The sequence below is a fragment of the Saccharopolyspora antibiotica genome, assembly GCF_047200635.1.
In the GTDB taxonomy this organism is placed as follows: Bacteria; Actinomycetota; Actinomycetes; order Mycobacteriales; family Pseudonocardiaceae; genus Saccharopolyspora_C.
Genome location: NZ_JBJZOI010000007.1, coordinates 1 through 115,343, shown reverse-complemented (window position 1 = coordinate 115,343; position 115,343 = coordinate 1). Strand labels below are relative to the sequence as shown.

Annotated in this window: 96 protein-coding genes, 2 tRNA genes and 2 pseudogenes; 61 read left to right on the top strand and 39 right to left on the bottom strand. The window is 73.5% G+C overall.

Translation table 11 applies throughout. The features are described 5' to 3' along the window. Positions 1-81: 81 nt before the first annotated feature. The 8 genes from ACL03H_RS07290 (at position 82) to ACL03H_RS07255 (ending at position 7,797) form a co-directional block, all read left to right on the top strand. Positions 82-402, top strand: coding sequence for a YbaB/EbfC family nucleoid-associated protein (locus ACL03H_RS07290; protein WP_412810332.1), 321 nt, complete (start codon positions 82-84; stop codon positions 400-402). 13 nt (positions 403-415) lie between these two features. After that, complete coding sequence (gene recR, locus ACL03H_RS07285) at positions 416-1,012, top strand: recombination mediator RecR (RefSeq protein WP_412810331.1); 597 nt, start codon at positions 416-418, stop codon at positions 1,010-1,012. Beyond that, positions 1,009-1,587: a uridine kinase family protein gene (locus tag ACL03H_RS07280; protein WP_412810330.1), complete on the top strand. Its 579-nt coding sequence runs from the start codon at positions 1,009-1,011 to the stop codon at positions 1,585-1,587. Before recR ends, ACL03H_RS07280 begins: the two co-directional genes overlap by 4 nt. A gap of 306 nt (positions 1,588-1,893) precedes the next feature. Beyond that, positions 1,894-3,582: an ABC transporter substrate-binding protein gene (locus ACL03H_RS07275; RefSeq protein WP_412810329.1), complete on the top strand. Its 1,689-nt coding sequence runs from the start codon at positions 1,894-1,896 to the stop codon at positions 3,580-3,582. Positions 3,583-3,739: 157 nt separating this feature from the next. Beyond that, positions 3,740-4,750 carry an ABC transporter permease gene (locus ACL03H_RS07270; protein WP_412810328.1) on the top strand — a complete coding sequence of 337 codons (1,011 nt, stop codon included), beginning with the start codon at positions 3,740-3,742 and terminating at the stop codon, positions 4,748-4,750. 5 nt (positions 4,751-4,755) lie between these two features. Continuing rightward, the gene (locus tag ACL03H_RS07265) at positions 4,756-5,685 is read left to right on the top strand and encodes an ABC transporter permease (RefSeq protein WP_412810447.1); all 930 of its coding nucleotides are present in this window, start codon (positions 4,756-4,758) and stop codon (positions 5,683-5,685) included. Positions 5,686-5,725: 40 nt separating this feature from the next. After that, a complete protein-coding gene (locus ACL03H_RS07260) occupies positions 5,726-6,724 on the top strand; it encodes an ABC transporter ATP-binding protein (protein WP_412810327.1) in 999 nt (332 codons plus the stop codon). After that, positions 6,721-7,797, top strand: a complete 1,077-nt coding sequence (locus ACL03H_RS07255) for an ABC transporter ATP-binding protein (protein WP_412810326.1) — start codon at positions 6,721-6,723, stop codon at positions 7,795-7,797. Before ACL03H_RS07260 ends, ACL03H_RS07255 begins: the two co-directional genes overlap by 4 nt. Positions 7,798-8,053: 256 nt before the next feature. Here the strand turns inward: ACL03H_RS07255 and ACL03H_RS07250 are convergent, their stop codons facing one another. Beyond that, positions 8,054-8,974 (bottom strand): EamA family transporter, encoded by a 921-nt coding sequence (locus ACL03H_RS07250; protein WP_412810325.1) that lies wholly within the window; start codon positions 8,972-8,974, stop codon positions 8,054-8,056. A 73-nt stretch (positions 8,975-9,047) separates the two neighbouring features. Between ACL03H_RS07250 and ACL03H_RS07245 the strand changes: the two genes are divergently transcribed. Continuing rightward, entirely contained in the window at positions 9,048-9,944 is an 897-nt protein-coding gene (locus tag ACL03H_RS07245; protein ID WP_412810324.1) for a LysR family transcriptional regulator, read from the top strand. Positions 9,945-10,232: 288 nt separating this feature from the next. Here the strand turns inward: ACL03H_RS07245 and ACL03H_RS07240 are convergent, their stop codons facing one another. Continuing rightward, the gene (locus tag ACL03H_RS07240; protein WP_412810323.1) at positions 10,233-11,822 is read right to left on the bottom strand and encodes a hypothetical protein; all 1,590 of its coding nucleotides are present in this window, start codon (positions 11,820-11,822) and stop codon (positions 10,233-10,235) included. Between the two features lie 15 nt (positions 11,823-11,837). Continuing rightward, positions 11,838-11,975 carry a hypothetical protein gene (locus tag ACL03H_RS07235; protein ID WP_412810322.1) on the bottom strand — a complete coding sequence of 46 codons (138 nt, stop codon included), beginning with the start codon at positions 11,973-11,975 and terminating at the stop codon, positions 11,838-11,840. A gap of 567 nt (positions 11,976-12,542) precedes the next feature. Here ACL03H_RS07235 and ACL03H_RS07230 point away from each other — a divergent pair. Beyond that, positions 12,543-13,772, top strand: a complete 1,230-nt coding sequence (locus ACL03H_RS07230) for a VanZ family protein (protein WP_412810321.1) — start codon at positions 12,543-12,545, stop codon at positions 13,770-13,772. A 67-nt stretch (positions 13,773-13,839) separates the two neighbouring features. On the opposite strand, the gene leuA is transcribed toward ACL03H_RS07230, so the two are convergent. Then, positions 13,840-15,630: a 2-isopropylmalate synthase gene (gene leuA / locus ACL03H_RS07225; RefSeq protein WP_412810320.1), complete on the bottom strand. Its 1,791-nt coding sequence runs from the start codon at positions 15,628-15,630 to the stop codon at positions 13,840-13,842. Between the two features lie 238 nt (positions 15,631-15,868). Here leuA and ACL03H_RS07220 point away from each other — a divergent pair, with 238 nt between their 5' ends. From ACL03H_RS07220 to ACL03H_RS07210, 3 genes are all read left to right on the top strand, one after another. Next, positions 15,869-16,150 (top strand): hypothetical protein, encoded by a 282-nt coding sequence (locus ACL03H_RS07220; RefSeq protein ID WP_412810319.1) that lies wholly within the window; start codon positions 15,869-15,871, stop codon positions 16,148-16,150. A gap of 82 nt (positions 16,151-16,232) precedes the next feature. Then, positions 16,233-16,619, top strand: coding sequence for a hypothetical protein (locus ACL03H_RS07215; RefSeq protein ID WP_412810318.1), 387 nt, complete (start codon positions 16,233-16,235; stop codon positions 16,617-16,619). Positions 16,620-16,758: 139 nt separating this feature from the next. Further along, complete coding sequence (locus tag ACL03H_RS07210; protein ID WP_412810317.1) at positions 16,759-18,648, top strand: FUSC family protein; 1,890 nt, start codon at positions 16,759-16,761, stop codon at positions 18,646-18,648. A 158-nt stretch (positions 18,649-18,806) separates the two neighbouring features. On the opposite strand, the gene ACL03H_RS07205 is transcribed toward ACL03H_RS07210, so the two are convergent. The 3 genes from ACL03H_RS07205 to ACL03H_RS07195 form a co-directional block, all read right to left on the bottom strand. Beyond that, complete coding sequence (locus tag ACL03H_RS07205; protein WP_412810316.1) at positions 18,807-19,916, bottom strand: aminotransferase class V-fold PLP-dependent enzyme; 1,110 nt, start codon at positions 19,914-19,916, stop codon at positions 18,807-18,809. A gap of 110 nt (positions 19,917-20,026) precedes the next feature. Then, complete coding sequence (locus ACL03H_RS07200; RefSeq protein ID WP_412810446.1) at positions 20,027-20,638, bottom strand: nitroreductase family protein; 612 nt, start codon at positions 20,636-20,638, stop codon at positions 20,027-20,029. A gap of 58 nt (positions 20,639-20,696) precedes the next feature. Beyond that, positions 20,697-21,785 (bottom strand): hypothetical protein, encoded by a 1,089-nt coding sequence (locus ACL03H_RS07195; protein ID WP_412810315.1) that lies wholly within the window; start codon positions 21,783-21,785, stop codon positions 20,697-20,699. Positions 21,786-22,245: 460 nt separating this feature from the next. On the opposite strand from ACL03H_RS07195, the gene ACL03H_RS07190 reads away from it, so the two are divergent. From ACL03H_RS07190 to ACL03H_RS07165, 6 genes are all read left to right on the top strand, one after another. Then, positions 22,246-23,511, top strand: coding sequence for an aspartate kinase (locus tag ACL03H_RS07190; protein WP_412810314.1), 1,266 nt, complete (start codon positions 22,246-22,248; stop codon positions 23,509-23,511). Then, entirely contained in the window at positions 23,511-24,563 is a 1,053-nt protein-coding gene (locus ACL03H_RS07185; RefSeq protein ID WP_412810313.1) for an aspartate-semialdehyde dehydrogenase, read from the top strand. Before ACL03H_RS07190 ends, ACL03H_RS07185 begins: the two co-directional genes overlap by 1 nt. Before the next feature lie 146 nt (positions 24,564-24,709). Beyond that, positions 24,710-24,925 (top strand): hypothetical protein, encoded by a 216-nt coding sequence (locus ACL03H_RS07180; RefSeq protein WP_412810312.1) that lies wholly within the window; start codon positions 24,710-24,712, stop codon positions 24,923-24,925. A gap of 171 nt (positions 24,926-25,096) precedes the next feature. Beyond that, positions 25,097-25,282 (top strand): hypothetical protein, encoded by a 186-nt coding sequence (locus ACL03H_RS07175; RefSeq protein ID WP_412810311.1) that lies wholly within the window; start codon positions 25,097-25,099, stop codon positions 25,280-25,282. A gap of 3 nt (positions 25,283-25,285) precedes the next feature. Beyond that, positions 25,286-26,005, top strand: a complete 720-nt coding sequence (locus tag ACL03H_RS07170) for a hypothetical protein (RefSeq protein ID WP_412810310.1) — start codon at positions 25,286-25,288, stop codon at positions 26,003-26,005. Between the two features lie 94 nt (positions 26,006-26,099). Continuing rightward, positions 26,100-27,581, top strand: coding sequence for a gluconokinase (locus tag ACL03H_RS07165; protein ID WP_412810309.1), 1,482 nt, complete (start codon positions 26,100-26,102; stop codon positions 27,579-27,581). Between the two features lie 31 nt (positions 27,582-27,612). On the opposite strand, the gene ACL03H_RS07160 is transcribed toward ACL03H_RS07165, so the two are convergent. From ACL03H_RS07160 to ACL03H_RS07150, 3 genes are all read right to left on the bottom strand, one after another. Beyond that, positions 27,613-29,091, bottom strand: coding sequence for a dynamin family protein (locus ACL03H_RS07160; protein ID WP_412810308.1), 1,479 nt, complete (start codon positions 29,089-29,091; stop codon positions 27,613-27,615). After that, complete coding sequence (locus tag ACL03H_RS07155; protein WP_412810307.1) at positions 29,088-30,899, bottom strand: dynamin family protein; 1,812 nt, start codon at positions 30,897-30,899, stop codon at positions 29,088-29,090. The genes ACL03H_RS07160 and ACL03H_RS07155 overlap by 4 nt, the downstream gene beginning before the upstream one ends. Before the next feature lie 155 nt (positions 30,900-31,054). Next, on the bottom strand, positions 31,055-32,206 hold the full coding sequence (locus ACL03H_RS07150) for an IniB N-terminal domain-containing protein (protein ID WP_412810306.1): 1,152 nt from the start codon (positions 32,204-32,206) through the stop codon (positions 31,055-31,057). Positions 32,207-32,539: 333 nt separating this feature from the next. Here ACL03H_RS07150 and ACL03H_RS07145 point away from each other — a divergent pair, with 333 nt between their 5' ends. Next, positions 32,540-33,925: an Hsp70 family protein gene (locus tag ACL03H_RS07145; RefSeq protein WP_412810305.1), complete on the top strand. Its 1,386-nt coding sequence runs from the start codon at positions 32,540-32,542 to the stop codon at positions 33,923-33,925. An 88-nt stretch (positions 33,926-34,013) separates the two neighbouring features. Continuing rightward, a complete protein-coding gene (locus ACL03H_RS07140; protein ID WP_412810304.1) occupies positions 34,014-36,503 on the top strand; it encodes a LuxR C-terminal-related transcriptional regulator in 2,490 nt (829 codons plus the stop codon). Positions 36,504-36,603: 100 nt separating this feature from the next. Here ACL03H_RS07140 and ACL03H_RS07135 read toward each other — a convergent pair whose 3' ends face one another. Further along, positions 36,604-37,683 (bottom strand): alpha/beta hydrolase, encoded by a 1,080-nt coding sequence (locus ACL03H_RS07135; RefSeq protein WP_412810303.1) that lies wholly within the window; start codon positions 37,681-37,683, stop codon positions 36,604-36,606. A 167-nt stretch (positions 37,684-37,850) separates the two neighbouring features. Between ACL03H_RS07135 and ACL03H_RS07130 the strand changes: the two genes are divergently transcribed. Together ACL03H_RS07130 and ACL03H_RS07125 are read left to right on the top strand one after the other, a co-directional pair. Continuing rightward, a complete protein-coding gene (locus ACL03H_RS07130) occupies positions 37,851-38,405 on the top strand; it encodes an NADPH-dependent FMN reductase (RefSeq protein ID WP_412810302.1) in 555 nt (184 codons plus the stop codon). Positions 38,406-38,519: 114 nt separating this feature from the next. After that, positions 38,520-39,008, top strand: a complete 489-nt coding sequence (locus tag ACL03H_RS07125) for a Dps family protein (RefSeq protein WP_412810301.1) — start codon at positions 38,520-38,522, stop codon at positions 39,006-39,008. A gap of 120 nt (positions 39,009-39,128) precedes the next feature. Here the strand turns inward: ACL03H_RS07125 and ACL03H_RS07120 are convergent, their stop codons facing one another. Beyond that, positions 39,129-40,190, bottom strand: coding sequence for an NADH:flavin oxidoreductase/NADH oxidase (locus tag ACL03H_RS07120; RefSeq protein WP_412810300.1), 1,062 nt, complete (start codon positions 40,188-40,190; stop codon positions 39,129-39,131). Positions 40,191-40,454: 264 nt separating this feature from the next. Further along, entirely contained in the window at positions 40,455-42,299 is a 1,845-nt protein-coding gene (locus tag ACL03H_RS07115; RefSeq protein WP_412810299.1) for a S9 family peptidase, read from the bottom strand. Positions 42,300-42,548: 249 nt separating this feature from the next. Between ACL03H_RS07115 and ACL03H_RS07110 the strand changes: the two are divergent. Beyond that, a pseudogene (locus tag ACL03H_RS07110) lies at positions 42,549-42,674 on the top strand (type II toxin-antitoxin system RelE/ParE family toxin); the annotation flags it as partial. Here the strand turns inward: ACL03H_RS07110 and ACL03H_RS07105 are convergent. Further along, a complete protein-coding gene (locus ACL03H_RS07105; protein WP_412810455.1) occupies positions 42,660-42,824 on the bottom strand; it encodes a hypothetical protein in 165 nt (54 codons plus the stop codon). The pseudogene ACL03H_RS07110 and the gene ACL03H_RS07105 sit on opposite strands and share 15 nt — an antisense overlap. 49 nt (positions 42,825-42,873) lie before the next feature. Here ACL03H_RS07105 and ACL03H_RS07100 point away from each other — a divergent pair. Then, positions 42,874-43,110, top strand: a pseudogene (locus tag ACL03H_RS07100) (HigA family addiction module antitoxin); the annotation flags it as partial. A 165-nt stretch (positions 43,111-43,275) separates the two neighbouring features. Here ACL03H_RS07100 and ACL03H_RS07095 read toward each other — a convergent pair. From ACL03H_RS07095 to ACL03H_RS07080, 4 genes are all read right to left on the bottom strand, one after another. Continuing rightward, positions 43,276-43,349, bottom strand: a tRNA-Pro gene (locus ACL03H_RS07095). Positions 43,350-43,398: 49 nt separating this feature from the next. Then, complete coding sequence (locus tag ACL03H_RS07090) at positions 43,399-44,340, bottom strand: metallophosphoesterase (protein ID WP_412810445.1); 942 nt, start codon at positions 44,338-44,340, stop codon at positions 43,399-43,401. 95 nt (positions 44,341-44,435) lie between these two features. Beyond that, positions 44,436-45,209: a siderophore-interacting protein gene (locus tag ACL03H_RS07085; protein ID WP_412810298.1), complete on the bottom strand. Its 774-nt coding sequence runs from the start codon at positions 45,207-45,209 to the stop codon at positions 44,436-44,438. 22 nt (positions 45,210-45,231) lie between these two features. Continuing rightward, positions 45,232-47,586, bottom strand: coding sequence for a penicillin-binding protein (locus tag ACL03H_RS07080; RefSeq protein WP_412810297.1), 2,355 nt, complete (start codon positions 47,584-47,586; stop codon positions 45,232-45,234). A gap of 315 nt (positions 47,587-47,901) precedes the next feature. Here ACL03H_RS07080 and ACL03H_RS07075 point away from each other — a divergent pair, with 315 nt between their 5' ends. Then, entirely contained in the window at positions 47,902-48,201 is a 300-nt protein-coding gene (locus ACL03H_RS07075; protein ID WP_412810296.1) for a WhiB family transcriptional regulator, read from the top strand. A 137-nt stretch (positions 48,202-48,338) separates the two neighbouring features. On the opposite strand, the gene ACL03H_RS07070 is transcribed toward ACL03H_RS07075, so the two are convergent. Both ACL03H_RS07070 and ACL03H_RS07065 read right to left on the bottom strand, forming a co-directional pair. After that, complete coding sequence (locus ACL03H_RS07070) at positions 48,339-49,460, bottom strand: ArsA family ATPase (protein WP_412810295.1); 1,122 nt, start codon at positions 49,458-49,460, stop codon at positions 48,339-48,341. Further along, positions 49,457-50,458: an ArsA-related P-loop ATPase gene (locus ACL03H_RS07065; protein WP_412810294.1), complete on the bottom strand. Its 1,002-nt coding sequence runs from the start codon at positions 50,456-50,458 to the stop codon at positions 49,457-49,459. The genes ACL03H_RS07070 and ACL03H_RS07065 overlap by 4 nt, the downstream gene beginning before the upstream one ends. 303 nt (positions 50,459-50,761) lie before the next feature. Here ACL03H_RS07065 and ACL03H_RS07060 point away from each other — a divergent pair, with 303 nt between their 5' ends. The 4 genes from ACL03H_RS07060 (at position 50,762) to ACL03H_RS07045 (ending at position 53,589) form a co-directional block, all read left to right on the top strand. Beyond that, positions 50,762-50,926 (top strand): DUF4177 domain-containing protein, encoded by a 165-nt coding sequence (locus ACL03H_RS07060; RefSeq protein ID WP_358434781.1) that lies wholly within the window; start codon positions 50,762-50,764, stop codon positions 50,924-50,926. A 2-nt stretch (positions 50,927-50,928) separates the two neighbouring features. Beyond that, positions 50,929-51,387, top strand: coding sequence for a RidA family protein (locus ACL03H_RS07055; RefSeq protein WP_412810292.1), 459 nt, complete (start codon positions 50,929-50,931; stop codon positions 51,385-51,387). A 334-nt stretch (positions 51,388-51,721) separates the two neighbouring features. Next, positions 51,722-52,330 (top strand): hypothetical protein, encoded by a 609-nt coding sequence (locus tag ACL03H_RS07050; protein WP_412810291.1) that lies wholly within the window; start codon positions 51,722-51,724, stop codon positions 52,328-52,330. Positions 52,331-52,365: 35 nt separating this feature from the next. Further along, positions 52,366-53,589 carry a hypothetical protein gene (locus tag ACL03H_RS07045; RefSeq protein WP_412810290.1) on the top strand — a complete coding sequence of 408 codons (1,224 nt, stop codon included), beginning with the start codon at positions 52,366-52,368 and terminating at the stop codon, positions 53,587-53,589. Between the two features lie 73 nt (positions 53,590-53,662). Here the strand turns inward: ACL03H_RS07045 and ACL03H_RS07040 are convergent, their stop codons facing one another. Then, positions 53,663-54,553, bottom strand: coding sequence for a Gfo/Idh/MocA family protein (locus tag ACL03H_RS07040; RefSeq protein ID WP_412810289.1), 891 nt, complete (start codon positions 54,551-54,553; stop codon positions 53,663-53,665). Between the two features lie 145 nt (positions 54,554-54,698). On the opposite strand from ACL03H_RS07040, the gene ACL03H_RS07035 reads away from it, so the two are divergent. Next, entirely contained in the window at positions 54,699-55,532 is an 834-nt protein-coding gene (locus tag ACL03H_RS07035; RefSeq protein WP_412810288.1) for an NUDIX hydrolase, read from the top strand. Continuing rightward, positions 55,529-56,314 (top strand): MBL fold metallo-hydrolase, encoded by a 786-nt coding sequence (locus tag ACL03H_RS07030; RefSeq protein WP_412810287.1) that lies wholly within the window; start codon positions 55,529-55,531, stop codon positions 56,312-56,314. Before ACL03H_RS07035 ends, ACL03H_RS07030 begins: the two co-directional genes overlap by 4 nt. 2 nt (positions 56,315-56,316) lie before the next feature. Here ACL03H_RS07030 and ACL03H_RS07025 read toward each other — a convergent pair whose 3' ends face one another. The 3 genes from ACL03H_RS07025 to ACL03H_RS07015 all read right to left on the bottom strand — a co-directional run bounded on the left by ACL03H_RS07025 (position 56,317) and on the right by ACL03H_RS07015 (position 59,152). Continuing rightward, positions 56,317-57,537, bottom strand: coding sequence for an MFS transporter (locus ACL03H_RS07025; protein WP_412810286.1), 1,221 nt, complete (start codon positions 57,535-57,537; stop codon positions 56,317-56,319). Between the two features lie 592 nt (positions 57,538-58,129). Next, the gene (locus tag ACL03H_RS07020) at positions 58,130-58,804 is read right to left on the bottom strand and encodes a Crp/Fnr family transcriptional regulator (RefSeq protein ID WP_412810285.1); all 675 of its coding nucleotides are present in this window, start codon (positions 58,802-58,804) and stop codon (positions 58,130-58,132) included. A 93-nt stretch (positions 58,805-58,897) separates the two neighbouring features. After that, complete coding sequence (locus ACL03H_RS07015; protein WP_412810284.1) at positions 58,898-59,152, bottom strand: hypothetical protein; 255 nt, start codon at positions 59,150-59,152, stop codon at positions 58,898-58,900. A 319-nt stretch (positions 59,153-59,471) separates the two neighbouring features. Here ACL03H_RS07015 and nth point away from each other — a divergent pair, with 319 nt between their 5' ends. Genes nth through ACL03H_RS06995 form a run of 4 tightly spaced genes read left to right on the top strand, consistent with a single transcriptional unit; the run spans position 59,472 to position 62,757 of the window. Beyond that, positions 59,472-60,209 (top strand): endonuclease III, encoded by a 738-nt coding sequence (nth, locus tag ACL03H_RS07010; RefSeq protein ID WP_412810444.1) that lies wholly within the window; start codon positions 59,472-59,474, stop codon positions 60,207-60,209. After that, positions 60,206-60,841 carry a TlpA family protein disulfide reductase gene (locus tag ACL03H_RS07005; protein ID WP_412810283.1) on the top strand — a complete coding sequence of 212 codons (636 nt, stop codon included), beginning with the start codon at positions 60,206-60,208 and terminating at the stop codon, positions 60,839-60,841. Before nth ends, ACL03H_RS07005 begins: the two co-directional genes overlap by 4 nt. Continuing rightward, a complete protein-coding gene (locus ACL03H_RS07000) occupies positions 60,838-61,524 on the top strand; it encodes an NUDIX hydrolase (RefSeq protein WP_412810282.1) in 687 nt (228 codons plus the stop codon). Before ACL03H_RS07005 ends, ACL03H_RS07000 begins: the two co-directional genes overlap by 4 nt. Before the next feature lie 45 nt (positions 61,525-61,569). Continuing rightward, the gene (locus ACL03H_RS06995) at positions 61,570-62,757 is read left to right on the top strand and encodes a MarP family serine protease (RefSeq protein ID WP_412810281.1); all 1,188 of its coding nucleotides are present in this window, start codon (positions 61,570-61,572) and stop codon (positions 62,755-62,757) included. A gap of 138 nt (positions 62,758-62,895) precedes the next feature. Here ACL03H_RS06995 and ACL03H_RS06990 read toward each other — a convergent pair whose 3' ends face one another. The 3 genes from ACL03H_RS06990 to acs form a co-directional block, all read right to left on the bottom strand. Beyond that, positions 62,896-63,402 carry a phage holin family protein gene (locus tag ACL03H_RS06990; RefSeq protein WP_412810280.1) on the bottom strand — a complete coding sequence of 169 codons (507 nt, stop codon included), beginning with the start codon at positions 63,400-63,402 and terminating at the stop codon, positions 62,896-62,898. Positions 63,403-63,475: 73 nt separating this feature from the next. After that, positions 63,476-64,687, bottom strand: a complete 1,212-nt coding sequence (nhaA, locus tag ACL03H_RS06985) for a Na+/H+ antiporter NhaA (protein ID WP_412810279.1) — start codon at positions 64,685-64,687, stop codon at positions 63,476-63,478. Positions 64,688-64,860: 173 nt separating this feature from the next. After that, complete coding sequence (gene acs, locus ACL03H_RS06980; RefSeq protein ID WP_412810278.1) at positions 64,861-66,840, bottom strand: acetate--CoA ligase; 1,980 nt, start codon at positions 66,838-66,840, stop codon at positions 64,861-64,863. A 288-nt stretch (positions 66,841-67,128) separates the two neighbouring features. Between acs and ACL03H_RS06975 the strand changes: the two genes are divergently transcribed. Both ACL03H_RS06975 and ACL03H_RS06970 read left to right on the top strand, forming a co-directional pair. Then, entirely contained in the window at positions 67,129-67,884 is a 756-nt protein-coding gene (locus tag ACL03H_RS06975) for a Fic family protein (protein ID WP_412810277.1), read from the top strand. 37 nt (positions 67,885-67,921) lie between these two features. After that, positions 67,922-68,854: a nucleoside hydrolase gene (locus tag ACL03H_RS06970; RefSeq protein WP_412810276.1), complete on the top strand. Its 933-nt coding sequence runs from the start codon at positions 67,922-67,924 to the stop codon at positions 68,852-68,854. Positions 68,855-68,899: 45 nt separating this feature from the next. On the opposite strand, the gene ACL03H_RS06965 is transcribed toward ACL03H_RS06970, so the two are convergent. Then, positions 68,900-69,817, bottom strand: a complete 918-nt coding sequence (locus ACL03H_RS06965) for an N-acetylmuramic acid 6-phosphate etherase (RefSeq protein WP_412810275.1) — start codon at positions 69,815-69,817, stop codon at positions 68,900-68,902. Then, on the bottom strand, positions 69,814-70,740 hold the full coding sequence (locus ACL03H_RS06960) for a MurR/RpiR family transcriptional regulator (RefSeq protein WP_412810274.1): 927 nt from the start codon (positions 70,738-70,740) through the stop codon (positions 69,814-69,816). Before ACL03H_RS06960 ends, ACL03H_RS06965 begins: the two co-directional genes overlap by 4 nt. A gap of 181 nt (positions 70,741-70,921) precedes the next feature. On the opposite strand from ACL03H_RS06960, the gene ACL03H_RS06955 reads away from it, so the two are divergent. Both ACL03H_RS06955 and ACL03H_RS06950 read left to right on the top strand, forming a co-directional pair. Next, complete coding sequence (locus ACL03H_RS06955; protein WP_412810273.1) at positions 70,922-72,550, top strand: coiled-coil domain-containing protein; 1,629 nt, start codon at positions 70,922-70,924, stop codon at positions 72,548-72,550. Beyond that, positions 72,547-74,349 carry a hypothetical protein gene (locus ACL03H_RS06950; protein WP_412810272.1) on the top strand — a complete coding sequence of 601 codons (1,803 nt, stop codon included), beginning with the start codon at positions 72,547-72,549 and terminating at the stop codon, positions 74,347-74,349. The genes ACL03H_RS06955 and ACL03H_RS06950 overlap by 4 nt, the downstream gene beginning before the upstream one ends. Before the next feature lie 114 nt (positions 74,350-74,463). Here the strand turns inward: ACL03H_RS06950 and ACL03H_RS06945 are convergent, their stop codons facing one another. The 4 genes from ACL03H_RS06945 to ACL03H_RS06930 all read right to left on the bottom strand — a co-directional run bounded on the left by ACL03H_RS06945 (position 74,464) and on the right by ACL03H_RS06930 (position 80,630). Then, positions 74,464-76,212 (bottom strand): serine hydrolase domain-containing protein, encoded by a 1,749-nt coding sequence (locus tag ACL03H_RS06945; RefSeq protein ID WP_412810271.1) that lies wholly within the window; start codon positions 76,210-76,212, stop codon positions 74,464-74,466. A gap of 31 nt (positions 76,213-76,243) precedes the next feature. Further along, complete coding sequence (locus ACL03H_RS06940) at positions 76,244-77,491, bottom strand: exo-beta-N-acetylmuramidase NamZ family protein (RefSeq protein WP_412810270.1); 1,248 nt, start codon at positions 77,489-77,491, stop codon at positions 76,244-76,246. A 4-nt stretch (positions 77,492-77,495) separates the two neighbouring features. Beyond that, positions 77,496-79,298 (bottom strand): glycoside hydrolase family 3 protein, encoded by a 1,803-nt coding sequence (locus ACL03H_RS06935; protein WP_412810269.1) that lies wholly within the window; start codon positions 79,296-79,298, stop codon positions 77,496-77,498. A gap of 492 nt (positions 79,299-79,790) precedes the next feature. After that, the gene (locus tag ACL03H_RS06930) at positions 79,791-80,630 is read right to left on the bottom strand and encodes an HAD family hydrolase (RefSeq protein WP_412810268.1); all 840 of its coding nucleotides are present in this window, start codon (positions 80,628-80,630) and stop codon (positions 79,791-79,793) included. Positions 80,631-81,329: 699 nt separating this feature from the next. Between ACL03H_RS06930 and ssd the strand changes: the two genes are divergently transcribed. The 8 genes from ssd to ACL03H_RS06890 all read left to right on the top strand — a co-directional run bounded on the left by ssd (position 81,330) and on the right by ACL03H_RS06890 (position 87,456). After that, the gene (ssd, locus tag ACL03H_RS06925; RefSeq protein ID WP_412810267.1) at positions 81,330-82,451 is read left to right on the top strand and encodes a septum site-determining protein Ssd; all 1,122 of its coding nucleotides are present in this window, start codon (positions 81,330-81,332) and stop codon (positions 82,449-82,451) included. Beyond that, positions 82,436-83,605 carry a TadA family conjugal transfer-associated ATPase gene (locus ACL03H_RS06920; RefSeq protein WP_412810266.1) on the top strand — a complete coding sequence of 390 codons (1,170 nt, stop codon included), beginning with the start codon at positions 82,436-82,438 and terminating at the stop codon, positions 83,603-83,605. Before ssd ends, ACL03H_RS06920 begins: the two co-directional genes overlap by 16 nt. Beyond that, the gene (locus ACL03H_RS06915; protein WP_412810265.1) at positions 83,599-84,408 is read left to right on the top strand and encodes a type II secretion system F family protein; all 810 of its coding nucleotides are present in this window, start codon (positions 83,599-83,601) and stop codon (positions 84,406-84,408) included. The genes ACL03H_RS06920 and ACL03H_RS06915 overlap by 7 nt, the downstream gene beginning before the upstream one ends. After that, complete coding sequence (locus ACL03H_RS06910) at positions 84,405-85,106, top strand: type II secretion system F family protein (RefSeq protein WP_412810264.1); 702 nt, start codon at positions 84,405-84,407, stop codon at positions 85,104-85,106. The genes ACL03H_RS06915 and ACL03H_RS06910 overlap by 4 nt, the downstream gene beginning before the upstream one ends. Positions 85,107-85,232: 126 nt before the next feature. Beyond that, a complete protein-coding gene (locus ACL03H_RS06905; RefSeq protein WP_412810263.1) occupies positions 85,233-85,505 on the top strand; it encodes a DUF4244 domain-containing protein in 273 nt (90 codons plus the stop codon). Continuing rightward, positions 85,502-86,035 (top strand): TadE family type IV pilus minor pilin, encoded by a 534-nt coding sequence (locus ACL03H_RS06900; RefSeq protein ID WP_412810262.1) that lies wholly within the window; start codon positions 85,502-85,504, stop codon positions 86,033-86,035. Before ACL03H_RS06905 ends, ACL03H_RS06900 begins: the two co-directional genes overlap by 4 nt. Continuing rightward, positions 86,032-86,439, top strand: a complete 408-nt coding sequence (locus tag ACL03H_RS06895) for an Rv3654c family TadE-like protein (protein WP_412810261.1) — start codon at positions 86,032-86,034, stop codon at positions 86,437-86,439. The genes ACL03H_RS06900 and ACL03H_RS06895 overlap by 4 nt, the downstream gene beginning before the upstream one ends. Before the next feature lie 300 nt (positions 86,440-86,739). Then, positions 86,740-87,456, top strand: a complete 717-nt coding sequence (locus ACL03H_RS06890) for a bifunctional DNA primase/polymerase (protein WP_412810260.1) — start codon at positions 86,740-86,742, stop codon at positions 87,454-87,456. A gap of 133 nt (positions 87,457-87,589) precedes the next feature. Here ACL03H_RS06890 and ACL03H_RS06885 read toward each other — a convergent pair whose 3' ends face one another. Further along, positions 87,590-89,947, bottom strand: coding sequence for a DEAD/DEAH box helicase (locus ACL03H_RS06885; protein WP_412810259.1), 2,358 nt, complete (start codon positions 89,945-89,947; stop codon positions 87,590-87,592). Positions 89,948-90,492: 545 nt separating this feature from the next. Here ACL03H_RS06885 and ACL03H_RS06880 point away from each other — a divergent pair. From ACL03H_RS06880 to ACL03H_RS06860, 5 genes are all read left to right on the top strand, one after another. Further along, on the top strand, positions 90,493-92,805 hold the full coding sequence (locus ACL03H_RS06880) for a sodium-translocating pyrophosphatase (protein ID WP_412810443.1): 2,313 nt from the start codon (positions 90,493-90,495) through the stop codon (positions 92,803-92,805). 153 nt (positions 92,806-92,958) lie between these two features. Next, a complete protein-coding gene (locus tag ACL03H_RS06875; RefSeq protein WP_412810258.1) occupies positions 92,959-93,615 on the top strand; it encodes a hypothetical protein in 657 nt (218 codons plus the stop codon). 76 nt (positions 93,616-93,691) lie between these two features. Then, on the top strand, positions 93,692-94,276 hold the full coding sequence (locus ACL03H_RS06870) for a hypothetical protein (RefSeq protein ID WP_412810257.1): 585 nt from the start codon (positions 93,692-93,694) through the stop codon (positions 94,274-94,276). Between the two features lie 190 nt (positions 94,277-94,466). Then, positions 94,467-97,397, top strand: coding sequence for a type I DNA topoisomerase (gene topA, locus ACL03H_RS06865; protein WP_412810256.1), 2,931 nt, complete (start codon positions 94,467-94,469; stop codon positions 97,395-97,397). Positions 97,398-97,479: 82 nt separating this feature from the next. After that, positions 97,480-98,739, top strand: a complete 1,260-nt coding sequence (locus tag ACL03H_RS06860) for a DNA polymerase III subunit delta' (protein WP_412810255.1) — start codon at positions 97,480-97,482, stop codon at positions 98,737-98,739. Positions 98,740-98,806: 67 nt separating this feature from the next. Here ACL03H_RS06860 and ACL03H_RS06855 read toward each other — a convergent pair whose 3' ends face one another. The 3 genes from ACL03H_RS06855 to ACL03H_RS06845 all read right to left on the bottom strand — a co-directional run bounded on the left by ACL03H_RS06855 (position 98,807) and on the right by ACL03H_RS06845 (position 101,036). Continuing rightward, on the bottom strand, positions 98,807-99,535 hold the full coding sequence (locus tag ACL03H_RS06855; protein ID WP_412810254.1) for a hypothetical protein: 729 nt from the start codon (positions 99,533-99,535) through the stop codon (positions 98,807-98,809). 166 nt (positions 99,536-99,701) lie between these two features. Beyond that, positions 99,702-100,535 (bottom strand): DUF4231 domain-containing protein, encoded by an 834-nt coding sequence (locus ACL03H_RS06850; protein WP_412810253.1) that lies wholly within the window; start codon positions 100,533-100,535, stop codon positions 99,702-99,704. 427 nt (positions 100,536-100,962) lie between these two features. After that, positions 100,963-101,036: transfer RNA gene (locus tag ACL03H_RS06845), tRNA-Thr, on the bottom strand. Positions 101,037-101,185: 149 nt separating this feature from the next. Between ACL03H_RS06845 and ACL03H_RS06840 the strand changes: the two genes are divergently transcribed. Then, a complete protein-coding gene (locus tag ACL03H_RS06840) occupies positions 101,186-102,733 on the top strand; it encodes a hypothetical protein (protein ID WP_412810252.1) in 1,548 nt (515 codons plus the stop codon). Between the two features lie 123 nt (positions 102,734-102,856). Here the strand turns inward: ACL03H_RS06840 and ACL03H_RS06835 are convergent, their stop codons facing one another. Next, positions 102,857-104,545, bottom strand: a complete 1,689-nt coding sequence (locus ACL03H_RS06835; RefSeq protein ID WP_412810251.1) for an L-lactate permease — start codon at positions 104,543-104,545, stop codon at positions 102,857-102,859. A gap of 96 nt (positions 104,546-104,641) precedes the next feature. On the opposite strand from ACL03H_RS06835, the gene kduI reads away from it, so the two are divergent. Genes kduI through ACL03H_RS06820 form a run of 3 tightly spaced genes read left to right on the top strand, consistent with a single transcriptional unit; the run spans position 104,642 to position 106,999 of the window. Then, complete coding sequence (gene kduI, locus ACL03H_RS06830) at positions 104,642-105,463, top strand: 5-dehydro-4-deoxy-D-glucuronate isomerase (protein ID WP_412810250.1); 822 nt, start codon at positions 104,642-104,644, stop codon at positions 105,461-105,463. Positions 105,464-105,476: 13 nt separating this feature from the next. Next, complete coding sequence (gene kduD, locus ACL03H_RS06825; protein ID WP_412810249.1) at positions 105,477-106,235, top strand: 2-dehydro-3-deoxy-D-gluconate 5-dehydrogenase KduD; 759 nt, start codon at positions 105,477-105,479, stop codon at positions 106,233-106,235. Then, on the top strand, positions 106,232-106,999 hold the full coding sequence (locus ACL03H_RS06820) for an IclR family transcriptional regulator (RefSeq protein ID WP_412810248.1): 768 nt from the start codon (positions 106,232-106,234) through the stop codon (positions 106,997-106,999). Before kduD ends, ACL03H_RS06820 begins: the two co-directional genes overlap by 4 nt. Positions 107,000-107,270: 271 nt before the next feature. On the opposite strand, the gene ACL03H_RS06815 is transcribed toward ACL03H_RS06820, so the two are convergent. Further along, complete coding sequence (locus ACL03H_RS06815; RefSeq protein ID WP_412810247.1) at positions 107,271-107,762, bottom strand: inorganic diphosphatase; 492 nt, start codon at positions 107,760-107,762, stop codon at positions 107,271-107,273. Positions 107,763-108,060: 298 nt separating this feature from the next. On the opposite strand from ACL03H_RS06815, the gene dacB reads away from it, so the two are divergent. The 4 genes from dacB to hpt all read left to right on the top strand — a co-directional run bounded on the left by dacB (position 108,061) and on the right by hpt (position 115,261). After that, positions 108,061-112,437, top strand: a complete 4,377-nt coding sequence (gene dacB, locus ACL03H_RS06810; protein ID WP_412810246.1) for a D-alanyl-D-alanine carboxypeptidase/D-alanyl-D-alanine endopeptidase — start codon at positions 108,061-108,063, stop codon at positions 112,435-112,437. A 79-nt stretch (positions 112,438-112,516) separates the two neighbouring features. After that, positions 112,517-113,596, top strand: coding sequence for a zinc-dependent metalloprotease (locus tag ACL03H_RS06805; RefSeq protein ID WP_412810442.1), 1,080 nt, complete (start codon positions 112,517-112,519; stop codon positions 113,594-113,596). Positions 113,597-113,645: 49 nt separating this feature from the next. Next, positions 113,646-114,668: a tRNA lysidine(34) synthetase TilS gene (gene tilS / locus ACL03H_RS06800; protein WP_412810245.1), complete on the top strand. Its 1,023-nt coding sequence runs from the start codon at positions 113,646-113,648 to the stop codon at positions 114,666-114,668. A gap of 35 nt (positions 114,669-114,703) precedes the next feature. After that, entirely contained in the window at positions 114,704-115,261 is a 558-nt protein-coding gene (gene hpt, locus ACL03H_RS06795; protein ID WP_412810244.1) for a hypoxanthine phosphoribosyltransferase, read from the top strand. Positions 115,262-115,343: the final 82 nt, after the last annotated feature.

Below are 115,343 nucleotides of genomic sequence, written 5' to 3'. Positions count from 1 at the left end.
GCGATCACCAGGCGACGAGCTCCAGCGGAGACCCGAGAACAGCTCTGGAGGACCACGGTGCAACCGGGTGGCCAGCCGAACATGCAGCAAATCATGGAGCAGGCGCAGCAGATGCAGCAGCAGCTGATGAGCGCCCAGCAGCAACTCGCCGAAGCGGAGGTCAGCGGCTCCGCGGGCGGGGGTCTGGTGAGCGCGGTCGTCAGCGGTACCGGCGAGCTCAAGTCGGTCTCGATCGACCCGAAGGCCGCCGACCCCGAGGACACCGAGACCCTCTCGGACCTGGTGGTCGCGGCGGTGCGCGACGCCAACCGGGTGGCGCAGGAGCTGCAGGCGGAGAAGATGGGTCCGCTGGGCGGGGCGTTGGGCGGCCAGGGCTCGGGCCTCGGCATCCCGGGCATGTGACGGGGCGTCCACCGTGTACGAAGGTCCGGTCCAGGACTTGATCGACGAGCTGGGCAGGCTCCCGGGCATCGGCCCGAAGAGCGCCCAGCGGCTCGCGTTCCACTTGCTCGCGGCGGAGCCCGCGGACGTGACCCGGCTGCAGGAGGTGCTGCAGAAGGTCAAGGAAGGCGTCATGTTCTGCGAGATCTGCGGCAACGTCTCCGAGCGGGAGAAGTGCCGCATCTGCCAGGACGCGCGCCGCGACGCCGCGCTGGTGTGCGTGGTGGAGGAGCCCAAGGACGTGCTCGCGGTGGAGCGCACCCGCGAGTTCAAGGGCCGCTACCACGTGCTGGGCGGGGCGTTGGATCCGCTGTCGGGCATCGGGCCGGACCAGCTCCGGGTGCGGCAGCTGCTCACGCGCATCGGTGCCGACGAGATCACCGAGGTGATCATCGCGACGGATCCCAACACCGAGGGGGAGGCCACGGCGACGTACCTGGTGCGGATGCTGCGGGACTTCCCCGGCCTGAACGTGACGCGGCTGGCGTCGGGGCTTCCGATGGGCGGTGACCTGGAGTTCGCCGACGAGTTGACGCTGGGCCGCGCCTTGTCGGGCCGCCGCGCGATGTGAGCACCGCGCGCTCGTTCCGCTCGGTCGCCGAGGTGGCGGCCGAGCGGATCCGCGCGGCGCCGCCCCGGTTGGGCGCGGTGCGCTGGGCCGCCGTGGACGGGCCTTCCGGGGCGGGCAAGTCCACCTTCGCCGAGCTGCTGGTGGCCCGGCTCCCCGGTGCGGTGCGGTTGATCCGCACCGACGACTTCGCCACCTGGGACGAGCCCGTGGACTGGTGGCCCCGGTTCCGCGCGGGCGTCCTCGACCCGCTGCGGAATGGGCTCGCGGGCGGGTACCGGCGCACCGAGTGGCCGGGCGGGCGTCCCGTGCTCGGCGCGCACGTGGCGGTACCGGTGCCGGAGGTCCTGGTGCTGGAAGGGGTGTCGGCCGCGCGCGCGGCGGCGGCCCCGCTGCTGTCCTGCGCGATCTGGGTGGAGCCGGTGGGGCCGGAGCGACGCCTGGAACGGGCGGTGGCCCGCGACGGCGAGGCATCCCGGGCGGAGCTGCGCCGCTGGCAGCGCTTCGAGCGCGAGTGGTTCGCCGCCGACCGCACCCGGGAACGCGCCGATTTCCGGATCGATTCCGAGCGGAATTGACTCGCACCGCTCCTCGCGTGGTTCCGGCGAACGGATCAGATCTCGTTGATCTTCTCGGCCCAGGCGCGCGATCCCGATGGGCCTGCCCATTTCCCCGCCGGTCCGCGCAGGTCAGCGGCGGGATCGGATTCCGCTTCGGGTAATTCCCGTTTTTCCCGGAGTCGGGCGCAATCGGATTCGGTAAACGTCGTTCAGGTAGCGAGATCGTAACCTGAACTACTCCAATGGGGGAGCGAACCCGACTACTGTTCTCAGCACTGTGAGACCTGAGACACATCGAGGTGCTGGATGATCAGGGGTGCTGGGATGAGAGACCCGTCGAGGTCGCGCCGGTCGCGCGGAGCCGGGCGCCGGATCGCGATCGTCGGGATCACCTGCGCGCTCGCCGCCGCCGCGGCGGGGTGCGCCGAGTCGCAGCGCGGGGAGGGCGGCGGTGAGGGCGGCAGCTTCACCTTCGGCGCCGCGGGCGCGCCCGACCTGTTCGACCCCTTCTACGCCTCCGACGGCGAGACCTTCCGGGTCACCCGGCAGATCATGGAGGGCCTCGTCGGGTTCAAGGCGGGGACCGCCGAGGTGGAACCCGAGCTCGCCGAGAGCTGGGAGCACACCCCCGACGGGAAGTCGTGGACCTTCCACCTGCGCGAGGGCGTGAAGTTCCACGACGGCACCGACTTCAACGGCGAGGCCGTCTGCAAGAACTTCGAGCGCTGGTACAACCAGACCGGCGCCGGGCAGAACAACGCGCTGTCGTACTACTGGATCGAGAACTTCGGCGGCTTCGCCGACGGCGCCCAGCCCTCGCTGTACGCCTCCTGCGAGAACCCCGATCCCGCGACGGCCACGGTGCACCTGACCCGCGCCACCTCGAAGTTCCCCGACCTGCTCGGGTTGCCCGCGTTCAGCATGCAGTCGCCGACGGCGATGGACCGCTACCGCGCCAACGACGTGCGGGCGCAGGGCGACAGCTTCGTCTACCCCGAGTACGCGCAGTCGCACCCGACCGGGACCGGCCCGTTCACCTTCGTCTCCTACGACCAGGGCAACGCCGCGATCCGCTTGCAGCGCAACGAGGACTACTGGGGCGAGAAGGCGAAGCTGCACGACCTCACCTTCCGGATCATCCCGGACGAGACCACGCGCAAGCAGGAACTCGAATCCGGTGGCATCGACGGCTACGACCTGCCCAACGCCGCCGACCTCAAGTCGCTGCGCGACTCGGGCAACAAGGTCGAGATCCGCGATCCGTTCAACATCATGTACTTGGGCATCACGCAGAAGAACAACCCGAAGCTGCGGGACCTGCGGGTGCGCCAGGCGCTCGCGCACGCGGTGGACCGGGAGAACCTGGTCCAGGCGAACCTGCCCGAGGGGGCCGAGGTCGCGACCCAGTTCTACCCGGAGACCGTCGACGGCTACGCCCCGGACGTGCAGCGGTACGAGCACGATCCGGACCGCGCGCGGCAGCTGCTCGCCGAGGCGGGAGCCTCGGACCTCGCGGTCAACTTCTACTGGCCCGCCGAGGTCACCCGGCCCTACATGCCGGACCCGCAGGGCATCTTCAACGCGATCGCCGAGGACCTGCGCGAAGCGGGGATCACGGTGAACGCGGTGAGCAAGCCGTGGAACGGCGGCTACATCGACGACGTGGACAACGCCCGCGCCGACGTCTTCCTGCTGGGCTGGACCGGGGACTACAACACGCCGGACAACTTCATCGGCACCTTCTTCGGCACGCCGACGAACCGGTTCTACACGGAGCCCGCGCCCTGGGGCGAGCGGCTGGCCGAGGAGTTGCGGGCCGCGGACGGCGAACCCGACGAGGCGCGGCGCGGCGGGATGTACCAGGAGATCAACCGCAAGCTGCTCTCCGAGTACCTCCCCGCGATCCCGCTGTCGCACTCGCCGCCCGCGATCGTGGTCAGCGAGAACGTCGAGGGGCTGATCCCGTCCCCGCTGACCGCCGAGGAGTTCGCCGGGGTCACCGTCACCGGCTGACCTGAGGCCGCCGCGATTTCTCGAGAAATCGCGGCGGCCGGGCACGGACGGGCGCGATTTCTCGAGAAATCGCGCGGTCGTCCACCGGGGCCGGGCCCGGTGGTGGGCGACGAGGGCCCGAGCCGCTCCGACGATCACGACGCGCAACGGGGGACGCTTGCTCCGCTACACGATCCGGCGACTGGCCCAGCTGGTGCTGGTCGTCTTCGTCCTGTCCATGTTGTTGTTCGGCTGGCTGCGGCTGCTGCCCGGTGGGCCGGTCTCCGCGCTGCTCGGAGACCGCGCCACCCCGGAGTCCCGCGCCGCCCTGGAGGCGCAGCTCGGCCTGGACCAGCCGATCTGGGCGCAGTACGGGAAGTTCGTGCTGCGCGCGCTGAGCGGTGACTTCGGCACCTCCACCGGAGTGGAACGGGGCACCCCGGCGGTGCAGGTGTTCCTCACCCGCTTCCCGGCGACGCTGGAGCTCTCGCTGCTGGCGCTGCTGCTAGCCGTGGCGATCGGTGTCCCGCTCGGCTACCTGGCGGCGCGCCGCCGCGGCGGCTGGTGGGACAACCTGAGCATCACCTGGTCGCTGGTGGGCGTGGCCGTGCCGGTGTTCTTCCTGGCGTTCCTGCTGAAGTTCGTCTTCGCCGTGGAGCTGGGCTGGCTCCCGGCCTCCGGCAGGCAGGACACCGGGATCGAGGCCACCCGGGTCACCGGCTTCTACGTCCTGGACGGACTGCTGACCCGCGAGTGGGACGCCTCGTGGAACGCGCTGGTGCACCTGCTGCTGCCCGCGGTCGCCCTGTCCACCATCCCGTTCGCGGTGATCTTCCGGATCACCCGGGCCGCGGTGCTCGACGTGCTCGACGAGGACTACGTGCGCACCGCCCGGGCGAAGGGCCTGGGCGCCGGGGTGATCCGCCGTCGGCACGTGCTGCACAACGCGATGCTTCCGGTGGTCACCACCATCGGTCTGCAGACCGGGGCGCTGCTGGCGGGTGCGGTGCTGACCGAGCGGGTGTTCAACATCGCCGGGATCGGCCAGGCGGTCGCGGTCGGCTTCGAACGCAAGGACTTCCCGGTGCTGCAAGTGGTGATCCTGGCATCGGCGATGGTGTACGTGCTGGTCAACCTGCTCGTCGACCTGTCGTACGCGTGGATCGACCCCAGACTCCGGGCGAGGTGACCGTGCTGAACCCCACCGCGCGACGGACGCGCGTCGACGAACTCGCCGGGTCCGCGTCGGACGTCGGCGTGAGCCTGGTGGGCTCCGCCTGGCGACGGCTGCGGCGCAGCCCCGTGTTCCTGGTCGGGGCCACCATCATCGGGCTGTTCGTGCTGCTGGCGCTCTCCGCGCCGCTGCTCGCACCGCACGATCCGGGGCTGCACCTGCTGGAGGACCAGGTGTCTCGCGCCGAGAACACCATCCCGCCCGCGCAGCCCGGCCATCCGCTCGGCGGCGACCAGTACGGCCGGGACCTGTTCTCCCGGTTGCTGCTCGGCTCGCAGCAGACGTTGCTGGTGGCGGTGTCCGCCACGGTGATCGGGCTCGGCGGTGGGCTGGTGCTGGGCGTGCTGGCCGGAGCGTTCGGCGGCTGGGTCGACGCGCTCGTGATGCGGTGCGTGGACGTCCTGCTGTCGGTGCCCTCGCTGCTGCTGGCGGTCTCGATCGGGGCGCTGTTCGTCCAGCAGAGCCGGTTCACGGTGATCCTCGCGGTGGCGATCGTGCAGGTCCCGATCTTCGGGCGGTTGCTGCGCGGCACCATGCTCGCGCAGCGGGCCAGCGATCACGTGCTCGCCGCGCGGGCGCTGGGCGTGCGGGAGAGCGCCATCGTGTTCCGGCACATGCTGCCGAACGCGCTGGGGCCGGTGATCGTGCAGGCCACGCTGGTGCTCGCCACCGCGATCATCGACGCGGCCGCGCTGTCCTTCCTCGGGTTGGGTGCGGCCGACGACTCGGTGCCGGAGTGGGGGCAGATGCTGGGCGGGGCGCAGGGCGTCATCGACTCGCACCCGCAGCTCGCGTTCTGGCCGGCCGGGTGCATCGTCCTCGTCGCCCTCGGCTTCACCCTGGTCGGCGAGTCGCTGCGGGACGCGCTGGACCCGAAGCGGCGCCGATGAGCGCGGTGTCCACGACCTTCCACGTGTGAGGACCTGGGATATGGCATTGCTGGAAGTCCGCGACCTGTCGGTCGTGTTCGGCCGCCGGGGCGAGCCGCCGACGACGGCCGTCGACGGCATCTCCTTCGACGTCGAGCCGGGGAGCACCGTCGGCCTGGTCGGGGAGTCCGGGTGCGGCAAGTCCGTCACCTCGCTGGCGATCATGGGGCTGCTGCCGCAGCGCGGTGCCGAGGTCAGCGGATCGGTGCGCTTCGACGGGACCGAGCTGCTGGGGCTCGGCCGCCGGGAGCTGGACCGGCGGCGCGGCCGGGATCTCGGCATGGTGTTCCAGGACCCGTTGACCTCGCTGAATCCGGTGGTGCCGATCGGCCTCCAGGTGTCCGAGGTCATCGAGCGCCACCGCGGCCGCAGCCGCAAGCAGGCCATGCCGGAGGCCGCCGAGCTGTTGCGCCGGGTCGGCATCCCGGACCCGACGCGACGGCTCAAGGAGTACCCGCACCAGCTCTCCGGCGGGATGCGGCAGCGGGCGCTGATCGCGATGGCGCTGGCCTGCCGGCCCCGGCTGCTCATCGCGGACGAGCCGACCACGGCGCTGGACGTGACCATCCAGGCGCAGATCCTGAACCTGCTGGCCGAGCTCGTCGCCGACACCGACACCGCGCTGATCATGATCACGCACGACCTGGGCGTCGTCGCCGGGCTCTGCGACGAGGTGAACGTGCTCTACGCGGGCCGCGTGGTGGAGCGAGCGACCCGGCACGACCTGTTCGCCCGGCCCCGCCACCCCTACACCTCCGGGCTGCTGGCCTCCGTCCCCCGGCTGGACTCCCCGCGCGGGCGGCGGCTCGCGCCGATCCGCGGCTCGGTGGGGGACAACATCCCGTGGGACACCGGCTGCGCCTTCTGCCCGCGCTGCCCGAACGCGCTGGAGGTCTGCGAGCAGGAACCGCCCGAGGAGAGCATCGACGTGGCCGCGCGCCTCCTGCGCTGCCACAACCCCGTCCGGGAGGACGCCGTGAGCACTGCGGAGCTGCCATGACGAACACGAACGCGGACGGCGCCCTCGGCACGCTCGGCGCCCCGGGGCAGGACACCGACGTGCTCGTCGAGGTCACCGATCTCGCCGTGCACTTCCCGATCAAGCGCGGCGTGCTGCTGGACCGCACCGTCGGCCACGTGCACGCCGTCGACGGGGTGTCGCTGCGCATCCGGCGCGGCGAGACCTACGGCCTCGTCGGCGAGTCCGGTTGCGGCAAGTCCACCCTCGGCCGGGCGCTGCTGCGGTTGGAGCGGCCCACCGGCGGCACCGTCGTCTTCGACGGCACCGACCTGTCCGGGATGAAGGGCGAACCGCTGCGCCGGATGCGCAGCCGGATGCAGATGGTCTTCCAGGACCCGTTGTCCTCGCTGGACCCGCGGCAGTCCGTGGAGGCGCTGCTGGTCGAGGGGATGCGCGCGCACGGCCTCGACCGGGACCGCGAGACCACCGCCGCCCGGCTGCGCGAGCTGCTCGCGGCCGTCGGGTTGCCGATCTCCGCACTGCGCAAGTACCCGCACGAGTTCTCCGGCGGCCAGCGCCAGCGCATCGGCATCGCTCGCGCGCTCACCGTCGGCCCGGAGCTGATCGTCGCCGACGAGCCGGTCTCCGCGCTCGACGTCTCCGTGCAGGCGCAGGTGGTGAACCTGCTCGAGGACCTGCAGGGGGAGTTCGGGCTCACCTACCTGGTCATCGCGCACGACCTCGCCGTGGTGCGGCACATCGCCGACCGGGTCGGGGTGATGTACCTGGGAGGGCTGGTGGAGGAGGCGTCCTCCGACGAGCTCTACGCCGAGCCCCGGCACCCCTACACCCGCGCGCTGCTGTCGGCGGTGCCCGTGCCCGACCCCGTGGTGGAGGACCAGCGGGAGCAGATCCTGCTCTCCGGTGACCTGCCGTCGCCCGCGTCCCCGCCGACGGGGTGCCGCTTCCACACCCGCTGCCCGTGGCGCCGACCCGAGCGCTGCGCCACCGAGCGCCCGGAGCTCCGCACGCTCACCCCCGGCCACCGGGTCGCCTGCCACTACGCCGAGGACATTCCCGCCGGAGCGCTTCCGCCCCAGGACCCGGCGTGAGCCGGCCGGGTCCGGCGGCTCCCGCGAACCGTCGTGGCGGCGCGCGATCGACCCGCGTCGGCCGGGGGTCCCGGCCGGCCCCGCACCGGTCCCGCCCCGCCTGACCGGCACCCGAGCCGGGAGCGCGATTTCTCGCGAAATCTCCCCGCACCCATCGCGATTTCTCGAGAAATCGTGGTCGGCACCAGGTCCGGGCGGGGAGGACACCTCGCGCGAGTACTCCGTGGTGCGATCTGGTGATAATGGTGAGCCAGGTTCAGTCGCGCGATGCGGCAGCGGCCGGGTGCGGCGGGCCGGTCGGGAGCGGCGCGCGCGCCGGACGGCTGCCGAGGAGCACGCCGGTGACGACCACGGCCCCGGCGGCGAGTTCCAGCGGGTGCGGCCGCTCACCGAGCACGAGCCACGCCGAGCTCACCCCGACCACCGGCACCAGCAGCGAGAACGGCGCCACCGTGCTCGCCGGGTACCGCGCCATCAACGTCGTCCACAGCCCGGAGCCGAGCACCGTCGCCAGCAGCGCCGTGAACGCCAGCGCGCCCAGCGCGGCCCAGCCGGTCGCGTGGTTGACCGAGTCCGCGACCGCGCGCCAGCCGGTCCCGGGTCCCTCCACCAGCGCCGAGAGGGCGAACATCGGCAGCGGCGGCACGATCGACATCCACAGCGTCAGCCGCAGCGGGTTCGAGGCCTGCGCCCTGCGGTTGCACAGGTTCCCGACCGCCCAGCCGAGCGCTCCGCACAGCGTGAGCAGCACCGGCAGCAGCGCAGCCGCCTGCGCCCGATGCCAGCCGATCGCGGCCATGCCGAGCACCGCGATCGCGATGCCGAGCGCTTGCACGGGGCGGATCCGCTCCCGCAGCAGGACTCCGCCGAGAAGCACGGTGAACGGCGCCGAGGCCTGCAGCACCAGCGAGGCCAGCCCGGTCGGCATCCCCGCCTGCAACGCCAGGAACAGGAAGGCGAACTGCACGGTCCCGAAGCCCAGGCCGTAGCCGAGCAGCCATCGCCACCGCACGTCGGGCGGTGGGACCAGCAGCACCGTCGGCACCGCGATCACCGCGAACCGCAGCCCGACGAAGAACAGCGGCGGGAACTGGGCCAACGAGAAGTCCAGCGCGATGAAGTTGACGCCCCAAAGCACGGTCACGAAGCCGGCGAGGAGACGATCTCGAACGGTCACGTGACAGAGCCTGCCCCGGGACGACCGTGAAGGACAATCAACAGTGTCCGCAACATCGTTGTAGCGTAGCTTCATGGAACTGCGGAGACTGCGGCTGCTGCGGGAGCTCGCCGACCGCGGGACCGTCACGGCGGTCGCGAAGGCGCTGGACTACACGCCCTCGGCGGTGTCCCAGCAGCTCCGGGCGCTGCGGGTGGAAGCGGGCGTGCCGCTCATCGAGCCCGCTGGGCGCGGGGTGCGGCTCACCGACGCGGGTCGGGCGCTGGTGGCGCGCGCGGACGAGGTGCTCGCCGCCGTGGACCGGATGGAGGCGGAGCTCGACGGCTTCCGCTCCGCCCCGCTCGGCGCGGTGCGGCTGGCGATGTTCCCGTCCGGCGCGCAGCTGGTGTTGCCGGGCCTGCTGCGCAGGCTGGCCGCCCAACCGCGGCTTCGGATCGAGTTCCGGGACGTCGACATGAGCCCGGCCGGGGTGCCGGCGCTGCTCGCGGACTTCGACGTGGTGGTGGCCCACCGGGACGACCACGCGCCGCCGCTCGACGCCGAGCGCGCGGAGATCGTCGGGCTGTACCGGGAACCGCTCGACGTGGCGCTGCCGCCGGGGCACCGGCTCGCCGCGGCTGAACGGGTGGAGCTGTCCGAGCTCGCCGGGGAGCCGTGGATCGGCGTCGACGTGGGACTGCCGGTGGACGACGTGCTGCGCTCGCTGGCGATCCGCACCGGGACGCGGCCGGAGGTGGTGCAGCGGGTCAACGACTTCCGGATCACCGAGGCGCTGGTGGCGGCCGGGCACGGGGTCGCGCTGCTGCCGCGCTTCGCGGCGGCGAACCCGAACCTGGTGCTGCGTCCGCTCGCCGGGGTGCGGGCGGGGCGCAACGTGGAGGCGGTGGTCCGCCGGGGCAGCGCCGGCCGTCCCGCGATCGGCGCCGTCCTCGACGCCCTCCGAGCCGAGACCGCCGACCTCGCGACCTGACCGGGCGATGCCGGGAGGGCTCACCCCGCCCCGACGTCGACGCGATTTCTCACGAAATCGCGGTGCCGGGCACGAGGGTGGGGCGCGATTTCTCGCGAAATCGCGGTGCCGGGCATGAGGGTGGGGCGCGATTTCTCGCGAAATCGCGGTGCCGGGGAGGCGGTGGGGCGGGGGATTTCTCGCGAAATTGCTCGGGCGGGGGGAGCGTCGCAGGTCAGGCCTTGCGGGGACGGTGCGGGGCCGTGCGAGTGGTGCGGGTGGCGGGACGAGTCCCGCGAGATGTCGCGTTCAGCGGGGCGGGGCGTGCTCCTGGGCCCAGCGCGCGATGTCGGCCACCTCCGCGGAGTGCTGGGCGAGGGTGTCGCCCACGATGCCCACCACCGGCACGTGCCCGGGGCGGACCACGTCGGGCGGGCGCGGGACGAACCCCTTCTCGTGCACCCCGGTGCTCCCGGCCCCCGGCGTCCCCTCCGCCAGGTGCCCGGTGGTGCGGGCGTAGCGCGTCAGCACCTGCGGCAGCCGCAGGTCGCGGTCCACGCCGAACCACTGCTGGCTCAGGGGGAAGATCGCCGTCAGCGCGTCCCACCAGCCTTCCGCGGCCAGCAGCAGGTCGGGATGCCGCAGCCGCAGCTCCGCGGCGAGCAGCCGCAGCCCGTCCAGCACCTCGTACCGCGGATCGTCGAACCAGTACCCGGCGGTGTCGAAGAACGCGGCGTCCACGCCGAACTCCCGCACGATCGCGGACACCGACTCGACCAGGTGCGCCCGGAACCGCGGCTCCCCGGGGTTGAGGAAGACCTGATCGCCCTCCCCGGTGCGGTCGGAGTCCCAGTCCGGCCGGTTCAGCAGCTCCGCGTAGCGCCCGGTGTCGTTGAGCAGCACCGAGCTCCGCCAGTCCGGGTAGCGGGTGACGTTCGCGCCGTGGCCGCCGAACATCGGCATCAGCCGCACCCCCAGCGAGCGGGCGCTCGCGGCGAGCTCCCCGAACCCGCGCTCCCCGCCGAGGTCCGCGCCGGGCCGGTAGCGCGGGTAGTCGTGGTAGTAGCGGCCCTCCCACCCCGGCAGGTAGGCCAGCACGCGGTGCGGCTCGACGTGCCGGGTGACGAACCGAAGCGCTTCGGCCATCGCGTCGAAGGTGTTGAACACGTGCCCGGTCCAGTGCTGCCCGTGCAGGGTGACCACGAGCGCGACGTCGCGCAGCCAGCCGGGCACGTCGGAGCGCCGCTCCCAGGGTTCGAGCCGGTGCGTGCGCTCCACGGCGGCCAGGTGCTCGTCGAGGTCGGCGGCGTGGTCGGTGACGCCGCGGTGCAGCAGGACCGGGGGAACCCGGTGCTCACCGCGCCGGGCGGAGGCGGCGGCCACGTGCACCAGCTCGACGACGCGGCCGGAGGCGTAGCGGGGCCGGTGGACGTGCAGGATCTGCCGCCGCACCAGGGGATCCCGCACGCTGAGGGTGCTCTCCCCGCTCGCGGCCCAGGGCGTCGCCCACTCCGGCCCGGGGTAGTCGAGCTGGAAGCGATCGCCGAGCTGGCGGCCGCGCCCGGTGTTCGCGGCCCACCACGGCTCCTCCGGGAGTCCGGTGAGCAGCAGCTTCACGGCCTTCACCGGTTCCGGGTGCCGTGCGGTGATGGACCACGCGGTGCGGTCGCCGCGCTGGTGCACCTCGACCTCGGCGCTGCCCTCGGCGGTGCGCTGCTGCCCCAGCAGCGCCAGCCGGTCGCAGCGCAGCAGTCCGTTCTCGTACCGGGTGCTCGCGGGGTCGAGCCCGTAGGCGTTGTCCGCGGTGAAGATCTGCAGCGCCCAGCGCACCGGGCCTTCGGGCAGGGGGAAGTGGGGATCGCGGGGGTCGAAGCTCAGGTCCGCGTCGATCAGTCCCACGAGCCCTCCCGGGTCTCAGGCGGACGGTTCGGCGTAGGTCGACACCTGGTCCAGCAGCGTCGCCAGCTCGTCCGCCTCGTCCGCTTCGAAGATCAACGTGTCGCCGGGAGGGAGCACCACGGCCACCCGGTCGCCCATGACCAGGACCGACACCGTGCGATTCTCGCCGCCGGAGTCGTGGCAGGGAATCCGCCATCGGAGGTCATCGGTCTCGTCGTCGGTCGGGGGCATGTCGTCCAGTCCGCTCCGGGGCTCGTGGGGTATCCAGACCCAACCGCGCGGCGGCGGAAGCGACAAGTGGGCTCGACCGATCGGGTGGCAATTGTGATCGACTTCGCGGCCGGAGCGGTCGCGCCGCCGGGGAGTCGGGGAGGGCGGCCGGCCCCGACGACCGGCCGGGCACCGGCCGCTCTCCCGCATTTCCCCAGGGGTGAGTCTGCGCACAGCGACCTTCCGCCGTCCCTGAATTCTGCTGGCCCGTGATCCACCGCGAATACCTCCTTTAGTCGAGTCGATGCACCGTTCGTGAACATTTTCGGCGCCAACGCACACGCACCGTGTGCAGTGCGTTCGCGGTCCCCGGAGCCCTCGAACGGCGTTCACCAGCGGAGCGGCGAATGTCGGGGTGGCGAGCGGGGAAGGCCGGCCCGGCCCCGAACGGTGGCCCCCGGCCGAGCGGGCACACTCCGCCGTGGCAGCGGTGAGCGACGAGGAGTGGTGTTGGTCGACCGGGTGACTCCGGCGGTGACGGCGATCGCGTGCGGCGCCGTGCTGTCGGTGCTGCTGTTCGTGCCGTTCGTGGCTCGCGAGCACCGCTGGCGAGGTGAGGTCGGCGCGGGCCGGATGCTGGTCGTGCTCGGCTTCGTCGTGCACTGCTGGGCGCTGATGACCTTCACGCTGCTGCCGCTGCCGCGGGTCTCGCCCGGCTTCTGCGCGGATCCCGGTGAGCACGCCCCGCAGCTGGTGCCGCTGCACTTCCTCGCATCGTTCCGCGCGCCGGCCGGGATCGGGGCGCTGCTGCGCGACCCGGTCCTGGGACAGGTGCTGCTCAACGTGGCGTTCTTCGTGCCGCTGGGCATGTTCGCGCGCCACCTGTTCCGGCTCCGCCGGAGCAGCGCGGTCGCCGCGGGCTTCGCGGCCTCGCTGCTGATCGAGTGCACGCAGCTCACGGGGGTGTGGTTCCTCTACCCGTGCGCCTACCGGTTGTTCGACGTGGACGACCTGCTGGCGAACTCGGTGGGCACCGCGTTCGGCGTGCTGCTGGCGCCGGTGCTCGACCTGCTCGGCGGCAGGCCGGCCTCGCGGCCGCGCACGCCGCGCCCGGTCACCCCGGGGCGCCGGCTGCTGGGGATGGCCTGCGACGTGGCGGCGGTGGTGCTCACCGGAGCCGCGCTGCACAGCGCGGTGGTGGGAGCGCTGGTCCTCGCCGGGCAGCGCTCGGTGGTGCTGCCGGATCCGGTGCAGGCGCTGCTGAACGCCTGGCTGCCCGGGGTGCTGGTCCTGCTGGTGCCGACGTTGGTGGGCAGCGGAGGCACGCTGGGGCAGCGCGCGGTGCTGCTGCGGCCCGCGCTGCCGGACGGCGCGCTGCCCGGCAGGGTCCGGCTGTCGTTCCGGTTGTTCTTCGGCAGCGGCCAGTACGTGCTGCTGATCGGCTTCGCCGACGTCGGTCCGAGCGAGGTGAACCGGCTGGCCGCCGGATTCGCCCTGGCGACCGCGCTCGCGGTCTGGTGGACCGAGGGCGGTCGCGGCGCCTCCGCCTGGCTGACCGGGCTGTCCATCATGGACACCCGAGTGCCGCGCTCGAAGCTCCGCGGGGGAGCGGGAGATCCGTTCACCCCTGGCGAGACGGTCCTGGTCGGCAGCCTCCCGACCTTCGATCCCGGCGGCCGGGACCTCCGCGGCCTGGTCGACCCGAGAGGAGTCGGAGCTCACCGCCGCTCCTCCCGCTAGGGGAGGCCGGTCGGAGCCGCGCCGGGGCACCGGGGTTCCGTGCGCCGGCGCGGCTCCTCCGCCCGGGTCAGCGGTGGGTGCGGTTCACCGCGGAGACCACCGCGCGCAGCGAGGCGGTGACGGTGGAGGTGTCGATCCCGGCGCCCCACAGGATCTCGCCGCCGACGGCGCACTCCAGGTAGGAGGCGGCACGGGCGTCGTCCCCCGCGGTGAGGGCGTGCTCGTGGTAGTCCATCACCCGCACGTCGTGGCCGATGGTGCTCAGCGCGTCGACGAACGCGGCGATCGGGCCGTTGCCGCTGCCGCTGATCTCCTGCTCGGTGCCGTCCGCGACGACCTTCGCGGTGATGGTCTCGTTGCCCGCCTCACCGCTGAGGGTGCGGCTGACCAGCTCCAGCGGGGTGCGGGGCTCCAGGTACTCCGCGGAGAAGACCTCCCACATCGCGTCCGGCGAGACCTCGCCCCCGTCCGAGTCGGTGCGCGCCTGCACCAGCTTGGAGAACTCGATCTGGAGCTTTCGGGGCAGGTCCAGCTGGTGCTCGCTCTTCATCACGTACGCCACGCCGCCCTTGCCGGACTGCGAGTTCACCCGGATCACGGCCTCGTAGCTGCGGCCCACGTCCTTCGGGTCGATCGGCAGGTACGGGACCTCCCACGGGTGGTCGGCCACGTCGGTGCCCGCGCGCTCGGCCTCGGCGCGGACCGCGTCCAGGCCCTTGTTGATCGCGTCCTGGTGGCTGCCGGAGAACGCCGTGTAGACCAGCTCGCCGCCCCACGGGTGGCGCTCGGCGACCGGCAGCTGGTTGCAGTGCTCCACGGTGCGCTTGATGTGGTCGATGTCCGAGAAGTCGATCTGCGGGTCGATGCCCTGGCTGAACAGGTTCATCCCCAGCGACACCAGATCCACGTTGCCGGTGCGCTCGCCGTTGCCGAACAGGCAGCCCTCGATCCGGTCCGCGCCGGCCTGGTAGCCCAGTTCGGCGGCGGCGATGCCGGTGCCGCGGTCGTTGTGCGGGTGCAGCGAGAGGATCACCGAGTCGCGGCGCGCCAGGTTCCGGTGCATCCACTCGATCGAGTCCGCGTAGACGTTCGGCGTGGCCATCTCGACCGTCGCGGGGAGGTTCAGGATGACCGGGTTCTCCGGCGTGGCCTGCCAGATCTCGGTGACCGCGTCGCACACCTCGGCCGCGTAGGACAGCTCGGTGCCGGTGTAGGACTCGGGGGAGTACTGGAAGCGGAAGTCGGTGTCGGAGTACTTGCCCGCGTACTCCAGGGCCAGCTCGGCGCCGATCTTCGCGATCTTCTTGATGCCCTCGCGCTCCTCGCGGAACACCACGCGGCGCTGCAGGATCGACGTGGAGTTGTAGACGTGCACGATGGCGCGCGGCGCGCCCTCCAGGGAGGCGAAGGTGCGCTCGATCAGCTCCGGGCGGCACTGCGTCAGCACCTGGATCCGCACGTCCTCGGGGATCGCGCCGTCCTCGATGATCTCCCGGACGAAGTCGAAGTCCGTCTGGCTCGCCGCCGGGAAACCGACCTCGATCTCCTTGTAGCCCATCTTGACCAGCAGGTCGAACATGCGGCGCTTGCGGGCGGGCGACATCGGGTCGATCAGCGCCTGGTTGCCGTCGCGCAGGTCCACCGCGCACCACAGCGGGGCGCGGGTGATCCGCTGATCCGGCCAGGTGCGGTCCGGCAGCGACACGTCCTCCACCAGCTCGTGGAACGGGCGGTAGCGGTGGAAGGGCATCGCGGAGCCGCGCTGCGGGTTCCACGGCCGCTGGTCGGCCGGGGCCTGGCGGGAGGGCGTGCGTACCCGGCCGGAGAAGGGGGCCTGGGGTTCCTGCGGCGAAGTCATGAAGTGGTCGTCTCCTGCTGGTCGGATGTGCGAACCGCAGACCGGCAGGTTGCTACCCCGCGACGAGGGGCCGGCCTAACTGACCCCGTCGCGGCGGCGAAGCAGGAGAACGCGTGCCACGTCCGCCAGGTTAACCGCACCGGGTGCCCGAGATGCAACCCGCGTTCCCACATGCTGGTCGGCGACGGCCGCCGGGCGGCGGAACGCGGGGGCGGCCGGGCGGGGCAGACTGGGGATCATGGCTTCGAAGAAGGGGCGATCCGGCATCGCCACCCTGATCAACGGCGCGGGCTTCGTGCTCGCCGTCATCCTGGTGCTGCACATCGTCTTCGAGCTCTTCGAGTTCCCCGACGAGAACGGGCTCGCGGACTCGGTGCGGGGCGCGGCCGAACCGCTCGCGCTGTTCTTCCCCGGCCTGATCCAGACCACCAACGCCCAGCTCCAGCTGCTGCTCGACTACGGTCTCGCCGCCGCCTTCTGGGTCCTCGTCGCCAGCCTCCTCGCCCGCATCTTCGGCTGAGCCGCGCGGGCGGGTCACGAGCGGGGCACGGGAGCTACTGGGTGGTAGTTCTGCGGGGTGGCCCCGTGTCACACTTCCGGGCATGTCGGAGAACGTCGGCGGGACGACCACCGGTGAGCAGGACGGCGAACTGTCCCGAGGCGGGCGGCGGCGGCTGCGGGCCACCCACGACTGGGCGAAGGCGCGCGGGCAGGTCGTCGGAGTGGTGGCCGCGGTGGCCCGCTGGGCGGGGACGCTCGCGGCGCTGCTGCTCGCGGCGCACGTGGTGCTCACGGTCGGCGGGGCCAACCCGGACAACGCCATCACCCGGTTCGTCGCGGACTGGTCGCAGCCGCTCGCGCTCGACTTCGAGGACCTGTTCACCCCGGAGGACCCGCAGCTGGCGGTGCTGGTGAACTTCGGCCTCGCGGCGATCTTCTGGTTGATCCTGACGTCCATCGCGGTCCGGATCATCAAGGCCTTCGGCTGACCTCGACCCGGTGATGTGATGCACCGCAACGTGTGATGCACGCACCGAGCCGCACAACGGGCGGCCGGTCGGCGTGACAATGCACGCACTCGACCGCTCGGCGTGGAGCGCAAATTCCCCACCAGCGAGAGGGATGTGCGTGACACGGACCGAAGCGCTCGCCCCACCCACCAGGTACTCCCGCGCGCCGCTGCCCGCGTGGCTGCTGCGCATGTTGCGGCCCGCTCCGCTGCCGCTGGACTGGACGCGCATCGTCGCCGCCGCGCTCGGCATCGGCGGGCCCACGCTCGCGGGCATCTCCCTCGACCGGCTCGACGAGGCGGTGCTCGTCTCGGTCGGCGCGCTGTGCGCCAGCTTCTCCGACCTCACCGGCTCCTACCGGTACCGGATCCGCCGCGTCGGGCTCACCGTCCTCAGCGGTGGTTTCGGGTTCGCGGCGGGCGCGCTGGCTCCGGGTCCGCTGTGGTCGGCGCTGGTGGTGGTCGCGGTGGCGATCCCCTCGGTGCTGGCCAGCCGCGTCAACGACCTGTGCGCGGCGGCCGGGGCGCAGATGCTGACCTTCTGCGTCGTCGCCACCGGGCACGTCGCGGCCGGGATCGCCGTCGGGGAGCAGATCGCGTGGTTCGTGGGCGGCGAGGTGCTGCTGCTGGCGCTGGTCGGCGCGACCTGGCCGTTCCGCCGGGCCGCCCCGGCGCGGGGTGCCGTGGCGCGGGTCTTCGAGGCGCTGCTGGAGCTGTTCGACGCGGCCGGGACCGACGCGGCGATCGGCGCGCGCCAGGAGCTCACCCGGGCGCTGAACACCGCGCACGACATCCTCGTCGGCGGCGCGTCCATCGCGCGCAGCCGGGTGCACGACCGGCTCTACCTGGTGCTCACCCGAGCCACCCCGGTGGTGGAGGCCTCGGTCGCGCTGGCGCACGCGGGATCCCGGCCGAGCGACCGCACCCTGGACGCGATGCGCACCGTCGCCCGCTGCCTGCGGGACGGCAGCGCGGTGCCCGCGTACCGGCCGGACGCCTCCGGTTCGATCATGGTGCACGCCCTGGACCAGGGGCTCGCCGACCTGATCGATTCCTGGCGGCGGGTGCGGCGCGCGGACGTGCCGGACTTCCAGGAGCGGCTCGGTCGGCGGGAGCGGATCCGGTTGTGGCGCAGGGGGATCAGCATCGGGCGCACCGGCTGGCTGCTGACGCTGCGGATGGTGCTGTGCCTGGCCGTCGCCGAGGGCGTGGGGATCGCGCTGGACTTCCAGAACTCCTACTGGATCGCGATGACCGTGGCCCTGGTGCTCAAGCCGAACTCGGGCTCGGTGTTCGCGCGGACCGTGCTGCGCGGCATCGGTTCGCTGCTCGGGGTGCTCATCGCGGGCGGCCTGCTGCTGGCGGTGCCGCCCGGCTGGGGGCTGGCGCTCGCGACCGTGCTGATCGCGGCCTTCGTGCCCGAGGCGTTGAGCAGGCACTACGGGCTGTTCACCATGGTCGTGACGATGATCGTGCTGTTGCAGATGCACCAGAGCGACCTGTTCGTCGAGCAGCTGCCCCGGGTGCGGCTGGTGGACTCGCTGCTGGGCTGCGGGCTGGTGCTCGTCATCGGCTACCTGATGTGGCCGCCGGGACGCAGCCCCGCGCTGGCGGGGCGCCTCGCCGACGCGGTGGACACCGTCGCCGAGTACGTCTCCGCGGCGCTGGCCGGGCGCGCTCAGGGGCGTTCCGCGTTGCGGCGGCGCACCTACCGGGAGCTGTCCGACCTGCGCACCGCCTTGCAGCAGCAGCTGATGGAACCGGCCTCGGCGGGCCGCGAGGCCGAGGTGTGGTGGCCGTCGATCATCGTGCTGGAGCGGCTCGTGGACGCCGCCACCGCCCGCGCCCTGCTCATCGAGCGGGGCGGGGACGACCTGCGCCTGGAGCACACCCAGCGGATCGTCTCGACGTTGCGCACCGCTGCACGGCAGCTGCGCATCCAGCCCGACGCGCCCGCGCACGCGCTGCGCAACCGGCTCACCGACGTCTACGGCGAAGTCGTCTCCTGACCAGCCGCCGGGCGGGGACCGGAGCGCACGAGGAGCCGGGTTCGCGCGGGTGCTCGGCGGACCACCCGGCGTTGATCAGCTCCAGCACCCGCGCCGTCCGGAGCGGTGCCCCGCCGATCCGGCGCCACCTGACCCTGATGCGGAAGCCGTCCACGCGATCACACGCGGGAGTCCGCGAGATCGCTGAGCACGGCCCGGAGCCGGTCCGCCGCCTCCCACACGTCGACGTAGCGCAACCAGCTCGGCGCGAACCCGAACCGCAGCGTCGTGGGATCGGCCAGGTCCACGATCACGCCCCGGGACAGCAGCTCCTGCGCCACGTAGTGCGCGTGCCGGTGCGTCACGCACACGTGCGCGCCCCGGGCGCCCTCCGGCACCGGGACCGGGGCGATCGCCATCGGCAGCTCCCGCAGGCAGCGCAGGAAGAACTCGACGAGGTCCGCCGATTTCCCCGCCAGGGCAGCGGGTTCCGAACCGTGCAACGCCGCCAGCCCGGCCCGCAGCTCCGAGATCGCGTACGTCGGCGGTACCGGGGTGCGCTGCGCGGTGGCCGGTTCCTCCCGCCACCGCCGCGCGGTGAAGGAGTAGCCCGGGGACCCGGAACCGCCGCCCAGGTACCGGTAGCCGCAGCCGATCGCGAAGTCCGCCTCCCAGCCCCGCAGGTCCACCAGCACCGCCCCGGCCGAGTGGCTCAGGTCCCACAGCGACAGCGCTCCCGCTTCGTGCGCGAGCGCGGTGATCCCGGCGGCGTCGCGCAGCCCGCCGGTCAGCGGGTCCACGTGGGACAGCGCGAGGACCGCCACCTCCTCGTCGAGCTGCTCGGGCAGCTGCCGCACGTCGTCGACCAGCCGCAGCGAGCAGCCCGCGAAGTCCGCGGCCGAGCGGGCCAGGTAGTGATCGGCGGCGAAGCAGTCGCGCCCCACCGCGAGCACCGTCCGCCCGGGCCGCAGCGCGGCCGCCGCGCGCAGGGCGTTGAACAGGTTCATCGAGCTCGAATCGGCGACCTCGACCTCCGCGGCCCGGGCCCCGATCAGCGGCGCCACCGCCGCGGCCGCCAGCCGGGACTGCCTGCGCAGGCCGTCGTCCACCTGCGGCCACGGGGTGCGGCTGTCCCAGCGGTGCCCGACGAACTCCCGCAGCCGGGCCGGGGTGGACCTGGGGCGCAGCCCGCCACTGGTGCCGTCGAGCCGGATCATCCCGGCGGGCAGCGCGTAGCGGGCGCGCGCGGCGGCGAGCTCGTCGGCGCGGTCCAGCTCCTCCGCCGCCACCCTCGTGCTCGTCCACACGAGTGAGATTCATACCGCATCGGTCGACTCCCCGTCATGCCCCTTCCACCGGCCGGGGCGATGTCCGGGTGGCCGCGTCGACCCGGGGCCCATCAGTACCGGGAGGAACCCCACCGCTCCCGGAAGACCAGCTCGGACAGGGGCTTCCTGGTGCGCGGCGCCTGCTCCTTGTCCCGCAACCGGTCGGGCAGCCCGTCCAGCGAGCCGAGCCTGCCGATCGCGATCGCCACCACCGGCTCCCACCCGGCGGGCACGCCGAACTCCGCGCGCACCGCGTCCCGGTCGAAGCCGGCCATCTGGTGCCCGGTGAAGCCCTCGGCCACCGCCTGCAGCACCAGGTTCTGCGCCGCCAGCGCCACGCCGTACTCGCCGTAGGGCAGCGGTTCGCCCTCGTCGTCCACCACCTGAGCCACCCCGATCGCCAGGGCCGAGGCAGCTTCGGTCCAGCCCCGGTTGCCCCGGGAGAGGGTGCCGCGGATCCGCTCGAACTCCGGTTCGCCGCGGCGGCCCGCCAGGAAGCGCGCGGGCTGCGTGTTGCCCCAGGACGGCGCCCAGCGGGCGGCCTCGAACAGGGCGCGGAACCGCACCTCGTCCAGCTCCGCACCGGGGTCCAGCGCGCGCGGGCTCCAGCGGGCGGCCAGCAGCGGGTGCAGCGGCACCGACGACTGCGCCGACTTGCCCTCGGGGACCTCGAAGTCGTCGATCACGAACCGCCTCCAGCTCTCGTCTCCGGTGCGCCCGGAACCCGGCCGCAAGACTTCCTCAGATGGCGTAGGGCCACGCGGTGAGCGAGTAGGCGCCGAACCAGGCGCCGAAGCACACGATCAGCACCGTCGAGCACACCGCCGTCGTCGTGCGCCGGTGCGCCAGCCCGATCGCCACCGGGATCAGCAGCGGGAAGGCGGGCAGCATCAGCCGCACCTTCGAGTACATCAGCCCGTCCGAGCCGAGATCCACCGCCAGCACCGCGAACGCGAACAGCACCAGCGGCCACGGCATCCGCGAGCGCACGCACAGCACCAGCAGCACCAGGGCAGCCAGCACGATCCACACCGTGAAGGTCTCCAGCACGGACTTGTCCTGAGTCAGCGTTTCGAGTGCGAACCTGCCGGTGGACCAGCCGCCGTCGAAGGCGGAGGACCAGCCGCGCTGCTGCAGCGCGAAGTAGCCGCCGAGCGACCCGGTCTGCACCGACACCCAGCCCACGTACAGCACCATCCCGAGCGGGGCCAGCAGCGCGCCCAGCAGCGGCCGCCAGCCGTCCCGGCGCTGCACCAGCGCCACCAGCGCCGCGATCCCCACCACGCCGATCAGCGCCGCCGCGGTCGGCCGCACCAGCCCGGACCCGGCGCAGCACAACCCGGCGAGCAGCCAGTTCCGCTCCAGCACCCCGACCAGCGCCCACACCGCCAGCGCGCAGAACAGCGCCTCCGAGTACGCCATCGACAGCGTCACCGCCATCGGCGAGGCGGCGAACAGCGCCACCAGCAGCAGCCCCACCCCGGTGCTGCCGCCGACCGAACGCCCGATCCGGGCCAGCCCGTGAGCGGCGGCGATCCCGGCGGCCAGGCTCACGACCACCGCGGCCGCGTCCACGCCCATGCCGGTCACCGCGTCGAGCACCTGCACCAGCACCGGGTAGCCCGGGAAGAACGCCAGCGGCGTCTCCGGCGACCGGTTGCCGTAGCCGTCGACCAGGCTGTCGGCGACGCCGCCGTAGCCGTGCGAGGCGATCTCCAGGTACCACTCGCCGTCCCAGGCGCTGAGGTTGTCCGCGAGCGACTCGTCGTTGGCCGCGGAGAGCCAGGCCAGCACGAGCAGGCCGAACAGCCGGATTGCGAGGTAAACCACACCGGGGGCCAGGAAGCCCCACCGGGCACCCAGTTCGGCGGCCCGTTCGCGGACCTGCCGCCACCGCCGCGGGGCCGGGCGTTTCCGCTGGTCGCGGGCCCTGTGCTGGGTCCCCGGGCACTGCGGCCCGACAGCTCCGGGAGTGGTGGACAACCCGCTCCTCCGCCCTTGTCGACAAACCGGCCTGACACGTTAGTCCTCAGTCACGGCTCTGGGTCTGGGCGGTGACGGTTCGGTAGGCTGGCGCAGCAGCGGAGCGACCAGTCGAAGGCCGCTCGACCTCCTAGGTCGAGGCTGCTTCTCGCTGGTCGCGGGGCTCCCCGGCTCGTCGGTCAACCCGGCGTGACCGCGCTGGCGCTCTTCGTCCACCGGCGTCAGTGCGGGACCACCCCCGCACCCGGGACGACTGCTTCCTCCGGGCACCCACACCCGAGGAACGGCGCGAGGAGGTTAGTTTCACGTGGCGCTCGTCGTCCAGAAGTACGGCGGTTCCTCGCTCGAAAGTGCCGACCGGATCAAGAAGGTCGCCGAACGCATCGTGGAGACCCGCAAAGCGGGCAATGACGTGGTCGTCGTCTGCTCGGCCATGGGTGACACCACCGACGAGATGCTCGACCTGGCTCAGCGGGTCAACCCCGCCCCGCCGGAGCGCGAGCTCGACATGCTGCTGACCGCGGGGGAGCGGATCTCGAACGCTCTCGTGGCGATGGCGGTGGAGGCGCTCGGCGAGCAGGCCCGCTCGTTCTCCGGTTCGCAGGCCGGGGTGATCACCACGTCGGCGCACCAGAACGCGCGCATCATCGACGTCACCCCCGGCCGCGTGCAGGAGGCGCTCGCCGAGGGCCAGGTGGTGCTGGTCGCCGGGTTCCAGGGCGTCTCGCAGGACACCAGGGACATCACGACCCTCGGCCGCGGCGGTTCGGACACCACGGCGGTCGCGGTCGCCGCGGCGATGAACGCCGACGTGTGCGAGATCTACACCGACGTGGACGGCGTCTACACCGCCGACCCGCGGATCGTGCCCGACGCGAAGCACCTGGAGCACGTGACCTACGAGGAGATGCTGGAGCTGGCCGCGACCGGCGCGAAGGTGCTGCACCTGCGCGCGGTCGAGTACGCCCGCCGCTACGGCGTCCCCCTGCACGTCCGCTCGTCGTACTCGCCCAAGCCCGGAACGATCGTGTCCGGCTCAGTGGAGGACCTCACCGTGGAACAAGCGATGATCACCGGCGTCGCGCACGACCGGTCGGAGGCGAAGGTCACCGTGCGCGGTGTGCCGGACAACCGAGGCGTCGCGGGGAAGATCTTCCGCGTGGTCGCCGACGCCGAGGTCGACATCGACATGGTGCTGCAGAACGTCTCGGGCAGCAGCTCCGGGCGCACCGACATCACCTTCACCGTGGCGCGGGACAACGGTCCCGAGGCCGTCGCCGAGCTGGAGAAGATCCGGGCCGAGGTCGGCTTCGAGGAGGTCGTCTACGACGACCACGTCGGCAAGGTCTCGCTGGTCGGCGCGGGGATGCGCTCGCACCCCGGGGTGACCGCCACGTTCTGCGAGGCGCTGTCCAACGCGGGCGTGAACATCGAGATCATCAACACCTCCGAGATCCGGATCTCGGTGCTGATCAGGGACACCCAGCTGGAGGACGCGGTGCGCGCGCTGCACGCGGCCTTCGAGCTCGGTGGCGAGGAGGAGGCAGTCGTGTACGCGGGGAGTGGTCGCTGATGGCACCGACCGTTGCGATCGTCGGCGCCACCGGCGCCGTCGGCACCGTCATGATCGACATCATCAACGCGCGGGACTCCGTGCCGTGGGGTGAGATCCGGCTGATCGCCTCCGCCCGCTCGGCGGGCAAGAAGATCACCGTGCGCGGCGAGCAGCTCACCGTCGTCGAGCTGGCCCCGGAGGCCTTCGACGGCGTGGACATCGCGCTGTTCGACGTGCCGGACGAGATCTCGGCGAAGTGGGCGCCGATCGCGGCCGAGCGCGGCGCCGTCGCGGTGGACAACTCCGGCGCGTTCCGGATGGATCCCGAGGTCCCGCTGGTGGTGCCGGAGGTCAACCCGGAGCAGGTGCACGAGCGCCCGCGCGGGATCATCGCCAACCCGAACTGCACGACGCTGTCGATGATGGCGGCGCTGGGCGCGCTGCACCGCGAGTTCGGGCTCAAGGAGCTCGTGGTGTCCTCGTACCAGGCCGCGTCCGGTGCGGGCCAGGAGGGCATCGACCGGTTGCACGCCGAGATCGCGGCCCTGGCCGGCAAGCAGGTCGGCGAGCGGGCGGGCGACGTGGCCGAGGCGCTGGCCGCCGCCGGCCTCCCCGAGGAGACCCCGTTCCAGGCGCCGCTGGCGCTGAACGTGGTGCCGTGGGCGGGGTCCCGCAAGGACGACGGCTGGACCTCCGAGGAGCTCAAGGTCCGCAACGAGTCCCGCAAGATCCTGGGCATCCCGGGCCTGAAGGTCTCCGCGACCTGCGTCCGGGTGCCGGTCGTGACCACGCACTCGCTGGCCGTGCACGCGGTCTTCGAGCGCGAGGTCACCGTCGCCGAGGCGCACCGGGTCTTCGAGGCGCAGCCGACGATCGTGCTGCAGGACGACCCGGACAAGCTGGACTTCCCGACCCCGGCCGCCGTCGTGGGCGCCGACCCGACCTACGTCGGGCGGGTGCGGCAGGCGCTGGACTTCACGAACACGCTGGACTTCTTCGTGTGCGGGGACAACCTGCGCAAGGGCGCGGCCCTGAACACCTACGAGATCGCCGAGACCCTCGTGCGGTGACCGCGCGCCACCGCCGAAGGGCGCCTCCCCCCTGGCCGGGGGAGGCGCCCTTCGGCTTTCCCGGGCAGGTGGCCCGCATCGCCCGTCCCGGGGGGAGTCAGCGTGGATCCATCGAGCTGTTGTTCCAACGTGTCGATGCTGGCGGTATGTCCGTCATGAGCTGGCCCCACGGCTTGTCGAGCCACGAAGGGTCCGACGAGCTGCCCGAGCACAACTCACGACGCCACGAGTTTGCCAGCGGCGGGAACGGGTTCGTTTTCGAGGGCGGCATGGCTCAAGACCGCGGTTCTGTTCGATACGGGGTGGAACTCGCCTCGCCGGGGGTGTGGGCCAAGAAGGTGATCGGCCGCGATCACCCGTGAGGAGGAAGGTGCAGCGCGCTGCTCGGGCCAGCGAACCGGCTGGACATCGCGCTGCTCGACGCAGAAGTTCGACGCTAGCCCGATCAGGGCATCTAATCGCCCAGCGTCGTCTGACCTCTCCCGGTTGTCGGTGGCGAGTAATACAGTGAGCGATGTGCAGAAGGAGGGGTCATGACAGTCACGATGGTCGAGGTCACCGCCGAACAGCTGCGTGCCCGCCGCAGCGTGTTGACTGGTCAACTTCCGTTCGATGAGGCTGAGCTGCACAAGCGAGCTGTCGACGAGCACACCGCATCGCCCGACGAGCGGGAGATCTACAACGAGCTCGTCGAGATCGACTTTTTGCTCGGGGAGTAGCCGGTGGCGGTTGACACCCATGCCAGGGCGCAGGAGTTCGCGCAGGAAGTCCAAGACTTACTCGACAACGTTCTTCCTGCTCCGGAGGGTGGTCACGAAAGTCGGCAGGTCAACTGCTTGTATACCCCGAAAGGGCTTTACGCGGTTCATCCCGGCGATCTGACTAAAATGGCTCCCATACCGTTGCTGAGTGGCGGTATGGAGGTGGCATATCTCAGATTTCGATATCACTGCACCAGCGACACTCAACGTACCTATCTCGCGGTCGAGAAGTCTGCTTTTGAGCTGATTGGGCCGAGTGGTACTGACAATAATGCCCCGATCGTGCGTCTCGATTACGGGCGTGGTGCCAACAAGGTTCCGTCGGCCCACTGGAACGTGCATGCCGAGCGGGGTGCCGTGAGTCATATCCTCGCCAGGACGAACCCCAAGCATTCTGGGATGTTGTCCAAGGTGCATCTCTCGGTCGGTGGGGCGCGAGCCCGGCCGTGCCTTGAGGATTTTTTGCAGATGTTGCTAGATGAGTTCAAGTTCGACCGCTGCCCAGGTGCTCAGCAGGAAATCGAGCGGGGAAGGGTGAAGTGGCGCCGCACGCAGATCGCGACGCTAGTTAGAGATGCCCCTGATGTGGCGGTAGAAACTTTGGAATCGCTTGGTTATGGCGTCACCGTGCCATCGGCGGGAGTCCGAAGCGCGAACTTTGAAGCGTTACGCCGCTGCTGATACCGGGGTCGTTCGGGATCGGGCCGGTGCGACCGGGCGTCGGGGCCGAGCCCGGCAGTGCGGCGCGGGGTGCCGGCCCGGTTAGGTTGGGGGCATGAGCTCCGCACCGGTCGTCCTCGGCATCGATCTCGGCACCACGGCGACGAAGGTCGTGGCCGCCACCGTCGAGGCAGAGGTGCTGCACCAGACCGAGCGCGGCTACCCGCTGCGAACCGAGGAGCCGGGCGAGGCCACCCAGGACCCGGTGACCGTGCGGGACGCGGCGGTCGAGGCGCTCGCCGAGTGCGCGGCCTGGGCCCGCGAGCGGGGTCACGAGGTGCGAGCGCTGTCGTTCAGCACCGCGATGCACACCGTGCTCGGCCTGGACTCCGCCGGGAACCCGGTGACGCCCTCGTACAACTGGGCCGACACCCGGGCCGCGCCGGTGGCGGAGCGGCTGCGCGGGTCCGGCGGGCTCGACGAGCGCGCCGCCGCGCTGCACCGCGCGACCGGGACCCCGGTGCACACCCAGTCGGTGATGGTGAAGCTGGCCTGGCTGGGGGAGCAGGACGGCGCCGCGTCCGGGGTGCGGCGCTGGTGCGCGCTGAAGGACTTCGTGTTCGGCGCGTTCACCGGCGAGTTCGTCACCGACCACTCGCTCGCCTCCGGCAGCGGGCTGCAGGACATGCGCACCCTGGAGTGGTACTCGCCCGCGCTGGAGGTCGCGGGGGTGCGGGCCGAGCAGCTGCCCGCGCTGCTGGCGCCGACGGAGGTGCTGCCGCTGACCGCCGGGATGGCGGAGCGGACCGGCCTGCCCCGGGGGCTGCCGGTGGTGCTCGGCGGCGGAGACGGGCCGTTGGCGAACCTCGGCGTGGGAGCGGTCGTCCCGGGCGTGGCCGCGCTCTCGCTCGGCACCAGCGGGGCGTTGCGGGTGCTGCGGGAGGAACCGGGCGTGGACGAGCGCTGCCGCACCTTCAGCTACGCCCTAGCCGACGGGCTCTGGGTGATCGGCGGAGCGGTGAGCAACGGCGCGGTCGTCGGGCAGTGGGCGGCCGACGCCTTCGGCGTGGAGGTCGGGCCTCTGCTCGACGAGGCCCTGCGGGTGCCCGCTGGCGCGGACGGCCTGCTCGCCCTGCCGTACCTGCTGGGCGAGCGGGCACCGTGGTGGGAGGCGGGTCTCACCGGCGCGTTCGTCGGCCTGCGCAAGGCGCACGGCCGGGCCGAGATGACCCGCGCGGTCGTCGAGGGCGTGGCGCAGCAGCTGGCGCTGGTGAAGGACGCCGTGCACGACGCGGGCGCCGAGGTGCGCGCGGTGCGGGCCACCGGCGGCGGATTCCGCAGCGAGGTGTGGGCGGCCACGGTCTCCGCCGCGCTGGACATGCCGCTCGAACTGGCGGAGAGCAGCGGCGGTTCCGGGCTCGGCGCCGTGCTGCTCGGGTGGCGCGCGCTCGGCGAGTTCGACTCGCTGGAGGCCGCGGGCGACCTGGTGCGGCCCGACCGCACCGTCACCCCCGACCCGGACGCCGCCGCCCTGCTGGCCCGCCGCCGCCCCCTGGTCGACCGCCTGCACCAGTCGCTGCGAGACCTCGACCTCTGACGCCTCGACGGTGAACGGCCCGCCGGGGGCCTCAGCGGTGCAGCCGGGAGGCGATGAGCCGTTCGCAGCTGCGGAGGACGACGCGGACCGCCTCGCGGTGGGCCCGGTCGTGCAGCGGGTTCACCGCCTGGTCGCGCCAGCGCGCCAGCGCCGCCCCGGCCTCCTCGGCGAGGATCGACTCCAGCACGTCCGGCTCCTGCCCGAGCCGCGCCGCCGCGTCCTGGCCCTGCGCGCCCAGCAGGCGTCGCGCCTCGTTCTGCAGCGGCCGGGGGAAGCTCAGCTGCCCGGACCGCAGGGCGGACAGCAGCCGCATCTCCTCCCACTCCGGCGAGTTCGCCAGCAGCCGCTCGAAGTCGCCGCGCAGCTGCTGCACCCCGGGCCTCGGATTGGCCCGCAGCACCATGTCCACCGCCAGCAGCACCGACCGCGCGCGCAACGCGTCCTGGCGTTCCACGAACTGCTGGTGCACCGCCTCCTGCAGGTCGTTGAGCCTGCTGGCCTCCAGCAACGCCGCGCTGAGCCGCTTCAGGTCGGTGACGCCCTCGCCGAGCGCGGTCAGCGCCTGCGCCAGCCCGAACCGGCCCAGCCGGTTCATCAGGTCCTGCCGGGTGCTCGACGGCACCGATTCCGGCGTCGGGTTGTTCGAGAACCGGTCGGAGGACAGCAGCAGCGCCTCCAGCGACTTCTCCGGAAGCTGCCGCAGCCGCACCAGCGCGGCGAAGTCCTCCTCGGTGAGCGTCGCCGCCGCCTGCCCGAGCAGACCGATCACCGGGATCGAGTACTGGGTGAACGCGCGCACCGCCGGTTCGTCGCGGAACCGCAGCGCGATCCGCTCCGCCGCCGCGACCGCTCCGCCGCCGCCGTTGCCGGTCTCGTCGGCCCGGGAGAACGTGATGATCGTGTTGATCGGCGCCCGGCGGGCGAGCTGCAACTCGTGCACCGACTGGAGGAACTGGAGGTCGGTCTGCTGCGGGTAGCGGGTCAGGTAGAGCAGCGCGTCGGCCTCGGAGAGCACCTGCGCGAGCGCGGAGCGCCCGGTGTCCTGCACCGCCGAGGACGACACCCCGGGCGTCTCCAGCAGCGTGATCGCCTGCAAGCCGGGGGCGGGCGCTTCGATCACCAGCCGGGAGACCTCGTCCGGCCGCCAGCGCTGGAGGTCCCGGATGGTGGCCGTCTCCAACGTCGTCACCGGCACGTTCTGCACCGCGCCGTGCGGGGTGTGCACGGTGATCCGCGGCTCCGGCCCGTACTGGTAGAAGGTGTTGACCTGGGTGCTCTCCTCCGCGTCGGTGGGCGCGAGGTGCTGGCCCACGAGCGCGTTGATCAGCGTTGACCTGCCGGACTTGACCCGCCCGCTGACCGCGATGCGCAGCGGCTGGTCCAGCCGCTCCAGCCGGGCGCGCAGCCACGCGGAGGTGCGCGGGTCGTCCCGGTAGCAGGTCATGGTGCGGATCAGCAGCTCCCGGGAGCGCTCCAGCAGCCCGCCGAGAGGTTGCGCGGGCCGGCTCATGCCGCGGTGATCCGGTTCGCGATGAGCATCGCGGCCCGCCTGCGCAGCAGCGCCAGCTCCTCCAGCTTCCGCCGGATCTCGCGGGCCCGGTCCTCCCGGTCCACGGCGCTGCGCTCGGCGGTGCGCTTGATCTCCTGGATCGCTCGGCTGATCTCCAACTGGGCTTCCTCGGTGAGCTGGGTGAAGTGCTGGTGCAGCGCGCGGTGCGTGGCGCGGATGGTGTCCTTGGCCTCCTTGTTCACGTGGAACACGACGTGCTCCACGTAGCGCTGCGCCGCCGTCTTCGCCTCGGCCTGCCTGCGGCGCAGCCGGGCGTCCTTCTCCTCGTTGAGGCTGCGGCTGCCCAGCAGCAGACCCGCCGAGATGGACACGACGTTCATCAGCGGCAGCCCCGCCATGCTGGTGATGAGACCGAACATGAGCACGCCGCCGTAGGAGCCGCGCAGCCCGGTCAGCACCTGGTCGAACCGCTTGTAGCTGCCGTTGCTGGGCGGCTTCAGCGGGTTCACCTGGTCGAACGGGTCGGGCAGCAGGGCCTGCTCGACGTGCGGGCGGGCCGCGGGGTGCTCGCGCAGGAACTCGTCGGTCACCCGGTCCCGCAGTTGTTCGCGGCGGCGGTCCAGCCAGCTGAAGTTCTCCTCGATGGCCGTGGACAGCGCCTCGTCGAGCCAGTGGACGAAGTCGTCCCAGACGGCGGTCGGGTCGGCTTCCTCCAGGGTGTCGCCGATCTGGCCGGTGATGGCCCAGCTGCGCTCGCGGAAGTCGAACTCGATGTCGGCGAACAGCTCGCCCACGCCGTCGTTGAGGGTCTTCTGCCAGCGGCTGGTGGCGCGCCGCAGGTCTTCGGAGCGGCGCTGCGCGGTCTCCAGCTCGATCAAGGTCTGCGCCGCGGTACGCGGGCTCTGCGCGGCGAGCTCGGTCTTGAGGGCCTCGCTGAGCTCGTCGACCGCGTCCGCGACGTTCTGGGAGACGAGCCTGCGGGTGAGCTGGTCGTGCTTTCCGAGCGCCTCGCCGCGCAGGTATTCGACCAGCTGCGGAAATCCGGATTCGGTGTTGAGCGCGGCGTCCTTGGCGTGCATCGCCTGCATCCGGATCGTGGAGGAAACCGGAAAGATCTTGGCGTTGATCCCGGCGCCGGCCAGGTGTCGCTGGTTGAGCTCCACCACGCGGCGCCAGTTCGGCGTGATGTCCGTTTTCGGCTGCACGATCGCCACGTTCGGGCAGAGCTTGGTGACCTTCTTCAGGAAGGCGAGCTCGTTGTGCGTCAGCTCCTGGGTGGCGTCCGAAACGATGAGCAGCGCGTCGGCCTCGGCCACGACGCCGAGGGTGCGCGCGGTGAGCGTCGTCGAGGTGGCGCCGACCCCGGGCGTGTCCATCAGCACCAGGCCGTCCTTGAGCACGGCACGCGGGATGCCGACCTCGCCGCGGCTGACCGGCCTGCCGCTGGAGAGGGCCTGGTCGATGCGCTCCCGCACCTGCTCCACCGGAACCGGGTAGCGGTCCAGCGCGGCGGGGCCGCCGCCGGATTCCCGCTCGACGACCTGCGCGGTGGGGTGCTCGGAGTGGCGCACCAGGGTGGGCACGCGGGTGGTGGAGTCCTCGCCGGAATCGCACACGGCGGCGTTCACCAGCGCGTTGATCAATTCGCTCTTGCCCTGCTTGGGTTCCCCCACCACCAGCACGAGCTGGGCGGGGTCCAGAACGCGCGTGCGGATTTGCCGCAGCCGGTTGTGCAGGTCAGGGCGCTGCTGCTCGGCGCATTCGGCAGTCGCGCGATCGATCAGTTCCACCATCGCCGTCTCGATCACACTAGCGATTGTGAACTGCTCGGCGCTCGAAGAGAAACCCGAGCGGGTGACTTGTGTCAGGGCTGTGGTGTGGTAAAGCGAAAGCCGGGTTCGCACGAATCGTGCGAACCCGGCTTTCGGGTCACTCGGCTGCGATCAAGCCCGGGAGGGCTGGATCAGAGCAGGCCGTCCAGCGGCAGGGCCGAGGTGGCCGCACCGGTGACGTCCTCGACGGCCGGGCCGGCGATGTCGCCGACGACCGGCAGGTCGCTCGGGGCGGGCAGCGAGCCGGCCACGTCGTCGACCGGCAGGGTCTCGGCCACGTCACCGACGACCGGCAGGTCGGCCGGGGCGGGCAGCGAGCCGGCCACGTCCGCGACGGGGCCGCCCACGACGCCGCCGGCGACACCGTCGACGGTGCCCAGCGCGCCACCGGCGACGCCGCCGACCGAGTCGAGGGCCGGAGCCGCGACGTCACCGGCGACCGGCACGTCGGAGGCCACGTCGCCCACGGTGTCCAGCGCGCCACCGGCGACGCCGGACAGCGGGCCGACCGCGTCGACGGAGGCGGTGTCGCCGGCGGGCAGCGCACCGGTCAGGTCGTCCATCGGGAGGCCGGAGGTGGCGCCCTCGGCGACCCCGCCGACGGTGTTCACGGTGTTGTCGACCGTGTTGGTGACCTCGTTGACGGAGCCGAACACGACGTCGCCGACGGTGCCGACGATGCTGTCGCCGCCCTCGACCGTGGTCGTGGTGGTGTCACCGACGACGTTGCCGATGTTGGCCTGGTTGCCGTTGAGCACGTCGTTGCCGCTCAGCACGTCGTGCACGCTGATCAGGTTGTGCGAGTCGTTCTGCTCGATCTCGACGTTGGTCTCGTCGTGGATGTGCTGCTCGACGTCGTCGTGCGGGGCGGGGGCGGGGGTGTTGTTCGGAGGCAGCATGCTCAGTTCCGTAACTTCCTGCTCGTGTGGCTGTGCGGGATGCAGTTCGTTGATCGCGACGTGCTGGGTGCTCGCGGCGAACTTGTCGACGCTGCTCTGGAGCGAGCGGCCGTATTCGTCCGCGATCTCGACCGGCGCGTAGTCGAGCACCAGCGACGATGCGTGCTGCACGTCTGTCGCGGTCATGTCCCCGAGTCCGACGGCGTCCAGCGTGGCGCGCGGATCTGCGTCGAAGGCCGCCAGGGCGTCCGGGCTGGTCACGAGTCGGGTAAGGAACTCGTGCAGCGTCGGCTCGTCCGGCTGGCCGGGCGCGGCGTGCGCCCCGGGGGCGGAAGCGGGGGCCTCGGTACGGCCCGGGGCATCATCCGGCTGAGAGTGGATCACGAAGCTTCTCCCTCGACTCAGCGGAACTCGGTTACGTGTGACCGAGCGAAGGCCGTGTCCGGTCCCTCACTCCCAGCGAGCACGCTACTGCGGGGCGTGCCCGCAGCCATCGGGTACGACTCCTAGTGATTGCGATCTCTATTAGGGGATTGGTTCGTGGCACTGTTGGGGACCCAATGGGGGATCCATTAGCGCTGCGTGTCTGAGAGCGCGCTAAGTTGTCACCGCCCTGAGTGTCATCGAAGGTTGGTCAGGACCCGCGGCCCGGAGTGCTCCGGCCGCGCCCCGGGCCCGCTCGATGACCCCCGAGAGCGATCGCAGGAAAGGGGTTGCATGCCTTACGTCCTGGGGATCCACGTGGGGGCCACGGCCACCTCCGCCGCCATCGCGCGGCGCGACGGCGGCAGGTGGGGCGCGGCTTCCCCGGTGCCGCTGAGCTCCACCGGGCCCACCGTGCCCACCGTGCTGTGCCGAGTCCAGGACGGCTCCTTCGTCGCCGGCGAGCAGGCGAGCAGGCAGGAGCGGACCCACCACGAGTGGGTCGTCCGGGGCTTCACCCGCCACGTCGGGGACGACGCGCCGATGCTGGTCGGCAGCGAGTTCGTCCCCGCGCAGGCGCTGGTCGCCGCCGTGGTCGAGTGGGTCGCCGACACCGTCGCCCAGCAGCTCGGTCACCCCGCCGAGCACATCACGCTCGCGCACAGCGCCACCTGGGGCCCGTTCCGCGCGCACCTGGTGCGGCAGGCGCTGGCCGGGCTCGGGATCCGGGACGCGACCCTGGTTCCCGAACCCGTCGCCGTGGCGCTGGACCACGCGAGCAAGCGGCCGGTCGCCGAGCAGGACGCGGTCGCCGTCGCCAACATCGGCGGCACCGGTTTCGACGCGACCGTGCTGCGGCGCCGCGAACCCGGTTTCGAGATCGTCGGGTCCACCCTGGACTCCGGTCATCCGAGCGGGCAGGACCTCGACGACGAGGTCTTCGCGCACCTGCGCGCCGAGTTCGCCGAGGATCTCGGCCAGCTCGACCCCGCCGATCCCGCGCAGCGCGCCGCGCTGGCCGGGCTGCGCGCCGACTGCTCCCGGGCCAAGGAGTCGCTCTCGCACCACCCGGGCGCCACCGTGCGCGTCGACGTGCCGGGGCTGCGCACCGACTACGCGCTCTCCCGCTCCCGCTACGAGCAGCTCGTGAGCCCGCACCTGGAACGCGTGCCGGAGCTGCTGGTGCAGGCCGTGCAGTCCGCCGCGGTCGACCCGGAGGACCTCTCGGCGCTGGTGCTGGCCGGTGGGGCGGCGCGGACCCCGCTGGTCCGGCAGCTCGTCGCCGAGCGCTTCGAGCGGACCCCGCTGGTCGACCCGGCCCCGGAACTGGTCGCCGCGCGCGGCGCCGCCCTCTCGGCCGTCGGCGTGCTGTCCTCGGTGCACGACCAGGCCGCCTCGGCCGCCGAGACCAGCGTGCTGATGCGCATCGAGGGCCCGCCCTCCGGCGGGCTCGACGTGATCGACGGCGAACCCGAGCGCGCCGATCCGCCCCGGCCGCCGGTGGAGGTCGAGCCGATGTACCTGGAGCCACCCGACGAGGACCGGGAGCGGTGGTTCAAGATCCTCAAGCTGAGCGCCGCCGCGTTGTTGATCATCGGCGGCCTGGTGCTGACCGTCGTGCAGGGATTCGACGGCGGCGGCGGCCACCCGCTGAGCCCCGTCACCAGCCAGCAGCGGTGAACCCCCGCCCGCGCGCCGCCGCGCGCCCCCGCCGCCCCCCGAGCTAAGCGATCCGCGAGACCGAGGTCTCCGTGAACCGAGGACGCCTGTGAACCACCCGACAGCCACCGCCCCCGACCTGGTCCCCACGTCCCCCGCCACCCGGTTGCGGGAGTCGATCGCGACCGCCCCGAGCGCGCCGGTGCAGGTCGGCATCCAGGCGGCGGGCGGCTACGGCAAGACAGCGCTGATCGACCAGCTGGCCGACGCCTACCGCGGCGCCGGAGTGCCGGTGGCCGCCGGGGCGGAGGGCGTCGACCCCGCCGGGACGGCCGTGCTCGTCGACGACGCCCACCTGCTCGACCGCTCCGCGCTGAACGCCGTGCGCGAGCTGGCGCGGCATCCCGGGGCCCGGCTGGTCATCGCCTACCGGCCGTGGCCGCAGGGATCGGAGTTCGCCGAGCTGGTGCACGCCCTCGGCCGCACCGCTCCGCCCGTGGTGCTGCCCGGATACACCGCTGACGAGCTGGCCGAACGCGCCGTTCGCGTCCTCGGGGACCGCCCGCCCGCCGGATGGCTGGACTGGGTGCTGGCGCAGACCGGGGGAGTGCCGCGGCTGGTGGAGGGCGTGCTCGCCGACTCCGCCCCGCGGGAGCTGCCCCACCGCGGCGTGCCGGCCCGGATCGTTGAGCAGGTCCAGCGGGAGTTCGAGGGGTTCGACGCCGACGCCCGGGCCTGCGCGAGCGCCATCGCGGTCGGCACGGCAGCGCACCCCGACGTGCTGGCCTGGCTGCTCGGGCTCGACCCGGCCCGGGCGGTCTCCGCGCTCTCCGCGATCCGCGCGAGCGGCATGACCGGTGCCACCGACGAGCTGCTGCCCCTGGTCCGCGGGGCCGTGCAGCTGCTCACCCCGGCCGAGCAGCGGCTGCGGATCGCCCGCAAGCTGGTGCGGGTGCAGCTGGACCGGGGCCGCCCGGTGCTCGGGCTGCTGCGGCCGTTCCTGGACTCGCAGCTCGCCGGAGCCGAGGACCCGACCCTGGCCGAGGCGTTCGAGCAAGCGGGGGTGGAAGCGGCGGAGCAGGCGCCGGAGCTGGCCTCCCGTTTCTTCGACGCGGCGGTCTCCGCGGGCACCCCGCCCGTCCGGCTGGCCGCGCGCCGCGCCCGCGCCGCCGCGATCGCCGGGCAGTTCGACGAGGCCCTGCGGCTGGCCGACGAGGTCATCGTGGACGAGTCGGTGCCCGACCGGGCGCTGGGCGTGCAGGTCGCGGCGAGCGTGCTGGCCCACCGCGGTCTGCCCGCCCGTTCCGCGCAGCTGTGCCGCTGGTCCGCCGAGCACCTGCGCTGGCCCGGCGATCGGGCCTACGCCGCGGTGTCGCTGATCGGCACCGGGAACCTCGCCGACGCGCAGCGGCTGCTGGCGGACGTGACCGACCCGGGGCCGCCGACCTCGCTGTCCGGCTCCACCGATCAGCTGGTGGACGGGGTGCGCGAGTCGGTCACCGGCAGCTCGGCCACCGCGCTGTCGCTGCTCACCCGCTCCGCCTCGCTGGCCGAGCCGGTCGGTGCGGCGCTGGTGCCGGACAGCCCGGCGGCGATCGCCACCCTGGCCGCGCTGCACTGCGGCGAGCTCGACGTGGCCTCCTCGGTGATCGGCCGGGCGATCGAGGCGGGCAGCGGTGGGCCGATGCTCGCGATCCGGCACCGGTTGCTCGCGGCGTGGATCCCGCTGGCCAGGGGGGACACGGCAGCGGCCCGCTCGGCTCTGGAGCTCGCGGTGAGCTCGGCGGAGCCGCTGCAAGCGCGGGACCGGTTGCTGGCCACCGCGATCGAGGCGGGCATCGCCAGCCGGGACAACGACGCGGCCGCGCTCGGCGCGGTGCGCGGCCGGGCCCGGCAGGCCATCGCCGAGCACCCGGCCGACCTGTTCGGGTTGCTGCCGCTGGGCGAGCTGGCCGTGGCCTGCGCCCGATTGCACGACCAGGACTGGGTCGAGCCGCACCTGGACGCGGCCTTCGCGCTGCTGGCCGAGCTCGGTGATCCGCCGCTGTGGTCGGGCCTGCTGCGCTGGAAGTGCTTGCAGGCGGCGATCGTGAGCGAGGACGAGCGCTCCGCGCGCACCCACGCGGCGGCGCTGGAGGCGATGTCCGGGCACAACCCGATGTCGGCCGCGATGGCCGCGGCCGCGCGCACCTGGGTGCTGGTGCTCGTCGGCGAGGTGGACCGGGAGCAGGCCGAGCAGGCCGCGCGCGGGCTGCACGCGGCCGGGCTGACCTGGGACGGTGCCCGACTCGCCGGGCAGGCGGCGCTGCGGACCTCGGACCGCTCGACGATGCTCGCGCTGCTGGAGTGCGCCCGGTCGTTGCAGGGCAAGCCGCCGCGACCGCGCTCCGTCGGCGACGGCGGGGAGCAGGGCGTGCTCAGCGAGCGCGAGCGGGAGGTCGCCGAGCTGGTGCTCTCCGGACTCACCTACAAGCAGGTCGGCAAGCGGCTGTTCATCTCGGCGAAGACGGTGGAGCACCACATCGGCCGCATCAAGCAGCGGCTCGGCGCCACCTCCCGCGAGGACCTGCTGATCCGCCTGCGCTCGCTGCTCGAATGAGCGTCGAGGTCCCGGTGCCCGGGCGGCGCGGGGAAGGCACCGCGCCGCCCGGTCGCAGCGGTGCCGCCACCCGGGCGGCGCCGACCGGCACCGCCCGGGTTCAGCGGCGGTCGGCGTAGGCCAGGCCCGCGCGGAGGGTTCCGGCGATCTCGCTGACCGCCTCGGTGAACCGCGTTCCGGCCTGGCGGACGTTGGCGAAGCCGTGGATCAGGTCGTCGAAGCGCCGCGCCACCACCGGTACCCCGGACTCGGCCAGCCGTTGCGCGTAGGCCTCGCCCTCGTCCCGCAGCGGATCGAAGCCGCAGGTCACCACGTGCGCGGGTGGCAGGCCGGAGAGGTCGTCGGCCAGCAGCACCGACAGCCTCGGGTCGGGCCGCTGGTCGGCGGGTGCGTACTGGTCCATGAACCAGGTCATGTCCTCGTCGGTGAGCAGCAGGCCGTTGCCGAACAGCTCCCGGGAGCGGCGGAACCGCGTCGCGTCCACCGCCGGGTACAGCAGCATCTGGAACACCGGGGCCTGGCTGCCCTCCCGGGTGGTGGTGTGGGCGACGACGGCGGCCAGGTTGCCGCCCGCGCTGTCCCCGCCGACCGCGATCCGGTCCGGCGCCGTACCCAGCTCGGCCGCGCTGTCCACCGCCCACCGGAAGGCGGCGATCGCGTCGTTCACCCCGGCGGGGAACGGGTGCTCCGGTGCGAGCCGGTAGTCCACCGACAGCACCCGCACCCCGGCCGTCTTCGCCAGGAAGCGGCACAGGTCGTCGTGGCTGTCGAGATCGCCGAGCACGAAGCCGCCGCCGTGGAAGAACACCAGCAGCGGGCTCTGCCCGGTGAGGTCCTGCGGCCGGTACAGCCGGGCCGCCAGCTCGCCGTCCGGGGTGGGGATCCAGCGCTCACCGACGGCCACGCCGGGCAGCGGCGCCCGGGTGACGATCTCGGTGGACTGGCCCATCAGCGCGCGGGAGCTCACCGCGTCACCGGTGCTGAGCCGGACGTTCCCGCTGGTCCTCTGCATCGCCAGCAGCAGCTGCGCGTCGAGCGCGAGCTCCTGGCCGTCGAGCCGCAGCGGGGCCCCCGCGATCAGCCTGCGCAGGGGGCGCGGCAGGGCGAACACGGCGCGCAACCCGGCACCGAGCACGCGGCCGCGCAGCCGCGGCGGGATGAGTTCGACGGCTTTCGACATGCGGAGACCTCCCCGAGCACCGGACCGGTACCCGTGAGGTTACTAGCAGGTAGTTGTGGTCCGGGACACCGCGCCGCGGCTTTGACTTCGAGTCGGCTCGAAGTCGTAGCGTGATCACCGCACGCCGGTTCCAGGAATTCCCGGCAAGTCGATGGAAGGATTCGAGCATGACCGTGACCGTGGTGGGGATCGGTGGTTCGGTGCGCCCGGACTCGCAGTCCGAGCGCGCGATGCACGCGGTCCTCAGCGGCGCGCGCGAGGCCGGGGCCCAGGTGCGGGCCATCGGCGGGGACCGGCTGGTGCTGCCGTTCTACGACCCGCACGTCCCCGAGCGCACCGACGCGGCCCGGGAGCTGGTGACCGCGTTGCGGGGCGCGGACGCCGTCGTGCTCAGCTCGCCCGGGTACCACGGCACGATCTCGGGCCTGATGAAGAACGCCCTCGACTACGTCGAGGACCTGCGCGAGGACGAGCGGCCGTACCTGGACCGGCGGGCCGTCGGCTGCGTCGGCGCCGCCTACGGCTGGCAGGCGGCGGTGACGACGTTGCAGGCGCTGCGCTCGGTCGTGCACGCGCTCCGCGGCTGGCCCACGCCGTTGGGCGCGGCGGTGAACTCCTCCGAGGCGCGGTTCGGACCGGACGGGGAGTGCTCGGACCCGAAGATCGCGGACACCTTGCGCACCATCGGCGCTCAGCTCGTGGACTTCGCCGCCCGGAGCTGAGCCGGGCCGCCCCCGCGATCGGTGCGCCGCCGGAGGTGATGAACGCGCCGCGGCGGGGTACCCCTCCGGCGTCCCACCCGAACCGACCGCGCACCCCGTGCGAGGAGGTACGTGATGACCGCGACGAAAGCTCCGATCACCAGCCCGCTCGGCGACTCCGAGCAGGACATCACCGGCAAGGCCCTGCAGGGCACCCTCGTCGACCTGATCGACCTGCACCTCATGGCCAAGCAGGCGCACTGGAACGTCGTCGGCCGGTTCTTCCGCGACGTGCACCTCCAGCTCGACGAGCTCGTCACGGCCGCGCGGAACTTCGCCGACGACGTCGCGGAGCGGGCCGCCGCGCTGGGGATCTCCGCCGACGGCCGGGCCTCCGCGGTGGCCGAGACCTCGGGGCTGCCCCGGTTCGACCCGGGCTGGCACACCGACCGCGACGTGATCGTCGCGATGGTCGAGGCCCTCGCGACCCTCAGCCGCCGGCTGCGCGGGCGCATCGACGAGACCGACAAGACCGATCTCGTCAGCCAGGACCTCCTGATCAGCATCGCGCAGGAGATCGAGAAGTCGCACTGGATGTGGCAGGCGCAGCTCACGGAGTCCTGATCGCGCGCCGGGCTCCGGCCGCGAAGGGGGAGTGGTGGAACCTCAGCGGCCCTCTCGCCGCTCGGGGGCGGCTCACCGCCGCCATCGCCGTGCTCGCGAGAGGGCCGCTGGGGAACCGGCTCAGCGGCGGGCGCGCTCGTACTGGACGGGCCAGGGCGCGTCCGCGTGCAGGCGGTCCGCCGCGTGCAGCGGCCAGTGCGGGTCGCGCAGCAGCTCGCGACCGAGCAGCACCACGTCAGCCGATCCCGAGGAGATGACCTCCTCGGCCTGCTCCGGCGAGGTGATCAGCCCGACGGCCCCGGTGGGCACCTCCGCCTCCAGCTTGATCTGCCGCGCGAACCGGGTCTGGTAGCCGGAGCTCACCGGGATCCGGGCATCGGGCACCGCGCCGCCGGAGGAGACGTCGACCAGGTCCACCCCGCGCCGGGCCAGCAGCTCGCTGAGCCGCACCGAGTCGTCCCCGGTCCAGCCGCCCTCGACCCAGTCGGTCGCGGACAGCCGCGCCAGCAGCGGGCGACCCGCCGGCCATTCCTCGCGCACCGCGTCGACGATCTCCAGCAGCACGCGCACCCGGTTCTCGAAATCCCCGCCGTAGCGGTCGGTCCGGTCGTTGATCAGCGGCGAGTAGAACTGGTGCGCCAGGTAACCGTGCGCGAAGTGCAGCTCCACCACCTCGAAGCCCGCCTCGGCCGAGCGGCGCGCGGCCTCGGCGAAGCGCCGCGGCAGCTCCGCCACCTCCCGCTCCGTCAGCGCGCGCGGCGCGGCGAACTCGCCGAACGCCCGCGCGGTGGAACTCACGGTCTCCCACCCCCCGTCGGCCGCGGGCAGCGAGCCGCCGCCCTCCCAGGGCGCGGTGGTGGAAGCCTTGCGGCCCGCGTGCGCCAGCTGGACGGCGGGCGTCGCGCCCTGCGCGCGCAGGAAGTCCGTGATCCGGCGCCAGGCGGAGACCTGCTCGTCGTTCCACAGCCCGGTGTCCGCGGCGCTGATGCGGCCCTCCGGGACGACCGCGGTGGCCTCCGCCATGACCAGGCCCGCACCGCCGGTGGCGAACTGGCCCAGGTGCACCAGGTGCCAGTCGCCGGGCACGCCGTCCACGGCCGAGTACTGGCACATCGGGGAGACCCAGGCGCGGTTGCGGATCTCGGTGTCGCCGAGCTTGATCGGATCGAAGAGATGGCTCATGCCTTGAGCTACGCACTTGCACGCGCAGGTATTCCGCGCTGGGCGCCACTGCGCGCGCGACGAGAATCACGCCCGCGGGTCACCGAGCCCGCGGGCGCCCGGGCGGAGGCGTCGGCCGCGTCGTGCGCGTCCGGTCGGAACGCGCCCTGCCGGACGTGAGTACGCGCACCCCCGACGGCCGCGTGCCGGCTCGTCGGCCCCCTGCTCGTGCTGGGCGGACGCCGGGCTCCGGCCGGAACGACCGGAGCCCGGCGAGCCGGGGGATCAGACCAGCCCGACGGCCCGCCGCGCGAAGTGGATCTCCGCGGCGACCTGGCGCAGCGTCTCGGTCACCACCAGCGAGCCGTGCCCGGCGTCGTAGCGGTAGAACTCGAACGGCACCTCCCGCTGCCGCAACCGGTCCAGGTAGTTCAGGATCTGCTGGATCGGGCAGCGCGGATCGTTGTCCCCGGCCAGCACGAGCACCGGCGCCCGGACCTCGTCCACGTAGGTCAGCGGCGAGCACTCGGAGTACACCTCCGGGACCTCCTCCGGCGAACCGCCGAACAGCGCCCGGTCGTAGGCGCGCAGCGGCTCCATCTCGTCGGCGTACGCCGAGACGTAGTCCGCCACCGGCACCCCGGCGACGCCACCCGCCCACCGCTCCGGCTGGGTGCCCAGTGCCAGCAGCGTCAGGTAACCGCCCCAGGACGCACCCGCGACCACGCTCCGCGCGGGCGTGGTGAGCCCCTCGCGCAGCGCCCAGTCGTGCACGAGCGCCACGTCGGCCAGTTCGGTCAGCCCCGGCCGGCCCTCGATCGCGTCCCGCCACGCCGAGCCGTAGCCCGTCGAACCCCGGTAGTTGATCTCCACGACGGCGAAGCCCGCGTCCAGCCACGCCGCCCGGTACGCCGAGAACCGGTCCTCGTCGGCAGCGTGCGGCCCGCCGTGCAGGTTGAACACCGTTGGCAGCGGCCCGTCCCCGGCGTCCGCCGGGCGGGAGACCAGCGCGTGCACCGACTCGTTCGGACCGTGCGGCACCGCGACGAACACGTCGCTGACCGGCTGCGAGCCCGGCGGCCGGTCTCCGGGCGGGGTCAGCAGCACCTCGTCGGTGCCCTCCGCGCGCACCGTCCGCACCAGCGACGGGGTGGCCGCCGAGGACCAGGAGTACTCGACCGCGCCGTCCGGCCGCACCGAGGCGTTGCCGACCGTCCCGGCCGGGGTGGGCAGCTCGGTGAGCTTCCCGGAGCTCAGCTCGTAGCGGTGCATCGTGGTCCGCGCCCGGTGCGTGTGCGCGATCAGCAGCGCCGTGCCGTCCGGGTACCAGTCCGCGGAGACCTCGCCGGGAAGCCCGAGGTCGAGCTCCTGCTCGGTGTCGGCGAGCACGTCCCACACCAGCAGCTCCTCGCGGCCGTGCCGCTCGTGCAGCACCAGCAGCCGCGGATCGCCCGCCACCGGGGCGAAGTCCAGCGCGTCCAGGCCCTTGCCCGGTCCGTCCCACTTCTCCGCGACCACCGAGGCGTCGTCCACCCGCAGCACCCGCAGCGCCGGGTGCCTGCTGTCGCCGTGCTCGGAGTGGGAGAGCACCAGCAGGCCCTCGTCCCAGGACAGCGCGGAGAGGCCGCCGTCCTGCTCGTGCTCGTAGACGACCTCCGGCGCGTTCCCGCCCCGCGAGACCCACACGGTGACGCCGTCGTCGGTGGACATGCCCACCCCGGTCACGGTCGGGCCCAGCTCCAGTCCCGCCGGGTAACCCGCGTGCGTGCCCGGCAGCGCCGGGACGGCCCCGGACCCATCCGCGGCGAAGCCCTCGCGCACCCACGAGCCGAACTCGTCGCCGTCGGTGTCGTCGAACCACCACACCTGCTCGCCGTCCGCGGACAGCGTGCCGTGGAAGGTGCCGTTCGGGCGGTCGGTGACCCGCCGGTGCTCCCCGGTCTCCCGGTCCCACGCGTACAGCTCCCAGGTACCGCTGGCGTTGGAGACGTACAGGCTGCGCTGCGGGGCGTCCCGAGCCCAGTCGGGCAGCGACACCCGCGGTGCGCTGAACCGCGCCCGCCACCGAGCCTCCCGCTCGGAGTCGTCGAACAGCTCTTCCGGAATCTTCGCCTCTGGGTAGTCGCTCACCTCGCCGATCCTGCCCGATGCCCCCGTCACCGCGCCGCCCCCGGCCCTGCGCCGACGGCGAAACCCCCACCCGGCCCGAGGCCGGACGCGCCGTGGAGAGCACCGCGCGGCGAGACTCGAACCCGCCTTCCGCCGGACCAGCCCCAAGGTGCGCGGAGAACACCGGCGAGGACGACGGCTCGCGTTGTTGACGCGCCGCGCTGCTGCGGGACGATCCTCAGCTCGTGCGCGGACTCGGACACCGAAGCGGTGCGGCACCGCCGACACGCGCGCCAGCTCGACCCGAAGGTCGCCGAGATCGCCCCGCGCGAGCTCACCGTGGTGCACGCCGCTGAACGCATCAACGACCTCCGCGCCCCATCAGGCGACCGGCTCGAACAACTCAACGGCGACCGAGCCGGGCAGCACGGCATCCACATCAACCAGCAGTGGCGCACCTGCTCCACTGGCGCAACGGCGACGCCCCGCGACGTGGGGATCGTCGACTACCAACTGACAGGAGGACCAGGTGAACACCGAACTCATGGCCCCGGTCCACCCCGGCGAGATCCTCGACGAGTAGTTCCTCCAGCCCCTCGCCAGCACCCAGTACCGGCTCGCCAAGGACATCGGCCTCCCCGCCCGGCGCATCAACGAGATCGTGCACGGCAACCGCGGCATCACCGCCAACACCGCGCTGCGCCTGGCCCGGTGCTTCGGCACCAGCGAGCGGTTCTTCCGCAACCTCCAGGAGCACTACGACCTGGAGGTCGAGAAGGACCGCCTCGGGGAGGAGCTGGACCGGATCACGCCGCTCGCCAACGCCGGCTGACGGTCAGGCGGACCCGCCCCCTCCAGCTCGGAGCCGGGCGGTTCCGCGGGCGAGCTCCTGGAGGAGCGTGCGGGGAGAGCTGATTCCCCATCGCCCAAGGCCCCGGACACGAGAAAAGGGCCTGGTCGGAACTCCTTGCGGAGTCCTGACCAGGCCCTTTACCTGTCGGGGTGGCGGGATTTGAACCCACGACCTCTTCGACCCGAACGAAGCGCGCTCCCAAGCTGCGCCACACCCCGATCACTCAACGGCGAACATCTCGGGTGCTCGTCCGCCGCTGAGCAAAGTCTAGCGGATGTTCGCGCGGTCCCCGGAAGGGGGGTTGTCGACGGCGCCGGTCGTCTTCGGCGAGCCGGCCCGCGAGCGCGGGACCAGCGTCAACAGGGTCGCCTCCGGGGGGCAGGCGAACCGCACCGGGGCGTAGGGCGAGGTGCCCAGGCCGGCCGAGACGTGCAGGTGCGTCCGCTCGCCCCAGGTGGACGCACCGCGCGCCCGCGCCCGGTCCAGCTCGCAGTTCGTCACGATCGCCCCGTAACCCGGCACCCGCAGCTGGCCCCCGTGGGTGTGCCCGGCCAGCACCAGGTCGTAGCCGTCGTCGGCGAAGGCGTCGAGCACCCTCGGCTCCGGCGAGTGCGTCAGGCCCAGCCGGAGCTGCGCCTCCTGCGGCGGGGTGCCCGCGATCTTGGAGTACTTGTCCCGCTTCAGGTGCGGGTCGTCCAGCCCGGCCACGTGGATCCGGATGCCGGAGATCTCCACGTCGTGCCAGCGGTGCGTCACGTCCGTCCAGCCGCGCTCGGTCATCGCCGCCCGCAGGTCCCGCCACGGCAGCGGGTCGCCGTGGATCCGCTTCGTCTTCGCCGAGGGCAGCAGGTAGCGCGCCGGGTTCTTCGGCTTCGGGCCGTAGTAGTCGTTGCTGCCGAACACGAACACGCCCGGCCGGTCCAGCAGCGAGCCCATGGCGCGCAGCGCGGCGGGTACCGCCTGCGGGTGGGCCAGGTTGTCGCCGGTGTTGATCACGAGGTCCGGGGCGAGCTCGTCGAGCGCGGCGACCCAGCGCTGCTTGGACCGCTGGTTCGGCATCATGTGCAGGTCGGAGATGTGCAGGACGCGCAGCTCGGGGGCGCCCTCGGCGAGCACCGGGACCGTGGCGCGGCGGAGCGTCCAGCGCCTCCGCTCCACGCCCGCGGCGTAACCGAACGTCGCGGCGCCCAAGGCGCCGCCGGTGAGCATGATCCGACCCAGCTTGTTCACGCCGCCCAGCCTACGACCGGTGGCCGCCCCGCGGTGCCCGGGCGCCCCCGCCGATCACGCTGCCGGTGCGGCGGTCATGCCAGCCGCCAGTAGGCGAGGGCGTAGACGCGGCGGCGGTCGAGGCCGAGCTCGCGCTGGCAGTGCTCGCGGATCTCGTGGGCCGCTGCGGCCTCGGCGCCGACCCAGACGTCGGGGCGCGGGCCGAGGTCCGCGCCGCGCACGGCATCGGCGAGCAGCGGACTCCGCCCGGCAGGCACCCCGTCGCGGTGCAGCCAGGTCCACGCCACGTCCGCGCGGGTGCGCACCGCCTGCCGCTCCGCGGCATCGGCGATCTCCGCGAACACCTGGACCCGGGCGTGCTCGCCGAGCTCCTCGACCATCGCCAGCATCGCGGGCAGCGCCGTCTCGTCCCCGGCGAGCACCAAGCGGTCGGCGGCCGGGTCCGGTCGGTAGGAGGGACTCGGTCCGACCGCGACGAGCTGATCGCCCGGCCGGACCGCGCGCGCCCAGGTCGAACCGGGGGCCTCGTGCTCGTGCACCACCAGGTCGATCGCGAGCAGCCGCCTCCCGGCGTCGAACCACCGCACCGTGTAGGTCCGCTGCTTCGGCTGCTGCTCGCGCGGCAGCGCGAACACCTCGGCGCGGTCCCTGCCCAGCGGCATCGGCTGGCCCGGCCGCGGCAGGCAGAGCTTGATCCGCTGGTCGCTGCCGGTGCTGTCGAAGTCGGCGAGCTCGTCACCGCCGAGCACCACCCGCACCATCCGCGGGGTGATCCGCTCGACCTCGACGACCTGGAGCAACCGGTACCGGGACCGCGCGCGCCGCGTGCCCACCTGCGTGTCCGTCACGACCGCCGAGTGTAGGCAGCGGTCACGGCGGGAAGACGCCCGGCGGGATCGGGATGAACGGCGGATCCGGCCGGTCCCCGCCCGGTGGACGTCCCGGCTCACCGGGGGGCGGCGGCTGCGGGGGCGGCGGGGGCTTCGGCGCGGGCGAGGGCGGCGGGACGTAGCCGGTGCTCACCGACAGCGTCACCGTTTCTCCGGGCAGCGCGAACCCGCGCGGGGTCTGGCTGGTCACCAACCCCTTGCGGCGCTCGCTGTTGACCGAGCGCTGCTCGACCTCGTAACCGGCCTTCTCCAGGGTGCGCTTCGCGCGGGAGGCGCTGATGCCGACCACGTTGGGCACCTGGAACTCGTCGCCGCCGTTCTCGTACCGGTCGCTGACCTCGGGCAGCGGCATCGTCGGAAGGCCCTGGTGGATCTTCTCCATCGCCTCGAACCAGGTCCGCGCCGGAACCTTGCCGCCGTAGATGTTGCCGCCGTTGGCCCCGCACAGCCTCGGTGGCGTGCTGTCGCAGATGCCCTGCGGCTTGGTGCCGTCGGAGAAGGTGAGCACGGAGCCGGCGTACTGCGGGGTGGCGCCGATGAAACCGGCGGACTGGTGGGCCTCGGTGGTTCCCGTCTTGCCCGCCATCGGCCGGGACCAGCCCGCGCTGTTCGCCGCGCCGTAGGCGGTGCCGCCCGCCTGGTCGTCCTGGCTCATGCCGACGGCCATCGCGTTCGCGAGTCCCTCGTCGACGGCCTGCTCGCAGGGGTCCTCGGTGATCGAGATCGGGTTGCCGTGCCGGTCCACGATCTGATCGACCGGGGTCGGCGGGCACCAGGTGCCGCCGCTCATCACGGTGGCCGCCACGTTCGCCAGCTCCAGCGGGCTGGTCGGCCCGAAGCCGAGGGTGAACGCGCCGATCTTCTTGTCCTTGATCGAGTCGCCCATCGAGGGCCCGTTCGCCGCGTTCGGCGCGAGCGGATCACCGCTGAGGTTCGAGTGCAGCAGCGTCTGCCGCATCCCCAGCCGGGTCGCCATGTCCACCGTCTCGTTCAGCCCGACCCGTTCCTGCAGCGCCACGAACGCGGTGTTCGGTGAGGTGGCCAGGGCCTTCTGCAAGGTCCGCGGACCGGCCGTGACACCCTCCGCGTTGCCGACGGTGTAGGGATTGGTCCCGTTCCGGTAGACGGTGGAGGTGTAGGTGCCCGGCGCCTGGATGGTGTTCTTGATCCCCATCCCCTTCTCCAGCGCTGCGGCCGCGGTGAACACCTTGTAGACCGATCCGGCGCCGAACTTCGCGACTCCGCTGGGCAGCGCGTAGGAGGTCTGGCCGCGGGAGGCGTCGTTGCCGAAGTCGCGGTTGGCGACCAGCGCCCGCACCTGGTGCTCGTCCTTGCCCGGCTCGACCACGGCCATCACGTTCGCGATGCCGTCGGTGTCCTTCGGGACGTGCTTCTCGGCGGCCTCCTTCGCCGCGTTGGTGGCCCGCTGGTCCAGCGTGGTGCGGATCGTGTAGCCACCGGTGCGCAGCTCCTGCTCGGCGAACCCGGCGTTCTGCAGGTAGTCGATCACGTACTTGCAGAAGAACCCGTCGGCCGGGCCTGCGCCGACGCAGTTGTTCGGCGTCGTGCGCAGCGGAGCGACCAGCCCGAGCGGGGCGGAGCGGGCGTCCTCGGCGGTGCGCTCGTCGATGCGGTGCTGGGCCTGCATGGCATCGATCACCAGGTTGCGGCGGAACTTCGCCTCCTGCGGGTTCGTCGCCGGGTTGAGCGCGCTCGGGCTGTTCACGATCCCGGCGAGCAGGGCGGCCTGCGGGACGTCGAGCCGGTCGGGCGTGGTGTCGAAGTAGGCGCGGGACGCGGCGGCGACCCCGTAGGTCTGGTTGCCGAACGGGACCACGTTCAGGTATTTGGCGAGGATCTCCTCCTTGCCGAGCCGCTTCTCCAGCTGCAACGCGATCCGGATCTCCCGGAGCTTGCGGGCCGGGGTCTGCTCGGTCGCCTTCGCCTGCTTGATCGGGTCGTTCGCCGCGGCCACGTGCACCTGGTAGTTCTTCACGTACTGCTGGGTGAGCGTGGAGGCGCCCTGGGCGATCTCGCCGGACATCTGGTTGGTGACCGCGGCGCGCACCGTCCCGGCCCAGTCGACGCCCTCGTGCTCGAAGAACCGGCGGTCCTCGATCGCGATGATCGCCGCCTTCATCGACCGCGAGATCTGGTCCGGCGCGGCCGGTGACCGGTTCTGCTCGTAGAGGTAGGCGATCGGAGATCCGACGCGGTCGGTGATCGTGGTCACCAGCGGAGGGTCCTGCGTCATCAGCTCGGAGGAGATGTTGTTCACCGCGTCGCCCGCGCGGTTCGACACCACCCCGAGAGCTCCGGCTGCCGGGAAGAGCATCCCGGCGACCAGAACTCCGGCGAGCACACACAGACCGAAGAGCTTCAGCAAGCTGTCCCGGACACGCACGACGGCAAGACTAAGTGGTTTTACCGACAGCAACACGCCGCTGTCAGCCGGTTCCCCCCGATGTGATGAGGGTCAAAGATAACGGAGCGACAACCCTTGGTTGGTTGTGGAACCGGGGGGCTCTAAAGTTCGTCCACGTCCAGCGACAGCATCGTTGCGGCGCGAGTCGCGTCGCGGCTTCCGGTGCCGGGGGGCTCCGGACGAAATTCGGTCGCCGACGATCCAGTGAGGAGCTGGGGGAGCCTTATGTTCGAGCAGGGGGACTGGCGGGTTCAGGCAGCATGCCGGGACGAGAATCCGGACCAGTTGTTCGTCAGGGGAGCTGAGCAGCGCAAAGCGCGAATGATCTGCTACGGCTGCCCGGTGCGGACGGAGTGCCTCGGTGAGGCGCTCGACAACAAGATCGAGTTCGGTGTCTGGGGCGGAATGACCGAGCGGGAGCGGCGCGCGTTGTTGCGCCGTCGCCCGGAAGTCCGCAACTGGCGCGAGCTCCTGGAAGCGGCGCGGGACGACTACGCCGACATCGACCAGTACCAGGCGGGCTGATTCGCTCGTCGTGAGCACGGGCCGGGCGGCTCGATTTTCGAGCCGCCCGGAAACCGGTTCACTCGTTCAGCCGAACTCGTTATCCGGCAGGAATGCGCGCGTCCGTCGCCCGAATTCCACTGCCCGGGAAAAGTGGATTATTCCACTGCGAGTCGGCGTCCTATCTCGCGCAGCCCGGCGAGGTCGTGCACCTCCGCGGGCAGCGCGGGCACGCCCACCAGCGCCACCTCGGGGTGCGCCCGGGTGAACCGGGCCAGCATCCGGCGCTCCCGCTCGGCCACCGCGACCCGGTCCGAGTGCACCCGCAGCACGGCCGCTGCCAGCGGCGAACCGCCCGCGGTGTCGAGCTCCTCGGCAGCGGCCAGCGCCCGGCTGCCGGTCAGCTCGGCGAACACCGGGTGCGTCCGGTTGGCGACCAGCCCGGCCAGCGGCATCTCCTCGGCGGTCAGCCGCTCCACGAAGAAGGACGCCTCCCGCAGCGCGTCGGCCTCCGGGGTGGCGATCACGACGAAGGCGGTGCCGGGGGAGCGCAGCAGCCGGTAGGTCTGGTCGGCCCGCTCCCGGAACCCGCCGAACGTCGAGTCGAAGGCCTGCACGAACGCCGAGGCGTCGGCCAGCAGCTGCCCGCCGATCACGGCGGAGACGGCCTTGGAGAACATCCCGAACCCGGCGCCGACGATCTTGCGCAGGCCCTTGCCGCCCGCCTTCGCCGGCGTGGACAGCAGCTTGATCAGCCGACCGTCGAGCACGGTGGACAGCCGCTGCGGCGCGTCCAGGAAGTCCAGCGCGGACCTGCTCGGCGGGGTGTCCACGACGATCAGGTCCCACTCCCCGGAGGCGGCGAGCTGCCCGAGCTTCTCCATCGCCATGTACTCCTGCGTGCCGGAGAAGGAGGTGGAGATGGTCTTGTAGAAGGGGTTCTCCAGGATCTGCCGGGCGCGTTCCCGGCCGGCGTGCGCGAGCACCATGTCGTCGAAGGTGCGCCGCATGTCCAGCATCATCGCGTTCAGGTCGCCGGTCGGCTCGAAGTCCTCCAGCACCACCTGCCGCGGCTGGTTGTCCAGCTCCCGCATCCCCAGCGCCTGCGCCAGCCGCCGCGCCGGGTCGATCGTGAGCACCACCGTCTTGCGCCCGCGCTCGGCGGCGCGCACCGCGAGGGCGGCGGCGGTGGTCGTCTTGCCGACACCGCCGGAACCGCAGCACACCACGATCCGGTTCGCCGGGTCGTCCAGCAGCGCGTCCACGTCGAGCGCGGTCATCGCGACCTCCCCACGCCGTGCTCGGTGAAGATCTCGGCGAGCTCGTAGAGCTCGGCGACGTCGATGCCCGCGGTGAGCTCCGGCAGCGCGATCGAGGGCAGGTCGGCGGCGGCCAGCCGTTCGCGGGCGTCCTGCTCGGTCCGGGAGCGCACCGCGTGCTCCACGGTCTCGTGCACCAGCCCGTCCAGCAGCTCCTGGTCCGCGTGCACTCCCGCCGCCTCCAGGCCGGCGCGCAGCCGCTCGGCGTCCACCCGGCCCGCCGCCGCGGCGGCCACCGAGCGGGCGGGCAGGTGCCCGTCGCGGACCCGGTTCAGCAGCACCGCGCCGGGGCGGAGTTCTGCGGCGTCGAGCTCGGCCACGGCCTCCAGCGTCTCGCGCACGGGCAGGTCCTCCAGCAGCGTCACCAGGTGCACCGCGGTGTCCGCGGAGTGCAGCAGCCGCACCACGCCCTCGCTGTGACCGCGGATCGGGCCGACCTTGGCGAGGTCCGCCATGGCGCGGGTGACGTCGAGGAACTTCACGACCCGGCCGGTCGGCGGGGCGTCGAGCACCACCGCGTCGTAGACGTGACGGCCGCGCTCGTCGGTGCGCCCGACGCACTCCTTCACCTTCCCGGTGAACAGCACGTCGCGCAGACCGGGGGCCAAGGTGGTGGCGAACTCGATCGCGCCCATCCGCTTGAGCGTCCGGCCCGCGAAGCCCAGGTTGTAGAACATCGACAGGTATTCGAGCAGCGCGGGCTCGGCGTCGACCGCCAGCGCGCGCAGCTCGCCGCCGCCGGGGGCGGCCGCGATCGTCTCCTCGGAGTAGGGCAGCGGCGCGGTGTCGAAGAGCTGAGCGATGCCCTGCCTGCCCTCGACCTCGATCAGCAACACCCGTCGTCCCCCGGTCGCCAGCGCCAGCGCCAGGGCGGCCGCCACCGTCGTCTTGCCGGTGCCGCCCTTGCCGCTGACGATGTGCAGCCGAGCGTCGTCGAGTTCGGCGTCCCATCCGGTCACGCGATCAGCGTAGGCGGGCCGCGGGGGTGCTGTCTTCCGCACGTAGCAGCGGTCTCCCGCTCCGGCATCGGTGGAACTGCTCAGTCCCGGATGCGCAGTGCTCAGGTGCGGCGGGTTTCCGGCGGTGGGCGGCCTGCGCAGTTCTGCGCTCCGGCCGCGTCCGGCACGGGTGGGACGGCCGGGCGGCGGGATCGTGACGCGGTCCGGCCGAGGGCGGACCGGACCGACGTGATCAGCGCGGTGGCGCGGGCGCGCGGGCGGAGCGGGCCAGCGGCGCCGGGAGCGCCGACCGTACCTACGCTGGTGACCATGACCAAATGGGAGTACGCGACCGTACCGCTGTTGACCCACGCGACGAAGCAGATCCTGGACCAGTGGGGCGAGGACGGCTGGGAGCTCGTCTCCGTGCTGCCCGGCCCGACCGGGGAGCAGCACGTCGCCTACCTGAAGCGCGCGAAGGAGTCCTGATCGTGGGCGCCTGGAAGGAACGGCTCGCCGAACTGGGCATCGAGCTGCCGGAGGTCGCGACTCCCGTCGCCGCGTACGTGCCAGCGGTGCGCAGCGGTGCGCAGGTGTTCACCTCCGGTCAGCTGCCGTTCGTCGGCGGGAAGCTCGCCGCGACCGGCAAGGTCGGCGCGGAGGTCGACGCCGAGCAGGCCGCGGCGCACGCCCGCACCTGCGCGCTGAACGCGCTGGCGGCGGTGGACGCGCTGGTCGGGCTCGACTCGATCGTGCGGATCGTGAAGGTCGTCGGCTTCGTCGCCTCCGCCGAGGGCTTCACCGGGCAGCCCGCGGTGATCAACGGCGCCTCGGAGCTGCTCGGCGAGGTCTTCGGCGAGGCAGGGGTGCACGCCCGCTCCGCGGTCGGCGTCGCCGAGCTCCCGGTGGGGGCCCCGGTCGAGGTCGAGATGATCGTCGAAGTGGCGTGAGCGAACCGGGCCGCGCGGCCCGGAGCAGGCGGGGAGCCGCGGTGCCCACGGGTGCCGCGGCTCCCGTCGTCCGGGCCTGTCCTGCGCGGCCGATGGTTTGCGCGAGGTAGGCCCCGCGACCCCGCCCGCTACCAGTACGCTGCGGGCGTCGCTACTTCGGGTGATCAGTGTGTGCTCACCCGAATGGCGGTACTAATACCGGCGAGTGTTCGCCAGGGGCTTGCTCATCGCTACGCAGCGAGAGAGAGTCTGCCCTGATCGAGTGCTTGCGGCGTGAGGGGTGCGGGCATTGCTCGCGCCGGGTGACTAGCGAACGAAGCTGGGAGGGGGCGACGTGGCGGTACGCGAAACGGACCTCTTGTGCCACGAGTTGCTGCTTCGACTTGCCGGACGGCTGCCGGACCGGCATCTCTGGCGCTACCGGGACTGGTTGGCGGGCGGTGCCGCCGACGTCGTGGCGCGCTCGCTGCCCGCGACCCTGGTGCGCGAGCGGGTCGCGTTGACCGACGCCGACCACCGCAGGCTCGCGGAGACGCTGCTGCCGCTGGGCGCCGACCCGTCCGCGGTGCACGCGGTGCTGCCCGGCGGCGAGCCGGACCGCTACACGTTCCGCGCCGAGTCCCACGTGGACGACAAGGGCGACCCCGGCGTGCTGGTGCTCGGTGCGACGCTGCGCGGCAGGCAGGGCGTGCGCGAGACGCGCAGCTCCTGGCGGCACCTGCCGGGCACGCGGCCCAAGCGGATCATCTTGGTGGCGGCCTCCGCGGACCCCGTCGAGCTCACCAGCGAACTGCAGCGCATCCTGCGCGCGCTGGGGGACACCGAGCCGTGCGTCGAAGTGCTGCCGCCCGAGGTGGAACCGACCGCATACCACCGCGCCGCGCTCGCCGAGTCGACTCTGGTGTGCTCGGGCGCCGACGAACTCGTGGGACATCGTGGCTGACGGTGCCGGTGCAGGCACCGTAGAAGGAGGCATTCGTGGTGGACGTCGCTGAGGGTGCGGGGCCGGTTGAACGCCTGCACAACCTCCTGCTGGCCCTGACGGGCCGGGTGGACGACGACGCCGTCAATTCGGTTCGCGAGATGCTCGGCATCGGGCAGCTCGCCGCGGCCGCCGAGTTCCTGGTGGGCTGCCTGCTGGCGGGACGGATCCCGGTCACCTCGACGGAGCAGTACAACCTGCGCCGCTCGCTGGACGAGGCCGGCTCGCCGCACGCGCCCGCGGACCGGTTGCACGTGGTGGAGACCGTCCAGGACGAGGGACACCGGTTCAGCGAGCACCACGAGGCGGCGGACCGCTCGGATCACGGGCTGGTCGACGCGCTGGCGCCGATCGCGGGCCGCTTGCCCGGGGTGCGCGCGCTGTGGTGCACGTGGCGCACCACCCCGGCGGGCATCACCTACGGGGCGGTGCCGAGGCGGGTGCTGCTGGCCGAGGTCGGGCCGGACGGATCGATCACCGCGACCGGCTATCAGCTGCTGGAGGCGCTGCGCAGGGCCGGGGTGAACTGCTCGGTGGACGTGTTCACCAGCGGGATGGACCTCCCGCCGTACCACCGCAACGCGTTGGCCACCTCGCGCCGGGTGCACCTGGACCTGGCCGCGCAGGTGGCGATCCCCAGCGGCTCCGCGAACCACGCGCGGGCCCCGCGGGCGACAGCGGGCAGCAAGCCCGGCGGGGGAGCAGACGTCCCGAGTGAGCCAGCCACGGGGCCGGGAAGACGCGCCGAGGCCCCGGTTCCCGATCCAGTCGCCGACTCGGCACGTCCTGACCACGCTCGCCCGGACGCGGTCCGGCCGGAGCCGGTTCGCCCCGAACCCGCCCGCGCCGAACAGGCCCGCCCAGCGCCGCAGCCGCAGCGGCGGCCGGAGCCGGCACCGGAGCCGGGGCCCGCGCAGCGCGGCGAGCCGACGCTGCGGCAGCGCCCGGTGAACCCGGAGGAGCTGCGGGCCCAGCCCGGCGAGCAGGAGGGCGGCGGCAAGAACACCCGCGTCCCGGCGGCGGTGGACGCCAAGCTCACCGACCGGGAGCGCAACCTGCTGCGCAAGCTGCACGAGGAGCTGGCCCAGCGGGAGCAGGACCGCGGTGGCCCGGGGGAGCAGCAGGCGCAACCGGTCGGCGGCAAGCCGCAGGGCCAGGACGCCCGCGGCCACACCATGCCCGGCTCCGCCACCGGTGGTTTCCCGCCCATCGAACGCTGACGCATCGTCCCCCGGGAGCGGGCCCGGTCGGTCCGCGGCAGCGGGTGGCCGGGCCGCGCACCCGTCCGCGGGATCAGAGGGCGGCTCTGCGGACTCCGTCCAGCACGCGTTGCAGGTGCAGACCGCGGCGCACGTCGCAGGGGTGCGCGGTGCGGCCCGAGCGGATCATGGCGAGGAACTCGTCGAGCAGCTGCGCGTAGCACTCGTGCGCCGCGGTCCGGTGGCCGGCGAGCTGGGACTTCCCGTTCGAGCCGTACAGCGTGAACTCGACGAGCGCCGGTTGCACCGGCACCCGCAGCGACAGCGACAGCGTGCTGCTCGCGCCGCTCGCGTGCCCGAGCACCACCTGCCACAGGTCGGACCGGTCCCGTCGGGCGTGGTGCACCTGATTGATCCGGCCGAGCGCCGCGTCCAGCAGGTCCAGCGCGTGCGGGCCCGCGTCCAGCAGCGCCCCGGTGCTCTCCTGCCGCCACGGCGTCGTCGCGTAGTCCCCGGACAGCAGCCCGCCCCCGAGCCACTGGGCGGTTCCCCCGGTCCAGCCGCCCAGGTGCCCCAGCCCGGTCAGCCAGTCCCGGACCTCCGGCGCGAACCGCCGGGTGAGCATGAGCAGCGCCGCCACCCCGCTCTGGCGCACCGCCCCGGCCACGGCCTCGGCCGTCGGCACGTCCCCGGCGAGCGGCTTCTCCAGGATCAGGTGCTTGCCCTCGCACGCGGCCTGCACGGCCAGCTCGCCCTGCACGGCGGGCGGCACCGCGAAGGCCACCGCGTCCACCACGTCGAGCAGCGAGTCGTAGTCGTCGGCCACGTCCGCGTCGTACTGGTAGGCGAGTTCCTTCGCCGCCTCCGAGCGCCGGGACCACACGGCGGTGAGGCGCGTTCCGGGGTGCCCGTGCACGCCGGGTGCGTGCACGCGCCTCGCCCACGGCCCCGCTCCGACGATCCCGACCCGAAGTGCATCGCTCATGCGGTCATCGTCCCCGGCTCCGGATCATCGTGCAGATCGCGGGGGCCGGAAAGCGGGTCCGCGATGGGGAAAAGTCCACGGGTGCAGCGGATTTCACCGCTCTCGCGGGGTGATCGCGGCCCCCGTTCGGCTTAGGGTGGCTGGCATGGTGCGACTTCCGGAGGATCTGACGCTGCCAGCCGGGTTCGTCCCACCGGAGCCACCCGACCCGCCGGTTCCCACCAAGGACGCCGCCACGGTCGTGCTGCTCCGCGACGGAACGCCGGGGCTGGAGGTGTTCCTGCAGCGCAGGGTGAAGAACATGCCTTTCGCCGGCGGCATGACTGTTTTCCCCGGCGGGGGCGTGGATCCGCGCGACGCCGACGCCTCGATCGCCTGGAGCGGCCCGCCGCCGCGCTGGTGGGCGCGCCGCTTCGGCTGCTCCGAGGAGCTGGCCAGGGCGCTGGTGTGCGCGGCGGTGCGCGAGACCTTCGAGGAATCCGGAGTCCTGCTCGCCGGGCCCGCGCCGGATTCGGTCGTCGCGGACACCCGGCCGTACGCGGACGCGCGACCCCGGTTGGTCTCCAAGGAGCTCTCGTTCGCGGCGTTCCTCGCGGACGCGGGGCTGGTCCTGCGTGCGGATCTGCTGCGGCCCTGGGCGAACTGGGTGACCCCGGAGGAGGAGCCGCGCCGGTACGACACCCGGTTCTTCGTCGCCGCGATGCCCGAGGGGCAGCGCGCCGACGGCGTCACCACCGAGGCCGCGCACGCCTACTGGAGCACCCCGGAGGCCGCGCTGGAGGACTGGCGGCAGGGCCGCTGCGGCCTGCTGCCGCCGACCTGGGTGACGCTGTCCGAGATCGCCGCCTGCGACGGCCTGCCCGCCGCGCTGGAACTGGAGCGCTCGCTGGGCAAGGTGCTGCCCCGGCTGGTGCACCGGGACGGCGCGTGGCGCGCGGTGCTGCCGGGGGAGCCGGGTTACGAGGAGCGGGGCCGATGACCCATCCCGCTTACGGGCAGCGGCGAGCGGTGACGCCGTTCGCCTCGGTGCTGCTGGCCACCAACCCGGGGCCGATGACGCTGGACGGCACCAACACCTGGCTGATCGGCGCGGGCCCGCACCGCGCGGTGCTCGATCCGGGACCCGGCGGCGAGCACCTGGAGCGGATCCTCACCCACGGGCCCGTGTCGCTGATCCTGCTCAGCCACCACCACGAGGACCACACCGAAGGGGCCGCCGAGCTGGCCGAGCGCACCGGTGCGCCGGTGCGCGCGCTGGACCCGGCGCTGTGCTCGGGCGCGGAACCGCTGGTCGACGGCGAGGTCCTCGACGCGGCGGGCGTGCGGCTGACCGTGCTCGCCACCCCGGGGCACACCCGGGACTCGGTGTGCCTGCGCGCCGAGCACGGGGGCGTCTCGGCGGTGTTCACCGGGGACACCGTCCTGGGCCGGGGCACCACGGTGGTCGCCCACCCGGACGGGCACCTCGGCTCCTACCTGGGCTCGTTGCGCGCCCTGGCGGAGCTGGGCGCCGGGGTGCTGGCGCTGCCCGGCCACGGGCCGGAGCTGCCGGACGTGGCGGCCGCGGCGGCGGGCTACCTGGAGCACCGCGAGCAGCGGCTCGGGCAGATCCGCGCGGTGCTGCGCGAGCGCGGTTCCGGGATCTCCGCCCGCGAGATCGTGGAGATCGTCTACGCGGAGGTGGACCCGGCCGTGTGGCCCGCCGCCGAGTGGAGCGTGCGGGCCCAGCTCGCCCACCTGGAGGAGCTCGGCGAGCGCTGAGCTCACGCCGGGACGGGCTCCGGGGCGGGCGCGAGGGTGCCGCGGCGCAGCCACAGGCCGACGGCCAGCAGCGCGCCGACCACCCCAGCGACCAGGAACGCGGTCGGCGGGCCCGCGGACTCCACGATCCGGCCGCTCACCGACTGCCCGAGCGCGGCGCCCAGCGTCACGGCCGTGACCACCCAGCCGAACGCCTCCGTCTCGGTCCCGGCGGGGGCGGCCCGCTCCAAGGCGACCGAGTGCGCCGTGGACTGCGGGGTGATCAGGCAGCCGGCCAGCAGCAGCGCCGAGCACAGCCCCCACAGCGATCCCGGGACCGCCAGCAGCGCCACGAGCCCGGCGAAGCCGAGCAGCAGCGCGGGCAGGCGCAGGTGCATCGGGCGCGGCCAGGGGCGCATCCCGTAGAGCACGCCGAACACCACCGAGGTCACCGACAGGGCGCTCAGCAGCAGGCCGCCCGCGTTCGGCGCCCCGGCGCGCACGGCCGAGGCGGGGACGCCGACCTCGACGAACCCGACGAGCACGCCGAAGCCGAGCGCGGCCAGCGCCACCGTGCGCATCCCCGGCGCCCGGAAGGCGCCGAGCAGGTCGCCGTTCGCCGTCGCGCCCGCGGGCCGCAGCCCGCGCGCGGCGGGGGTGGCGGCGAAGCCGAGGCTGCCGACGATCATGCACGCGGCCCCGGCGACGACGCCCGCGCCCGGCCAGGGAAGTGCGACCAGCAGCCCGGCGAGCCCGGGACCGAGGATGAAGAAGACCTCCATGCTGATCGCCTCGTAGGAGTAGGCGGCGTCGCGCACCGGCCCGGACGGCACCAGCCGGGCCCACAGCGCGCGGGAGGCGGGAGCCACGGTCGGCTGGCTGGCGCCGAGGGCGAACCCGAGCACCGTGAGCACCAGGACCGGCGCGCCCGCCTCGATGGCCGCGATCTCGGCTGCGACCAGCACCGCGAGGGCACCCGACATGACCACCATCGGGCGGGTCGGTCCGATCCGGTCGATCACCCGGCTCTGCACCACCGACCCGCAGGCCACCCCCACCAGCTCCGCCGCCGAGACGAGCCCGGCGATGGCGAAGCTGCCGGTCTCCTTCTGCACGTAGAGCAGCAGGGCCAGGCCGATCATGGCGATCGGCAGCCTGCCGAGCAGCGAGGTCAGGACGGGGGCCGCGGCCCCGGGGGCGCGCAGCGCGGCGCGGTAGTCGGCGAGGGTGATCGAGTGGGACACGCGTACCAGTATCCGTCTTCTGGTACGGCAGTACCAGTCATTTGGGTGGTCGCGTCCGCCACCCGGGAAGCGACCGGGCGAGCGCGGGAAGGCGGGGCCGGAGCCGATGGACGGCCCGAACATGCGAAAGAGCTGGGGCGTCGCCCCCGACGCGACGCTCCAGCCCTTTCGCTCGCGCGGCTCGTCCCCCGACCAACCACGCTTTCCAGAACCTCCGGGTCGGCCCCGAACCCGTTCCGGAGGTCGTTCTCCGCGCACCGCGGAAGGAGGAGTTCCCTGCCCTCCTACTGGTAAGACGTCGCGAACTCGGTGCGGGTTGCATCGAAGTCGCGGAATTCGCCCTCCCGGCCGCCGTGCTCCGTGGCACTAGTATGCCCCGCGGCGACCTCCCGGAAACCGGGTACAACGTCCCCCACTCAGATGGTCACCCGACGTGTCCGGCGCGGGAGCTTGATCCGGCCGCCGCGCGCGCACTCGGCGCGAGCGGGGTCGTGCGGGCGCGCGAAAACGCGCGTCGGCCGACGGGTCCGAAGGAAGCGGACCCGCCAGCCGACGCGCGTGGTCGAGGCGACCGGCCGGAGCCGGCCGGAGCTCAGCGGGCGCGGCGCGCCAAGCGCTCGGGGTCGAGGATCAGCACGCTCTTGCCCTCGAGGCGCAGCCAGCCCCGGTGCGCGAAGTCGGCCAGGGCCTTGTTCACGGTCTCCCGCGAGGCGCCGACGTACTGCGCGATCTCTTCCTGCGTGAGGTCGTGGGTGACCCGCAGCAGGCCCGCCTCCTGGCTGCCGAAGCGCTGCGCGAGCTGCAGCAGCGCCTTGGCCACGCGGCCGGGCACGTCGGTGAAGATCAGGTCCGCGAGCATTCCGTTGGTCCGGCGCAGCCTGCGCGCGACGACCCGCAGCAGCTGCTCCGCGATCTCCGGCCGGTTGCCGATCCACTGCCGGAGCGCGCCGCGGTCCATCGTCAGCGCGCGCACCTCGGTCACCGTGGTGGCCGTCGAGGTGCGGGGGCCCGGGTCGAAGATGGACAGCTCGCCGAACATGTCCGACGGACCCATGATCGCGAGCAGGTTCTCGCGGCCGTCCGGGGACTTGCGCCCGAGCTTCACCTTGCCGGACTGGATGATGTAAAGCCGGTCACCGGGCTCGCCCTCGGCGAAGATGACGTGTCCGCGCGGGAACTCAGACGGTTCCAGCGATTGGGTCAATGCCTCCGCAGCGGCCGGCTCCACACCCTGGAAGATGCCGGCCCTGGACAGGGTCTCGTCCACCTCGTCCCTCCATGTTGAGACGCGGCGGCTCGTTCCGAGCGGTGCCCGCGTCGCGGTCACCGGACTGTGCCGCCGATCACTACCAGTGTGAGTCTAAGACCGGTCGCGGGAACGGCGAGTTCGCAGCTTACCGGCGCGCCCCACCCTGCGGAGCTGGAACAGCTCCAGCGCACGTCCGATTCCCTGCCGGAACAGCGCCCGGACCTCATCGGGCCGAGCGTTCTCCAGCAGCTCTTCAACCTCGTTCTCCTGTACCGCGACGTGCCGCAGGCGTGCCTCCACGCGCTCCATGAAGAGCGTGAAGAACATGATCACTAGCGGCACGACGATAACGAACCAGGCAGTCATGATGGTTGAATCCTCGCTCATGCCTTCGAGACGGCAGCAACCGGGGGTCGGTTGCCCCGTCGACGGGGTCGGGTCCGGGGGTCGCGCCGGTCCGTAGTCTGGTGGAGTGCCCGAGCCAGACCACGACCCGGCTCAGCCTGGTCGATCATCCTCACATCGACCCCCGGCGGGGCGGACGGCGGGCTCCCGCTCGGCCACCGCCACCGCGCCCGAGCACCGCTCGGCGGCTTCGTCACCCGCGCGGAAGGCCCGGCGCAAGCGCAGCGCGGCCCAGGCCGGGACCGAGACCCGCACCGGGCTGGTTCGCCGGGCGCGGCGCATGGTCCGCGCCCTCGCGGAGGGGTACCCGGACGCGCACTGCGAGCTCGACTTCGAGACCCCGCTGCAACTGGCCGTGGCCACCATCCTGTCCGCGCAGTGCACCGACAAGCGGGTCAACCAGGTCACGCCGGCCCTGTTCGCCCGCTACCCGGAGGCCGCCGACTACGCGGGCGCGGACCGGACCGAGCTGGAGGAGCTGATCCGCTCCACCGGCTTCTACCGGAACAAGGCGAACTCGCTGATGGGCCTGGGCGCCGCCCTGGTCGCCGAGCACGGCGGGCAGGTGCCGGACCGGCTGGAGGACCTGGTCAAGCTGCCCGGGATCGGGCGCAAGACCGCCAACGTCATCCTCGGCAACGCGTTCGACGTTCCCGGCATCACCGTGGACACGCACTTCGGGCGGCTGGTGCGCCGCTGGGGCTGGACCTCCGAGGAGGATCCGGTCAAGGTCGAGCACGTGATCGGTGAGCTGATCCCCCGCGAGCAGTGGACGATGCTCTCGCACTACGTGATCTTCCACGGCCGCCGCGTCTGCCACGCGCGCAAGCCCGCGTGCGGTGCGTGCCTGCTGGCGAAGGACTGCCCCGCGTTCGGAGCGGGACCGGAGGAGCCGGTCGCGGCGGCGAAGCTGGTCCGCGGCCCGGAGGCGCCCCGGTTGCTGGAGCTGGCCGGGATCGCCGGGGAGCTCGACGAGGCGACGATCGAGCGGGCCGCGGCGAAGGAGCCGGACGCGTGAGCGTGCGCGAGTTCCGCCGCGAGATCCAGTGGACCCTCGTGGTGCTCGTGCTGGCCGTGCTGGCCGCGGTCGCGCTGTGGCCCGGCGGTTCCGGCGACATCGGTTCGCGGGCTGCCCCGCCCGGACCGGAGCGTGCGGCGCCGCCGGTGGACCCGGCGCTGCGCACCGGGTTGGAACCCTGTCCGAGCCCGTCGCCGGGCGGCCCCGAGCGGCTGGCCGGGGTGACCGGCACCTGCCTGGCCGACGGCGCTCCGGCCGACGTGGGCGCGGCGCTGGCCGGTCGGCCGGCGCTGATCAACGTGTGGGCCACCTGGTGCGCGCCCTGCCGCACCGAGCTGCCCGCGCTGCAGGACTACGCGCACCGCCCGGGGGCGATCCCGGTGCTGGGTGTGCAGGTGCGCAGCGACGAGGCGGACGGCCTGGAGCTGCTCCGCTCCCTCGGCGTCCGGTTCCCGAACGTGCACGATCCGGAGGGCGCGGTGCGGCAGGCGCTGCGGGTGCCGAACGCGCTCCCGGCGAGCTTCGTGGTCACCGCCGAGGGCGAGATCCGGCGGATCGACCCGCCGGAGGTCTTCGAGTCCGGGGACGCGGTCGACGCCGCCGTCCGCCGCACCTTGGGAGGACGCTCGTGACGGATCTGCCGGTCAGCCCGGCGGACGCCCCGGAGTGGCTGCGCCCCCTGGTGCGCCGCAGCGCCGAGGTCGACCAAGGCCACTTCGGCTGGCCCCGCCTGCGCGCGCCGCGCTCCGCCCGCCCGGCCGCGGTGCTGGTGCTGTTCGCCGACGGGCCGGACGTGCTGCTGCTGCGCCGCGCCGACGGGCTCAGCTCGCACCCCGGCCAGGTCGCCTTCCCCGGTGGAGGCATCGACGACACCGACGAGGGCCCGGTGGCGGCCGCGCTGCGCGAGGCGCGGGAGGAGGTCGGCGTGCTGCCCGAGGGCGTGCGGCCGCTGGGCACGCTGCCGGAGCTGCACGTCGCGCACAGCGGGTTCCGGGTGACTCCGGTGCTGGCGCACTGGTCGCGGCCGTGCCCGGTGGCCCCGGTGGACCTCGGGGAGACTCGGGCGGTGGCCCGGGTGCCGCTGTCCCGGCTGGTGGATCCGGCGAACCGGATCCGGGTGCGGTTGCGCAGCGGGCGGCCCGGCCCCGCCTTCCTCGTGCCGGGGATGCTGGTCTGGGGTTTCACCGGCGCGTTGCTGTCCGGCGTGCTCGACCTCGGCGGTTGGGGCGCGGGCTGGAACGACGTCGACGTGCTGGACCTGGAGGAGGCCTGGCGCGCCGCGGAGGCGGCCGCCGAGGTCGGCTTCGACGACTGATCGGGCCGGACCGCGCGGGGTCGCGGTGCGGAGGAGGGGTGTTCGGTGAACTGGGTCGATCTGCTCGTGGTGGCGCTGGCCCTGCTGGCGGCCGTGTCCGGCGCGCGCAACGGCCTGGTCACGGCGCTGTTCTCGTTCCTCGGCGTGTTCGTCGGCGCGATCGTGGGCCTGCGGGTGGCGCCGCTGCTGCTGGAGCGGCTGGACAGCCAGCCCGCCCGGATCGGGTTCGGCGTGGGCATCGTCGTGCTGCTGGTGGCCTTCGGCGAGACCTTCGGCATGTGGGCCGGCAGGGAGCTGCGGGACCGGATCACCTCGCCGAAGCTGACCGGCGTCGACAACGTGCTGGGCGCGGTGCTCCAGTGCATCGCCGTGTTCGTGGTGGCCTGGCTGGTGGCGCTGCCGTTCACCTCGGCCTCGGCGATGCCCGGGCTGGCCTCGGCGATCACCCGGTCGAAGGTGCTCACCCAGGTGGACGCGGTGATGCCCTCCGCGGTGAAGGCGCTGCCCGACGAGCTGCGGCGGATGCTCGGGGTGAGCGGCTTCCCGGACGCGCTGGAGCCGTTCTCGCGCACCCCGGTCGCCGCCATCGACCCGCCGGACCAGAGCCTCGTCGGTGGCGACGTGGTGCGCAACGCGCAGACCAGCGTCGTGAAGGTGCGCGGCCGGGCGTCCTCCTGCGCGCGCGCCCTGGAGGGGACCGGCTTCGTGGTGGCCCCGAACCGCGTGATGACGAACGCGCACGTGGTCGCCGGGACCGACCGGGTCGCGATCGAGGTGGGGCGCGGCGAGTTCGCAGCCGACGTGGTCATGTTCGACCCCGAGACGGACCTCGCGGTGCTGGCGGTGCCGGACCTGGACGCGGACGCGATGCCGCTGGACCGCGCCGAGGTGCCGCCCGGCGGCAGCGTGATCGCGCTGGGCTACCCGCTGGACGGCCCGTACACGGCCTCGCCCGGGCGGCTGCGGCAGCGGATCCACCTGCGCGGACCGGACATCTACGAGGAGAACACCGTGGTCCGCGACGTCTACACGGTGCGCGGGAAGGTGCAGAGCGGGAACTCCGGCGGACCACTGATCGATCCCGAGGGCGACGTGGTGGGCGTGGTGTTCGGCGCCGCCGTCGACGATCCGGAGACCGGCTTCGCGCTCACCGCCGACGAGGTCGCCGACGAGGTCGCGGAGTCCTCGTCCCTCACCGAGCCCGTCCCCACCGGCGACTGCACCGGCGGTTGACCCGGCGGTCCGCGCGGCGACACCGGTCGCCGGACCGCGCGCCCCGCGAGCTCGGCCGGTGGACTCCGAGCTCGCCCCCGAACGACGACGCGCACCCGCCGGAGATCGGCGGGTGCGCGTCGGTGTCGCGGCCGCGGACTAGCCCTCCAGGGCCTCGGCCTCGTCCTGGTTCCGCTTGCGGGCCAGCTGCTTGGTGTCCTTGAGCGTCGCGATGGTGCGCTGCGGTGCCCGGATCTTGCGCACCCGCCGGTAGCCGAGCAGCGCGAACAGGCCGGCGACCAGCAGCATCAGCAGGAACACGATCCCGAACGACGCCCACCGCCAGATGCCGAGCGCGTGGATGCCCTCGGCCAGGGTGAAGAACAGGAAGAACGTGCTGAACCCGAGCACGGCCAGCGCGAGGACGAAGTAGACGCTGCCCCGGACGCCCTTCTTCACCTCGCCCGCGATCTCGGACTTCGCGAGCTCGATCTCCGCGCGGACCAGCGTCGACAGGTGCGCGGTCGCATCGCGCACGAGGGAGCCGATGGACTGCTCGCCGCCCGCGCCGGTGCCCTCTTCGGACAACGGGAGGGACGTGACGGCCGACCAGGCTGCGCCGTCGCTGTCGTGCTGGGTGTTCTTGGCGCTGTTCACGCCCGACATCGTGCCACGCCGCCTCAGCGGTGACCGACTGAGACTCCCGTGGCGTTATCCGCGGGTGATCTCCCGCGGTCGATCAGCTCTCCGCGCGGGCCGCGCGCCTGCCGCGGCGCAGCAGCATCGCCGAGGCGATCAGCGAGGCCAACGCGGAGGCGAGGAGCACGGCCGTCTTGGCGCGCTCGGCGGCGTCCCCGCTCAGCGAGAGCTCGGCGATGAGCAGGCTGACGGTGAACCCGACCCCGCCGAGCATCGCGAGCGCGGACAGGTCCCGCCAGGTCACCCCGGTGGGACGCGCCCCGAGGCCGAGCCGGACCGCGAGGTAGGAGATGCCGAGGATTCCGACGAACTTGCCGACGAACAACCCGGCCATCACCGCCACCGAGACCCGGTCCTGGAACACCCCGCCCAGCGCTTCCCCGCTCAGCGGGACACCCGCCGCGAAGAACGCGAACACGGGCACGATCAGCCCGGCCGACCAGGGTTGCAGGCGGTGCTCCAGCCGCATCGAGGGCGAGGCGGTCTCCTCGGGGTCGGTCCGCACCCGGGTCAGCAGCCCGAGCGCGACCCCGGCGATGGTGGCGTGCACGCCGCTGCTGTGCACCGCGACCCACACCGCCACCGCCAGCGGGACGTAGAGGAAGGGCGTGGTGATCCGCTTGCGCTGCGCGAACCAGTAGGCGCCGCACAACGCGGCGGCCACGAGCAGCGCGAGCAGGCTCAGCCCGTCGGTGAACAGCACGGCGATCACCACGATGGCGCCGAGGTCGTCCACGACGGCGAGGCTGAGCAGGAACACCCTGGCCGCGGCGGGCATCCCGGAGCCGGTCAGCGACAGCACGCCCAGCGCGAAGGCGATGTCGGTGGCGACCGGGATCGCCCAGGCCTGCCCGATGCCGGGGGCGCCGTGCCCGATCGCGAGCGCGAGGAGCGCGGGCACCACCATGCCGCCGAGCGCGGCCAGCACCGGGAGGGTCGCGGTCCGGCGATCGGCGAGCTCGCCGACGACGAGCTCCCGCTTGAGCTCCAGCCCGGCCACGAAGAAGAAGATCGCCAGCAGCCCGTCCTTGACCCACTCCCCGACGGTGAGGTCCAGGTGCAGCGCGGACGGCCCGAAGGAGAGCTCCCGCACGCCGATGTAGAGCCAGCTCGCGGGGGAGTTCGCCGCGATCAGGGCGAGCGCGGTGGCGGCCAGCAGGATCAACCCGCCGATGGTCTCGGTCCGCAGGTATTCGGCGAAGTTGAAGGACTTAGCGCGGGCGTTCCGCCGAGCGTTCGGGTCGTAGGTCATCGGGAAGCCTCCCCGGCCGTTGGGCACACTGGCACCTCGCCGACCAGACTTCCCGGCACACCTGGCGGAACCCTAGCAGTCCGAACAGGACCGCAGCGTGGTGTCGAAGATCTCCCCGGAGCGGGCGCGACCGGGCCCGACCCCCTCGGGGGCCGGGCCCGGAACGAGGTCGGTCACTCGTCGGAGGACTTGTTCAGCCCCTTCGAGATCAGGTCCATCACCGAGGAGTCCGCGAGCGTCGAGACGTCGCCGACCTCCCGGTTCTCCGCCACGTCCCGCAGCAAGCGCCGCATGATCTTGCCGGAGCGGGTCTTCGGCAGCTCCTGCACGACCATGATCTGCCGCGGTTTCGCGATCGGGCCGATCTCGTGCGAGACGTGGTCGCGCAGCACCTTGAGCGCCGCCTCCCCACCCGCCTCATCGGCCGCGCTGCCGCGCAGGATCACGAACGCGACGATGCCCTGCCCGGTGGTGGGGTCGCTCGCGCCGACCACCGCGGCCTCGGCCACGGTCGGATGCGAGACCAGGGCCGATTCGACCTCGGTGGTGGAGATGCGGTGCCCGGAGACGTTCATGACGTCGTCCACCCGGCCCAGCAGCCAGATGTCGCCGTCGTCGTCGTACTTCGCGCCGTCCCCGGCGAAGTAGTAGCCGAGGTCGGCGAACTTCGACCAGTAGGTGTCCTTGAACCGCTGGTCGTCGCCCCAGATGCCGCGCAGCATCGCCGGCCACGGCTGGTCGAGCACCAGCAGCCCACCGCCGCCTGGGCCGACGTCCTCCCCGGTCTCGTCGACGATCTTCGCCGAGATGCCGGGCACCGGGACCTGCGCCGAGCCCGGCTTGGTCGAGGTGACCCCGGGCAGCGGCGAGATCATGATCGCCCCGGTCTCGGTCTGCCACCAGGTGTCGACGATCGGCGCGGTGCCGCCGCCGATGGTGTCCCGGTACCAGACCCACGCCTCGGGGTTGATCGGCTCACCGACCGAGCCGAGCAGCCGCAACGAGGAGAGGTCGTAGCGGGCGGGGATCTCCGCGCCCCACTTCATGAAGGTGCGGATCGTGGTCGGCGCCGTGTAGTAGAGCGTGACGCCGTACTTCTGCACGATCTCCCAGTGCCTGCCCTCGTGCGGGCTGTTCGGGGTGCCCTCGTAGATCACCTGCGTGGCGCCGTTCGCCAGCGGCCCGTAGACGATGTAGGTGTGCCCGGTGACCCAGCCGATGTCGGCGGTGCACCAGTACACGTCCGACTCGGGCTTGAGGTCGAACACGTTCCGGTGCGTGTAGGCGGCCTGGGTGAGGTAGCCGCCGGAGGTGTGCAGGATCCCCTTCGGGCTCCCGGTGGTCCCCGAGGTGTAGAGGATGAACAGCGGGTGCTCGGAGTCGAAGAACTCCGGGGTGTGCTGGTCGGACTGCGGGGTCACGACGTCGTGCCACCACCGGTCCCGCTCGTTCCAGTCGACCTCGGTCTCGGTGCGCTTGACCACGAGCACGTGCTCCACGCTCGGCGTCGCCCGCACCGCCTCGTCCACGTTGGCCTTGAGCGGGGCGGCCTTGCCGCGGCGGTACTGGCCGTCGCAGGTGATGACGACCTTCGCCTCAGCGTCGTTGATCCGCGCCCGCAGCGCTTCCGCGGAGAAGCCGCCGAACACGACGCTGTGCAGGGCGCCGAGGCGCGCGCAGGCCAGCATCGAGAACACGGCCTCCGGCAGCATCGGCAGGTAGATCGCGACCCGGTCGCCCGCGCCGACGCCCAGCGAGGCCAGGGCGTTGGCGGTGCGGCTGACCTCCCGCTGCAGCTCGGCGTAGGTGATGGCGCGGCTGTCGCCGGGCTCGCCCTCCCAGTGGATCGCGACCCGGTCGCCCAGGCCGGCGTCCACGTGCCGGTCCGCGCAGTTGTGCGCCACGTTGAGCCGGCCACCGACGAACCACTTGGCGAAGGGCGCTCCGGACCAGTCGAGCACCTGGTCCCACTTGGAATCCCAGTGCAGGTGATCGGCCTGCTCGGCCCAGAATCCCTCCCGGTCGGCGGCAGCCCTGTCGTACATCTCCGACGTGGCGTTGGCCGCGGCGGCGAACTCCGCCGTCGGCGGGAAGGTCCTGCTCTCGGAGAGCAGGTTGTCCAAGGTCTTGCTCGGCCCGTCGGGCTGGCTCATTGCGGGGAACCTCCCTGCTGGGTATCGCCTGATGTCATCTAGACCGTAATGCGACGCGGCTCACTCCGACAGGGCTCGCGCGTCGGGCGCGGCCGTTTCCGGGCTCCGGGCCGGTGGAGGGGCCGTGCCACCTGCGGAGCAGGCTGCGGCCCCGCGCGTTGCAATCGTGTTGCCCACACCCGGACGAGTGGACGGCTCCGTTCGGGCGGTCGGCCTGCTCCGAGTGCGCACGCCGGCGCGGGGCGGCCCCGGCGGTCCGCGCGCGACCGCCGGGTAGCGTCCAGCGGCGTGAGTGCCCAAGAGTCGTTGCTCCCGCTGCTGGAGCTGCCCGGGGTCACCGACGCGGTCGCGTCCGCGCGGGCGGCCATCGACGAGATCCACCGGCACCCGGCGAACCGCCGGGGCTGGCCCGCGACGAGCGCGGAGGCCTCGGTGCGTGCCGCGCGGGCCTCGGCCGCGGTCGCCGGGGGCGCCGCCGAGATCCCGGAGAGCGGCGAGGTCACCGATCCGCTGCTGGCGGGTGCGCTGCGGGTCGCCGAGGCGCTGGGGCCGCTGCTGCCGACCTGGCAGCGCGCCCCGCTGCAGGCGCTGGCCCGGCTGCACGTGCTGGCCGCCGCCGACCTGCCCGGCGACCCGGACCGCCTGGGCAGGCCGCGCGCCGACGAGGCGGTCGCGCCCCGGCTGGACCTGCTCGCCCAGATCATCGCCGACGTGGGCGGCCGCGCCCAGGGCCGCGTGCCCGGCCCGGTGCAGGCGGCCGTGGTGCACGGCGAGCTGCTCGCGCTCGCCCCGTTCGGCGAGGTCGACGGGATCGTGGCCCGCGCCGCCGCGCGGCTCAGCGTGATCGGCAGCGGGCTGGACCCGAAGGGGCTCGTCGTCCCGGAGGTCGCGTACTTCCGGCGGCAGGCCGACTACGAGGCCGCCGCGGCGGCGTTCGCCACCGGCGAACCGGACGGCGTGGCGCGCTGGATCGCGCACTGCTGCTCCGCCCTCGAGGCCGGAGCCCGCGAAGCGAAGTCCATCGCCGACGCGGTCGAGGCCTGACCCCCGACCGCCCCGAGAGCGCCGAGCAGGAGCGACAGTGCCGAAGAAGATCGTGATCGACTGCGACCCGGGCATCGACGACGCGCTGGCCATCGCCCTCGCGCACGGCAACCCGGACCTCGACGTCGTCGGGCTCACCACCGTGGCGGGCAACGTCGGGCTGGCGCACACCACGAACAACGCGCGGTGCCTGAGCGCGTTCTACGGGATGGACGCGCCGGTCGCGGCGGGTGCCGACCGGCCGCTGGTGCGCGAGCCGGTGGTCGCCGAGCAGGTGCACGGGGGCAACGGCCTCGGCGGGGTGCGGCTGCCGGCGGCGACGAGCACCGCCTCCGCCGGATACGCGGCGGACTTCCTCGTCGACGCGCTCGCGGCCGCCCCGGGGCAGATCGGGCTGGTGGCCGTCGGGCCGCTGACGAACATCGCGCTCGCCGTCCGCAAGGAACCGCGGATCGTCGAGTGGGCCCGCGAGCTCGTGATCATGGGCGGCTCCTACACCCGGGGCAACCGCACCCCGGCCGCCGAGTTCAACGTCCTCGCCGACCCCGAGGCCGCCGCCATCGTGTTCGGCGCCGGCTGGCGTCCCGTGATGATCGGCCTCGACCTCACCGCGCAGGCCAGGGCCGTCGCCGCCGTGCGCGAGCGGTGGCGCGGGCTGGGACGGCTCGAAGCCGAGCTGATCTCGCCGATCCTCGACTTCTACGGCAGTCACCCGCACTACCGGGACGAGGGACCCGCGGTGCACGACGCCTGCGCGGTCGCCTACGCGATCGACCCCGGCCTGTTCCGCGCGGTGCCCGCTCGGGTCGACGTCGAGCTCCACGGCCGGTTCACCACCGGGATGACGGTCACCGACTTCGACGCTCCCGCCCAGCGGTGCAACGCCGAGGTCGCCACGGTGCTGGACACCGACCGCTTCTGGGACCTGCTCCAGGCCGCCTTCAGCCACGTCGCCACCCGGATGTCCTGAGCACGCCGCTCGCCCGAGCAGCCGCCCCGGAGGACGAGGCAGCGGTCAGGACGTCAGGGCGCGCAGGGCTTCCCGGACCTGGCCGCGCGCGGCGGCGAGGGCTTCGGCGGCGCGGGCGATCTCGACACCGGTGAGCAGGTGCACCAGGGCCGTCTTGAGATCGCCGCCGGCGGCGGCCAGCGCCCGCTCGCACTCCGGCTCGGCGGCGTCGGTGGCCTCCCGCAGGATCTCCACGGTGCGGCCGCGCAGCTTCGCGTTGGTGGCCAGCAGGCTCACCATCAGGTTCGAGTAGGTGCGGCCCATCCGGATCATCACGGCCGTGGAGAACGAGGTGAGCACCAGCTTCTGCGCGGTGCCCGCCTTCATCCGGGTGGAGCCCGTGACCGGCTCCGGGCCGGTGTCCACCGCGATCACCACGTCGGCCGGGGCGGCGCCAGCCGACTCCGGGTTCGACGACATCAGCGCCGTGCCCGCCCCGGCCGCTCCCGCCGCGCGCAGCGCCCCGAGCACGTACGGGGTCCGCCCGGAGGCGGTCAGCCCGAGCACGAAGTCCGCACCGGTCACCGCACCGCCGATCTCCGCCGCCCCCGCCTCGGCGTCGTCCTCGGCGTTCTCCACCGCCTTCTGGAACGCCCCGACCCCGCCCGCCTGGTGCGCGACGACCCAGTCCGCGGGCACGTTGTAGGTGGGGATGAGTTCGGCGGCGTCCAGCACCGCGAGCCGCCCGGAGGTCCCGGCCCCCACGTAGTGCACCCGTCCGCCGCCGCGCAGCGCGGCCACCGCCAGGTCCACCGCGCGCGCCAGCTCGGGCAGCGCCCGGCCCACGGCCTCCGGCACGGTCCGGTCCTCGGCGTTGAGGATCCGCAGCACGTCCAGCGTCGGCAGCAGGTCGATGTCCCTGGTCCGCGCGTTGCTGCGCTCGGTAGGCGCGTCGACCCGCACCGCCGGTCGTTCACCGCTCATCGACCGTCCTCCTTGTGCCTGCGGCGGTCCGGGCGGGCGCCGAGCCGGTGCCCGCCGACCGCCTCGTAGGTGGCTTCCAGCGCTGCCTCGGTGTCCTCGATCCGGTGCTGAGCCACCCCGATGAACAGGCAGTCGATCACGGTGAGCTGGCCGATGCGGCTGGCCATCGCCCCGGAGCGGTAGGTGGTCTCGCGCACCGCCGTGGTGAGCACGTGGTCGGCCACCTCCGTGATGGGGGAGCGGCTGAAGTTGGTCAGCGCCGCCGTGACCGCACCCCGGCGGCCCGCCTCGCGCAGCACCTCCGCTGTCTCGGTGGTCGCCCCGGTGTGCGAGATGCCGATCGCCACGTCGCCCTCGCGCAGCAGCGCCGCCGAGGTGAGCGCGGCGTGCGTGTCCGACCAGGCGAAGCAGGTCAGCCCGATGCGGTGCAGCTTCTGCTGCAGGTCGAGGCCGACGAAGGCGCTGGCGCCGACCCCGTAGACGTCGATCCGGCGGGCCTGCGCGACGGCCGCGACCACCGCGCCCAGCTCGGCCGCGTCGAGCTGCCCCGCGGTCTCCTCCACGGCCTTCGCGTCGGCGTAGGCGACCTTGTCGATGATCTGCTCCAGCCGCTCGCCCGGCTCGATCTCGCCGCCGAGCACCCGGTCCCGAGGCGAGGTGCGGGCGGTGTCGGCGGCCAGCGCGATGCGCAGGTCCGGGTAACCGCCGACCCCGATGGCCTTGCAGAACCGGGTCACCGTGGTCTCGCTGGTGCCCGCCGTCTCGGCCACGTCGGTGATGCTGCGCCGCGCGATGGACGCGGGAGCGTCCAGCACCACCTGGGCGACCCGCTGCTCGGCCTTGGCCAGGCCGGGGAGCAGGGAGCGGATCCGCACCAGCGGGCTGGACGAGCCGACTCCGGCGGGGACGTCGTCAATGGCCATGTGGGAAACTTACTAACCTCGATCTGCGCAGGTCAATGCGGGTTTTTCCGGTTCCTCCCGAGCTGTCGCGCCCGGCGCGCTGAAACGTCGGCCCGCGAGTGGGCGGTCTTCGGCGGCCACCGGGGCGGCCCGCGCGTTCGCTACGCTGCGTGCGGACGCGAGCGGCGCGGAACGGGGTGACATGGGCGGGTCAGCTGACCTCGGCGCCGAGTTGTTCTGCGCGACCGGGTGGGGTGCGGGGCCCCTCGCCGACCACGCGGAGTTCCTGCTCCAGCAGCACGAGGCGGGCGCGCTGCGGCTCCACGACCGGGGCGCGCTGGATCCGGCGGACCCGGCGACGCCCCGGCGCTGGCGGATGACCTGGCAGCGGCCGGAGGGCCCGGTGTCGGCGGTGCTCGCGCTGCTGCGCGGCCGGGAGCAGGCGAGGGTCTGGTTCGCGGCAAGATGCCCGGCGGGGTGGGGCGCGGGAATCCCGTCCCCGCTGATCCGCGCCGGCCTGGCCCGGTTCCCGCTGGCCGATCCGGGCAGCGGGCTCGCGGTCACCGGATCCACCGTGCGCGACGATCCCGATGACCTGCCCGGGCTGCTGGCCGCTGTTCGGGACCGGCGGAGCGAGACCGCCGTGCTGGTCCGCCACCTGGACCGGGAACCGGGTTCGCCGCTGGCGGTGCCGCGTCCCGCGGCGGAGTTCCGCGCGGCGACGGCGGGCTGCGCGGTGGCGGTGTTCGTCGGTGACGAGGTGGCCCGGCGGCTGGACGCGGAATTGCCCGCGCCGCAGCGGATCCCGTGGCGCGGCGCCCGGTTGTTCCTGCCCGGACCCTGGTCGGCCGAATCGGATCCCGAACTGTCCGAAGGGGAGGCGGAGTCCGCCGCGGCCTGGCCGGCGCTGGCCGACCTGGCGCTGCGGATCGCGCGGCGCCGCGAGCCCGGCTCGGCCACCGCCGACGCCGAGCTGTGGTCGCTGCTGCTCGCCGGGGGCTGGCACGACGAGCGGGTCGCCGATTCGCCGGTCGGAGCGGGCGAGCGCTGGTTCGCGGGCGAGGGCGACAAGTCCGCGCTGCGCAAGCGGATCCAGTCGGCCGCCGCACGCGAGGCGGAGTCCCGGGAGGTCGTCGCGCGGCGCTCCGGCGAGCTGGAGGAGCTGGACGCCGAGCTCGGGAGCGCGACCGCGCGGCTGGCTTCGCTGGAGCTCTCCCGGCGCAGGCTCGCGGGCGGTGCGCTGCGGTTGCGGGCGCAGCGCGACGCGGCGCGGGAACGGCTCGCGGGCACCGCGCTCGGCCTCGCCCGCCACCGCGTCGAGGCCGCGCGGCGGCTGAGCCGCGTCCGCGCGGACCGGCTCGACGAGTGCGAGCGGGAGCTGGAGCGGTTGCGGGACAGGGAGGCTCGGCTGCTCGCCCGCGCCGGAACCGTGCCCGACGAGGTGCCGACGCCGTCCGAGCCCGCCGGACTGCGGTTCGGGCCGGAGGTGCTCGCCGAGATCGACGAGCTCGACCCGGCGCGGGCGCGGCGGTGCGCCCAGGCGCTCGACCTGCTCGCCGCCTACGCCGCCGAGCCGGACGGCGCGCCCGCCGCGCGGCTGCGGGCCGGAGGAATCCCGCCGCTCGCGCTGGGCCGCGCGGACCCGGCCGCCGCGACCTTCCGCGTCCCGGCTGAACTGGCGGCGTCCGGCTGGGCGGTGTTCGACGGCGTCGTGCGGCTGGACCACGCGGGCGAACCGGCGATCCTGCTGCACTACCTCGACGACACGGCGGGCCCGACGGCGGCGGTGCACGTCCACGTCGGCCCGGACCTCGCGGGCGGTGCGCGGTGATCCCGGCCGACCCCGGTGTCCCGGGGGCCGAGCCCTCGGCCCCGGAACCCCTGCCCCGCACCGCGTTCTGCGCGGCCGGGCACGCCGCGTCCTCGGCGGCCGACCTGGGCGACCGGCTGCTGCGCGCGCACGAGGCGGGCGAGCTGCGGCTCATCGACGCCGGGCAGGAGGCCGAGTCCGGGCTGCCGCGCCGCTGGCGGGCGTCCTGGGGCCGGGGCTCGACCGCGGTCCGCGCGGCCCTGGTGGTGGCGCGCGGCCCCGGCGCGGAGACCGCGTTCTGGGTGCACGCCGAGGCCGCCCGACCCTGGTCGATCCGCGACCAGGTGTCCCCGGTGCAGCGGCTCGGCCTGCTGGAGCACGACCCGCGCGATCCGCGCGGCGCCTACTCGTTGACCGAGCAGAACCCGCTGGTGGGCCTGGAGGACGTGGAGTTCCTGGTGCACACCTTCGCGGGCGGGGTGCGGGACTCGCCGGTGCTGGTCTTCCACGGCGACCTCGCGCGCCCGATGCCGCCGGAGCTGCTGCGCTTCCGCGCCGCGACCAAGGGCCTGTGCGGCCTGCTGCCCGTCGACGACTCGGTCCGGGAGCGGGTGAACGCGCTGCTCCCCGAGGACCGGTGGCTGCCCGCCCGCGCGGCCCGGCTCTACCTGCCGTCGTGGTGGGCGCCGCACCTCGACGACCCGGTGGTGCCGGGGGAGCGCTTCGGACGCCCCGGCGAGTGGCGGAAGCTGGTGGACATCGCGCTGCGGGTGAGCTCCTGGCGCGCGGGCGGTGCCATCCGGATGACCGGTGGGGCGTGGCGCGCGCTGCTGGTGGACCCGATGCACGACCGCCGCGTCGCCCCCGGCACGCGCGGCGGCGCCCTGCGCTGGCTGCCCGCCGCCGACGACGGCGGGGCCCGGGTGCTGCGCGACCGGCTCGGCACCGCGGCGCGGCAGGAGGAGCTGGCCAGGGACCGGGCGGATTCCTCGGCGGCGGAGCTGGCCGAGCGTCGCGCCGGGTTGCGGCGCCTCCGGGACCGGGCCGGGCGGGCGGAGCGCTCCCGGCGGCGGCTCGCGGAGCTGGCCGGGCGGCTGCGGCGGCAGCGCGACGAGGCGGAGTCGGCGCTGCGCTCCGGGTCGGTGCTGGCGACGGTCCGCGCGGCCCGCGAGGCCGAGCTGGAGGCGGCGCTGCACGCGGAGGAGCTGGACGCCGCCGAGGACGAGCTGCTGCGGCTGCGGCACCGGGTCGCCGAGCTGGAGCGCCTCGGCAGCCCGGAACCGGGGCCGGACGCGGCCCCGCCCGAACCCGTCCCCGAGCACGCCACCTTCGCCGAACTGCTCGCCACCGCCCGCCGCGAGCTGCCCGCGCTGCGCTTCGGTCCCCAGGTCGATCCGTCCGCCCTGGACGGGCACCGGCGAAGCGGGCAGTGGTTGCGGCGCACCTGGAACGTGCTGGTGCTGCTGGACTCCTACGCCCGCGACCGCGCCGGTGCCGCCGATCCGGGGCGCGCCGACCTCCGCGGCTTCGCGCACTACGTGCGCGCGCACGGCGGAGAGCGGGGCATCAGCCCGGCGCTGGTGGCCTCCGGCGAGAGCGAGCTGGTGGTGAACACGCCGCGCTTCCGCACCGCCCGCACCTTCCCGGTCCCGGCGGAGGTGGAACCCGCCGGGCACGCCTTCTTCGGCGCGCACGTGCGGATCGACCGCGGGGGCGGGGTGGCACCGCGGCTGCACTACGTCGACGACAGCAGGGGCGCCACCGCGTCCATCCACATCGGACATCTGGGTCCGCACCTCCCCGGCCCGGAGAGCAACTGACCCGGCGGCGGGACGAATCGCCGGGCAGCACGCGCGCCCCGGTGCGGTCGTGAGCCGATCACCGCCGCGCGCCGACCGGGGTTCCACCGCCGCCGCTCGGCCCGGCGCCGCGGATCAGCGCTCGGTGAGACGCCAGCCCTCGGCGGTGAACGCGCCCGGTTCGAGCTCCCCGTCCAGCAGCGTGCGGTCGCGGTCCGCGACTTCGATCCCGTCCACCTGCACGCCCCGGCCGGTGTACCGCGCGTCCGGCGCGTAGCGCCAGCGCAGCAGCAGCCGCTCGCCCGGCCGCGCGTCCGCGAAGCCCTCGACCTCCCACCACGCCCGGTGCCCGGCGCCCGCCAGGCCCTGCTGGGGGCCCTCCGGCGCGCCGTCGCCGCGCGCGGTGACCCGCACCGGCCGCCAGGACGCGCCGCCGTCCGCGCTGGTCTCGACGATCAGCGGATCGGCGCCGTCGCCGTCGCGCTGGGTGTCCACGAACGCGTCGAAGGAGACCTGCACCGGCCCCGCGACCGGACCCAGCTCCCAGGTCGTCAGCTCCGCCGGTGCGGTCGCGGGCGCCGACCACTGCTGCGCGCCCCGCGACGGGCGCACCGCCATCGACTCCGCCATCCCCTGCGCGATCGCTTGCCGCGCCTCGTTGTTCGAGCCCCACTCGCGGGAGGGGTGCACCCGGTTGGTCAGCAGCACCACGACCGAGCGCGACCTCGGGTCCAGCACCAGCGAGGTACCGGTGTAGCCGGTGTGACCCGCCGAGGCCGGACCGCTCAGCCCGGCCATGTACCAGCGCTGGTCCAGCTCGAAGCCCAGCCCGTGCGCGTTGCCGGGGAAGGCGCCGTTGAAATCGGTGAGCATCCGCTCCACCGAGTCCTCGTCCAGCAGCCGCGCGTCCCCGTAGCCACCGCCGTTGAGCAGCGCCTGGCCCAGCACCGCCAAGTCGTGCGCGGTGGAGAAGATCCCCGCCTCCCCGGCGACCCCGCCCAGCGACCAGGCGTTCTCGTCGTGCACCTCGCCGCGCACCACGCCGCGCGGCGGATCCGCCTGGAACTCGGTGGCCGCGATCCGGTGCCGCTTCGAGGCGGGCGGGTTGTAACCGGTGTCCACCATGCCCAGCGGCCCGGTGATCCGCTGTCGCACGACCTGGTCCAGCGGCTCCCCGGCGACGCGGGAGACCAGCACGCCCAGCGTGATCATGTTCGGGTCGGAGTACTCGTACGAGGTGCCCGGCGGGTGTTCCGGGGTCAGCGCCATGACGTGCGGGATCCGCTCCTCCGGGGGCAGCTTCCACAGCCGCACCTCGGCCTGCAATCCCGAGGTGTGGGTGAGCAGCTGGCGCACGGTGATCGATCCCTTGCCGTGCGACCCGAACTCCGGCAGGTAGCGCGCGACCGGTTCGTCCAGCCCCACGTCGCCGTCCTCGACCTGCTGCAGCACGGCGATCGAGGTGAACAGCTTCGTGATCGACGCGACGTCGAAGATCGTGTCCGGGCGCATCGGCTCCTGCTCGCCCGGGGGCAGCTCGGTGCCCCGCCCGTCCGCGTAGCGCACCTCGTGGCCGTAGGCGTCCTGGCGCACCACCACCCCGTCGTGCGCGAGCAGCGCCACCGCCCCCGCGTACATCGGGTGCTCCCGGCCCGGCGTCACCTCCGTCCACGCCGCGACGCGCCGCAGCGCCGCGTCGATCGGCGCCGGATCCAGCCCGGCCTCCCGGGGCGAGCCCGGCCGCAGCACCGCGTCCGGTTCGGCGAAGCCCGCCTGCGGTCGGTCGAAGCGGCCGCCCGCCCCGGCGGGGGAGGAGGCGCACGCGGGGCCCGCTCCAGCCACGGCGACCGATGCCAAGAGCAGCGCCGTCAACGTCCTGCGCATCACGACCTCATCCCTCGTCGGTCCCCGTTGCTCAGCGGTAGAGCAGGAATCGTCCCCTGCTGCGGCGGAAGCTGGCGAGCTCGGCGCGCCACGAACCGGTGATCTCCGCAGCCCCGGCCCCCGCGTCGATCATGGAGCGGACCCGGTCCGTTCCGGTCAACTTGTCGAACATCCCGTCCGGGCGCCAGCCGAAGACCCGCGGGTAGAGCCGCTTCGCGGTGACCAGCATCGTGATCGCCACCAGCACCGGGTCCGGCGCCCCGTCCCGGTGCACCTGCACCCCGCCGCAGGTCGCGTCGGCGTGCTTGGAGAAGGTCGGCACGAAGTAGGTCTCGCGGAACCGCACCCCGTCCAGCCCGGCCGCGTTCAGCTCCTCGGCCCACCGCCAGTCGATGCCGGGGGCGCCGACGATCTCGAACGGCCGCGTCGTGCCGCGCCCCTCGGACAGCACCGTCCCCTCGAACAGCCCGGTTCCGGGGTAGAGCATCGCGGTGTCCGTGGTCGGCATGTTCGGGCTCGGCGGCACCCACGGCGCCGGGGGCTGCGCGCCGCGCCCGCGCCAGCCCTCGACCCGCACCACCGACAACCGGTCGCCCAGCGGGTTCTCCAGGTGCTCGGCGTCGAACAGCCGGGCCAGCTCGCCGGCGGTCATCCCGTGCTGCAGCGCGATCGGCAGCAACCCCACCCCGGAGGCGAACTGGGGCTCCAGGACCGGGCCGCCGACCTGCTGGCCCCCGATCGGGTTCGGGCGATCCAGCACCACGAACTCCGCGCCGACCCGCGCGGCCGCCCGCATCGCCTGGTACATCGTCCAGATGTAGGTGTAGAAGCGGGCTCCGACGTCGGCGATGTCGAACACGACCCGCTCCACCCCGGCCTCGGTGAACATGCGCGCCAGTCCCGGCACGTCCGCGCCGTAGGCGTCGTACACCGGCAGCCCCGTGCGGGGGTCGGTGACGTCCCCCTCGGAACCGCCCGCCTGCGAGGTCCCGCGGAAGCCGTGCTCCGGCCCGAACACCGCGGCGATGTCCACCGCGCCGGAACGGTGCATCGCGTCCACCACGTGCTCCAGCGAGGCCAGCACCCCCGTCGGGTTCGTGAGCACCCCGAGCCGGCGTCCGGCCAGCCGCCGCCAGTCCTCCGCGGCGAGCACGTCCGCACCCGTGCGCAGCGCCCCGGCGGCGGGCTCGTCCGGCGCGGCCGCGCAGGCGCTGCTCGCGCCCAGCAGCGGTGCCGAGAGCGCGGTCGAGGCCAGGAAGCCCCGTCGGTTCAGCCGCATCGGGTCACCAGCTCAATCCGTGGCCGAACGGGAAGCGCTCCGCGCCGGGCGAAGCCGGGTCGGGGACCGGAACCGGGAGCCTGCCGACCGGGGCCTGCTCCCCGAACAGCACCCGCGCCAGCGATTCCATCGCCACCGGCTTGTCCGAGTACGTCGCCAGCCACGTCGGCACCTCCTCGACGTACGCGGCGTCGTAGGGGTCGCGCACCGCGACCGCGATCACCCGCGCACCCGAGCGGTGCAGCTCGCGCACCAGGTCCCGCTGGCTCGCGTTGGTCTCGTTCCAGGCCGCGTTGGTGAGCACCACCGCGGTGCCGCCCCGCGCCCGGTCCACCGCCTGCCCGATCTGCTGCGGGGTGGGGGCGGTGCCGGTGGGCAGCGCGGTCGCTTCCGCGCCCCGCGCCTTCACCCGTTCGGCCAGCGCTGTCGCGGCCTCGTCCCCGGCTCCGGTGACGAGCACCGGGCCCGGATCGCGCAGCGGCAGCTCGTTCGCGTCGTTGCGCAGCAGCGTGGTGCTGCGATCGGTGATCCGCTGCGCCTGCTCCCGGTGCTCGGCGCTGCCGACCACCCGGTCCACGTTCGCCGGGTCGACGAACGGGTCGTCCAGCACGCCCCGCTCGCGCTTCATCTCCAGGATCCGCTCGACGCTGGCGTCGATCCGATCCTCGGTCAGCTCGCCCGAGCGCACCGCGCCCAGCACGCCGTCGATCGCGACCTGCAGGTTCTGCGGCATGAGCAGCTGATCGGCGCCCGCCCGCAGCGCGAGCACCGGGATCTCGGCGTCCGGGTGCGCGGAGCGCACGCCGTCCATCTGCAGCGAGTCGGTGACGATCACGCCCCGGTAGCCGAGCTCGTCGCGCAGCATCCCGCCGAGCACGGTCGGGGACAGCGTCGAGGGCTCGCCGGAGTCGTCCAGCTCCGGCACCACGATGTGCGCGCTCATGATCGCGTCGGTGCCCGCGGCGATCGCCTCCCGGAACGGGGGCGCGTCCAGCCGCTCCCACTGCTCGCGGGTGTGCTCGATGACCGGCAGCGAGGTGTGGCTGTCCTGGTTGGTGTCGCCGTGCCCCGGGAAGTGCTTGGTCGCCGCCGAGACGCCAGCCGCGCCCGGAGCCTGGTAGCCGCGCACGGCCGCCGCCGACAGCTCCGCGGCCAGCCGCGGGTCGGAGGAGAAGGAGCGCACCCCGATCACCGGGTTCGCGGGGTTCACGTTCACGTCGCCGCTGGGCGCGAAGTTCTGGTTCAGGCCCATCGCGCGCAGTTCCTCGCCGGTGATCCGCGCGGACAGCTCCGCGCCCTGCGGGCTGCGGCCGGCGCCCAGCGCCATGTTCCCGGGGAGCTGCGTCACGGGCTCGCCGATCCGGGTGACCTGGCCCTGCTCCTGATCGGTGGAGATCAGCAGCGGGATCCCGGCGCCGGAGTCCACCGCCGCGCGCTGCACCCCGTTGGAGAGCTCGGCGAGCTGCCTCGGCTCGTGCAGGCTGTCGGTCCAGGTGAAGTGGATCAGTCCGCCGAGGTGGTAGCGCTGCACGACCTGGGCCGGGGTGTCCACGCCGAACTCCGCCCGGTTCTGCGGGTGCGGGGTGTCCGCGCCGGGGCCGTAGGCGTAGGTGACGAAGAGCTGTCCGACCTTCTGCTCCAGCGTCATCGAGCTGACCTTGGCCCGGACCGAGGGGGCGACCTGGCTGTGCAGGGCGGGTGGGTCCGGTTCCTGAGCGCCCGCGGCGGAGAGCCCGCCGCCGACGGCGAGCACGGCCGCCGCGCCGCTGAGCACCGCCGTCAGCCGGCGGGAACGTGTCGAGCCCACGGGGGACCTCCTGGGGCTGTTGCCCACGGTCCCCGTGGGGCGCCGGTTCGGGGGCGGCGGGCGAGGGTGGAAAGTCGTCCACCACATCGTGACTGGAGTCCGGAAGCTACCCACCGGCCGGGGCCCGGTCAACGTCCTCCGCGGCCGGTCGCGGGAAACCTGCCTGATCAGCGCATCGGGGCCGCCGCCGGGGCCCGCGCACGTGAACGGCGGCGCCCGCCGGAGCGGACGCCGCCTTTCGCGTCGGAGGACGGGTTACCAAGCGTGCACGAATGTCGTAACTTCTGGGCTAGGCGTCCGGCGTCCCGGTACGCAACCCCGTGAACGACCGGCCTCACGTGGCGGCAGCGCGTGGGTGCTCCGTCCTTGCGCACGGAGCCCGGTCCAGGGTGGACGGTGCTTCTCCTCCGCACCGCCCCTGGCCGAACCAGGGTCCGCACTTCCTTTGTAGTCCCGGGCGCACTCCGAGGCAATCCCCGATCCGTGGGGCGATCAGCGGCCCCGGCGGAGGCGCCGCAGGCCCCACCAGGTGGCCCCGGCGGCGGCGACGGCGCCCACCCCGACGCCCGCCGCGGTGACCGCCGCGCGGGACGGGGTGGGGAACCGGGCGCGCAGCGAGATCGGCTGCTCGAACGACAGCGAGGGCCAGCCCCGCTGGGCGGCCTGCTTGCGCAGCCCGCGGTCCGGGTTCACGGCCGTCGGGTGGCCCACGGTCTCCAGCAGCGGCAGATCGGTCACGGAGTCCGAGTACGCGTGGCACGCGGCGAGGTCGTAACCGTGCTCTGCGGCGAGTTCCCGGGCCGCGACGGCCTTGTTCTCCGCCGAGCAGTAGAACTCGACCTCTCCGGTGTACCTGCCGTCGACGACCACCATCCGCGTTCCCGCGGAATGCGTGGCCCCGAGCAGGGCGGAAATCGGAGCCACGACCTCTTGCCCAGAAGCGGAGAGGACCACGATGTCGTGCCCTTGCTCCTTGTGCTCCGCGATGAGCTGGGTGGCTTCCTTGTAGACCAGCGGGTCCACGATGTCGTGCAGGGTTTCCTCGACGATCGCGTTGACCTGCTCGACGTCCCACCCGGCGCACAGCGAGGTGATGTGCGCGCGCATCCGGTCCATCTGGTCGGCGTCGGCCCCGGCCAGCATGAAGACGAATTGGGCGTAGGCGCTTTTGAGCACAGCCCTCCGGTTGATGAGGCCCTCTTGGAAGAACGGTCTGCTGAATGCGAGCGTGCTCGATTTCGCGATGACCGTTTTGTCCAGGTCGAAGAAGGCTGCCGTCCGGGGCTCGGCGGCGGCCGGGGGGTTCGCGGGGGCTGTCACGGGGCACAGCATACGAAACCGCGCGGGTGTCCGGACGGTTGCTCGCTGGGCCGATCGCAGCAGTCACCCTCGGTATCCGCTGAGGTCCCCGTGATCGTGGCTCAGGCGTGCGCGGAATGGCGATGCCCTGCACGCTGAGTTTTCGCGCGTGCGTGCGGCGGCCGACGTTCCTCCTAATGGACGGGGCGCGTGTGCGGGTCGTGGGGCGCTACAGTGAGGGGGTCCGGGAGTCCCGGACGGGTTCAGCTCGACCCCCCGGAGCTGAACTCAGACGACCCCCGTCCCTCCCCCCTGACGGGGGTCGTCTCCTTTCCGGGGTCCGGTGCGCGGCCGTCCGGTGCGCGGCGCATTTCGCGGGTTCTCCCCCGGCTGCCGGAACCGCTCGGATCTCCCGGACTTCTTCGGATATCCCCGGATCGAGTGGTTCTGATCTCTGGTCCCATCGTTGTCCGCGCCCGGCGCGTGACATTCCCGGTGCGGCGTGTGTGTGCGATTTTCGCTGACCACGGCTTCGTTTTCGGAAAATCCTCACCTTCGATCTCACTGAGCCGGGGGACGAGTTATCCACAGGTCGTCGTCTCCTCCACAGATTTGCGGAGCGGGATCGACGCGGGCCCGCCGTTCCCGCACGGTGGAAGGCGAGCGGGAAAGCGACCGGAATCGAGTTTCGGAGCCCCCGCGACAACCCTCCGAACGGAACGGGGACCACGCATGTCCACGACCGCACCGCTGCTCATCACCCGGGACGTCGCCCTCGCCGAGGACGTCGGTCGGCTGGCCGCCGTGGCCGGCTGCGAGGTGCGCGGGCACGAAGACGCGGCGACGGTCGGAGCCGCCTGGCGGGACGCCCCGCTCGTGCTGCTCGACGGTCCCGCGACCGCGGAGGTGCTCGCCGCGGGATTCCCGCGAAGACGCGGCGTCGCGGTGCTCACCCGGGGCGAGGCCGAACCGGGTTGGCGACCGGCCTTCGAGGTCGGCGCGTTCGCGCTGCTGGAGCTCCCGGAACAGGAGTTCCGGCTCGTCGAGCTGTTCACCGACGCGGTCGAGGGGCCACCCGAGCCGACGGGCGACGGCCGGGTGCTGGCCGTGCTCGGCGGCTCCGGCGGTGCCGGGGCGTCCACGCTGGCGGCGGCGATCGCCGCCCACGCCGCGCGCGGTGGAGCGGGGGCGCTGCTGCTGGACTGCGACCCGGCGGGTGGCGGGCTGGACCTGACCGTCGGCGTGGAACGGACTTCCGGGCTCCGCTGGTCCGGGCTCACCGTCAGCGGCGGGCGCATTCCGGCGACCGCCCTGCACGCCGCGCTCCCCGGGCGCCGCCTCGGCGCTGGACGGCTCACCGTGTTGTCCTGCGACCGGGACCGGCCAGGGGCGGGGCTGACCGCCACCTCGGTCGCCGCCGTGCTCGACGCGGGTCGGCGCGCGGGCGAGACCGTGATCTGCGACCTGCCTCGCGAACCGTCCGAGCCGGCCGCCGCCGTGCTGCGCCGCGCCGACCTCGCGATCGTGGTGATCTCGGCGGAGGTCCGGGCCTGCGCGGCCGCCGCCGGGGTCGTGGAGCGGCTGGCCGACCACGCGGCGGGCCCGGTGCGGGCGGTCGTGCGCGGCCCGGCGCCCGGCGGGTTGACGGTCACCGACGTCGAGCGGGCCGTGGGCGTCGACGTGCTGGCGGCGTTCCGCTCACAACCCGCGCTGACCGCCGCGGTCGACCGGGGCGGCCTCTGCGGGACGCGCTCCGGCAGCCGGGGCCCGATCGCCCGCGTCTCCGGTGAAGTGCTCGCCGCGCTCGACGAGCTCGGTGCGGGACGGGTGGTGGCGTCGTGCACGCCGAGCTGATCGACCGGGTGCGCCGCCGTCTCGCGGGCAGCGGAGCGCCGGTCAACCCGGCCGCCGTCGCTGCGGCCGTCCGCGAGGAGTCCGGCGGCCTGGTCGCCGACGCAGACCTGCTCGCCGCGCTGCGGGCGCTCCAGCAGGAGTTCCTCGGTGCGGGAGCGCTCGAACCGCTGCTGCGCGACCCGCGGGTCACCGACGTCCTGGTGACCGGTCCCGAGCAGGTGTGGGTCGACCGGGGTGACGGGTTGCGCCGGTGCGCGGTGGAGTTCCCGGACGACGACGGGGTGCGCAGGCTCGCCCAGCGGCTCGCGGTCGCCACCGGCCGCCGCCTGGACGAGGCGCAGCCCTGGGTGGACGCCTGGCTGCCCGGGGCGGAGGCGGGCGCGGCGGTCCGCCTGCACGCGGTGCTGCCGCCGATCGCGGCTGGCGGGACCTGCCTGTCGCTGCGGGTGCTGCGCCCCGCCTCGCACGACCTGGGCGCGCTGCGGCGGCTCGGAGCCTTCGACGAGGAGATCGCCGCGCTGCTGCGGGAGGTCGTGCACCGCCGGCTCGCCTTCCTGATCACCGGCGGCACCGGGGCGGGCAAGACGACGCTGCTCGCCGCACTGCTCGGTGAGGTGTCCCGAACCGAGCGCATCGTCTGCGTCGAGGAGGCGGGTGAGCTCCGCCCCGGCCACCCGCACGTCGTCCGGTTGCTGACCCGACCGCCGAACGTCGAGGGAGCGGGCGAGATCCGGGTGCGCGACCTGGTGCGGCAGGCGCTGCGGATGCGTCCGGACCGGCTGATCGTCGGTGAAGTGCGCGGAGCCGAGGTCTGTCAGCTGCTGGCGGCGCTGAACACCGGTCACGACGGGGGAGGCGGGACCGTGCACGCGAACTCCCCCGCCGAGGTCCCGGCCCGGTTGGAAGCGCTGGCCGCTCTCGGCGGGCTCTCCCGGCAGGCGCTGCACAGCCAGCTGGCGGCGGCCGTGCAGGTCGTGCTGCACGTCCGCCGAGCCACGGGCCGCGGCCGCTTCCTGGCGGCGATCGGCGTGCTGCGCCGCGAACGCGACTTGGTGCGGGTGGTGCCCGCCTGGGACCACGAGACCGGGTGGGGAGAGGGCCGCCCGGACCTGCTGGCCCTGCTGCGGGAGCGAGGAGGTGCGTTCCCGTGCTGATCTGGGTGCTGCCCGCGCTGGCCCTGCTGAGCTGGCCGGACCGGTGCGCGGGATCTCGGCTCGCCGGGCTCCGGCCGGGCGCGACGGGGCGCTCCGGGCCCTGGTCGCGGGTCGCGGTGCCGCCGCTCGCGGCCGGGGGAGCGGTCCTGCTCGGCGGGCTGGCCGCCGGCCCGGGCGGGGTGCTGGCCGCTGCGGCGGTGGCGGCGCTCGCGCTCTGGTGGTGGCGCGGGCGCGGTGCCGAGCGGCACCGGCTGGCCCGCTCGGCCGCGCTGGCGGGCGGCCTCCGGCTGCTCGTCGCGGAGTTGCGAGCGGGGTCGCACCCGGCCGTCGCGGCGGAGGGGGTCGCGGCCGAGGCCGATCCGATGGTCGCGGGGCTCTTCCGCGACGTGGCCGCCACCGCCCGGCTCGGAGGGGACGCCTCCGCGGTGCTGCGCGCGGCAGCCGCTCCAGCCGCGCGCGGAGCGGAGGACCCCTTGGCCCGCGCCGGACGGGTCTGGGGACTGGCCGAGCGGCACGGCGTCGCACTTGCGGAACTGCTCGACTCGGTGCGCCGCGATCTGGAGCACCGGGTGGCCTTCGCCCGGGACGTCGAGGCGAAGCTGGCCGGTCCGCGTTCGACGGCGGTGGTGCTCGTCTGTCTGCCCCTGCTCGGTCTAGCGCTCGGGCAGTTGTCCGGAGCGGCCCCGCTCGCGGTCCTGGCGAGCGGGTTGATCGGGCAGGGGCTGCTGGTCGCAGGGGTCGGTCTGCTCTGCGCGGGCGTGGTGTGGACGGTCCGGCTGACCGGTTCGGTGGTGCGGTCGTGAGCGCGCTCGCGGCGGCACTGGGCGCGGTGGGGTTGCTCGTGCTGCCCGTCTGCCCCGCCCGGTCCCGGATGCCCCGGGGCCGTGACGGTCCGGCCCGCTCGGCAGCGCTGCGCGAGCGGCTCGGCGGTCCGTGGGTCCCGATCGCGGCGGCGGTCGCCGGGGGAGCGCTGGGCGCGCTGCTCGGCGGTCCGCTCCTGGGGCTCCTGGTCGCGGCGGCGACGTGCTGGTGGTCGCGGGCTCGGGACGGCCCGGAGCCGGTCGACCCGCTGGTGCCCGCCGCCGGTTGGGACCTGCTCGCCGCCGGAATGCGTGCCGGGCTGCCCCCGGTGGTGCTGGTGCGCGCGGTGGCGGCCGAGTTCACCGGCAGCGCGGGCGCCGCGTTGCGCGAGGTCGCCGGGCTCCTGGAGCTCGGGGCGGATCCGGTCGCGGCCTGGGAACCGGCCTTGCGCCACCCGGCCACCGCCGAGCTGGGCCGGGCGGCTCGGCGCACCGCCCGCACCGGCAGCGCGCTGGCCGAGGCCGCCACCGAACTCGCCGCCGGGTCCAGGGCGGAGCTGGCGGACCGGGCGCAGGCGCGCGCGCAGCGGGCGGCGGTGTGGGTGGCGGCCCCGCTGGGGCTCTGCTTCCTGCCCGCCTTCCTGGCACTGGGAGTGCTCCCGGTGGTGGTCGGCATGGTGCAGCGGCTCCCGATGCCCTGACGGGCGCGGAACCGAGAAGTCCACTGCGGGCAGAAGGGTGCGTCGCGCGGACGGCGCACGAGACGGCCGGAGCTGCTCCGGCGGACAGGAGCCGGTCATCGGACCGGCGAGCGGAAGGAGAGGATCATGGTTGTCCGGACGGTGAAGTCGGTGGTGTGGACGATCAGCACCTGCGACGGGGGGCCGCTGCGCTGGCTCGCGACGGCAGATGAGCTCGCCCGACGTCGGTGGCGCGCCCTGCTGCGAGGTGACGGGGGCATGAGCACCGCCGAGTACGCGATCGGGACGGTGGCCGCCGCGGCGTTCGCGGGCCTGCTCTACGTGGTGCTCACCGGCGATTCGGTCACCCAGGCGCTCACCTCGCTGGTCGAGCGCGCGTTGCGGAGCGGTGTCGAATGAGCGCGGCACGGCTCGCCCGCGGCCTCCGCCGGTCGCTCGGCACCCGCGTCGGGGCGGGCCGCGATCGCGGTGCGGTGACGGTGGAGGCCGCGCTGGGCATCGGGGCGGTGGTGGCGGTGTTCCTCCTGGTGCTGTCCGCGATGGGCGTGCTGCTGAGCCAGCTTCGCTGCACCGACGCCGCTGTGGAGGCGGCTCGCCTCGCGGCGCGCGGAGACCACGACGGGGCGCGGACCGCGGTGAACGGCTTGGCCCCGGCCGGGGCCGAGCTGGTGCTGACGGTCGAGGACGGCCTCGCCATCGCCGAGGTCACGGCACCACCGGGCGCCGGGCTGCTGCCCGAGCACTGGCGGAGCAGCCGCGCGGCGGCGGCGCTGGAACCGGAAGCCCCTGAGCCGGAACCCCCCGCGCCGGAGGTACCGGTCTCCGGGGCTCCCGCTCCGGAGGACGACGATCCCGGCTCCGACGATCCCGGCTCCGGGGGCTCGGGACCAGGATCCGGGGTACCGGGTGGCGCGGCGGCGGAGCCGTGACCGGTGGTGCGGCGGGCGCGCTCAGGCGCGCGCCCGCCCCCGCGCGGGAGGCCGGGCCCTCCGACGGCGGTGCCGCGACCGCGCTCGCCGCCGTGCTGATCCTCGGACTGGTCGCGCTCGCGGGTTTCGGCATCTCCCTCGGATCGGTCATGCTGGCCCGGCACCGGGCGGAGGGCGCCGCCGATCTCGCGGCGCTCGCCGCCGCGGCCCGCGTTCCGCAGGGCCGCGGGCCCGCCTGCGGCACCGCGGTCCAGGTGGCCGAAGCGATGCGGGCCCGGGTGATCGACTGCGCGTTGGACGGCACCGACGCCCGGATCGTCGTCGCGGTGCGCGCGCCGAGCGGTCCGGGAGTGCTTTCTCCGCAGGTCACCGGCCGAGCCAGGGCTGGCCCGGTGGCGCGCTGAGCGTCGCTCGGCCGCGCTGAGCGGTCCGGCTCCGCGGTCGAGCGTCCGATGATCGGCACTCGCCGGGCCGCTGGCGGCACTCCGGCATATCAGCGCCCCTCTCAGCCCCCGCACGCTCGTCGCCGCTGAGCGACCGGTCGTCGACATGGGGGGTGTACGGGGGTGGGGGGGATGACGTTGATTGGAAAGTGCGGAAGCGAGCAGGAGACCCCGACATCGTGGTCGGTCTCAGGTGAACGGTCGCGGGGCAGCGATCGGCACGGTGCGAAAGCTTTCGCCACGGTTGAGTGAGGAGAAGTGATGGACTGGTCAGCGGACAGGCGGCCCAGCGCTCCCGGGGCGATCGCCCCCGGAGGGGCCGGTGCTGCTGTGGAGGCCAGTGTCACCGGATGGGCCAACGCCTTCCGGATCGAGCTGCGGGTGCAGGCCATCGAGCTCGCCTCCCGCGGTTGGTCGGTGCTGCCCGGCACCTATCCGACCGGGTACGAGGCGGGTGCCCCCGCCTGGTCCGAATCCGGGATCGAGCGGTCGAACGGGACCTCGCACCCCGTTCCCGTTCACGCGGACTGGCAGGACCGGCTCGGTGCCGGTGTCCGCCAGGTCGCCGACTGGTGGGCCGAGCAGCCCTACAGCCTGCTCGTCGCCACCGGCGACCAGGTCGAGGCGTTGGAGACCGGCGCCGAACTGGGCAGGCGCGCCGCGCGGGCGCTGCGGGCGCTGGGTGCTCCGGCGCCGATCGTGGCGACCCCCGACGCGCGCTGGTACTTCCTCGCCCAGGGCGGCTCCGCCAGCGCGGTGTGCCCCGAGCTCATCGCGGCGGGCGCGGTCCGCAGGCACAGCACCGGCAGCTGGCTGCCGGTTCCCCCCAGCACCTTCCACCACGGAGTCGTGCACTGGCGGGTCAAGCCGGAGGTCTGCGGATGGCGGCTGCCGTCCCCGGAGATCATCGGCGAGGCCCTCCGCGCAGGTGCCGACGCCGTCCCAGACGTGGCCGAACTCGTCGTCGCGGGCAACTAGCCCGCCTCGACCGCGAACCGAGTCGCCTGGCACTGGACGCCCGACCCGTCCAGCGGGCACCCCCGATGGGGGACGGTGGCGGGAGCGAGCGGGACCGGCGAACCCCCTCGCTCACCCGATCCGCCGCCAGCCCCTAGCCCGGCCCGGAGACTCCCCCGTGCGCGGTCGACAGCACGTCGAGAACAGTCACCGCCCCCGCCTTGTCCAGCGGTTCGTTGCCGTTCCCGCACTTCGGCGACTGGACGCAGGACGGGCAACCCGCCGGGCAGTCGCAGGAGACGATCGCCTCCCGCGTCGCGGCCAGCCAGGGGAACAACGCGGCGAAGCCGCGGTCGGCGAAGCCGGCTCCCCCGGGGTGACCGTCGTGCACGAACACAGTGGCCCGACCCGTGTGTTCGTGCAGGGCAGTGGAGACACCACCGATGTCCCACCGGTCGCAGGTCGCGAACAGCGGGAGCAGGCCGATCGCCGCGTGCTCGGCGGCGTGCAGCGCGCCGGGGATGCGCGCCGGGTCCAACCCGGCGCCCCCCGGCGCGTTGCCGGTGAGCAGGTCGTCCGAGATCGTGTACCAGACCGCCCTGGTCACCAGCGTCCGCGGCGGCAGCTCCAGCGGCACCTGGTCCAGCACCTGACCCGAAGGCAGCGTGCGGAGGTAGCCGACCACCTGCGAGGTCACCTCGACCTCCCCCAGGCAGACCGCCACTCCCGACGCCGGATGCAGCTCCTGCTCGGTGCGCAGCACCGCGATGTCCACCAGCTCGCGCGGTGAGGTCGTCCAGTCCGGGTTCTCCGCGTGCACCAGCGCGATCCCCGCGTCCAGGTCGAGCTCGTCGACCACGAACGACTGGCCCTGGTGCAGGTGGACGGCCCCCGGGTGCACCGTGGCGCACGCCGTCTCCGGATCCGCTGTTCCCAGCAGCCGTCCCGAATCCCCCTCCACCACCGCGACCTGCTGGCCGCTGGAGCCGCGCAGCTCCACCTCCCGGTGCGGCCGCTCGTGCGAGGTCCAGTACCAGCCGCGGGGTCGTCGCCGCAGCACCCCGGCGTCCGTCAGCGCCTCGGTCGCCGCCCGCGCGGGCGTTCCCCCGAAGACCTCGAACGCCGCCTCGTCCAGCGGCAGCTCGGCGGCCGCGCACGCCAGGTGCGGTTCGAGGACGTACGGGTTCGCCGGGTCCAGCACCGTCGCCTCCACCGGGCGGTCCAGCACGGCGGGCGGGTGGTGCACCAGGTAGGTGTCCAGCGGGTCGTCCCGGGCCACGAAGATCACGAGCGCGTCCGCGCCGTCCCGCCCGGCCCGCCCCGCCTGCTGCCAGAACGAGGCCAGGGTGCCGGGGTACCCGGCCACCACCACCGCGTCCAGGCCCGCGATGTCCACGCCCAGCTCCAGCGCGTTGGTCGCGGCCACCGCCAGCAGTTCGCCGGTCAGCAGCGAGCGCTCCAGCTTCCGCCGGTCCTCCGGGAGGTACCCGCCCCGGTAGGCGGCGACCTTGCCCACCAGCTCGTCGTCCACTTCGGACAGCGCTCGCCGCGCGCTGAGCGCCGCGAGCTCGGTGCCCCGCCGGGAGCGGATGAACGCCAGCGTGCGGGCGCCCTCGACGACCAGTTCGGTCAAGATCCGGGCCGTCTCCGCCCCGGCCGAGCGGCGCACCGGGGCGTCGTTCTCCCCGGCGAGCTCCGGCAGCAGCGGCGGTTCCCACAGCACGACGGTGCGCGCGCCGCGCGGCGAGCAGTCCTCGGTGACCGCCCGGCACGGGGCGCCGATCAGCTGGTCGCCGAGCGCGCCCGCGTCCGAGACCGTGGCCGAGGCGAGCACGAACACCGGTTCCGCACCGTAGTGCCGGGCGATCCGCCGCAGCCGTCGCAGCAGCAGCGCCACGTGCGAGCCGAACACCCCGCGATAGGTGTGGCATTCGTCGACCACCACGTAGGCGAGGTTGCGGAAGAACCGCGCCCAGCGCGCGTGCTGCGCCAGCACGCCGAGGTGCAGCATGTCCGGGTTCGTGAACACCCAGCGCGCGTGCGCCCGCACCCAGTCCCGCTCCCCGCGCGGGGTGTCGCCGTCGTAGGAGGCGGCGCGCACCCCGTCGAGCCCGAGCTCGGTGATCGCCCGCAACTGGTCGGCGCCCAGCGCCTTGGTGGGGGAGAGGTACAGCGCGGTGGCGCGGTCGTCGGCGAGCAGCCGGGAGAGCACCGGCAACTGGTAGATCATCGACTTGCCGGAGGCGGTGCCGGTCGCCGCCACCACGTGCTCGCCGGCCCACGCCGCCGCCGCGCCCTCGGCCTGGTGCGCCCAGGGCCGGTCCGCACCGCGGCTGCGCAGCGCGTCCACCAGCTCTCCGGGCGCCCAGCCCGGCCAGTCCGCGTGCCGGGCCGGGCGGTCGGGCAGCTGTTCGACGTGCCGCAGCGGCGATTCCTCCGCCGGGACCCCGGCCAGCACCCGGTCCAGCAGCCGCTTCCCGCTGCTCTTCCGCTTCCCGCGCGCCGAGTTCACGACGTCGAGCCTCGCACAGCGCTTCCGGCGCACGGCTGCGCGCCCGTTCGGATCCGCCGGTGATCTCGTTCGAGTGGACTCGGTCGCCACGGGGCCGTGGCGGCCGGGTCCGGCCGGCTTCCGGGTGTGGGGTGGGCCCCAGCGGGGCCGGTCGCCCGAGCGCGACACGCCCGAATCGATCCGGCGAACGACACGCGATACACGACCTCACCCGTTCGGTCCACATTGAAGTGTGTCCGAACGGGTGATCAAGTCCGGACTGGATCGATCACTCCATAACAAACCAGCACGTCGCGACGAGGTGCGTATCACATCGTGAAGTAAGACACGTCAGGCCTGAATAGACTTCGCGGCCACGACTCCGCCCGCTGACGGCCCCTGTCGGCCGGCCCCGGGCGAGGCCGCACCGAGCGTCGGAGTGGACGCACCACCGCCCCTCCGGCGTGCCACCGAGCCACACCCGAGGAGGACGGATGTCCCTGCTGTCCCCGGTCCAGCCCGGCTGGGTCGCCCAGGGCGCTGCACCACCGAGCTCGACGCGCGTGATGGACCTCGCCGAGAACGCTCCCGGCGCCTTCGAGCTCAGCGGCTCCGACTACGCCGTGGTCGGCGTGGTCATGGTCATCGCCCTGGCGGCGCTGGCCTTCGGCTACGTGCTGATCAAGGAGGTGCTGGCGGCCGGCCAGGGCTCGCCCAAGATGCAGCAGATCTCGCAGGCGGTGCAGGAGGGCGCCGCCGCGTACCTGAACAGGCAGTTCCGGACGCTCAGCGGCTTCGCCGTCGTCGTGTTCCTGGTGCTGTTCCTGCTCCCCGCGAACAGCACCGCGGAGCGCATCGGACGATCGATCTTCTTCCTGTTCGGCGCGGCGTTCTCCGCCGCCATCGGCTACCTCGGCATGTGGTTGTCCACCCGGGCGAACGTGCGGGTCGCGGCCGCCTCGAACGACCCGGGCGCGGGCCGCGAGAAGGCGATGCGGGTCGCCTTCCGCACCGGCGGTGTCGTCGGGATGACGACCGTGGGCCTGGGCCTGTTCGGCGCCGCCCTGGTGGTGGCGGTCTACGCGGGCGACGCGCCCCGGGTGCTGGAGGGGTTCGGCTTCGGGGCCGCGCTGCTGGCCATGTTCATGCGGGTCGGCGGCGGCATCTTCACCAAGGCCGCCGACGTGGGCGCGGACCTGGTCGGCAAGGTCGAGCAGGACATCCCGGAGGACGACCCGCGCAACGCCGCGACCATCGCCGACAACGTGGGCGACAACGTCGGTGACTGCGCGGGCATGGCGGCGGACCTGTTCGAGTCCTACGCGGTGACCCTGGTGGCCTCGCTGATCCTGGGCACCGCCGCGTTCGGGCTCAAGGGCCTGCTGTTCCCGCTGATCGTGCCCGCGATCGGCGTGGTGACCGCGGTGATCGGCGTCTACATCACGAAGGCCAGGGCCGGGGAGAGCGCGCTGACCGCGATCAACCGCTCCTTCTTCATCTCGGCGGGCATTTCCGCAGTGCTGTGCGCGGTGGCCGCGCTGCTGTACCTGCCGAGCTCCTTCACCGAGCTGGCCGGGGTACCGGCCGAGGTCGCCAGGGGCGGCGGCAACCCCGCGCTCATCGCGCTGGTCGCGGTGCTCATCGGCATCCTGCTCGCGGCGGTCATCCTGAAGCTGACCGGTTACTTCACCGCGACCGAGCACCGCCCGGTGCAGGACGTCGGCAAGTCCTCGCTGACCGGCGCGGCCACGGTGATCCTCACCGGGTTGTCGGTCGGGTTCGAGTCGGCGGTCTACACCGCGCTGGTGATCGGTGCCGCCGTGTTCGGGGCGTTCCTGCTGTCGGGGACCCTGACGGTGGCGCTGTTCGCGATCGCGCTGGCGGGCTGCGGCCTGCTGACCACTGTGGGCGTGATCGTGGCGATGGACACCTTCGGCCCGGTCGCCGACAACGCGCAGGGCATCGCGGAGATGTCCGGCGAGTTCGAGGGCGAGGGCGCGAAGATCCTCACCGAGCTCGACGCCGTCGGCAACACCACGAAGGCGATCACCAAGGGCATCGCGATCGCGACCGCCGTGCTGGCCGCGACCGCGCTGTTCGGCGCCTACCAGGACGCGATCGTGCAGGCGGCTCGCGCGGTCGGCCAGGAGATCAGCGCGGTGTCCTACCAGGTGTTCGCGCCGAACGTGCTGGTCGGCATCGTGATCGGGGCCGCGGTGGTGTTCCTGTTCTCCGGGCTGGCGATCAACGCCGTGTCCCGCGCCGCCGGTGCCGTGGTCTACGAGGTGCGGCGGCAGTTCAAGCAGAACCCGGGGATCATGGACGGCTCCACCCGGCCCGAGTACCACCGCGTCGTGGACATCTGCACCCGCGACTCGCTGCGGGAGCTGGCCACGCCGGGTCTGCTGGCGGTGCTGGCGCCGATCTCGGTGGGCTTCGGCCTGGGCGTGGGACCGCTGGCCGGTTACCTGGCCGGTGCGATCGCCACGGGAACGCTGATGGCGATCTTCCTGGCCAACTCCGGCGGTGCCTGGGACAACTCCAAGAAGCTGGTCGAGGACGGTCACCACGGTGGCAAGGGCTCCGACTCGCACGCGGCGACGGTCATCGGTGACACGGTCGGCGACCCGTTCAAGGACACCGCCGGTCCGGCGATCAACCCGCTGCTCAAGGTGATGAACCTGGTCTCGGTGCTGATCGCTCCCGCGGTGGTCACGTTGTCCGTGGGCGATTCGGTCTCGGACGCGGTGCGGATCGCGATCGCGGTCGCCGCCGCCGCCGTGGTGGTGGGCGCCGTCGTGCTGTCCAAGCGCCGCGGCACGGCGATCGCGGACGCGCCCGCCGCCGACGACGACAAGATGGTCAACGGCGCGACCTGAGCGCGGTCCCGTCGTGGAGAGGGGCGTCTGGCACCGTCGGGCGCCCCTCTCCCGTGCGCTGGGTCGATCGGGAGCGCGGGGCCCCGGCTCCGGGCGGCGCGGCGCCGGTGCGGGAGAGTCGGGGAGCACGGTGAACCGATCGAGGGAAAGCGCATGGATATCCGTTCGACGTCCGTCGCGGTGCTCGCCGCCGTCCCGCTGGCGCTGGCCGGCTGCTCCCAGTCGGAGCCCCCGGCACAGCCCGCCCCGGAGCCGCCGCAGGAGCAACAGCAGCCGCCGGGCGCGCAGGCGAGCCCGGAAGGGGTGGCCTGGGCCGGGAAGCTGTGCGGGCTCGTCGGCGGCTTCTCCACCTCGCAGCAGCAGGCGCCTCCCGTGGACAAGACCAACACCGACACCTTCAAGGCCACCTCGGTCGCGCAGATGACCGCGGCCGAGGCCGCCGCGAACGAGGCGGTGACGGGCCTGGAGCGGATCGGCCCCTCGCCGATCCGGGGCGGCGACCAGGTCGCCGGGACCTTCGTCGACGGCTTCACCCAGATCCGCGACATCCTGACCACGGCGAAGGGCAAGGCCGAGCAGGTCGACACCTCCGACCAGCAGGCGTTCACCAGGGGCATGACCGGGGTGCAGGAGGAGCTGCACAAGGGCCAGCAGCTCGACTTCAGCGCCCAGTTCGCGGAGTTCTCCCAGAACCAGGAGCTCAACGCGGCCGCCGGTCAGGCACCGCAGTGCCAGGAGCTGACCGCCTCCGCCGCCGAACAGCAGCAGCAACAGCAGCAACAGCCGCCCGCGCAGCAGCCCCCGGGCTGACCGGGCGCCGGGATCGATCGCTCGACCGGGCGGAAGGCCTGGTCAAGCTCGAACGGGCGTTCTACGATCACGCATCGTGGACCAGCTGTCCTTCTTCTCCGCCGAAGCGCGCCATCCCAGGGTGGCCGACCTCGCGGGGTTGCTGTGCGGCCAGGGCCAGGCCGTCGGATTCGGGCGCGGGACCGCCGCCAGGCTGTCCGTCGTCGTCGCCGACGACTGGCGGGCCCGGTCGCTGGTGCGCGCGTGCGCCGAGCGCGGGGTGGACGCCGAGCTCGGCCGCTCCGAGGAGGGGCATCCGCTGGTCCGCACCGCGTTCCGCGCCGACCTGACCGGACTGGCCGGGCAGTGGCTGCGCGGCGCGGTGAAGTCGGTGCCCGCGGACTTCGCGCCGCACGGCGCGGCGCTGCGGTTGTGGGCGCTGGCGGCGGGGCGACCGGTGCCGGGCGGTTACCTGCTCGGGCTGGACCCGCACGCCCCGGGCACGCACGCACCCCTGGCGGCCGCGCTGGCCAGGGCCGGACTGCCCGCGCGGTGCGGGGGAGCGCGCTCGGGCGGACCGGCGCTGCGGGTGGTGGGCAAGCGCCGGATCGAACGCCTCGCCGAACTCGTCGGCCCGACACCCGATGGTGCGATCGAGCGAACGTGGCCGCTGGTCTCCTGAGGAGCACGCCACAGGTCACGGCAGGTCACGCAATGGAACACCACCGCCACCCGATACGTTCGTACGGGACGGAAGACGCGAGCGCAGGCGTGTTGTGTGCCACGCTGTGCGTCCCTGGGTGCGGTACCCGGGGTGCTGTGCGGTGCACACTGGCGGATCGGACGCCTCCGCGAGAAGAGAGCAGGTAAGCGTGGCTGGGTCGACACGGGCGAAGCAGAACGGCGGGACGGGCTCCGGGCGCCGGCGGTTGGTCATCGTCGAGTCCCCGGCCAAGGCCCGCAAGATCGCCTCGTACCTGGGCTCCAACTTCGTGGTGGAGTCCTCGCGAGGGCACATCCGCGACCTGCCGCGCGGCGCGGCCGACGTGCCCGCCAAGTACAAGGGGCAGTCCTGGGCGCGCTTGGGCGTGGACGTCGAGAACGACTTCGAGCCGCTCTACCTGGTCACCGCGGACAAGAAGGCCACCGTCAGCGAGCTCAAGGACGCGCTGAAGGAGGTCGACGAGCTCTACCTCGCCACGGACGGCGACCGCGAGGGCGAGGCGATCGCCTGGCACCTGATGGAGACGCTGAAGCCGAAGGTCCCGGTCCGGCGGATGGTGTTCCACGAGATCACTGAGTCCGCGATCCAGGCCGCCGCCGCGAACCCCCGCGACCTGGACCAGGACCTCGTCGACGCGCAGGAGACCCGCCGCATCCTGGACCGCCTCTACGGCTACGAGGTCAGCCCGGTGCTGTGGAAGAAGGTCATGCCGAAGCTCTCGGCGGGCCGCGTGCAGTCGGTGGCCACCCGGATCGTGGTAGAGCGGGAGCGGGAGCGCATCAAGTTCGTCCCCGCCTCCTACTGGGACATCTCCGCGACGATGGACGCGGGCTCCGCCGCTGAGCCGCCGCGCTTCGGCGCCCGCCTGGTCACCGTGGACGGTGCGAAGATCGCTACCGGCCGGGACTTCGGCCCGGACGGCAGGCTGAAGAACGCCGACGCGCGGCCGCTCGACGAGCAGCAGGCGCGCCGCCTGGCCACCGGGCTCACCGACGCCCGCCTCAGCGTGTCGAGCGTCGAGGAGAAGCCCTACACGCGGAAGCCGTACCCGCCGTTCATGACCTCGACCCTCCAGCAGGAGGCGAGCCGCAAGCTGCGCTTCTCGGCGGACCGCACGATGCGCACGGCGCAGCGGCTGTACGAGAACGGCTACATCACCTACATGCGAACCGACTCGACGACGCTGTCCGAGACGGCGATCAGCGCGGCTCGCAACCAGGCCAGGGAGCTCTACGGCGACAGCCACCTGTCCCCGCAGCCCCGCCAGTACAACCGCAAGGTCAAGAACGCGCAGGAGGCGCACGAGGCGATCCGCCCGGCGGGTGAGAGCTTCCGCACCCCGGGGCAGGTCGCGGCCGAGCTGGACACCGACGGGTTCAAGCTCTACGAGCTGATCTGGCAGCGCACCATCGCCTCGCAGATGGCGGACGCCAAGGGCACCACCCTGTCGGTCCGCATCACCGGCACCGCCGCCTCCGGCGAGGAGTGCACGTTCGCCTCCTCCGGCCGCACCATCACCTTCGCCGGGTTCCTCAAGGCCTACGTGGAGTCGGTGGACTCCGAGGCGGGTGGCGTCGCCGATGACGCCGAGTCGCGGCTGCCGCGGCTCTCCCAGGGCCAGGAGATCACCGCCGCCGAGCTGGAGCCGGACGGCCACAGCACCAACCCGCCCGCCCGCTACACCGAGGCGAGCCTGGTGAAGGCGCTGGAGGAGCTGGGCATCGGCCGCCCGTCCACCTACGCCTCGATCATCAGCACCGTGCAGGAGCGCGGCTACGTCTGGAAGAAGGGCTCGGCGCTGGTCCCGTCCTGGGTGGCCTTCGCCGTGGTCGGGTTGATGGAGCAGCACTTCGGTCGGCTGGTCGACTACGACTTCACGGCCGCGCTGGAGGACGAGCTGGACCGCATCGCGGAGGGGCGCCAGCAGCGCACCAAGTGGCTGTCGGGCTTCTACTTCGGCGGCGAGGTCGGCCCCGGCGACTCGATCGGCCGCGCGGGCGGGCTCAAGAAGCTCGTCGGTTCCAGCGTCGAGCAGATCGACGCGCGCGAGGTGAACTCGATCCCGATGTTCACCGACGACGAGGGCCGCACCGTCTACGTGCGGGTGGGGCGCTACGGCCCCTACCTGGAGCGACCGCTGGGCGCGGAGGAGTCGCAGCGCGCGAACCTGCCCGACGACCTGCCGCCGGACGAGCTCAGTGCGGAGATCGCGGAGAAGCTGTTCGCGACGCCGATGGAGGGCCGCAGCCTCGGGACCGATCCCGAGACCGGCCACGAGGTGCTGGCCAAGGAGGGCCGCTTCGGCCCGTACGTCACCGAGGTGCTGCCCGAGGGCGACAAGTCGAAGCCACGCACCGGCAGCCTGCTCAAGTCGATGTCGCTGGACACCGTGACCATCGACGACGCCCTCAAGCTGCTCTCGCTGCCGCGCGCGGTGGGCCAGGACCCGGAGTCGGGCGAGGAGATCACCGCGCAGAACGGCCGGTACGGCCCGTACCTCAAGCGCGGGACGGATTCGCGGTCGCTGGAGACCGAGGAGCAGATCTTCACGATCACCCTGGACGAGGCGCTGAAGATCTACGCCCAGCCCAAGCAGCGCGGCCGCCGGGCCGCCGCCCCGCCGCTGCGCGAGCTCGGCGAGGAGCCGGACACCGGCAAGCCGCTGGTGATCAAGGACGGCCGGTTCGGGCCCTACGTCACCGACGGCGAGACGAACGCCTCGCTGCGCAAGGGCGATGAGGTCGAGTCCCTGACGATGGACCGGGCCGTCGAGCTCATCGCGGAGCGCCGGGCGAAGGCACCGGCGAAGAAGAAGGCGCCGGCGAAGTCCGGTTCCAAGAGCACCACCGCGAAGGCCTCCACGTCGAAGTCGGGAACGTCGAAGACCGCCACGTCGAAGACCGCAGCGTCGAAGTCGGGGAGCAAGTCCACCACGGCCAAGACGGGCACCGCGAAGAGCTCGGCGGGCAAGAGCACCAGCTCCAAGACGACGTCCTCGAAGTCGAAGAGCCCCTCCTCGCGGGCGAGCGGTTCCCGCTCCTCGTCGACCCGCAGCACCTCCTCCACCGGCGGTGCGTGATCGGCTCGACCCGCTGATCCGGTGTCGGTGCGTGCTCGTACAGTGCGGATGACGGTGCCGCCCCCGGCTCGGAGGTGACGTGATGGCGCATCCCGGCGTGACCGAGCTGTCCCCGGATCCGGTCGAGGGCGAGATCCCCCCGGCCACCGGGGTGTGGGCGGACATCGTCGGCCAGCCCGACGCCGTCCGCGTGCTGCTCGCCGCCGCGCAGGCCGCGCACCTCCAGGTGCGGGACGAGCCGGCACCGGCGGGGGCGATGACGCACGCCTGGCTGTTCACCGGTCCGCCCGGCTCGGGCCGCTCCGTGGCCGCCCGCGCGTTCGCGGCGGCGCTGCAGTGCGCGGATCCCGGCGAGGTGCCCGGTTGCGGCCGGTGCTCCGCCTGCCGGACGGTCCTGGCGGGCACGCACGCCGACGTGCGCGTGGTGGTGCCGGAGGGCCTGACGATCTCGGTGCGGGAGATGCGCGCCCTGGTGCAGGCCGCCGCGCGGCGCCCCACCACGGGCCAGTGGCGCGTGGTGCTGATCGAGGACTCGGACCGGCTCACCGAAGGCGCGGCGAACGCGTTGCTCAAGGCGGTGGAGGAACCGCCGGACCGCACGGTCTTCCTGCTGTGCGCGCCTTCGGACCACCCGGAGGACGTGCCGGTGACCATCCGCTCGCGGTGCCGGGCGATGCAGCTCCGCACCCCGTTGAGCGGCGCCATCGCCGAGGTGCTGCGGGAGCGCGACGACGTGGACGAGGAGACCGCGCGCTGGGCCGCCTCGGTCTGCGGCGGGCACATCGGGCGAGCCCGAAGGCTGGCCACGGACCCGACGGCGCGGGAGCGGCGGGCCGAGGTCCTGAGCATCCCGGTGGGGCTGCGCCGGTTCGCCGACGTGTTCACCGCGGCCAGCGGCCTGGTGAAGTCCTCCGAGACGGAGGCGACCGCGGCCAACGAGGACAAGGACGAGGCGGAGAAGGACGAGCTGCGCACCGCGATGGGCGCGGGCGGGACCGGCAAGGGCACCGCGTCGGCGACGCGCGGGGCGAACGCGGCGCTCAAGGAGCTGGAGAAGCGGCAGAAGTCCCGCGCGACCCGCTCGCAGCGGGACGCGCTGGACCTGGCCCTGGTGGACCTCGCCGGGTTCTACCGGGACGTGCTGGTCTCCCGGTCGGGATCGGCCGCGTCGCTGAACCAACCGGACCACGCCCCGGACATCGCGAAGGCCGCCGCCCAGTGGACCGCGGAGTCGACGCTGCGGCGGCTGGAGGCGGTGCTGGAATGCCGCACCGCCCTCACCCAGAACGTGAAGCCGATCATCGCGGTGGAAGCGATGATCGCGACCCTGCACCAGGGCTGACCCGGCCTGGAACGGAAAGGCCCCCGCACCCTCCTCTCGGAGCGCGGGGGCCGTGCTGCGCGCGGGCTCAGTTGCCGCCGCTGGACTCCAGGCCGGTGAGGCCGGCCAGCGGCGTGCCCGCGAGCCCCTGGGCCAGCGGGGCGCCGACCGCGCCGCCCGCGTTGCTCAGGTCGAGCAGGCCGCCCTTGGGGGTGCCCGCGGTGGTGGGCTTGGTGGTCGGGGTGCCGAGCGCGGAGGAGTTGCCTCCGGGCTGCCCGTCGGACCCGTTCTGGCCGCCGGTGCCGGGCTTGCCGGGCTGACCGTTCTCGGCCGAGGTGTTCTGGTTGAACGCCTCCGGGGGGAGCTGGTTCACGAAGTCGAGCACGGTGTTGCCGGTGCTGTCGATGACGTCGCCGATGTCGCGCACCGCGGAGGACTGCGCGAGCCCGTCGACGGGGGTGGCACCGGAGCGGGCCTGGCCCGCGGGAACGACGCCGCCGAGCGGGATGGTGGCGCCCTGGGTGTTGACCGGGTGGGTGTGCGCCTCGGTCAGGTCCTGCAGCGCGTCGCCGACGGGGCCGCCGCTGCGCCCGGCTGTCTGGGCCTGGGTCGCCAGCGACTCGGGGGCGCGGACGACCTCGCCCACGGTCTGCTGCACGCCGTGCAGGGTCCCGGCGCCGTGGAACGCCGTCTGCGCGAGGCCGTTGTCGACGGGGATGTCCGCCGGGAACTGCGGGGCTGCGTGGGCGGCGCCGGCGAAACCGACTGCGCCGGCGCCCGCCAGCACGACGGCGGCCGCGGTGAGGCTGCTCTTCATCGCCTTGCTCCTCTCTGCACAGGCCCTCACCTGTGCGCCAGAGGTCGCAGCGTACGGAGCCGGAGGCGGCCACTAATCAGCGATCACAGCGGCCGAGGAATGTCGACCGGCCGTGTGCGAATCGGCCGGTGACTCCCCTTTCGAGTGATCAAGAAAGATCTTGGAATTACTGTCCGGCGAGACTCGTGACGTCGACGGACTGGTTCAGGTGCTGCTGCCGCTTCGCCTGCTCCTCGCGCAGCGACTCGACGGTGTCGGCGAATTCCGCGTACGCGTCCCCCTCGTCGTCGAATCGGCTGTAGCGCCCGGCTCGTAATTCGACCGAGTGATACTCGCGCTCCAGCACGTCGGCGGTCTGCTGCAGGCTCGCGGCTCGCTCGCGGTACTTCGAGTAGCCGCTGAAAGCGGCCGCGACCGCGACCAGCAGGCACACGACGACGGCGGCCCAGCGGGCGCCCGCGACGGCGGCGGAGGCCGCGGTGACGGTGGCGCTGATGATCGATCCCGCGATCACGATCGTGTGCAGGACCTGGTCCTTCCAGCGGTGCCTGCCCGCCTCGGTGCGATACCGCTCGATCACGTCCGGCAGATCCGCCCGGTAGCGCTTGCGCATCCCCAGCAGGTCCCCGGCGTTCCACTCGTCCAGCTGGTGCTCGCGGTGCGCTCGTTCCAGCTCGCGCAGCTCGGTGGCGACCGAGCGGACGGTGAAGTGGTGCCGGTACGCGGTGCGCGCGGAGACCGCGGCGGAGCCGACCGGTACCGCCACCACCGCGACCGAGACCGCCACCGGCGGTGCGAGCAGCACGATCCCGGAGATCGAGAGCCCGGTCAGCGCGAGAGTGCCCGGATACGCCCAGAGCAGCAGGAACCGTTGCAGCAGGCGCGCGCGGTAGAGCTGTTCGGACAGCTCGCTGATGCGGCGCTCCCAGTCCTGCGGCTGGGTTTCCCCGGCGATGACCCCGCCCCCAATGATGCCCGTGCCCGCGTCCCAACGCTCCATCACATCGATCCTTCCGGCGTCACTGTGATCGAAGTAGTTCCCCAAGTACGACGACAATCGACCGGTCGGGTGATGGCAGATTGGGCTGATCGGCCCACACCCCGTAGCGCCTGGTGATCACCGCAGGTCGAGCGAGAGGCATCGTCCTCGAAACCTGCCAGTGATAACAGCCGATGGCGCAAGTGCTCAGTCGCCGCGACTACTCGCCCCGGATCGGGGCTCTCCACTGTGGCAGCGCGCCCGTTCGGTCCAACCACGTGGGCCACGATCGCCGCAGCGCCGTCCCCTGCTATGGGAGGCGCGTCCGTCCTGCTCGGGTCTCCGCCGGGCTCCCGTCGCGGCCTGCCCCGCGCGCGTGGGCGTGCGGGATTCCCGGACGAGGACGGCGAAAAGCCCGAGCCATCGGAATGGCTCGGGCTTCTCGGGGAGCCGCCTGAGGGAATCGAACCCTCGACCTACGCATTACGAGTGCGTCGCTCTGGCCGACTGAGCTAAGGCGGCGTTGCGCGGACGAGTGTAGCCGGTCGGGGCGATCGCTCCGGCGGAGGGGTCCGCGGGGTCGCCCCGAGATCGGGCGTCACCCGGAAGGCGGGCCGTCGTTGAGATGTGCGGTGACGCTCGTCACCGGGCCGCCGAGGGAGGACCGCCCGATGCGATCAGGTCGACCGCTCCGCCGTTTCGCCGCACTGGCGGTGGTCTCGCTCGCCGTCGCCGGGCTGGGCGCGCCCGCCGCGCTCGCGCAGACCACGCCGGTACCGGAGCCGGTGGACCCGGAGCAGCCGCCCGCATCGGGGAGCCCCGCGGTGCCACCGCCGGGCCCGATCACGGCCGAGGCCGGCACCGGGATCGGCGTGCTGCGGGTGCTGCCGGGCACCGTGCCGGGCGAGACGATCTTCGACGACCCGGAGTTCAACGATGGGCTGCGCAAGCGGTCGTTGCTGGAGCTGGGGCTCGGCCTGGCGAAGTCGAAGGCGGACTCCGGGGCGTACCTGGCGCACGAGCGCGCGGTGGCCGAGGCGTCGCCGTTCGGCGCCGCGATCGGCGGTTACGCCCCGCAGGTCCCCGGGGCGTCGGTGGTGCAGGCGGCGCTGCCCGACCACCCCGAGCCCGCGACCAGCGGTCTGCGCCCGCCCGCTTCGCCCGCGGACGCGCTGGTGAAGGTCGGCCTGCTGGAAGGCAGCGCGCACGCGCGCTGGGACGAGCGGCTCGGGCCGTGCGTCTCGCCGATCTCCGACGCGAGCAGCTCGCTGGCGAGTCTCTCCGCGGTGAACGTGCTGCCGGGGATGCCGGACACGCCCGAGCAGGTCGAGCAGCTGCTCGCGAGCGGCCGCTCGGGCGCGGACCAGCCCGGGCCGGCGGCCGAGACCCTCGCCGGGGGCGGCCCGGGTTCGCTGACCACCCTCGGCGGGCTGCTCTCCGGTGGTGCGCCGGTGGAATCAGGCGCCGGGTCGCTGCTGAGCGTGCCCGACGGGGTGCACGCGCGCTCCCGGATCGAGCTGGTCGACGCGCCCGGTGCGACGGGCAAGGCGGTGCGGGCGACCTCGACGATGCGGCTGGCGGGCGTGCGACTGCTCGCGGGAACCCCGCAGGAGCTCCGGGTGGACGTCCTCTCACCGCCCGAGCTCTCGGTCACCGCCACCGGTGATCCGAGCACGTCCGCGGTGGACTACGCGGCACCGGTGCTGCGGATCAGCCAGGGCGGCCGCGAGCTCACCGTGCTCGACGCCGCGAACCCGCGAGCCGACCTGCCGATCGGGCTGCCCCTCCCGGGGGCTCCCGGTGAGCTGCCGGTCGTCGGCCCGGCGCTGAACGACCGGGTGCTCGACATCGGGGTGCTGCGGCTGAGCATCGGCGAGCTCACCCAGGAGGCGCGGGGCACCGAGCTGCGGGCGGGTTCCGCGCTGTTCGACCTGCGACTGCTGCCCGGGGACGCGCTGGGGATGCCGGACGCGGCGCTGGCGCAGGTGAGCTTCGGCGAGCAGACCGCGCGTGCCGGTGCCCCGGAGGGCGGTGTGGTCTGCGACCTGCCGCCGGAGCCCGCACCCGCCCCGGTGCCGCCCGCCGAGGGCGGGATCGCCGCCCCGCCGCTGGCCAGGACCAGCGGTGCCTACTACGCGGTTCCGCTGTTCTGGACCGGGACCGGCTTGCTGCTGCTCGGTGCGGTGCTCGTGGCGGCGGTGCCGCGCCGCCGCGGCTGAGCCCCGGATCGACGTCGTCTCCCCACCCCGAACCGGGGGACGGCGCCCCGCCCCGCTCGGGGTGGTGCCGCGGGGTGAGCGGACGCCCGGCCTCGACGGGCGCTCCGCTCACCCCGATGCGGCTCACGGCAACATCCAGCCCAGCACCGGCGTGGACTGGAGGTAGACGAGCACGCACATGACCAGCAGGAGCAGCAGGCTCCAGCCGAAGACCCGGCGGAACAGCTCGCCCTCGCGGCCCACCAGCCCGACCGCCGCGGTACCGATCGCCAGGTTCTGCGGCGAGATCATCTTCGCCATCACGCCGCCGGAGGAGTTCGCCGCGCCCAGCAGCACCGGATCCGCGCCGATCTGCCCGGCCGCGGTGCTCTGCAACCCGCCGAACAGGGCGTTCGCGCCCGCGTCGGTGCCGGTGATGGTGACTCCGAACCAGCCCACGACCGGCGACAGGAACGCGAAGAACGCCCCGGTCCCGGCCAGCCACACGCCGAGCGTGCCGATCTGCCCGGACAGGTTCATCACGTACGACAGCGCGAACACCGCCAGGATCGCGACGATCGCCCAGCCGAACTGCCGCAGCGTCCGCCCGTAGACCCGCGCGGCCTCCACCGGTCGCACTCGCAGGAAGGGCAGCGAGAGCAGGCCGGCGAACAGCAGCAGGGTGCCGGTGGCGGAACCGATGGCGAACTCGTAACCGGTGTCGACCGGATCGCCCGAGGCGCTCAGCACGCGGAGGCCCGGCCAGTCGAAGCTCCAGGTCACGGCCTTCAACGGCGCCTTCACCGCTTCGAGCTGCGCCAACGCGAAGATCACCACGATGATCGCGTAGGGCGCGAAGGCGCGGAGCGTCTCGCCCCGGGAGTCCGCGGCGGCGGGCGCCTCGGTGCGCACCGCCGCGCCCGGTTCCGGGTCCAGCCGCGCGGCCGTGACCGGCTCGCGCGGGCGCCAGCTCCGCAGCAACAGCAGCAGCGCCCCGGCGGAGACGATCGCCGCCACGATGTCGGCCAGCTGGTAGGAGAGGAAGTTCGAGGTGAGGAACTGCGCCAGGGCGAAGGAGAGGCCGCCCACCAGCGCGGCGGGCCACGCCTGGCGCACCCCGCGCCTGCCGTCCGCGACGAACAGCAGCACGAACGGGATCAGCAGCGCGAGCACCGAGACCTGCCGCCCGGCGACCGCGCCGAACTCGGCGGCGGGGAGCCCGGTGACCTCGCCCAGCACGGTGATCGGATTGCCCATGCCGCCGAAGGCGACGGGCGCGGTGTCCGCGATCAGGGCCAGCGCCGCCGCCTTCAGCGGCGGTACGCCGAGCGCGATCAGCATCACCGAGCAGATCGCCACCGGACCGCCGCCCCCGGCGAGCGCCTCGAGCAGCGCCCCGAAGCTGAAGGCGATCACCACGGCCTGCACCCGCACGTCCTCGCCGAGGGTGCCGAAGGCGCGGCGCAGCACCGCGAAGTGCCCGCTGCGCACGGTCAGGTTGTAGATCCAGATGGCGTTGAAGGTGAGCCACAGGATGAGCAGCGAGCTCTGCGCCATCCCGTAGAGCCCGGCGTCGAGCGCCAGCAGCGGCGGCATCCCGTAGCCGCCGACCGCGACCGCGAGCGCGACGCCGAGCGTGGCGAGCCCGGCCCAGTGCGCCTTCCAGCGCAGCCCGCCGAGCAGGAACAACAGCGTGACCAGGGGCAGCAGCGCGAGCAGCGCCGAGAGCGCGAGGGATCCGGTCGGATCGGGGTTCTGGTGGTAGGGCGGCACGGCGACCTCCGCGGACCCGCCGAACGGCGGGTTGTTCCGAAAAGCAGAACGGGGTTCCATGTTCGGTGACGGTCATGGTGGCCCCGATCACTCACCGCTGGCTATCGGCCGCCCGGCCCAATTCACCGCGCGCCCCGCCCGACCAGGAGGTCCCGCATGGAGAACCGGCACGCCACGCACCCCGCGCAGGTACCGGGTTTCGACACCGAGCAGCTCCGGGCGCACTACCTGGTGCCGGACCTGTTCGTCCCCGGTGAGATCCGCACCGCGCACTCGCACCAGGACCGCGTGGTCCTCGGCGGGGCGAGCCCGGCGCCGGGGCAGGAGCTGCACCTGGTGGCGGAACCCGCGCTGCGCGCCGAGTTCTTCTGCCAGCGCCGCGAGCTCGGCGTGATCGCCCTCGGCGAGCCCGGCGTGCTCACCGCCGACGGGGTCGAGCACCGGCTGGAGCACCGCGACTGCGCCTACCTCGGGCTCGGCACCCGCGAGGTGTCCTTCCGCGGCGACGGCACCCGGTTCTACCTGGTCTCGACCCCCGCGCACGCGCCGCACCCGACCCGGATCGCCCGGCACGCCGAGACCGAGCCCGCTCGCCTCGGCGCGACCGCCACCGCGAACGTGCGGGAGCTGCGCAAGTACGTGCACCCCGACGGCATCACCTCCGACCAGCTCGTCCTGGGCGTCACCGAGCTCGCCGAGGGCAGCGTCTGGAACACGATGCCGCCGCACACCCACGACCGGCGGACCGAGTGCTACCTCTACTTCGACCTGCCGCCCGAGCACCGCGTCGTGCACCTGCTCGGCGAGCCGGAACGGACCCGGCACCTGCTGGTCGCCGACGGGCAGGCGGTGATCTCCCCGAGCTGGTCGATCCACAGCGGCGCGGGCACCCACCGGTACGGTTTCGTCTGGGCCATGGCGGGGGAGAACCAGTCGTTCGACGACATGGATCACGTCGCCGTCGCGGATCTGCGCTGACCGGGGGGTGAGCATGAGCGCTGCGCTGTTCTCGCTGCGCGGCCGCACCGCGCTGGTCACGGGGGCGCGAACCGGCATCGGCCGGGCCGTCGCCCTCGGGCTGGCCGCCGCGGGCGCCGATCTGGTGCTGCTGGGGCGCACCGCCGACCTCGGCGAGGTCCCGGACCAGGTGCGGGCGCACGGCGTCGCGGCGGAGGTGCTCGGCGTCGACCTCGCCGATCCCGCCGCCGCCGAGGAACCGCTGCGCGCCGCGCTCGCCGAACGACCGATCGACGTCCTGGTCAACAACGCCGGGATCATCCACCGGGAGGCCGCCGCCGACGTCTCCTACGCCGACTGGCGGCGGGTGTTGGGCGTGAACCTGGACTCGGTGTTCCTGCTCAGCCGGTTGGCCGGGCAGCGGATGCTCGACCGGGGGAGCGGGAAGATCATCAACATCGCCTCGCTGCTGTCCTTCCAGGGCGGTCTGCGGGTGCCCGCCTACGCCGCGGCCAAGCACGCCGTCGGTGGGCTCACCAAGGCGCTCGCCAACGAATGGGCGCCGCACGGGGTGCAGGTCAACGCCATCGCACCCGGCTACATCCGCACCGGCAACACCGACGCGCTGCGCGCGGACGGGCAGCGGGAGGCCGAGATCCGCGCCCGCATCCCCGCCGGTCGCTGGGGCGAGCCGGAGGACCTCGCGGGGGCGGCGGTGTTCCTCGCCTCCGCGGCTTCGGACTACGTCAACGGGCACGTCCTCGTCGTCGACGGTGGTTGGATGGCCCGGTGACCAGCACCTCCGAAGGATCCGGTACCGATGGCCCCGGCGCGGTCCGCAAGGCGCTGCGAGTGCTCGAAGCGCTCGCCGACCACGGCCGCGTCACCGAAATCGCCGCCGCCACCGGCCTGCCCAAGTCGACCGTGCACCGGCTGCTGCGGGTGCTGGTCGATGCCGAGTTCGCGCACAGCGACGACTCCGGTTACCGGACCGGGGATCGGATGCTGGCGCTGGCGGGCAAGGTGCTGCACCGCTCGGATCCGGCCGCGCGGGCGGACCCGGCGCTGCGGCGGTTGCGGGACGACACCGGCTGCACCGTGCACTTCGCGCTGCGCTTCGGCGGCGAACTGCTCTACGTGCACAAGGTCGAGCCGGACAAGCCGTACCGGATGGGCTCCCGCATCGGGATGCACCTGCCCTGGCACACCAGCGCCATCGGCAAGGCGGTGCTCGCGGCGCTGCCCCCCGAGGTGGTGTCGGAGCTGGTCGGCGGGGGAGAGCTGCTCGCGCGCACCGAGCGCTCGCTGACCTCGCGGGCGGCTCTGGACGCCCAGCTCGGCGAGGTCGGGGCGACGGGCTTCGCGCTCGACGACGGGGAGAACGAGGTGGGGGTGCGCTGCACCGGTGCCTGCGTTCGGGATCACTCGGGCGCGGTGGTCGGCGGGGTCAGCGTCTCCACCCTCGTCCTCGAGCACGGCATGGACCACCTCCGCGCCCTCGGCCCTCGCGTGCGCACCGCCGCCACCGAGGTCTCCCGCGCCCTCGGCCACCACTGACCACCCCCGCTCCCCGCGAACGCGCCCCCCGCGGCCGTGCGCTCCCGACATTTCATGAGAAATCGCGTCCCGCGGCGGTGCGCTGCCGACATTTCATGAGAAATCGCGCCCCGCAGGCGTGCGCTGCCGACATTTCATGAGAAATCGCGGCCGCTGGGGGCGCGGGGGTGGGATTTCGCGGGAGATCGGGGGTTCGCGGGCGGCGCCGGTGGGGGTGGAGACGACGAAGGCCCTTCCCGCGCCGGGAAGGGCCTTCGGAGGTGGTGGGGCGTCAGTGGCCGCCCTGGTCCTTCTGGCGCTGGTAGGAGCGCTTGATCTCGGCCTCGGCCTCGGTGCGGCCGACCCAGGTGGCGCCCTCGACGCTCTTGCCCGGCTCCAGGTCCTTGTAGACCTCGAAGAAGTGCTGGATCTCCAGGCGGTAGAACTCCGCCAGGTGGTGGATGTCGCGCAGGTGCTCCTGGCGCGGGTCGTCGGAGGGGACGCAGATGACCTTGTCGTCCCCGCCCTTCTCGTCGCGCATCCGGAACATGCCGATGGCCCGCGCGGTGATCAGGCACCCGGGGAAGGTGGGCTCCTGCACCAGCACCAGCGCGTCCAGCGGGTCGCCGTCCTCGCCGAGGGTGTCCTCGACGAAGCCGTAGTCCGCCGGGTACTGGGTGGCGGTGAACAGCGTCCGGTCCAACCGGATACGTCCGGTCTTGTGGTCCACCTCGTACTTGTTCCGGTTCCCCTTGGGGATCTCGATGGTGACGTCGAAGTCCACGCGGTTCCTCACTCGTTCTCGCCAGCTTGCTCGTCGAGACTGTGCCCGACCGTCCGGCCGCCGTTGCCAGACCGGTCCCGCATTCCCGGTCCCGTTCATCGTCAGTGCTCTGACCTGCGATGATTAGGTCGCTGGTCGCACGGCGTCACCCGAGGCCGAGCCGCAGGCTCACACGTCGGAGTGGCCGCCCGTGATGCGGCACGACCACGTCTAGTGTGGACCACGGTCGTGCACCGAGCCCCACCGCAGTGCGGCAGCTCGCATCTGGCAGTCTGGCCAACCGTCGAGGAGGAAGCCCGTGCCCGAACCCCACCGCCTCAGTGGTGAGGTGTCCGAGCCCGGCGCCACCCAGCAGCCCGCGACCGGTGCGGCCGCCTCAGCAGCGGATTCATCGCGCGCGGACGGTGCGGGCGCCGACGAGCAGCCCTGGCCGACCGAGCGCGAAGCGGCGGGGTCCGCGGACGATGCGGGGGCCTTCCCCGCCGAGGACCACGGGAACGATCCGGCGGAGTCCGGCGATGAAGACCCGGTGAGAACTGATCGGGACACGGCCCGGAGCGACGCGAGCTCCTCGCGGTCCGAGGAGGGCTCGTCCGCATCGGGGGAGGCCCCGCAGTCCGGCGACGAGGTGACCCCGGGAGCGGAGGTCCCGCCCGAGGAGACCGGGTTATCGGGGGACGAGGTCGCGGACGAGGACTTCCCGACGGAGGAGCCCGCGGACGGGGAGGCCGAGCCGGAAGCGGCGGAGTCCGGGAAGCCCGCCGAGCCGGATTCGGCTGACCGGGCGCCGGGATCGGCGGAGTCTGGGGTCGTCTCGGAAGGCGTCGTCGGCGCCGTTCAGCCGGTCGAGAGCGGAACGGCCGCTGCGCACGACTTCTCCGGTTGGCAGTCGGCCGGGTCGCACGTCGTCGGGCAGCTCCCCGAGGTCGAGACCTCGTTCGCCGGGGGCGCGCTGACCCCGGTGCCGCCCGAGCCCGCGTCGGCTTCGGAGGAGGGTGCCCCCGCGAACTCCGAGGCCGCTGATTCCGCCAGCACCGATTCCGCCAGCACCGAGGAGACCGGCGCAGACGGGACTGATCCTGCCGACGCCGACGCCGATGCCGATGCCGATGCCGATGCCGAGGACGGGGCAGCGCGGCGCGAGGCAGCCGAGGCGGAGACCACCGAGCAGGTCGCCGAGACCGCTGGACAGATCGCCGAGACCGAGCGCTCCGGGGAGACCGATTCGGCACCGGCCGAGACCGGTTCCGCACCGGAGCCCGCCGCTCCCGAGTCCGCGGATGTTGAGCCCGCCGCTCCGGAGTCCGCCGAGCCGGAACCCGAGGACGCGGAGCCAGCAGAGGTCACCTCGGCGCGAGCGGTCGCGGCCGAGCGCGCCGAGCTCGTCGAGGGCACCGAGCAGGAGGACGCGGACCCCGAAGTCGCCACGACCGACACCCGGGCGACCGAAGCCGAGCAGGATGGGGCCGCATCGGACGGGGCCGCATCGGATGGGGCCGGGGTGCCCGGCGAGGGCGAACCGGAGCGGGACGCCCAGCGGGCCGCCGCCCCGGCGGAGGCCGCGGCCGACTCGCGGGCCGAGCCGACCGAGAACGCCGAGACCGCCGGCCCGCGGCAGGCCCCGCCGGCTCTGGCCGACGACGCCCGGGACGGGCGCGCCGGGGATGAGGACCGCCGGGACGACGACGCCCGGGACGAGTCCGGGCCGGGGGACACCGAGCCGGAGGCGACCGGGTCCGGAGCTGCCGAGCAGCCGGAGCCCGACCACCGGGACGAGGAGCGCGACCAGCAGCAACCGGAGCCCGAGCAACGGGAGCAGCCGGAGCCCGAGCAGCCGGAGGCCGAGCAGCGGGAGCAGCCGGAGCCGGAGCAGCCGGAGTCCGAGCAGCGGGAGCAACGGGAGCCCGAGCAGCGGGACGAGGAGCGCGGCCAGCAGCAGCCGACCGCGGTCGCACCAGCCACCGCGCGGATCGACCGCAGCGCGCTCGCGGAGCCGCAGCGGGCCGACGACGCGGACACCGCGTCCTCCGCGAGCACCGGGGCCCCCGAGCCCGGTTCCCCCGAGCCCGCTGCCGCTGAGCCGGAAGCCGCGACGACCGACAGCTCCTCCGGACGGGAGAGCACGGCCGCCGCCGAGACCAGCCGCTTGGGCACCGTCGACGGAACGACGGGCCGGATCGACCGCGTCGAGGACGAGACTCCCGGGACCACCTCCGCCGAGAGCCCGGCGGGGACCGGGTCTTCCGCCGAGCCGGAACCGGACGAGCCCGAGGCCGAGGAAGCACCGCCGGAGGACCCCACCTCGGCCGGGCACCAGGCGCGGCCCGAGCTCCCGGCCGAGCGCGACGCTCCTGCCGAACCCCCGGCGTCGGCGCGGCCGGACACCGCGCGGAGCGACCGCGATGCCACCGGTGACGCCCCCGAGCGCGGGTGGCCCTCCGCCGAGCCGGCCGGGTCCGAGGGCGAGGAGCCCGACGACGCCGCGTTCTCGGCGGACTCGGGCGCAGCGCCGCCCTCGTCCACCGACCCTCGGCCGCGAAGCGAGGAGCCCGAGGCGGTCGACTCGGCGTTCACCGCCGACGCGGGCACGCCGATCGGACCGGCCGCGGCCGAGCGGACCCAGCAGTTCCGGCGGATCGAGGAGACCCAGCGCTTCAGCCTGGCGGACTTCGAGCAGGAGGTCCGCCGTCGCGACCAGCCCGAGCCGCGCCCGAAGCCGCCCCGCGAGGGCGGCGAGGGTGATCAGCAGTCGCGGGATCAGCAGTCGCGGGATCAGCAGTCGCGGGATCAGCAGTCGCGGGATCAGCAGTCGCGGGATCAGCAGTCGCGGGATCAGCAGTCGCGGGATCAGCAGTCCCGTGAGCAGCAGCCGCGTGGGCCGCAGGCCTTCGATCCGGGCCCGCCGACGACGCGGATCCCGATCATCCCGCCCGCGCCGCCGCAGCAACCCCGCCAGCCTCCTGCCCCGTCAGCGGCCGAGCGCACCCAGCAGTTCCGTCGCCCGGACTTCTCCGGCCCGCCACCCGGCCAGCCCCGCTCCGGCCAGGCCCCGCCCGGGTTCCGGCAGCCCCCCGCGCAGCCCGCGTCGGCACCTCAGCCAGCACCGCAGCCGTCGCCGCAGCAGCAACGGCCCGTCCGGCAGCAGGACTTCGGCGCCGCCCAGCCGCAGGTCGGCCCGCACCGCGCCGCGCCGCAGCGCGTCGAGCCCGCCGCCGAACGCGCTCCGGAGTCGGAGGAGCGCGCCGACGCCCGCCCGCAGGACCCAGCGCCGCCCCAGGGCTCGCTCCCGCGCCGCCGCAAGCGCGGCACCGCGCTGCTCGCGGTGGTCGCGGTGGTCGTGCTCGGCGCTGGGCTCGCGATCGGGGTTCCCGCGCTGATCAGCGGGATCGAGTCCGCGGGGCTCGCGGATCCGCCCGCTCCGGTGCGGTTGTCCCCGTCCATCCGCCCGCTGGCCGGGGACGCGCCGGAACCCGGCCGGTCCGGCCTCGCGTCCGCGGTGAGCGGCCCGCTGGCGGACCCGGTGCTCGCCCCCGTGACCGGCGCGGTGGTGGACGCGCGGAGCGGGCGGACCCTGTGGGAGCGCGATCAGGCCCAGCCGATGATGCCCGCCTCCACCGGCAAGATCCTCACGCTCAGCGCCGCGATGCTGGAGCTCGATCACGACGCCCGGTTCACCACCGAGGTCGTTCGCGGGGAGCGGCCGGGCAGCGTGGTGCTCGTGGGCGGCGGCGACCCGACGCTGAGCACCCTCCCGGCAGGCGAGGAATCGGTGTACCCCGGGGCGGCGCGCTTCGACGACCTCGCCGAGCAGGTCCGGGCCGCGACCGGCGGCCAGGTCACCTCGATCGAGGTCGACACCAGCCGTTACCAGGGTCCGACGATCGCCCCGGGCTGGCTTCCCCCGGACATCCCCGCCGGGATCATGGCGCCGATGGAGCCGGTGATGGCCGATGGCGGTCGCCGCTCCGACCCGACCGCGGAGTACGACTCGCGCACCCGGGAGCCCGCGTTGCAGGCGGGGAAGGAGCTCGCGAGCAGGCTGGGGGTGCCCGAGTCGGCGGTCTCCACCGGAACGGCTCCGCCCGGGGCGCGGAGCGTGGGTTCCGTCCGGTCGCCGACGATGCGCAAGCTCGCCGAGACCACGATGATCCACTCGGACAACGTGCTCGCCGAGGCGCTCGCCCGCGAGGTCGCGATCAAGACCGGCAACGTCCCCTCCTTCGAGGGCTCGGTGCAGGCGGTGCGGGAGGTGCTGCGGCGCAACGGCGTCGACCTGACCGGGGTGCGGATGTCCGACGGCAGCGGCCTGTCGACCGAGGACCGGATCCCGGCGGGGGTGCTGACGGGTCTGCTCGCCACCGCCACCGCGCCCGAGCGCGGGGAGAACGGCCTCGACCCGCGGAGCGCGAAGCTGCGGGCGCTGCTGACCGGTCTGCCCGTGGCGGGCGGCTCCGGCAGTCTCGGGGACCGCTACCAGGACGGTTCCGGGCGCGGCTGGATCCGCGCCAAGACCGGCACCCTGGACGGGGCGAACAGCCTCGCCGGGACGATCCTCACCCGCGACGGGCGGCTGCTGGTGTTCGCGCTGATGTCCAACAGCACGGAGAACCCGGCCTCGGTCCGGCCCGCCCTCGACGAGGTCGTCGCCGCCGTCCAGCAGTGCGGTTGCCGCTGATCGGACGCGGTGGCGCGGTGCTGTCGCGGCCCAGCGCAGCCGGAGTACGGTCGGTTCCGTGACTTCGGGAACCGCCACGCTGCCGCCCAGCCCGCCCGGTCGGGGCGGGGGAGCGGCGCAGCGCTCGCTGGATTGGGACGTCGCCGCCGCGACCGCGGCGCGGCTGATGCGGACCGGCCCCGAGGTGCCCCGCGAGGAAGCGGTGCGCGCGGTGCGCGGGCTGCGCCGGGCGAGCGCCGCTGCCGAGACGCACGTGCGGGAGCTGACCGGGCTCGGCCTCGACCTGCCGGTGCTCGAAGGTGACGTGGTGGATCGCCGGGAGTGGGTGCGGGCCGCCGCGCACGGACTGGCCGAGCTCACCGGGCTCGCGCTGAGCTCGCGGTCCGGTGGTTCCGAACTCGGCGCCCGGGGCGCGGGGGTGCAGGCGGGGCTGGTGCTGTCGTACCTGGGCACCAAGGTGCTCGGCCAGTACGACCCGTTCCTGCCCGGCGAGCACGGCGGCGAGCCCGGGCGGCTGCTGCTGGTGGCGCCGAACATCGTGGCCGCGCAGCGAGCGCTGGGCGTGCCCGCCGCGGACTTCACGATGTGGGTCTGCCTGCACGAGTCGACCCACCGCCTCCAGTTCAACGCGGTCCCGTGGCTGCGGGACCACTTCGCCGACAGCCTCGGCGTGCTGCTCTCGGACCTGGACTCCTCGCCCGGTGAGCTGCTGGGGCGGCTGCCCGCGGTGGTGCGCGGGCTGCGCGCGGGCCCGGACGAGCGCTCCAGCCCCGGGATGCTCGGCGTGGTCGAGCTGCTGCAGGGGCCCCGCCAGCGCGCCGCGCTGGACCGGATCCTCGCGCTGTCCACCCTGCTCGAGGGACATGCCGATCACGTGATGGACGCGGTCGGGCCGAGCGTGGTGCCCAGCGTGGCCACCATCCGCCGTCGGTTCACCGAGCGGCGGCAGGGCGGCGGGCTGCTGGACCGGCTGCTGCGCAGCATCCTGGGCGTGGACGCGAAGATGCGCCAGTACGCCCAGGGCGCCGCGTTCACCCGGCACGTCGTGGACCGGGTCGGCATGGACGGGTTCAACGCGGTGTGGAGCTCGCCGGAGCACCTCCCCACCCGCTCCGAGACCACCGAACCGGAGAGCTGGGTGCGCCGCGTCCACGGCTGATCCCCGCCCGTCGCCCGCCGCGCCCGGCCGTCGGCCGGACAATGGGCCCGTGACCTCCACCGCCGACCGCTCCGGGCCGGGCCGCCGCGCGGCCGGGCCCGCGCTGCTGGCGGTGCGGTCCGCGGTGCGCGCGCTGCTCGCCGAGCCCGAGCTGCGGGAGGCGCCGCTGCTGGTGGCCTGTTCGGGCGGGGCCGATTCGCTCGCGCTGGCCGCCGCGACCGCGCACGCGGCCCGCGACCGGCGGCTGTCCGCGCGGATCGTCGACCACGGTCTGCAGCAGGGCTCCGCCGACGTCGCCGCCCGCGCCGCCGAGCAGCTCGACGAGCTCGGGTTCACCGACGTCGCGGTGCTCCGCGTCCGGGTCACCGGTGGTGGCGGGCCGGAAGCGGCCGCGCGCCGCGCCCGCTACGCGGCGCTGGAGCGGGCCCGCCCGGAGGGGGCCGCGGTGCTGCTCGGACACACCCTCGACGACCAGGCCGAGACGGTGCTGCTCGGCCTCGGCCGCGGTTCCGGTGCTCGCTCGCTCGCGGGGATGCGGCCCTGGGACCGGCCGTGGGCCCGGCCGCTGCTGGGGCTCTCCCGGGAGACGACGGAGCGGGCCTGCGCCGAGGGCGGCCTGGTGCCTTGGCGGGACCCGCACAACGGCGAGAGCCGGTTCACCCGTGTGCGGTTGCGCACAGAGGTGCTGCCGCTGCTGGAGCAGGTGCTGCAGGGCGGAGTCGCCGGGGCGCTGGCCCGCACCGCCCGCCAGCTCCAGGAGGACGCCGACGCCCTGGACGAGGTCGCCGAAGCGGTCCGCGCGCAGGTGGCGCGGGGTGCGGACCTCGACGCGGCGGCGCTCGCCGGGCACCCACCCGCGGTGCGCAGGCGGGTGCTGCGCGGGTGGTTGCTGGCGCGCGGGATCCCCGAGCTCTCCGACGCCCACCTGCGCGCGGCGGACGCGCTGGCGGGGCGGTGGCGGGGTCAGGGTCCGCACGCGCTCCCGGGCGGCTTTGTGCTGCGGCGGAGGCATGGCACGCTTCAGGTGGAACCTGGTGGACGGGCAACCGCCGAGCGGGTGAGCGGCGGGTGAACGTGCGCCCAACAGCGAGAGGGGAAGCCGGTCCGGTGTACGACGGCGACATCGCTTCGGTGCTCATCACCGAGCAGCAGATCCGAGACAAGACGGCCGAACTGGCCAAGCAGGTCGCCGCGGACTACCAGGACGCCCGGGGTGGTGACCTGCTGCTGGTGGGCGTGCTCAAGGGCGCGGTCATGTTCATGACCGACTTCGCCAGGGCGATGCCGCAGCCGACGCAGCTGGAGTTCATGGCGGTGAGCTCCTACGGCTCGTCGACCTCCTCCTCCGGGGTGGTGCGGATCCTGAAGGACCTGGACCGGGACATCACGGGCCGCCACGTGCTCATCGTCGAGGACATCATCGACTCGGGGCTGACGCTGTCCTGGCTGCTCAAGAACCTGACCTCGCGCAACCCGGCCTCGCTGGAGGTCTGCACGCTGCTGCGCAAGCCGGACGCGGTGCAGGTCGACGTCCCCGTCCGCTACGTCGGCTTCGACATCCCGAACGAGTTCGTCGTCGGCTACGGGCTCGACTACGCCGAGCGCTACCGCGACCTCCCCTACATCGGGACCCTCGACCCCAAGGTCTACACCTCCGGCAGGTGATCTCCGGCCCGGCGGATCCGTCCCGCTCGGGGGGGGGGGGGGGGGGGGGGGGCCCGGGGGGGGGGGGGGGGGGGTTGGGGGG

What these genes read in the sequence shown, in the direction of transcription:
- ACL03H_RS07125 (WP_412810301.1), top strand. Translation starts at nt 38,520, where the DNA reads ATGACCGCGACGAAAGCTCCGATCACCAGCCCGCTCGGCGACTCCGAG.
- ACL03H_RS07145 (WP_412810305.1), top strand. Translation starts at nt 32,540, where the DNA reads ATGCCTTACGTCCTGGGGATCCACGTGGGGGCCACGGCCACCTCCGCC.
- ACL03H_RS06960 (WP_412810274.1), bottom strand. Translation starts at nt 70,740, where the DNA reads ATGGCCATTGACGACGTCCCCGCCGGAGTCGGCTCGTCCAGCCCGCTG.
- ACL03H_RS06840 (WP_412810252.1), top strand. Translation starts at nt 101,186, where the DNA reads ATGCGATCAGGTCGACCGCTCCGCCGTTTCGCCGCACTGGCGGTGGTC.
- ACL03H_RS06945 (WP_412810271.1), bottom strand. Translation starts at nt 76,212, where the DNA reads ATGCGCAGGACGTTGACGGCGCTGCTCTTGGCATCGGTCGCCGTGGCT.
- ACL03H_RS07105 (WP_412810455.1), bottom strand. Translation starts at nt 42,824, where the DNA reads ATGAGTTCGGTGTTCACCTGGTCCTCCTGTCAGTTGGTAGTCGACGAT.
- ACL03H_RS07090 (WP_412810445.1), bottom strand. Translation starts at nt 44,340, where the DNA reads ATGCTCACCGGCGGCGCCTTGGGCGCCGCGACGTTCGGTTACGCCGCG.
- ACL03H_RS07220 (WP_412810319.1), top strand. Translation starts at nt 15,869, where the DNA reads ATGGCTTCGAAGAAGGGGCGATCCGGCATCGCCACCCTGATCAACGGC.
- ACL03H_RS07040 (WP_412810289.1), bottom strand. Translation starts at nt 54,553, where the DNA reads ATGAGCGATGCACTTCGGGTCGGGATCGTCGGAGCGGGGCCGTGGGCG.
- nth (WP_412810444.1), top strand. Translation starts at nt 59,472, where the DNA reads ATGGTCCGCGCCCTCGCGGAGGGGTACCCGGACGCGCACTGCGAGCTC.
- ACL03H_RS07255 (WP_412810326.1), top strand. Translation starts at nt 6,721, where the DNA reads ATGACGAACACGAACGCGGACGGCGCCCTCGGCACGCTCGGCGCCCCG.
- ACL03H_RS06990 (WP_412810280.1), bottom strand. Translation starts at nt 63,402, where the DNA reads ATGTCGGGCGTGAACAGCGCCAAGAACACCCAGCACGACAGCGACGGC.
- ACL03H_RS07160 (WP_412810308.1), bottom strand. Translation starts at nt 29,091, where the DNA reads ATGAGCCGGCCCGCGCAACCTCTCGGCGGGCTGCTGGAGCGCTCCCGG.
- ACL03H_RS07180 (WP_412810312.1), top strand. Translation starts at nt 24,710, where the DNA reads ATGTCCGTCATGAGCTGGCCCCACGGCTTGTCGAGCCACGAAGGGTCC.
- ACL03H_RS06955 (WP_412810273.1), top strand. Translation starts at nt 70,922, where the DNA reads ATGGGCGGGTCAGCTGACCTCGGCGCCGAGTTGTTCTGCGCGACCGGG.
- nhaA (WP_412810279.1), bottom strand. Translation starts at nt 64,687, where the DNA reads ATGACCTACGACCCGAACGCTCGGCGGAACGCCCGCGCTAAGTCCTTC.
- ACL03H_RS07175 (WP_412810311.1), top strand. Translation starts at nt 25,097, where the DNA reads ATGACAGTCACGATGGTCGAGGTCACCGCCGAACAGCTGCGTGCCCGC.
- ACL03H_RS07035 (WP_412810288.1), top strand. Translation starts at nt 54,699, where the DNA reads ATGGTGCGACTTCCGGAGGATCTGACGCTGCCAGCCGGGTTCGTCCCA.
- ACL03H_RS06900 (WP_412810262.1), top strand. Translation starts at nt 85,502, where the DNA reads ATGAGCGCGGCACGGCTCGCCCGCGGCCTCCGCCGGTCGCTCGGCACC.
- ACL03H_RS06835 (WP_412810251.1), bottom strand. Translation starts at nt 104,545, where the DNA reads ATGGAACCCCGTTCTGCTTTTCGGAACAACCCGCCGTTCGGCGGGTCC.
- ACL03H_RS07070 (WP_412810295.1), bottom strand. Translation starts at nt 49,460, where the DNA reads ATGACCGCGCTCGACGTGGACGCGCTGCTGGACGACCCGGCGAACCGG.
- ACL03H_RS06850 (WP_412810253.1), bottom strand. Translation starts at nt 100,535, where the DNA reads ATGGAGCGTTGGGACGCGGGCACGGGCATCATTGGGGGCGGGGTCATC.
- ACL03H_RS07030 (WP_412810287.1), top strand. Translation starts at nt 55,529, where the DNA reads ATGACCCATCCCGCTTACGGGCAGCGGCGAGCGGTGACGCCGTTCGCC.
- ACL03H_RS07075 (WP_412810296.1), top strand. Translation starts at nt 47,902, where the DNA reads ATGTTCGAGCAGGGGGACTGGCGGGTTCAGGCAGCATGCCGGGACGAG.
- ACL03H_RS07165 (WP_412810309.1), top strand. Translation starts at nt 26,100, where the DNA reads ATGAGCTCCGCACCGGTCGTCCTCGGCATCGATCTCGGCACCACGGCG.
- kduI (WP_412810250.1), top strand. Translation starts at nt 104,642, where the DNA reads ATGGAGAACCGGCACGCCACGCACCCCGCGCAGGTACCGGGTTTCGAC.
- ACL03H_RS07260 (WP_412810327.1), top strand. Translation starts at nt 5,726, where the DNA reads ATGGCATTGCTGGAAGTCCGCGACCTGTCGGTCGTGTTCGGCCGCCGG.
- ACL03H_RS07120 (WP_412810300.1), bottom strand. Translation starts at nt 40,190, where the DNA reads ATGAGCCATCTCTTCGATCCGATCAAGCTCGGCGACACCGAGATCCGC.
- ACL03H_RS06860 (WP_412810255.1), top strand. Translation starts at nt 97,480, where the DNA reads ATGGCGCATCCCGGCGTGACCGAGCTGTCCCCGGATCCGGTCGAGGGC.
- ACL03H_RS07130 (WP_412810302.1), top strand. Translation starts at nt 37,851, where the DNA reads ATGACCGTGACCGTGGTGGGGATCGGTGGTTCGGTGCGCCCGGACTCG.
- ACL03H_RS07275 (WP_412810329.1), top strand. Translation starts at nt 1,894, where the DNA reads ATGAGAGACCCGTCGAGGTCGCGCCGGTCGCGCGGAGCCGGGCGCCGG.
- ACL03H_RS07290 (WP_412810332.1), top strand. Translation starts at nt 82, where the DNA reads ATGCAGCAAATCATGGAGCAGGCGCAGCAGATGCAGCAGCAGCTGATG.
- ACL03H_RS06940 (WP_412810270.1), bottom strand. Translation starts at nt 77,491, where the DNA reads ATGCGGCTGAACCGACGGGGCTTCCTGGCCTCGACCGCGCTCTCGGCA.
- ssd (WP_412810267.1), top strand. Translation starts at nt 81,330, where the DNA reads ATGTCCACGACCGCACCGCTGCTCATCACCCGGGACGTCGCCCTCGCC.
- ACL03H_RS06890 (WP_412810260.1), top strand. Translation starts at nt 86,740, where the DNA reads ATGGACTGGTCAGCGGACAGGCGGCCCAGCGCTCCCGGGGCGATCGCC.
- ACL03H_RS07080 (WP_412810297.1), bottom strand. Translation starts at nt 47,586, where the DNA reads ATGCTCTTCCCGGCAGCCGGAGCTCTCGGGGTGGTGTCGAACCGCGCG.
- kduD (WP_412810249.1), top strand. Translation starts at nt 105,477, where the DNA reads ATGAGCGCTGCGCTGTTCTCGCTGCGCGGCCGCACCGCGCTGGTCACG.
- ACL03H_RS06965 (WP_412810275.1), bottom strand. Translation starts at nt 69,817, where the DNA reads ATGAGCGGTGAACGACCGGCGGTGCGGGTCGACGCGCCTACCGAGCGC.
- ACL03H_RS07245 (WP_412810324.1), top strand. Translation starts at nt 9,048, where the DNA reads ATGGAACTGCGGAGACTGCGGCTGCTGCGGGAGCTCGCCGACCGCGGG.
- ACL03H_RS07215 (WP_412810318.1), top strand. Translation starts at nt 16,233, where the DNA reads ATGTCGGAGAACGTCGGCGGGACGACCACCGGTGAGCAGGACGGCGAA.
- ACL03H_RS06855 (WP_412810254.1), bottom strand. Translation starts at nt 99,535, where the DNA reads ATGAAGAGCAGCCTCACCGCGGCCGCCGTCGTGCTGGCGGGCGCCGGC.
- leuA (WP_412810320.1), bottom strand. Translation starts at nt 15,630, where the DNA reads ATGACTTCGCCGCAGGAACCCCAGGCCCCCTTCTCCGGCCGGGTACGC.
- ACL03H_RS06875 (WP_412810258.1), top strand. Translation starts at nt 92,959, where the DNA reads ATGGATATCCGTTCGACGTCCGTCGCGGTGCTCGCCGCCGTCCCGCTG.
- ACL03H_RS06880 (WP_412810443.1), top strand. Translation starts at nt 90,493, where the DNA reads ATGGACCTCGCCGAGAACGCTCCCGGCGCCTTCGAGCTCAGCGGCTCC.
- ACL03H_RS07185 (WP_412810313.1), top strand. Translation starts at nt 23,511, where the DNA reads ATGGCACCGACCGTTGCGATCGTCGGCGCCACCGGCGCCGTCGGCACC.
- ACL03H_RS07015 (WP_412810284.1), bottom strand. Translation starts at nt 59,152, where the DNA reads ATGACTGCCTGGTTCGTTATCGTCGTGCCGCTAGTGATCATGTTCTTC.
- ACL03H_RS06930 (WP_412810268.1), bottom strand. Translation starts at nt 80,630, where the DNA reads ATGCTGTGCCCCGTGACAGCCCCCGCGAACCCCCCGGCCGCCGCCGAG.
- ACL03H_RS07135 (WP_412810303.1), bottom strand. Translation starts at nt 37,683, where the DNA reads ATGTCGAAAGCCGTCGAACTCATCCCGCCGCGGCTGCGCGGCCGCGTG.
- ACL03H_RS06905 (WP_412810263.1), top strand. Translation starts at nt 85,233, where the DNA reads ATGGTTGTCCGGACGGTGAAGTCGGTGGTGTGGACGATCAGCACCTGC.
- acs (WP_412810278.1), bottom strand. Translation starts at nt 66,840, where the DNA reads ATGAGCCAGCCCGACGGGCCGAGCAAGACCTTGGACAACCTGCTCTCC.